This is a genomic window from Streptomyces sp. NPDC052064 (assembly GCF_055585925.1).
Map to the genome: position 1 here is coordinate 229500 of NZ_JBVJJE010000011.1, position 107398 is coordinate 336897.

The following is a 107398-nucleotide window of genomic DNA, read 5'->3' on the forward strand; positions in this document are numbered from 1 at the left end:
CCGGCGCCCCCGGCCCCGGGCCCCGCGACCCCCGCCGCCCGCAAGGGACGGCTGCACCGGCTGCGCCGCGCCCTGTCCGAGCGCCGCACCCGCTTCGGACTGCTCACGGCCGCCCCCGTCGTCGTCTACCTGCTGGTGCTGTTCGTCTACCCGATCTTCAGCACCCTGCTCCTCAGCTTCAAGGGCGAGGAGGGTGGCTGGACACTGCACTGGTACGCGAACGCACTCCAGGGCGCCAACCTGGAGGTCCTCCTCACCACCCTGCGGATCTCCGCCGAGACCTCCCTGCTCAGCCTGGTAGTCGGGTTCCTGCTGGCCGCCGCCGTCTCCCGGCTCAAGCCCCTGTGGGCAGGGCTGGTGATGGTCATCGTCATCGTGCCGCACTTCATCAGCGCACTGGTGCGCACCTACGGCTGGATCATCCTGCTCGGTGAACGCGGCGTGGTGAACAACATCCTGACGGACCTGAAGGTCCCGGGCGCTCCGTTCCAGATGCTCTACAACGAGATCGGCGTGGTCATCGGCACCACCTCGGTGATGCTGCCCTACACCGTGCTGCTGCTGTACGCGGTCATGAAGGGCATCGACCGCAGGCTGCCGGCCGCCGCGGCCAGTATGGGTGCGGGACGGCTGACGATCTTCCGCCGGGTCTACCTGCCCATGGTCGCCCCCGGCCTGGTCAACGCGGGCATCCTGTGCTTCATCCTCTGCCTCGGCTACTACCTGACCCCCGCCCTCATGGGAGGCCCGAAGCAGACCATGGTCGCCTCGCTCATCAGCGAGCAGGTGATGAAGCAGAACCAGTGGAACGGCGCTGCCGCGCTCGGCATCATCCTGCTGCTCCTCACCTTCGGGGGTCTGATCCTGCTGCGGCTGATCAAGGTCGTGAGCGAGGCCGCGAAGAATCGAGGCATCTCATGATCGCGCTGCGCTCGACCCTGGCCGGGCGGATCTTCCTGACCACCGCGTCGACGCTGATCCTGCTGTTCCTCGCCCTGCCGATCGTCCTCATCGTCGTCACCTCCTTCGGCAAGGACGCGTTCGGCTCCTTCCCGCCGGACTCCTGGACGCTCGGCTGGTACAAGGTGCTGTTCGCCGAGGGCAGCAAGTGGCCCGCCGCGCTCTCGCTGAGCGCCCTGATCGCCTCGCTGACCACCGTGTTCTCGCTCATCCTGGGCATGACGGCGGCGACGGCCCTGGTCCGCAGCAACCTGCCGCTGCGCTCGGCGGTGTACGGGCTGGTCCTGGCCCCGCTGGTGATCCCGCAAGTCGTCATCGCGCTCGGCCTGTTCCTGCTCTTCGAGCCGGCCGCCATGCTCGGCAGCCCGATCGCCATCGCCCTCGGCCACACCGTGCTGGCCTCGCCGATCGCCGTGATGATCCTCATGGCCACGCTGAAGGGCATCGACGAGCGGCTGGAGGACGCCGCGGCCAGCATGGGCGCGAACCGGCTGACCGTCGCCCGGCGCATCACCCTCCCGCTCGCCATGCCCGGCATGATCGCCGCCGCGATCTTCTCCTTCATCACCAGCTTCGACGAGTTCTTCATCTCGATGTTCCTGTCTTCGGTGGACACCGTGACCCTGCCGGTCCAGGTGTTCAACGTCCTCCAGTTCGACGTCGACCCGTCCGTCACGGCCGTCAGCGCCGTGCTCATCGCGATCGCCGTCCTCGCCCTCGTCCTCGTCGCCGCGGGGCGCCGGCTCGGCGGCTCCGGCAAGCAGGAGGGGCTGCTGCCGACGGAGCCCGCCGTGGGCCTGTCCACCGGGAGTGAAACCACATGACCACCAGCACCCGCACCCCGGCCGGTGCGCTGTCCGCCACGGCGGCCAGACACCTGCTGCTCCACATGACCCCCAACGGCTCCCTCGGCCCCGAGGGTGAGAACCTCCTCGTCGTCCGGCGGGGAGAAGGTCCCTACCTCGACGACGCGGACGGCAGGCGCTACATCGACGGTCTGTCGGGGCTGTACTGCTGCCAGATCGGCTACTCCTACGGCCCCGAGTTCGCCGAGGCCGCCGAACGGCAACTGCGCGAACTGTGCTACAGCCCGCTGTGGACCGGCTCCGCACACCCGACGGCGATCGAACTCGCCGAGCGGCTGTCCCGGATCGCCCCGGTCGACATCGAGCACACCTTCTTCTCGAGCGGCGGCGCCGAAGCCGTCGAGACCGCCTGGAAGATCGCCCGCCGCTACCACGCCCTGCGCGGCGAACCGGGCCGCACCAAGGCGATCGCCCGCCGCGGCGCCTACCACGGCCTGACCATCGGCGCCCTGTCGCTCACCGACGACCCCGGCCTCACGCAGCCGTACGGTCCGCCGGCGATCGACACCCGGTTCGTGTCCAACACCAACCGGTTCGGACTCGCCCCCGAGTACGTCGACGACGAGACGTTCACCTCCCGTCTCCTCGCCGAGCTGGAGGCCGCGATCCTGGCCGAGGGCCCGGAGAGCATCGCGATGCTCATCGCCGAGCCGGTGCAGAACCGCGGCGGCTGCATCACCCCGCCGGCCGGTTACTGGCAGGGACTCCGCTCCCTCGCCGACCGCTACGGATTCCTGCTCGTCGCCGACGAGGTGATCACCGCCTTCGGCCGGCTGGGGGAGTGGTTCGGCGGCGACCGCTACGGTGCCCGCCCGGACATCGTCACCGTCGCCAAGGGCATCACCGCCGGATACGCCCCCATGGGCGCCACCATGATCAGCACCAAGGTCACCGAGGTCATCAACCGACCCGGCGTCGTCCTCAACCACGGCTACACCTTCGCCGGACACCCGCTGAGCGCGGCCATCGCCCTGCGCAACCTGGAGATCATGGAGCGGGACCGGATCCTGGAGAACGTCCGCGGACTCCAGGACCACTTGGCGGGCCGGATGGCGGCCCTAGCGGACCTGCCGATCGTGGGCGACGTCCGGGGCGCGGGGTTCTTCTACTCCTGCGAGCTCGTCGGCGACCTCGACGACGGCGGCTTCAGCGACACCGCCCGCGCCGACCTGATCGTCGACCTCGTCCCACGCCGGATGCGCGAGGCCGGGCTGCTGGCCCGCGTCTACAACCGGTCCGCACCGCTGGTCCAGATCGCGCCCCCGCTGATCAGCGACCGCACCCTTCTCGACCGTATCGCCGACATCCTCGCGGAGACCCTCGCCGAGGCGTCCGCCCGCATCTGATCCATGTTTCGGAAAGGCACGACATGTACTCCATCGGTCCACTGACCGTCGCCCCCGGCGAGCGCGCCCAGGGCCTCATCCCGGTCGGCACCAGCAGCTACGGCGTGGAGCTCGGCATCCCGCTGATCGTCGTCAACGGCGCCCAGGACGGTCCGGTCCTCTGTGTGGACGCGGGCGTGCACGGCGACGAGTACGACGGCCAGGAGGCCGTCCGGCGCGTCCTCGGCGAGCTCGACCCGGCCACCCTGCGCGGCACCGTCGTCGGCATCCCCTGCCTGAACACCCCGGCCTTCGAGGCGGCCGCCCGCACCAGCGGTCTCGACCACCTCAACCTCAACCGCATCTTCCCGGGTGACGCGGAGGGCTCGTACTCCCAGCGCCTGGCCGCCACCTTCGTCGAGCAGGTCGTGCCCGCCATCGACGCCCTGGTCGACCTGCACACCGGCGGCGCCTACGGCGAGATCGCTCCGCTGGTCATCCTCCAGGGCGGCTACGAGGACCTGGCGACGGACCTCGCCCTCGCCGCCGGGCACGAGCTGGTCTGGAAGGGCGGCAAGTGGGGCGGCACGGTCCGCCACCCCACCCTTGCGGCCGGCAAGCCCGCCATCACGATCGAGGTCGGCGGCGGCACCTACCGCGAGGCCAACGTCGAGACGCACATGAACTCGATCCGCAACGTCCTGCGCAGCCTGGGCCTGATCGACGGCGAGACAGAGCTGCGGGACACCTACACCACCGTCTCCGGCACCTTCGCCCGCTCCGCCTCCGGCGGCTTCTTCGTCGCTCGCGCCGAGCCGGGGGAGACCTGCAAGGAAGGCGACCTGATCGCCACCATCGTCGACCACTACGGCAACACGCTGGAGGAGGTCCTCGCCCCGCAGGAGGGCATCGTGCTCTGGGTGCGCCGGATCCGCACGGTCCGACCGGGCGACGAGGTCGTCATCTTCGGTGAGGTCCAGGGGGAGATCCGGCCATGACCGGCGAACTGCGGCTGACCGAGCTGCTCATCGACGGCAAGCAGGTGCCCGCCGCCGACGGCCGCTCCTTCACGGTCCTCGACCCGTCCGACGGGACGGCCATCGCCCAGGTGGCGCTGGCCGGCAAGGCGGACGTGGACCAGGCGGTGGCGGCGGCCCGCTCGGCCCTCACCTCTCCCGCATGGGCCCGCATGCGCGCCGCCGACCGGGGGCGGATCCTCTACCGCATCGCGGAGGCCATCCGCTACCAGGGCGAACGGCTGGCACGCCTGGAGAGCCAGGACGTCGGCAAGCCGCTCCGCCAGGCCAAGGCCGATGTCGAGACCGCCGCCCGCTACTTCGAGTTCTACGCGGGCGCCGCGGACAAGCTCGGCGGCACGACGATCCCCCTCGGCCCCGGTCTGATCGACTACACGGTCCGTGAGCCGATCGGTGTCTCCGGCCAGATCATCCCGTTCAACTACCCGCTGCAGAACACCGCGCGGGGCTCCGCACCCGCGCTGGCGGCGGGCTGCACGGTGGTGCTCAAGCCGTCGCCCGAAGCGCCACTCACCCCGCTGGAGATCGGCAGGATCGCCCTGGAGTGCGGTCTTCCGCCGGGCGTCCTGAACGTCGTCCCCGGCGACGGCGAGACCGGCGCGGCCCTCGCCGGGCACCCGGACCTCAACCAGGTCACCTTCACCGGCTCGGTGCCGACCGGCATCAAGGTCGCCCAGGCCGCCGCCGCCAACGTGGTGCCCTCCGTCACCGAGCTGGGCGGCAAGTCCCCGGTCGTCGTCTTCGCCGACGCCGACTTCGACCTGGCGCTGACCGCCGTCGCGGCCTCGGCCTTCGGCAACGCCGGCCAGACATGCTCGGCCGGCACCCGGCTGCTGCTCCAGCGCGGCGCCGAGGAGTTCCTCGACAAGCTGGTCGCACACGCCGCCGCACTGCGCGTCGGCCCGGGTCTCACCGACCCGGACGTCGGCCCGCTGGTCGCCGCCCGGCAACGCGACCGGGTGCTGGGCTACCTGGAGCTGGCCCGCGAGGAGGGCGCCGTGGCACGCGCCGGCGGCGGTGCGCCGTCCGACCCGGCACTGGCCGACGGCTACTACGTCGAGCCGACCGTCCTCACCGGCCTGACCAACGACGCCCGGTGCGCCCGAGAGGAAATCTTCGGCCCCGTCGTCACCGTCATCGAGTTCGACGACACCGACGAGGCCCTGGACATCGCCAACGACAGCCCGTACGGCCTCGCGTCCTACGTGTGGACCCGGGACGTCGACAAGGCGATGCGGCTCGCGGCGGGCATCCGGGCCGGCCAGGTCTACGTCAACGCCACCGGCGTCGGCACCGGGGTGGAACTCCCCTTCGGCGGCTACAAGCACAGCGGCTGGGGCCGGGAGAAGGGCCTCGCCGGCATTGACAGCTACACGCAGACCAAGAACGTCTGCATCGGCTTCGGGAGCCGGTCATGAGATACCGCGCGCTCGGTGAACGCGGCCCGACGGTCTCCGTGGTGGGCGTCGGCGGCAACAACTTCGGCTCCCGCCTCGACCAGGACGGAACGAAGGCCGTCGTCCACGCGGCCCTCGACGCCGGGATCACCCTCTTCGACACCGCCGACATGTACGGCGGGTTCGGGGAGAGCGGCACGGGGCGTGGTGACGGCGAACGGCTCCTCGGTGCCGCCCTCAAGGGGCATCGCGACGAGGTCGTGCTGGCCACCAAGTTCGGCATGGAGATGGGTCCCGAGGCCGACATGTACGGCCGACGCGGAGCCCGCCCCTACATCCGGTACGCCGTCGAGTCCTCCCTGCGCCGGCTGGGCACCGACCGGATCGACCTGTACCAGTACCACGAGCCGGACGGCGTCACGCCGCTGGAGGAGACGGTCGCCGCCCTGCGGGAGCTGGTGGACGAGGGCAAGATCAGGTACATCGGCTGCTCCAATCTCCCGGCCGAGCACCTCACCGATGCCTTCGTGTCCACCCAGGCCCGCTACCACCTGCTCGACCGAGGTGTGGAGGCCGACCTGATCCCCGCCTGCCTGCGCCACGGTATCGGCCTCCTGCCGTACTACCCGCTGGCCAACGGACTGCTCAGCGGCAAGTACCGGCGCGGTGAGCAGCCCCCGGCCGGCAGCCGCCTGTCCTGGCGGCAGGGCTGGCTCACCGACGCGGCCCTCGACAAGGTCGAGGAACTCACCGCGTACGGCGCCAAGCGCGGCCTGACCCTCCTCCAGGTCGCCGTCGGCGGGCTGGCGGCCCTTCCCGGCGTCGGCTCCGTCATCTGCGGTGCCATGACACCTTCGCAGGTCACCGCCAACGCGGCGGCGGCCGACTGGATCCCCGACGCGGCCGACCTGGCCGTCCTGGACGCGATCGTCACCCCCGGCGAACGCGTCGTCTGAAGCCCCCACTCCCTAAAAAATCCGGAAACGCGCGAGACTGAGGCTGGACACCATGCGAGAGATCGTCACCTTCGACGCCTATGCGACCCTGATCAACTTCGAGCTCGGCCCCACGACCCTGAAGGTCCTCGAGGACCGCCTGGATCTGGACAACCTGGACGTCGACGAGTTCCTCGACGACTTCCGTGTCATGCGCTTCCAGGCCGTCCTGGAGGCCTACCGCCCCTACCACGAGATCCTGCACTCCAGCCTGCGCAACGCCATGCGCCTGCACGGCCTGGAGTACCGGGAGTCCGACGGCGACGCCCTCGTCGAGGCCGTCCCCACCTTCGGTCCCTTCCCGGAGGTCCCGGACGCGCTGCGTGCCCTGAAGACCAAGTACGAGATCGCCATCATCTCCAACACCGACGACAACCTGATCGCGCGCAACGTCGAGAACATCGGCGTGGAGTTCGACTACGTGATCACCGCCCAGCAGGCCGGTGCCTACAAGCCGGACCGGCAGACCTTCGAGCACGCCTTCAAGACCATGGGCGTCGAGCCGTCCCAGGTCATCCACACCGCCCAGGGCTGGGAGTACGACCACATCCCGACCCGCGACCTCGGCCTGAAGCGCCGCGTGTGGATCAACCGCTTCGGCCGCCCCGGCAGCGCCGACTACCAGCCGTACGACGAACTGCCCGACATGACGGGCCTGCCCAAGCTGCTCGGCTGCTGACAGCCCGGCGACACGGCGACACAGGACCGAGAACACGACAGGACGCACGCCATGAAGCAGATCCCCTACTGGCTGGACACAGCCCCCGCTCTGCCCGACCGTTCCGGAAAGGACCTGCCCGACGAGGCGGACGTGGTGGTCATCGGCGGCGGCCTCACCGGCCTGTCCACCGCCTACCACACCGCCCGCAAGGGAGCCCGGGTCGTCCTCGTCGAGAAGGACAAGGTCGGCTCGGGTGCCTCCGGGCGCAACGGCAGCATGTGCACCCAGGGCATCACCATCAGCCCCGCCGAGGCGCGCAAGCGCTACGGGCAGGAGCGGGCCCGTGAGCTGTACGACGCCTTCCGCGAGGCGGTCGACGTCGTCGAGGAGCTCACCCGCACCGAGAACATCGACTGCGACTTCAACCGCTCCGGGCGCCTCGGCGCGGTCTGCAAGCCCGGGCACTTCGACGGCCTGCGGGCCAAGCAGCGCGACCTGGCCGACAACTTCGGCCACGAGACGGTCGTCCTGAGCAAGAGCGAACTGCGGGCCGAGCTCGGCACGGACTACTACCACGGCGCTCTGCTCGACCCGCTCAGCGCGGGCCTGCACGTGGGCAAGTTCGTCGGCGGCCTGGCGGACGCCGCCGAGCGTGCCGGCGCCGAGATCCACGAGCGCAACGCCGCCACCGGCCTCACCCGCCTCCCCGGCGGCGGCTTTCTGGTGGAGACCATGAACGGCACCATCCGTGCCAAGCAGGTCATGGCGGCGACGGACGCCTACACCGACCAGTCGATGCCGTGGTTCCGGAAGCGGCTGATCAACGTCGGCAGCTTCATCATCGTCACCGAGCCGCTGGGGGAGGCGCGTGCCAAGGAGCTCATCCCGAACGGCCGCCTGCTGGTCGCCCACAAGAATGTCGGTCACTACGTCCGCCTCACCCCGGACAACCGCCTCGCCTTCGGCGGCCGGGCCCGCTTCGCCCCCTCCAACCCGGCCTCCGACGTCAAGAGCGGTGACATCCTCAAGCGGGAGATGACCGAGATCTTCCCGCAGCTGGCGGGGGTGCGGATCGACTACGTCTGGGGCGGCATGGTCGGCTTCTCCTGGGACCGCATCCCGCACGCGGGTGACGTCAACGGCCTGTACTACTCCATGGGTTACTGCGGCCACGGCGTCCAGATGGCCACCTACATGGGCCGCGCGGTCGCCGAGATGATGGACGGCCGTCCCGAGGCCAACCCGATGCGCGGCTTCGGCTTCCCCAAGGTGCCCGTCCCCTTCTACAACGGCACCCCCTGGTTCCTGCCGTTCGGCGGCGCGTACTACAAGGCGAAGGACCGCCTGTGCTGAGCAGGCTCCGACAGCGGTGACACAGCGGGGACTTGCCGCGCGGCAGGGCGGGAGGTCCCCGCGATGTCCGTCGGTCGCCCCCGCTGTGAAGTGATGCCCCGTCAGTAGGTCATCTGTCCCGGACTCTTGACTCGTGAAGCGGTAGTGGCCATCCTCGTGCACCTTGGGCGAGGTCATGACAACCCGGCTGCTGTTCCCCGGCCTTCGGGTCCCGGACGGCCGGTACGTCGGCCCCGCCATCCCGCCGACCGAGGACGTGGGCAGTGACCAGTGCCGGACGCCCGTACCGTGGACGCAAGAACATCACCGTTGCGTCGCTCCTCCTGCTCGTGCTGGCCGTCGCGCTGGGCCCGACGCCGAGTTCGGCGGCCGGAACCGACTGGTGGAACCCGACCGCACGGCCCGCGCCGGACTCCCGGATCAACGTCACGGGGGAACCCTTCACGGGCACCGACGCCAAGGGCGAAGTGCGCGGCTTCGTCGACGCGCATGACCACATTTTCGCCAACGAGGCCTTCGGTGGCCGTCTGATCTGCGGCAAGCCGTTCTCCGAGCAGGGCGTCGCCGACGCGCTCAAGGACTGCCCCGAGCACTACCCGGACGGCTCGCTCGCGGTCTTCGACTTCATCACCAACGGTGGTGACGGCAAACACGATCCGGTCGGCTGGCCCACCTTCAAGGACTGGCCGGCCCACGACTCGCTGACCCACCAGCAGAACTACTACGCCTGGGTGGAGCGGGCCTGGCGCGGCGGTCAGCGGGTGCTGGTCAACGACCTCGTCACCAACGGTGTCATCTGCTCCGTCTACTTCTTCAAGGACCGCAGCTGCGACGAGATGACGTCGATCCGGCTCCAGGCCAAACTGACGTACGACATGCAGTCCTTCGTCGACAAGATGTACGGCGGGCCCGGCAAGGGCTGGTTCCGGATCGTCACCGACAGCGGGCAGGCCCGTGAGGTGATCGAGCAGGGCAAGCTGGCGGTCGTCCTCGGCGTCGAGACCTCCGAGCCCTTCGGCTGCAAGCAGGTCCTCGACATCGCGCAGTGCAGCAGGGCCGACATCGACAAGGGCCTGGACGAGTTGTACGCGCTGGGTGTGCGCAGCATGTTCCTGTGCCACAAGTTCGACAACGCGCTGTGCGGTGTCCGCTTCGACTCGGGCACCCTCGGAACGGCCATCAACGTCGGCCAGTTCCTGTCGACCGGCACCTTCTGGAAGACGGAGAAGTGCACCGGGCCGCAAGCCGACAACCCCATCGGCAACGCCTCGGCACCCGAAGCCGAGAAGAAGCTCCCGGCGGGCCGGGAGGTCCCCTCGTACAGCGCTGACGCCCGGTGCAACGTCCGAGGGCTCACCGACCTCGGCGAGTACGCCGTGCGCGGCATGATGAAGCGCAACATGATGCTGGAGATCGACCACATGAGCGTCAAGGCCACCGGCCGCGTGCTCGACATCTTCGAAGCCGAGTCCTACCCCGGCGTGCTCTCCTCGCACAGCTGGATGGACATGGACTGGACCGAACGGGTCTACGGCCTCGGCGGCTTCATCGCCCAGTACATGCACGGTTCCGAGGGCTTCGTCTCGGAGGCGAAGCGCACGGACGCCCTGCGCGACAAGTACGGCGTGGGCTACGGCTACGGCACCGACATGAACGGCGTCGGCGGCTGGCCGGGACCGCGCGGGGCGGACGCGCCGAACAAGGTCACGTACCCGTTCAAGAGCGTCGACGGCGGCTCGCTCATCGACCGGCAGGCCACCGGCGAGCGCACCTGGGACCTGAACACCGACGGCGCCGCCCACTACGGCCTCGTCCCGGACTGGATCGAGGACATCCGCCGGGTCGGCGGCCAGGACGTGGTGGACGACCTCTTCCGCGGCGCCGAGTCCTACCTCGACACCTGGGGAGCCTCCGAGAACCACAAGGCCCAGGGCAATCTCGCGAACGGCTCCACCACGTCGGCCAGTTCCTCGGAGTGGAGCCTGTTGACGAGCTACGAGCCGCACCGTGCCGTCGACGGCGACGGCGGCACCCGCTGGGCGAGCGACTGGAGCGACGGCCAGTGGTATAAGCTCGACCTCGGGTCCACGCAGCTCGTCAAGCGCGTCACCCTGGACTGGGAACGCGCGTACGCGAAGTCGTACCGGATCGAGCTCTCCACCGACGGAGTGAACTGGCGAACCGCCTGGTCCACGACAGCGGGCGACGGTGGCCTGGACACCGCGAGATTCGCCGGCACACCGGCCAGGTACGTACGCATCCAGGGGCTGGAACGCGGTACCGACCGGGGCTACTCCCTCTACGAGGTGGGCGTCCACAGCAGCTGACGCCCAGGATCGGGGCTCCATGGCACGGTTGCCGTCCACCGAGCGGCGGCGACAGCTCATCGAAGCGGCGATCAGGGCGATGGCCCGGGACGGCGTCCCCAGGACGACGACCCGGTCCATCGCCGCCGAAGCGGGCGTCTCGCTGAGTGTCTTCCACTACTGCTTCGACTCCAAGCGGGAGTTGATCGAGTCCGTCATCACCACCATCACCGGGCACTACGTGTCAGTGGTGAAGGACGCCCTGCGCCCCAGGGACACCCTCGAGGAGACCGTCCGGGCCGGCTTCCAGGCGTACTGGGACCACGTCCGCGCCCACCCCGACGAGCACATGCTCACCTACGAGCTCACCCAGTACGCTCTGCGCCAGCCCGGCTTCCGGCATCTGGCGCGGCGCCAGTACGAGCTGTACGCCGAGACGTACATCGAGCTCATCGACCAACTGCGGCAGACCATGGGCCTGCGCCTGCGTGTACCCGCCCCTGTCCTGGCGCGCTACCTGGCCGCCATGACCGACGGCCTGACCCTCAACTATCTCGTGCTCGGCGACGACGCCGCCTGGACGGACATCCTCGACACGGTCACCACGCACATCACCGGGCTGGTGGGCGAGCCCTGACAGAGACGTCACGCGTCCGTCGGGAATTGAAGACATGAATCAGTCTTCATGTGTTCCTGTATGGTGGGGGAAGTACGCGCCCCCGCCTGAAGGACCCCTGATGACCTCCACCCTCACGCCGCAGCCGGTCGACCGGGCGGAGCCCGCGCGCACCGGGACCGTGCCCCGGCGGCGTACCCGTGTCCTCGCGCTCCCCGAGGCGCGCTGGGCCGCGGCGGCCACCGTCTTCTTCCTGCTCGCGCTGCCCTTGCAGTTGACCGGCGCGCCCGCCTGGACCTGGGGCCCGCTCTACGCCCTGTCGTACGTCACGGGTGGCTGGGAGCCGGGCTGGGAAGGGCTCAAGGCGCTGAAGGAGCGCACCCTCGACGTCGACCTGCTGATGGTCGTCGCCGCACTGGGCGCGGCGGCGATCGGGCAGGTCATGGACGGCGCCCTGCTCATCGTCATCTTCGCCACCTCCGGCGCGCTGGAGGCGCTGGCCACCGCCCGCACCGCCGACTCCGTCCGCGGCCTGCTCGATCTCGCCCCCGCCACAGCCACCCGGCTGACCCAGGGCGGCGGCGAACAGACCGTACCGGTGGAGGAGTTGGCCGTCGGGGACACCGTCCTCGTGCGCCCCGGTGAGCGCGTCGGCGCCGACGGCCGTGTGCTGGACGGCGCGAGCGACGTGGACCAGGCGACCATCACCGGCGAGCCGCTCCCCGTGGCGAAGGAGCCGGGCGACGAGGTCTTCGCGGGCACCCTCAACGGCACCGGCGCCCTGCGGGTCCGGGTCGAGCGCGACGCGTCCGACTCGGTGATCGCGCGGATCGTCCGGATGGTGCAGGAGGCATCCGAGACGAAGGCGCCCACGCAGCTGTTCATCGAGAAGGTCGAACAGCGTTACTCACTGGGCATGGTGGCCGCGACCCTGGCCGTCTTCCTGGTGCCGCTCGCCTTCGGCGCACAGCTCACCGACTCACTGCTGCGCGCCATGACGTTCATGATCGTGGCCTCTCCGTGCGCGGTCGTGCTGGCCACCATGCCGCCCCTGCTGTCGGCCATCGCCAACGCCGGACGGCACGGCGTGCTGGTGAAGTCGGCCGTGGTGATGGAGCGGCTCGGTCAGACGGACGCGGTCGCGCTGGACAAGACCGGCACGCTGACCGAGGGCAGCCCGCGCGTCACCGATGTCCGGCCGCTGCCCGGATCCGGCCTGGACGAAGGCGAGTTGCTGACGCTTTCGGCGGCGGCCGAGCGGCCCAGTGAGCATCCGCTGGCCCGGGCGGTCGTGGACGCGGCCCGCGAGCGCGGTCTCGACCTGCCCGGCGCCGAGGACTTCACCTCCTCGCCCGGCGTGGGAGTGACCGCCGTCGTGAGCGGCCGTGCGGTCGCCGTCGGCGCCCCGGCGCGCCTGCTGGACGGGGCCGGCAGCACGGTCGCCGCCGTCGCCGGGGAACTGGAGGCGGCCGGTCGTACCGCCGTCCTGGTCCTCGTCGACGGCGCCCCCGCCGGGCTGCTCGGCATCGCCGACCGGCTGCGTCCGGACGCCGCCGCCACCGTCGCCGCGCTCACCACGCTCGTTGGCACCGCCCCGACGCTCCTCACCGGCGACAACCCCCGGGCCGCCGCACACCTCGCCGCCGAGGCCGGCATCGACGACGTGCGCGCCGGGCTGCTGCCGCAGGACAAGCTGACGGCCGTTCAGGAGATGGAGCGCGCGGGCCGCAAGGTCCTGGTCGTCGGGGACGGCGTCAACGACGCCCCCGCCCTGGCCGCCGCCCACACCGGAATCGCCATGGGCCGGGCGGGCTCCGACCTCGCCCTGGAGACCGCCGACGCCGTGATCGTGCGCGACGAACTCGCGGCCGTCCCCACCACCGTCGCCCTCTCCCGGCGTGCGCGCAGGCTGGTCGTCCAGAACCTCGTCATCGCCGGGGTGTTCATCGCCGGCCTCGTCGTCTGGGACCTGGCCGGAAACCTGCCGCTGCCGCTGGGCGTCGCGGGCCACGAGGGCTCCACGGTCCTGGTCGGTCTGAACGGCCTGCGTCTGCTGCGGGAGACGGCCTGGCAGCGGGCGGCCGCCGAGGGAACCGGCTGAGTGTGTCGGTGGACCGTCCGTCAGCGTCTCCGCGGCGGGCCGCTGCTGGCACGCACGACCAGATCCACGGGGACGAGCGTGTCGACGCGGGGCCGTTCCCCGGGACCGTCGATGCGGTCCAGGAGGAGCCGCAGGGAACGGGTGCCGATCTCGGCGAAGTCGGTGCGGACGGTGGTCAGCGGCGGCAGGAGATGCGCGGCCTCGGGGATGTCGTCGTAGCCGACGACGCTGACGTCCCCGGGGACGGAGCGCCCGGACTCGTGCAGGGCGTGCAACAGACCCAGGGCCATCTGGTCGTTCGAGGCGAACACCGCCGTCACCTCCGTGCGCCGGGCCAGCCGGCGACCCAGGTCGTAACCGGAGTCGGCGCTCCAGTCCCCGGCGAGCGGGGCCGGGACGTCGGCACCGGCCGCCTGGAGCGTCGCCTGCCAGCTTGCCAGCCGGTGATCGGCGGAGGTCCAGCCGGTGGGGCCCGCGATGTGCCAGACCGTGGCGTGCCCGAGGCCCAGCAGGTGCTCGGTGGCCTTGCGGGCGCCGGTGCGGGAGTCGCCGGTGACCAGAGGCGTGCTGTCGTCGAGGGCGTTCTCCAGTACCACCAGGGGAGTGTCGAGGTCGGTCTGCGCCAGAGCCCGGCCGACCCACTGCTGCGGGGCGATCGCGATGACACCGTCCGCGCCCTCGGCCGACAGCCGGTTCACGGCCTCGACGACGGTGTCGTGGTCGGCCGTGTCGAGCGCGATGGAGCTCACCAGGTAACCGGCCTCCTGGGCCGCGGTGTTGATGGCCGTCAGGATGGACGCGGGCCCGTACCGGGCGGCGTCGAAGGAGATGACGCCGAGCATCCGGGTCCTGCCGCTGGCCAGCGACCGCGCGCTGCGGCTGGGCCGGTAACCGAGCGTGCGCATGGCGTCCAGGACCGCCTCGCGCGTCTCGGGGCGGACGGCCGGATGGTCGTTGAGCACCCGGGAGACGGTCTGCTTGGAGACGCCGGCCAGCCGGGCCACGTCGGCCATCACCGGCCGCGCCCCCGCGAAGTTGCGCCTGCTGCGGCCCTTGGGCACAGGGCTGTCGGTGGCGCTCGGTGTCATGACGGGTCATTCCTCGACGTCGGTTACGGCGGTCCTGACCCCGCCCGGCAGGAGCACAGCATAGGCCGGGCGGGGCCCGGTGGCCCTCGGAGCCACAGGGGCCTCAGCCCGTCCGGAGCGCCCACGAGCGCGTGACCACCCACTCGGCGTGCCGCACCCCGGCCGCCCGCCAGTCGTCACCCACCTGCCCCGGCACATGCACCGCGGTGTCCGCGGCCAACGGCAGCACCCTCAGCCGCAGGCCCCGCGCCCGCACCTCCTCGACAGGCAGCCGGTCCAGGCCGATGTCCCAGACCCGGCCCGAGTAGAACTGGTCGGCGACCAGGACGTCCCCCACGTAGGCCCGGGCCAGGTCGCCCGTCCAGCGCAGCCGCAGCAGGACACCGGCGGGCGCCCGCAGCAGATCCTCCGGTACGTCGACGCGGTACTCGGCGGCCGCCGTCTCCACGTACTTGTCCGCCGGCACGCTCGCCCGTCCCCGCACGCCCGTCACCGGCTCGGGCGCCCGACCGGCGGGCTTGACCAGGGTGAGGGGCACCGCGGGGTCCGGGAGGGGCGCGGCCTCGATCGTGTAGCGGGTGAACTCGCCGTCCGCCGCCTCCCGCACCCGTGTCCCCGCCACCACCGGGACGGAGTCCGGCGCGGGCAGTACCGCGAACGACGGCTCGGCGGCCGGGCTGTGCAGCCGTACCTCGTCACCGTCGAAGACGACACCGTCCTCGCACAGCACCAGCCGCTCGGCTCCCCAGGCGTCACCCCGGTAGACGGTACGGGCCGTCGCCGCGTCCAGGACCAGCAGCCCGACGCGTGAACCGTCGGCCGCGTCCACCTCGACCAGGGCGTCGGTGCCGGGCCGCACTCCGCTGACCAGGATCCGGCCGGCGACCGGTGTGACCTCCCCGGACGGTGTCGCGACGGACACCACCGTGTCCGCGTCCAGGGCGAGTTCGGGCGCGATGCCGTCGGTCGCGGCCAGCACCAGGACCGTACGCCCGCCCGCCTCGACGGTGCACACCGGTTGCGCGGTCGCCCACTCCAGCCGCAGCCCTGCCACGTCCAGCCGCAGCGGCCAGCAGAAGTAGGCGCCGGAGGGCACCGTGACGGGAGCGCTCGGCAGCGTCAGCGGCGGTGCGTCCGGGAAGTCGACCGTGAAGGCCGTGTCCGGGTGGTCGGGCAGCGGCTCGTGCGGCTGGTGGTTGGTCACGAACAGGAAGCCCGACGTGCCGTCGGTGCGGACGGCCCAGCGCAGCGTGTCCCGGTCGTGCTGCCCGGCCGGCAGCCGCTCGGGCAGCACGGACTCCATGGGGGCGATCCGGTGCCCGAAGCAGTTCAACAGCAGGTGCTGCAGGCGCAGTTCGTGGTACGAGGGCCGGGGCTGGCCGTACTCGCCGAGGGGGGCCTGGAAGTCGTAGGTCAGGACGGGCAGGTCGTTGGGGTAGCCGGTGGCGTGCGACTCCTGAAGGGTCGTCAGTTCACCGGGCGGGTTCGTGCCGCCGTGGAACATGTAGTAGCCCTGCCACACCGAACCGCAGCCGACCTTGGTGAGCCCGAGTGCGCCCACGTCGGCGGCCTCGACCCGGGGGCGCCGGTGGTAGGCCACTGCCATGCCGCCGCCCAACTCGCAGGTGGCCCAGGGGAATCGGTCCGTCGGAGCCGGGTCGGCGCCGCGCACGGTGGTGGGCCGCAGGTCGGCGCCGATGCCCTCGTCGTCGCGCACGTGGGTGAAGAAGAAGTGCTTGCGGCAGGTGTCGGGCCAGCCGCCGTCCGCCTCCGTCCAGAACGCCTCGGGATACCCGCCGTACAGCGGAAGCAGTTCGTCACCCGGGAGTCGGACCCCGCCCCAGGCGGTCGACGTCCACAGCGGCGCGCTCAGTCCGGCCTCCTGGGCCAGGCGCTTCAGGGTGCGCAGATGGCCGGGCTGGTCGTAGAGCTCGTTCTCGATCTGGATCGCGACGATCGGGCCGCCGTGCGCCCGGTCGAGACCGCGCAACTGACCGGCGATCTCCGTGAACCAGGTGCGTACGGGTGCCAGATAGGCCGGATCGTCGGTGCGCGGTGCGCAGGCGCGGGCGAGCAGCCAGTCGGGCAGGCCGCCGTTGCGTACCTCCGCGTGGCTCCACGGGCCGATACGCGGGACGAAGTCCAGGCCGTGGCGGGCGCACAGCTCGGCGAAGCGACGCAGGTCGCGGTCGCCGTCGAAGCGGATCCGTCCCTCGATCTCCTCGTGGTGGATCCAGATGACGTAGGAGGCGACGGCGGTCACCCCGCCCGCCTTCATCTTCAGCAGCTCCTCCTCCCACTCCCGGGCCGGACAGCGGGAGTAGTGGAACTCGCCGGAGACCGGGAACCAGGGGCGGCCACCACGGGTGAGCCAGCGGCCGGTGACCTCGATCGGGTCCGGCACGCCGGGCGCGTCCGCGAAGGGCAGGTGGCCGGTCGGTGGGGGAGCGGAGGGCGCGGGAACGCGCAGCCGGTGCGGGGTCACCAGGTGTTCTCCGGGCCGAGGTCGGGCGTGGCGGTGAGCTGGGCGCGGGTGGCGGTCGTGCCGTGCAGTTCCAGCAGCACCAGCTCGTTGGCGCCCGGCCGCAGCACCGGCGCGGGGACGTACAGCGTGTGCTGCGGGCCGCGGTTCCAATAGCGGCCCAGGTGAAAGCCGTTGACCCAGGCCTGTCCCTTCGTCCAGCCGGGCAGGGAGAGGAAGGCGTCGGCGGGCGTCTCCACCTCGAAGGTGCCGCGGTGGAAGGCCGGCACGGTGACCGCCGCCCCGTCACCCGGGGTGAACGGCAGCGCGTCCAGGTCGGCCGGCGGCAGCGCGTGGCAGTCCCAGCCGCGCAGGACGGTGCCGTTGCAGGAGACGGGCCCGAGCAGGCCCTTCGGGGCGCCGATGCGGGGCCCGTAGTTGACGCCGCCCATGTTCTCGACGAGTACCTCGAGCTCGGCACCCGGGCGCGGGATGCGCACCGGCAGCGTCTCGTCGTGGCGTTCGCGCTCCAGTACACCGACGGGTGCGCCGTCGACGAAGACCTGGGCACGGTCGCCGACACCGCCGGCGAAGTGCAGCAGGCCGTCACCGGAGGCGGGAAGGACGGTGCGGTAGAGCGCGTAGCCGGTGCGCTGCCCGAGCTCGCCCATGGTCACCGGGTCGTCGGTGCGGACCGGGGCGGCGAGCGAGCCGGCCAGGGGAAGCAGAGGTGCCCGGCCGTGCAACTCGACGTCGGTCGGCGGCAGTTTGGGACCGGGCGCCGGGACGGGCTCGTCGGGAACGGCGGCATGGCGGGCGATGACCTCGCGGAAGGCGTGGTACTTCGGGCCCGGGTCACCGCACTCGGTGAGCGCGGCGTCGTAGTCGTACGACGTGACGGTGGGTTCGTAGGCGTGCTTGTGGTTGGCGCCGTTGGTGAAGCCGAAGTTGGTGCCGCCGTGGAACATGTAGATGTTGACGGACGCCCCGGCGGACAGCAGCCGGTCCAGATCGGCGGCGGCGTCGGACGCGTCCCGGACGTGGTGCGGCCCGCCCCAGTGGTCGAACCAGCCGATCCAGAACTCCGCGCAGAACAGCGGGCCTTCGCGTCGGTACTCGCGCAGCCGCCCGAGGCACTGCTCGACGCGGCTGCCGAAGGTGCCGGCGGTCAGCACGCCCGGCAGGCTCCCGGCGGCCAGGTGCTCGGGGTCGGCCTGGTCGCAGGTGAACAGCAGCTCCTCGACGCCCCGGGAGCGGAACGCGTCGGCCAGGTGCTTCAGATACGCGCTGTCGTCGCCGTAGGCCCCGTACTCGTTCTCCACCTGCACGGCGATGACCGGACCGCCCGCCGCTGCCAGGTGCGGCCGGAGCGCGGGCAGCAGCAGGTCCAGGTAGCGGTCGACGGCCCCGGTGAAACGCGGATCGCTGGACCGCAGCCGGATGTCCGGGTCCGAGGTCAGCCAGTCGGGCAGGCCGCCGCCGTCCCACTCGGCACAGATGAACGGGCCGGGACGCAGCAGCACGTGCAGCCCCTCGTCCTGGGCGAGCCGGAGGAACCGGGGCAGGTCGAGGAAGCCGTCGAGCACGAGAGGCCCGTCGGGATCTGGTTGGTGGTGGTTCCACGGGATGTACGTCTCCACCGTGTTGAGGCCCATCAGCCGCGCCTTGCGCAATCGGTCGGACCACAGGCCGGGGTGGACACGGAAGTAGTGCAGCGCACCGGAAATGATCCGGAACGGCTCGCCGTGCAGCAGGAATCCGTCGGACGTCGTCGTCAGGGCGGGCATGCGGAGGCTTCCCTTCGGGGGGTTGGGGGGGAACGTCGATGGGAGTTTTCAATGGGAGCGGGTGACGCGGATCAGCCAGAGCGTGGCGGCCAGGCACAGCGCCGAGACACCGCACAGCAGCAGGGGCACCGCACGGACCCCTGACCACTCGATGGCCTTGCCCAGCGCCGGACCCGCCACGACGCCGCCGACCATGGACGCCGCGATGACCAGGGCACCGGCTCTCCGGGCCCGCGGGGCGGCCCGGTTCAGCCAGGGCAGCCCGGTCGGGAAGATCGGCGCGATGAACAGACCGACACCGGCGTACGCGTACGGCGCCAGCGCCGGCACGGACGCGGCCAGCAGACACACCGTCATGCCCGCGCAGGACACGGCGATGATGGCCTGGGCGGAGAAGCGCAGCGCGAGCGGCGCGACCAGGAAGCGGCCGACGGTCATCATCAGCCAGTACACGGAGGTGGCGGTGGCGGCCACGCCCGCGCCGTAGCCGACGGTCTCCAGATGCGTGGGCTCCCAGCCGCCGACACCGGCCTCGATGCCGATGTGCAGGACGTAGAGCGCGACGAAGACGGCGAGCACCGAGGCGAGGCTCCGCCGGAGGACCCCACCACCGCTCGTCTCGTTCCCGGCCGGGACGGGCGCGTCGTTCCGTACTCCCTTCAGACACAGCAGCAACGGCAGGTTGGCGAGGGCGAAACCGAGAAAGACGGCCGGGTAGTGCTCGGAGCCGACCACGCCGATCAGGGCGGGGCTGAGGATGGCGCCGATGCCGAAGTGGGCGTGGAGGATGTTCAGCATCGCGGTCGAACGGTGGCCGAAGCCCACGGCGAACAGCTGGTTGAGCCCGTAGTCGATGCCGCCGAAACCGAGCCCGGCGAGCAGGGCCGCCGCCAGGGCGGCGGGCCAGCCGGGCGCCAGCGCGAAACCCGCCGCGCCGACCGCCATCAGCAGGTAGGAGCTGCCGAGGATGTACCGGTTGCCGACCCGCCCGTAGAGCCGGTCGAACAGCAGCACACCGGCCACGCCACCGACGAAGTGGGCACTGAGCCCCAGCCCGGCGGCGGACGGCGAGAGCCCGAACTCCGCACGGAAGCCGGGTATCGCGGGCCCGTACAGGGCCTGCAACGCACCCATGAGCACGAAGCCCACGCAGGAGGCGACCACGGCGGACCGGCTGAAGACCGGGGCGGACGGAGCGGGGGAGAAGGTGACTGCGCGCTGTGCGGTGGGCTGGTCGGTCACGCGGACTCCGGGGGACGGCCGGCCCCATGCGGGGGCGGGCGGAGGACACATCGCGTACGGCTTGAAGCAAGGGCGAGCGAGGGCGATGTTACCGGTAACATGAGATCCACCAACACCCCTTGACGGCATGAAAGAGAAGCTTCTCGCAAGCTCCGCACCGCTGCGACCGCTCCGGTAATCGCATGGTCAAATTGCTGCAGCTGCTGATCTAATGCGCGCGTGGAGACCCCCAGGAGCGACGCACCGCGTCCAGCCGCCGACCCCTGGCCCGGATACTTCGCCGACCGCGGACACCCGGAGGCCCGCCGTATCGGCGCCGGCGTCGAGGGGGCCGTCTACGGGCTGGGCGCCGGCCGGGTCGCCAAGGTGTGGACCGGCAGGCCGCCGACCGAGCTCACCCGCCGGGTCTACGCGGACATCGCAGCACACCGCCTGCCCTTCGCCACCCCCGAGATCCTCGACGTCCAGGAGCACCAGGACATCGTGGTGACGTACGAGCGTGAGCTGCCCGGTGTCCCGATGCGGGGCGACTCCGCACATGAGGAGTACGAGCGCGAACTGCCCCTCCAGCACAAGAACACGCTGCTTGCCGTCCTGCGTGCTCTGGCCTCGGTGCCGGGTACGGACGCGATGCGCCGGCTGACCGTCCAGGGCGACGACCGGCCCCTGTGGCAGGGCCACGACCGCTTTCAGGATGCGCTCGCCGCCTTGGTCGCTCGGGCCACGGCCCGGCACGGTGCTGCCCTCGCGGCGCGGGTGCCCGCCTTCGACGCCGGGGTGCAACGCACGCTCAACGCGCTGCGGTCGCTGCCCGATGCCCCGGTCACGGTGATCCACGGTGACCTCGTGCCGCCCAACATCCATGTCGACACGGCCGGCCGACCTGTCGCCGTACTCGACTTCGGCTTCCACACGACCGCGGGCGACCCGGCCTTCGAGGCGGCCGTCACCGCCGCCGTCTACGACATGTACGGCCCGCGCGCCCAGGAGCACACCGCGGAACTCACCCAGCTCTTCGCGCAGCGGCTCGGCTACTCGCCCGCCGCCCTCACCGCCTATCAAGCCGCCTACGCCCTCACCACCTACGACCTGTTCGGCCCGGACGACAGCGACGGACACTTCCGGTGGTGTGCCGGGCAGTTGCGTCGCAACCGTCTGTTCGGGCCGACGTGACGGAAGGAATCCTTCGGCATGGCCGTCATCCACCACACCTCACTCGAACCGACCAAGGTGGAACTGCTCGCCTCCTGGCTGCCCTCCCGTCCGTGGTACCGCGGCGGCGTGGCCGAACCGAGGCCGGCCAAAGCCGGTGGGTTCCGGCTGGACGACCCGCAGGGCGAGGTCGGGATCGAGTTCATCGTCGTCACCGACGCCTCCGGTCCTCACCCGGCCACCTACCTGGTGCCGCTCACCTATCGCGGTGCCGCGCTCGACGGGGCGGAGCATGCCCTCGTGGGCACCATGGAGCACGGCGTGCTCGGGCGGCGCTGGGCCTACGACGGCTGCCACGACCCCGTGCTGCTCGCCCAGTTGGGGGCCTTGATCGAGGGGCGGGTGCAGGCCCAGGACCAGAACATCAGCGATGCCCCTGACCGGGAGGTCGTCGCGTCCCACACCGGCGAGGGCCCCCTCCCCACGGACTTCATCGCCTCCGACGACCAGGACGGCACCCGACTGACCACGCCACACGGTACGACCCTCCGCTTGCACCGGGTCCTGCAACCTGCCCCGGACGGCCCGTTTCCGCCCTCTCAGGGAGCGACCGGCCAGGTCACCGGCTCCTGGCAACTCCCGGATGGCACCCGCGCCCGCGGGGTGTTCGCCGTCTTGCACACCGGCCCCGGGGCCTAGGGGGCGTCGTTCACGTCGCACACGCGCGCGCACACGCCCGTGCACAGGCACCCCGTCCAGGAAGGCACCGCCATGGCCGTCGAACCCCCGCAGCGCCTCGCCCTCCTCGGTGGCGGCTTCTCCACCGACGACGACGGCCTCCTCGACGACTGGGTACTGGCCCGGGCACGCGCCTCCCGCCCCAAGGTGTGCTTCGTGCCCACGGCCAGTGGAGACGCGCCGGCCTACATCGAACAGTTCCGCATGGCGTTCGGGGGCCGCCCCGCCTGTGAACCCTCCGTCCTGCACCTGTTCCGCCGCGAGCTGGACGACGACGCACTGCGCTCCTTCCTGCTCGCCCAGGACGTCGTCTACGTGGGCGGTGGCAATACGGCCAACCTCCTCGCGGTATGGCGAACCCACGGCATGGACCGGCTGCTGCGGGAGGCCTACGACCACGGCACGCTGCTGTGCGGCATCAGCGCGGGCGCCAACTGCTGGGCCGAGGGCTCGCACACCGACTCCTTCGGGCCGTTGACGTACCTCCCCGACGGCCTGGGGCTGCTGCCCGGCTCCGTCTGCCCGCACTACGACGGCGAACCGGGTCGTCGGCCCTCCTACCGTGCGGCCGTGGCAGCGGGACAGCTGCCGTCGGGCTGGGCGGTGGAGGACGGGGCCGCGGCACTGTTCACGGACGGTGTGCTGACGGAGGCCGTCACCCGGGCACGGGGAGCCGGGCTGTACCGGGTGGAATCGGACGCGGGTGGTGGCGTGAGCGAGCGTGCGCTGCCCTGTCGGTTGCTCGGGGCTCCCGGTAGGCGTTCCTGAACGCCGGGCGCATGGCCTGGGACGTCTCCAGGGCACCCTCCTGGCCAGGCGGGGCGGCTGCGACCGACTCGGACTGCCCTCCGGCCACATCCCACTGCTCTCCTGAACCTCGGAGATCCAGCAGGATTGCCCCGGGCACGATCGGGTACGCGAGCAACACCGCGCCTGGGGCGGATCTTGTCCCGGGTGGGCCGCACGACCGCCGCTATCAGGGAATCGCTATGGAGACACCCGCAAACGACCCCACGCCCACGCCCGCCCAGCGGGCTCTGGACGTCCTCACCGACAACACCGAGGACGCGGCGGCTCTGGACGCGCTCGCCAACAGCGACGTGCTCATCCCCGTGCCCGACGACGCGAACGACGCCGACGCCGCCAACCCCTCGGCGGTGGCGCTGCCGGTGCTGGAGCAGCCGGGCGGCGAGCCGGTGGTGCCCGTGTTCACCTCGGAGGTGGAAATGGCCGGGCTGCTGCCGTTCGTCTCCCGCTACCGCTTGGTGCCGCTCGGCGCCCTGGCCGCCCAGTGGCCGGCCGACGACCTGTCGCTCACCATAGACGGCAGCTCGGAGCACCGCCTGACGCTCACCTCGGAGGGAGTACGCACCCTGCTGGCACGTCCGTAGGACCGAGTGGGCCCGGGCCCGGGCGGTCTACGCGCCCAGCGTCCGGGCCAGCGCGGCCCGCTGCAGCGGCAGTACCTCCGCGTGCAGGTCACGGCCCTTGGAGGTCAGGGCCACCCACACACCGCGCCGGTCCTCCACGCACACGGAACGCGTCACCAGCCCGTCCTTCTCCAGCCGGGCGATGAGCCGGGACAGCGCGCTCTGGCTGAGATGGACCCGCCCGACCAGGTTCTGTACCCGGCACTGCTCGCCCTCCTCGGGTGCCGCGGTCGCGAGGATGTCCAGGACCTCGAAGTCGGACGCGCCGAGGCCGTGCGGATGCAGCACCCGGTCGATCTCGCACATCGTGCGCGCGTGCGCCGACAGGATGTCCCGCCACCGTTCCTCGAGCCGCGTACCAGCCGTTTTCGCCGCCATATGTGAACGGTAACACCGGTGCAGCGTTCAATGACCGTGCATGCAGTACGCGTCCATCGACGGGTCGCAGGAGCCCTAGCCGGGGAGCGGGAGCCTACGTCGACTCCCGTTTGACCAGCTCCGTCGGCAGGATCACCGCCGCCGGATCCTCGCCCCCGATCTGCGCGAGCAGCACCCGTACCATCTCGGCGCTGATGCGGTCCCACGGCTGCCGGATGGTCGTGAGCTCGGGGCTGGCTGCCAGGGCGGCCGGGGAGTCGTCGAAACCGCCGACCGCCACGTCCTGCGGCACGTTCCGCCCCGCCCTGTGCAGGGCCGCCAGCACGCCCTGTGCCATGAGGTCCGAGGCGACGAACACCGCGTCCATGTCCGGGGCCTGCGCCAGCAGCCGCTCGGCGCCCGCCTCGCCGCTGGCCCGGCCCCAGTCGCCGGAGACGATGAGCCGCTCGTCGATCTCGAGGCCCGCTTCCGTGAGCACCTCCTTGTAGCCGGCGAGGCGATCGACACCGCCCGGGGTGTCCATCGGGCCGTTCACCACGCCGATACGGCGGCGGCCCAGCGACAGCAGGTGGCGCATCATGTCGCGGGCGCCGTCCCGGTCGTCCGCCGCCACGTAGCTCACCTTGGAGCCGCGCCCCATGGGCTTGCCGCACTGCACGAGGGGCACCCTCGCCTCGTGCAGTTGCTCGGCGACCGGGTCGGCGGAGTGGCTGGAGACGAGCAGCACGCCGTCGACGTGGCCCGCGGTGATGTACCGCGTTATCCGGCGTCGCTCGTCCTGCGTGCCGGCCAGCATCAGCAGCAGTGGGATGTCGTGCGCGGCCAGCGCCTGGGTGCAGCAGCGCAGCAGGACGTTGAAGTTGGGGTCCTCGAACAGCTTCTCCTGCGGTTCGGTCAACAGGAAGCCGATCGAGTCGGAGCGGCCCGTGATCAGCGAGCGGGCGTGCCGGTTGACGACGTAACCCGTCTTGCGGATGGCCGCGTTGACCGCCTCCTGGGCGGCCGGGCTGACGTAGTGGCCGCCGTTGAGTACGCGTGAGACGGTGCCGCGCGAGACCCCCGCCTCGCGCGCCACGTCGTGGATCGTGGGCGGCCTGCGCCTGCCTCCCGCAGCGTTCATGGTCATGACTTTACGGCTCCGGAGAGCAGATCCAGACTCCAGAACCGCTGGATGACCAGGAAGAGAGCGATCAGCGGGATCACCGCCAGGAACGCGCCCGTGATCACCAGCGTATACAGCGCCGGGGTGTTGGCGCCCTGCTCCAGCAACGTGAACAGGCCGAGGGTGATCGGGAACTTCTCGTCGTCGCTGAGCATGATGTACGGCAGCAGGAAGTTGTTCCAGATCGCCACGAACTGGAACAGGAACACCGTCACCATGCCGGGGACCATCATCGGCAGCGCGATCCGTGTGAAGATCCGCCACTCGCTCGCCCCGTCCATACGGCCGGCCTCGACCACGTCGGCGGGCACCGCGGCGGCGGCGTAGATCCGCGCGAGGTACACGCCGTACGGCCACAGGATCTGCGGCAGCAGGACGGACAGGTAGGAGTCCGTGACGTCGGCCCTCGCCAGCAGCAGGTACTGTGGGATGGCCAGGATCACCGGTGGCATCAGCACACCCGCGAGCAGCACGTTGAAGATCGTCTCGCGGCCTCGGAAGCGGTACATCGCCAGCGCGTAGCCGCTGAACGCCGAGACGCACGTCGACAGCAGGGCGCCGAGCCCGGCGTACAGGGCGGAGTTGCCCATCCACGACCAGTAGACGCCGTCGCGGTAGGCGCTCAGGTCCTGGAAGTTGTCGGCGAAACCCGTGCCGGGCAGGAACGTGAACGTGGAGAACAGCTCACGGCCCGACTTGGTGGCCGCGATGATCACCCAGGCCACCGGCAGCAGGCAGTAGATCGCCCCCAGGAGCAGCGTGACCGTCGGGATCAGGGCGATCCGGCGGCGCAGCGGCGGGCGGCCCTGGGCGGTACCGGGCGTGCTGCCCGCCACCGGCTCGGCCTGGGAAACGGCAAGGGAACTCATCGAGCTGCCTCCTGCTTCTGACGGCGGTTCGCGGCTCGCAGGAAGCCGAAGGACAGCAGGAGCGTGGCGAAGGCGATGATCACGGCCTGCGCCGCGGCACCGTAGATGTCACCCTCGCCGAAGGCGTCCCGGTACACCTTCATCAGCGGACTCCACGTCGTGGACACGGAGTTGGTGAGCGGCTTGAGGGTGGTCGGCTCGTTGAACACCTGGAGCGTCGCGATGATCGAGAAGAAGAAGGTCAGAACCAGCGAGGGCGCCACCATCGGGATCTTGATCCGCAGCGCGATCTGCAACGGGGTGGCACCGTCCAGCTTCGCCGCCTCGTACACCTCCGCCGGAATCGCCTGGAGCGAGGTGTAGATGACGATCATGTTGAAGCCGGTGCCGCCCCAGACCGCGATGTTCGACAGGGCCAGGTACAGCGGCCCGCCGTCCAGCAGGTCCGGCTGCGGCAGCCCCAGCTTGTCGAGCACGAAGTAGAAGGGGCTGACGTCCGGCAGGTACAGGAAGCCCCACAGCAGCGCCGCCACCACTCCGGGGATGGCGTACGGCAGGAAGATCGCGAGCCGGGTGAAGGGGGCCAGCCGCACCTTCTCGGAGTCCAGCATCAGCGCGAACAGCAGGGCCAGGCCGAGCATGACGGGCACGACGATGCAGCCGTAGCCGAGCACGCGCAGCGCCCCGTTCACCAGCTCGCTGTCGGTGAGGGCGTCGGTGTAGTTCTCCAGGCCTGCCCAGACCTCCTTGCGGGCGCCGGAGCCCAGGCCGAGGCCGGAGACCTTCACCTTGTGGAAGCTGAGCCAGAGCGCGTAGCCGATGGGCAGTGCGAAGAACAGGGCGAAGAGGAGTGCCGCGGGGACAAGGAAGGCGTACGGGGCCCCCTTTGCCCCGTACGACTGCCGGCGTGCCGTGCTTTTCACTCCGCGACCTCGAAGCCCTGCTTCTTCATGTCGGCGACGGTGTCGTCCTGCATCTTGCCGAGCGCGGCGCCGAAGTCCGACTTGCTCTTCGCGGCGGCGCCGAAGGCGTCCTTGAAGGTGGTGTAGGCGACGTTCACGTTGGGGCCCCAGGCGGACGGCGCGGTGGTCTCCGCGATGTCGGCGGCCTTGGTGTAGAAGTCGGCCTGGTGGGAGAAGTAGGCCGGCGGCTTGAGGAAGGCGCCGCTGGTCTGGGCGTTCTTGGCGGCCGGGTAGACGCCGCTCTCCTTGGCCAGCGCGTTCAGGGCATCGCTGTCGGTGTTCAGCCAGGCGGCGAACTCGGCGGCGGCCTCCTGGTGCTTGGAGTCCGTGGTGACGGCGGTGGAGGAGCCGCCCCAGCTGCCGGTGCGGTTCTCGCTCGCGGACCACTGAGGGAGCGGGGCCATGGCCCACTTGCCCTTGGTCTCGGGGGCGGCCGTGGTCAGCGTGCCCGGTGCCCACACGGCGCTGACCCAGGCGATCTGCTTGCCGGTGTTGAGTGCCTTGTTCCAGGCCGGGGTGTACATCGGCTGGTTGTCGATGGCGCCTTCCTTGACCAGGCCGCCCCAGAACTTGGCGACCTTCCGCGTCGCCGCGTCGTCGATGGAGACCTTCCACTGGTCGCCGGAGGTCGTCCACCACTTGGCGCCCGCCTGCTGGGCGAGGCCCGCGAAGAGGCCGGAGTCGTTGGCGGAGAAGGTGGTGAGGTCCTTGTCCGGGGCGGCCTGCTTCAGTTTCCGGGCGGTCTGTGCGAACTCGTCCCAGGTCGTCGGCACCGTCAGGCCGTACTCCTTGAACAGGTCCTCGCGGTAGTAGAACATCATCGGCCCGATGTCCTGCGGGACCGCGTAGACCGCGTCCGTGCCCAGTGTCGTCTGCTGCCAGACGCCGTCGGCGAACCTGCCCTTCGCGTCGCCCACGTTCTTCGATATGTCCGCCAGGGCGTCGTTGCTGACCAGCGTGGGCAGCGCCTGGTACTCCGCCTGCACCAGGTCGGGCGCCTTGCCCGCCTTGTGTGCGGTGAGGATCTTGGTGACGAGCGTGTCGCCGGACGCCTGCTTCTTCACCGTGACGGTGATCTGGTCCTTCTTGCCCGGCCCCTTGTTCCACAGGTCCACGACTTTGTCCATGCCGGGCGTCCAGGTCCAGTACGTCAGCGAAACCGGCCCCGATTCGGTCTCGCTGTCCCCGGACTCCGAGCCGCAGGCGGCGAGGGCGGTGGCGCCGAGCGCTACGGCGACGGCGGATGTCACCAGGCGGCGGCGCTTCGTGTACGGCATGGATCTCTCCCCTGACCTGGGGTCCTCGCCTGTTGCGAGAACCTGCCATGCTTCTGTGAGCGTTCACAGTAGAGAAACATCCCGGACACTTGTCAATGGTTGTTGCTCTGCGGTTATGTTGGGCTCCGCACTGCGTCGATGTGTGTGCACGTTCCCATTTGATCGATCGACCGGGAGACCATCCATGCCGGAGACCACCCCCAGGGGCCTCACCAGGCTCGCCTTCGGTGGGGACTACAACCCCGAGCAGTGGCCGGAAAGCGTCTGGCAGGAGGACGTCCGGCTGATGCGCGAGGCCGGCGTCACCATGGTGAGCGTCGGGATCTTCTCCTGGGCGCTGCTGGAGCCCTCACCCGGCCGTCACGACTTCGGCTGGCTCGACCGGCTCCTGGACCTGTTGCACGGCAACGGCGTCCGCGTCGACCTAGGCACCCCGACCGTCGTGCCGCCCGCCTGGTTCTACCGGGCCCACCCCGACGCCCTGCCGGTCACTCGCGAGGGCGTGCGCTACGAGTTCGGCTCCCGCGGGGCCATCTGCCACAGCAACGCGGACTACCGTGCGGCCGCCGCGGCCATCACCACGAAACTCGCCGAGCGCTACGCCGACCACCCGGCGCTGGAGATGTGGCACGTGCACAACGAGTACGGCGTCCCCGTCTCGGCGTGCTACTGCGACTCGTGCGCCGCACACTTCCGCCGCTGGCTGGCGACGACGTACGGCACGGTCGACGCGGTCAACGAGGCCTGGGGCACGGCCTTCTGGGGCCAGCGCTACGCGGACCTCGACCAGATCAACCCGCCCCGGCTCACACCCGCGGCCGTCAACCCGAGCCAGGCGCTGGACTACAAGCGATTCGCCGACGCGACCATGCGCGAGAACTTCGTGATGGAGCGGGACATCCTGCACCGCCTCTCACCGGGCGTCCCGGTCACCACCAACTTCATGACCGCCCTGAGCCAGTGCGACTCCGTCGACTACTGGGCCTGGGGCCGTGAGGTCGACATCGTCACCAACGACCACTACCTGATCACCGACGGCCGCCGCACCCACGTCAACCTGGCGATGGCCGCGGACCTCACCCGCTCCGTCGCGGGCGGCGCCCCCTGGCTGCTGCTGGAACACTCCACCTCGGGCGTCAACTGGCAGCCCCGCAACCCGGCCAAGGCCCCCGGCCAGATGGCCCGAAACTCCCTGACACACGTGGCGCGCGGCTCCGAGGGCGCCATGTTCTTCCAGTGGCGCCAGTCCCGGCGCGGCGCCGAGAAGTTCCACTCGGCGATGGTCCCGCACGGCGGCACCGACACCCGCGTGTGGCGCGAGGTCGTCGAACTCGGCTCGGCCGTCGATGCGTTGAGGGAGATCCGCGGCACCCGTACCGAAGCCCACGTGGCCGTGCTGTGGGACTGGCACTCCTGGTGGGCGCAGAACCTCGAATGGCGCCCCAGCGTCGACCACGACGCCCGCGAGCGCGCCGACGCCTTCTACGAGGCCCTCTACGACCGCCACCTCACCGTCGACTTCGCCCATCCTGAGGCCGACTTGTCGAGGTATCCCCTTGTCGTCGTACCGGCTCTGTACCTGATGACGGAGGCGGCCGGGAACAACCTCACGGCCTACGTCGAGAACGGCGGCACGCTGGTCGTCTCGTACTTCTCCGGCATCGTCGACGAGCACGACGCCGTCCACGAGGGCGCCTGCCCGGGCCCGCTGCGGGACGTCCTCGGCCTCACGGTCGAGGAGTTCTCGCCGCTGCTGCCCGGCGAACGGGTGCGCGTCAGCGGCCCCGACGGATCCGAGCTGGGCGCCGACGTGTGGACGGAGTTCGTGGTGCCGCGCGGCGCCGAGACGGTCCTGACGTACGCCGACGGCCTCACCGCCGGGCGGCCCGCCGTCACCCGGCACCGTCTTGGCGAGGGCACCGCCTGGTACGTCTCCACCCGGCTCGGCGCCGACGGCCTCGACGCGCTGCTCGGACGGGCGGTCGAGGACGCGCGGCTCGCGCCGCGCGCCGACCTGCCCCGGGACGTCGAAGTGGTGCGCCGCACCGGCGAGTCGGGCACCTACCTGTTCGCCGTCAACCACACCGGCTCGGACGCCAAGGTGCCGCTGGGGGCCGACGGCACCGAACTGCTGACCGGTGAACGCGCCGTGGGCCGGCTGCCGGTCCCGGCCGGAGCCGTCCGGGTCGTCCGGCTCGACGGCTGAACCGACTCCCCTCCGCCCGTGCGAGCCGCAGGAGCCGCGGGCGGAGGGGCTCTCTCGCCTCAGCTCCGGGCGAGGGGCACCCCCAACCCCCACGTCGAAGGGACGACGGACGACGATGTTCCATCCCAGACGCACGCTCAGGACCCTGCTGCTTCCGCTCGCGGCGGGACTCGCCCTCACCGCCCTGCCCGCCACCTCCGCCCACGCCGCGGGCACGCTGACCAACGGCGGCTTCGAGGCCGACGGCGCGGGCGCGGCAACACCGGGCGGCTGGTCCGAGTACGGCGACACCGGTGCCTCGTTCACCGAGTCCGGCGGCCACGGCGGCAGCTACCGCCTCAGCCACTGGGCCTCCTCCGCCTACCAGGTGGAGACGTACCAGTACCTGTCCGGACTCACCAACGGCACCTACAAGCTCACCGCCTGGGTGCGCTCCGGCGGCGGGCAGAAGTCCGCGTACATAGCGCTGAAGAACTGCGGGGGCGCCGAGCAGCGCACCGACCTGCCGGTCTCGGCCAGTGGGTGGATCCGGATCGTCGTGCCGGTCAATGTGACCAGCAACCAGTGCACGATCAGCGTCAACAGTGACGCGAACGCGGGCAACTGGATCAATGTCGACGACCTGACCTTCACGTCGGGCACGTCCGGTACGTCGATCAAGGGTGCCGACGTCTCGTCCCTGCCCAAGAGCGAGGCCAAGGGCGGCGTCTACCGGAACAGCTCCGGCACGGCCGGCGACGCCCTCGCGATCCTCAAGTCGTCCGGCATGAACTACGCGCGCCTCAAGGTCTGGGTGAACCCGGCCGACGGCTACAACAACAAGGCACGCGTCCTCGCCACGGCCAAGCGCGTCAAGGCGCAGGGCATGAAGCTGCTGGTCGACTTCCACTACTCGGACTTCTGGGCCGACCCGGGCCGCCAGGACAAGCCCGCCGCCTGGGCCGGACACTCGTACAGTCAACTCAAGACCGACGTGTACAACCACACGTACGACGTGTTGAACGCATTGAAGGCGCAGGGCACCACCGCCGACATGGTCCAGGTCGGCAACGAGATCAACGGCGGCATGCTGTGGAACGAGGGATCGACCTCCAACTGGTCGCAGCTGGCCGGTCTGCTCAACTCCGGCTACGACGCGGTCAAGGCGGTCAACTCGAACACGACCGTCGCCCTGCACCTCGCCAAGGGCGGTGACCTGGCGGGCACCCGCTGGTGGTTCGACAGTGCGCGTTCCAACGGCGTGAAGTTCGACGCGATCGGCCTGTCGTACTACGGCTACTGGCACGGCACGCTGTCCGACTTCCAGACGACCCTCGACGACGCGGCCTCCCGCTACGGCAAGCCGGTCTTCGTCGCCGAGACCGCCTACCCGTTCCGCCTCGACAGCGAGGACTCCCACGAGAACATCATCGACACCAGCGCCGAGCTGGTCTCCGGCTACCCGGCGAGCGTGGCCGGCCAGACCCGGTGGATGAACGACGTGGCGAGCATCGTGGAGGCCGTCCCGAACGGCCGTGGCCTCGGCATCTTCTACTGGGAGGCGACCTGGACCGCGGTGAACGGCAACGGCTGGGACCCGACCGCCCCGTCCTCCGGCAACGCCTGGGAGAACCAGGCGCTGTTCGGCTACGACGACCGGGCACTCTCGTCGACGTCCTGGTTCCGCCACCGCTGACACACGGGGGAGGGGGCCCGGCCGCGCTCACGCGGCCGGGCCCTTGCCCGTTCCCGCACGCAGACCGCGTTCCGGCCCGAACTCACTTGCTTCCTACGGCAGTTCGGTATCGGTCAAGGATGCCGAGTCCCGGGCGCGGCGGCATCGACTGCGAGACAGTGGGAAGACGCGGTAAGAGGACCAGAGCCGCGAGGCAGGGGCACGACATGCTGAGGACTCCCACGGACGAGACGCGCCTGCGCATCCTGGCCTGGTTGAAGGAACCCGGCCCCGCCGCGCACGGCGTCACCGCGGACGCCGTTGCCGAGAGGTTCTCCCTGCCCCGCCCGGTCGCCGTCACCCACCTACGGCTGCTCGAGGCCACCGGCATGCTGCGCACCAGCCGGTCCGCGGGCCGCGTGCACTACCACCGCGACGAGATGCGGATCGCCGAGGTCGCCCGGATGTTTGAAAAGGGCTGGTAGGCCACCCGGTACGACCCGGTACAGCGGAATCTCCCCCGAGGGTGAAGGACACACGCGCGATGGACCGTCCCACGGCACTCGTCCCACGCCACTACGTCGCGGTGGGCCACGGCCCCGAGGACGTGATCGCCGACCCCCGCGGCCGCGTGCTGACAGGCCTGGCGGACGGCCGCATCCTGCGCCTGGACGGCCTGGGGGACCCGCTGACAGCCCGCGGCGAGATGATCGCCGAGACCGGCGGCAGGCCGCTCGGACTCGAACTCCTCCCGGACGGCGACCTGCTGGTGTGCGACGCCGAACGCGGACTGCTGCGCGTCGGCACCGGCGACGGCACGGTCCGCGTCCTCGCCGACTCGGTGGCGGGGGAGCGGCTGCGGTTCGCCAGCAACGTCGTGTCCCTCTCCGACGGCAGTGTGTACTTCACCGTCTCCAGCCGCCGCTACCCCCTGGACCACTGGATCGGCGACATCGCCGAACACACCGGAACGGGACGGCTGCTGCGCCTCGCCCCCGGCGAGGACACACCCGAGGTGGTGCTGGACGGCCTCCAGTTCGCCAACGGGCTCGCCGCCGGAGCCGACGAGTCGTTCCTCGTCGTCGCCGAGACGGGCGCCCGCCGCCTCACCCGCTACCGGCTCACGGGACCCGGGGCCGGCCGGAGCGAGCCCTTCGCCGAGAATCTTCCGGGCATGCCCGACAACCTCTGGCGCGGCACCCCGGACGGACCGGTATGGGTCGCGCTGGCCGGGCCCCGCGTCCCCGCCCTCGACGTGCTCCACCGCAGCACACCCGCGGTCCGGCGCGCCGCCGCCCGCGTGGCCGTACGCGCCCCCTTCCGCCCCACCGGCACCATCGCCGTCCTGGCCTTCGACGACGAGGGGAGCGTCGTCCACCACCTCGCCCGCCGCCACTCCGGCTACCGGATGGTCACCAGCGTGTGCGAAGCGGGCGGACACCTCGTGCTGGGCAGCCTCTGGGAGCCGGGCGTGGCGGTCTGCGAGCCGCCCGCCCCGAAGTGACGCCGGTTCGCCACCGGGGTTAACCTGAACCCCGGCCGCGACACCTCTCGCGGCGCGGCGGTGGGGCCCGCCGTACCCGAACCGCGGCACGGACGCCGCCAACGGTCCCTACTTGCGACGGCACGCGCCCGCACGACCCCGGGCCCCGGCGAGTAGGAGACGTACGACCATGACGGCCCCCGAGGCGGAAAGCCTCCGCATCCAGCCCTCCGCTCCACACCCGCCCGCCTGGCGAGCCCAGGCGCCGGTCGTCGCGGTGGTGGCACTCGGCGGGGGAGCGGGGGCCGCCGCCCGGTACGCGGCGTTCCTGTGGTGGCCCTCGCACACGGGCGGTTTCCCCTGGACGACCTTCTGGGTCAACGTCGCCGGCTGTGCCGTGATCGGCGTGTTCATGGTGGTCATCACCGAGGTCCGGGCCGCCCACCGCCTGGTCCGCCCCTTCTTCGGCACCGGCGTCCTCGGGGGTTTCACGACCTTCTCGACCTACGCCGTCGACATCCAGAAGCTGGCCGACAGCGGCCACCTCCGCCCCGGCCTGACCTACCTCGCCGCGACCCCCCTCGCGGCACTCACGGCGGTGTGGCTCGCGGCCTGGTCGACCCGCCGTGCCCTGAAACGGAGGCAGCCATGACACGGCTGACCGGCAGGGCCCTGCGCCTGACCGTCTTCGTCGGCGAGAACGACACCTGGCACCACAAGCCGCTCTACTCGGAGATCGTCCACCGGGCCCACGCGGCGGGCCTCGCGGGCGCCAGTGTCTTCCGGGGCATCGAGGGTTTCGGAGCCTCCTCGCTGATCCACACCTCGCGGCTGCTGTCCCTGAGCGAGGACCTGCCGGTCGCCGTCGTGATCGTCGATACCGAGCCACGTGTCCGGGCCTTCCTGCCCCAGCTCGACGAACTCGTCACCGAGGGCCTGGTGACCCTCGACGACTGCGAGGTCATCCTCCCCCGGTCTCGGCTTCGCTCGACCGGGGGCACCCCCACCACCGGCCGGGAGGACACCCCGGGCGAAACGGACCCGAAGGGTAAGAGGTCGTTGTGAACTGGCTGATGGTCGTCGGGGGCGCGATGGTCGGCGCCCCGCTGCGCTACCTCACCGACCGCGCGGTGCAGTCCCGGCACGACTCCGTCTTCCCCTGGGGCACCTTCGCGGTGAACGTCACCGGCTGCCTGATCCTCGGCCTGCTCACCGGCGTCGCCGGACACGTCCAACTGCTGCTCGGCACGGGTCTGTGCGGGGCCCTGACGACGTACTCGACGTTCTCCTACGAGACGCTGCGGCTGGTGGAGACGGGGGCCCGCGGCTACGCCGTCCTCAACGTGGCGGCGAGCCTGGCGGCCGGTCTCGGGGCGGCGTTCGCGGGGGTGGCGCTGGCGCGTCTGTGAGATCCGTTCTCGCCCGCGTGTAGTAGGACGGTCCTCTCCACGCCCGCCTCTCCCCGCACAGAACTGGATCCCATGAGCGTCATCAGCGTCGGTCAGGCCGTCGTCCTCGGAGCCGTCGAGGGGGTGACCGAGTTCCTGCCCGTCTCCTCCACCGGCCATCTGAAGATCGTCGAAGGGCTGATGGGCATCCCCGTCGCCGACAGTGCCGTGGTCGGGTTCTCGGCGGTCATCCAGGTCGGCGCGATCGCCGCGGTGCTCGTGTACTTCTTCAAGGACATCGTGCGGATCGTCTCCGCCTGGGGGCGGGGCCTGCGCGACCGCGAGGAGCGGTACCACCACGACTACAAGTTCGCCTGGTGGGTCATCTGCGCCACCATCCCGATCGTCGCCGTCGGACTCGCCGCCAAGCCGCTCATCGAGGGCCCGCTCGCCTCGCTGTGGGTGGTGGCAGGCTCACTGATCGTCGGCAGCGGGGTGATGTGGGCGGCGGACCAGATGGGCCGGCACAAGCGCGGCGAGGACGACACCTCGTTCAAGGACGCCATGCTCGTCGGCAGCTCCCAGATCCTCGCCCTGCTCTTCCCCGGCTTCTCCCGCTCCGGCGCCACCATGTCCACGGCGCTGATCCTCGACCTGGACCGCGTCGCCGCCACCCGGCTCTCCTTCTTCCTCGGTATCCCCGCCCTGACCGGCGCAGGCCTCTACGAACTCAAGGACGCCCTGGGCACCGGCGTGGGCGCGGCCCCGCTCGCCATCGGCACGATCGTGTCCTTCGTGGTGGCCTACGGCTCCATCGCCTGGCTGCTGAAGTTCGTCGCCAAGCACTCCTTCAACGCCTTCGTGATCTACCGGATCGTCGTGGGAGTGCTGCTGTTCGGCCTGCTCGGAGCCGGTGTGCTGCACAGCTGACCCGTCGCAGGGAGCCGGGGCCGAGAGCGTGAACGCCGGCTTCCGGCCCCCTGAACCTTTCCTTTCGGGCCCTTGACAGGTGCCTCGCACGCCCCGGAGGATCACCCCCGTGAACCTGTCAGACAGCCGGACAGCCGGACAGCCTGTGCGTCGCGTCAGCGCCATGGAAGCGGTGCTGGCGCATCTGCGCGACGCCATCGAGCGCGGCGACTACGCGATCGGCGACAAGCTCCCCTCCGAGGCGGAGCTGTGCCGCACCCTGGAGGTCTCCCGGCCCGTGCTGCGCGAGGCGCTGCGGGCGCTGCAGACCATGGGCCTGACCGTCTCCAGGACCGGCAAGGGCACCTTCGTCGTCGCCAGTACAGTCGAGGACCCCACCTTCGGCGACTACTCGGCCAGCGACCTGCTGGAGGTGCGCCGCCACGTCGAGATCCCGGTCGCCGGGTACGCGGCCCGGCGCCGTACCCCGGAGAACCTCGACCACCTGGCCCATCTGCTGGACCGGATGGAACGGGAGACGGACACCACCGCCTGGGTCGCGATGGACACGCTGTTCCACCTCGCCGTGGCCGAGGCCGCCCAGAACCCGGTCTTCCGCCGGGTCATCGAGGAGATCCGGGACGCGCTGGCCCGCCAGTCCGCCTTCCTCAACGAGCTGGGCGGCCGCCGCGAGCAGTCCAACCGCGAGCACAGGGCGATCGTCGAGGCGCTGACCGACGGTTCCGAGAACGACGCGGTGGAGGCCATGGCCCACCACCTCGACCGCGTCGAGACGACCCTCACCGACATCGTGCGTTCCCCGCGCACGGACACCCCCACGGAAGGCGGACCCGAGGCGTGAGCGAGCAGTCCCTGCACGAAGGCGTGCAGAAACGTTCCGGCCATGTCGACGCCGGAGACGCCGGCTACAGCAAGTCCCTGAAGTCCCGGCACGTCAACATGATCGCCATCGGCGGCGCCATCGGCACCGGCCTCTTCCTCGGCGCCGGCGGCCGCCTCGCCGGCGCCGGCCCCTCCCTCTTCATCGCCTACGCGGTCTGCGGACTCTTCGCCTTCCTCGTCGTGCGCGCCCTGGGCGAACTCGTGCTGTACCGGCCCTCCTCCGGCGCCTTCGTGTCGTACGCCCGCGAGTTCATGGGGGAGAAGGGCGCCTACACCGCCGGCTGGATGTACTTCCTCAACTGGGCGACCACCGGCATCGCCGACATCACCGCCGTGGCCACCTACACCCACTACTGGGGCATGTTCTCCGACATCCCGCAGTGGGTGATCGCGCTCATCGCCCTGGCGGTCGTGCTCACCGTGAACCTGATCTCGGTGAAGATCTTCGGCGAGCTGGAGTTCTGGTTCGCGATCATCAAGGTCGGCGCGCTCGTCGTCTTCATGTGCATAGGCATCTTCCTGCTGGTCACCCAGCACCCCGTCGACGGCCACCACCCGGGCCCGTCCCTGATCACCGACAACGGCGGCGTCTTCCCGCACGGCCTGCTGCCCATGCTGCTGATCATCCAGGGCGTCGTCTTCGCCTACGCCTCCGTCGAACTGGTCGGCGTCGCGGCCGGTGAGACCCAGAACCCCGAGAAGATCATGCCGAAGGCGATCAACTCGATCATGTGGCGCGTGGGCCTGTTCTACGTCGGCTCCGTCGTCCTGCTGTCGATGCTGCTGCCGTGGAACAAGTACACGGCGGGGGAGAGCCCCTTCGTCACGGTGCTGTCCAACATCGGCGTCCCGGCGGCCGGCGGCGTGATGAACCTCGTGGTACTCACCGCCGCGATGTCCTCCCTCAACTCCGGCCTGTACTCCACCGGGCGCATCCTGCGCTCCATGGCCATGGCCGGATCCGCGCCCAAGTTCACCTCCGTCATGAGCCGCAGCCAGGTCCCGTACGGCGGCATCCTGCTCACCAGCGGCATCTGCGTCCTGGGCGTCGGCCTCAACTTCGTCGTGCCCGCCGAGGCGTTCGAGATCGTGCTGAACTTCGCGGCGATCGGTATCCTCTCCACCTGGGGCATGATCATGCTCTGTCACCTCCTCTTCTGGCAGAAGACCCAGAAGGGCGAGCTGACCCGCCCGGGCTACCGGCTGCCGGGCTCCCCCTGGACCGAGATCGTGACGCTGGTATTCCTCGCCTCCGTCCTGGTCCTCATGTACGCCGACGGCGGCGCGGGACGCACCACAGTGCTGTGCCTGCCGCTGATCGTCGGGGCACTGGTCGCCGGATGGTTCGCCGTCCGCGGCCGTGTCGCGCGCAAGTCCACCACCGGAGCCGACGCGTGACAGACGCGCCGCTCCACGAGAAGCAGGCAGTGATGTACAGCAGTTCCCCCGCGGACGCACCCCTTGTCCGTGAACCCGTCCACGCACCCGTCGCCCACCTCATACGCGGCGGAATCGTCGAAGGCATCCACTACGGCTCCGTCGTCGTCCTCGGCACCGACGGAGAGGTCCAACTCCAGATCGGAGACATCGAGGCCGCCTTCTACCCGCGCTCCGCGATCAAGCCCGTCCAGGCCGTGGCCATGGCCCGGGCCGGGCTCCCGCTCGACGGCGACTTGCTGTCGCTGACCGCGGCCAGCCACTCCGGCGAGGAACGCCACCTCGCCGGTACCCGGCGCATCCTCGAACTCGCCGGGCTCACCGAGGACCACCTGCGCAACGTCCCGGACCTGCCGTTCGACCCGGTCGTCCGGGACGCCTGGGTGCGCGAGGGCCGGCTGCCCTCCCGGATCGCCCAGAACTGCTCCGGCAAGCACGCGGCCATGCTCTACACCTGCGTCCTCAACGGCTGGCCGCTGGAGAACTACCTCGACCCCGGCCACCCGCTCCAGCAGGCCATCGCCGAGATCGTCGAGGACCTCACCGGGCAGCGCATCGCCCGGGTCACCGTCGACGGCTGCGGCGCGCCCCTGTTCTCCATCTCCCTGCACGGCCTCGCCCGTGCCACCGCCCGGATCATCACCGCCGCGCCGGGCACGCCCGAGGCCCGCGTCGCCGACGCGATGCGCGAGCACGCCGAGATGGCCTCGGGCTCCGGCCGGGACGTCGCCGCGCTGATGCGGGCGGTGCCAGGGCTGCTCACGAAGGACGGCTTCGAGGGCGTGCAGGTCGCTGCGCTGGCCGACGGGCGGGCTGTCGCGGTGAAGATCGCGGATGGGGCGAATCGCGCGCGTGTGCCGGTTGCTGCCGCGGCGTTGGCCCGGGCGGGTGTCGATCCGGAGCTGCTCTCCGAGTTCGCGGGTGAGCCGCTGCTCGGGGGCGGCCGGGAGGTCGGACGTGTGCGGCCGGTTCGCGCGCTGGATCCGGTTCCGTCCGCGGCCTCCGTGTAGCGCAGCGCCGAACCGATCGGGAGCTGCGGGTCGTCGCCGGTCCGCGGGCCGTCCGTGGTTGATCGCGTCCGCGCGGCGGTAGCCGCACATCAATACAGCCCCGCGCCCCTCGGGGCATTCACCCTCACCCCGTCAGATGAAGAGGACCCTCACCTTCATGACCGCCGCCACCCGTTCCGAACACGATCTGCTCGGTGACCGTGATGTTCCCGCCGAGGCCTACTGGGGTGTGCACACCCTGCGGGCCACGGAGAACTTCCCCATCACGGGCACGCCCATCTCCGCCTACCCGCACCTGATCGACGCCCTCGCCGCCGTCAAGGAGGCCGCCGCCCTCGCCAACGAGGAACTCGGCCTGCTGGACCCGAAGAAGGCCGCCGCCATCGTCGAGGCCTGCCGGGAGATCCGCGACGGCAAGCTGCACGACCAGTTCGTCGTCGACGTCGTCCAGGGCGGCGCCGGCACCTCCACCAACATGAACGCCAACGAGGTCGTGGCGAACCGGGCGCTGGAACTGCTGGGCCACGCCAAGGGCGAGTACGGGTACCTGCACCCGAACGAGGACGTCAACCTCGGCCAGTCCACCAACGACGTCTACCCGACCGCCGTCAAGATCGCGACGGTGTTCGCGGTCCGCGGTCTGCTCGACGCGATGTCCGTCCTCCAGGACGCCTTCGCCCGCAAAGCCGTCGAGTTCCGCGACGTGCTCAAGATGGGCCGTACACAGTTGCAGGACGCGGTGCCCATGACGCTCGGTCAGGAGTTCTCGGCGTACGCCGTCATGATTGACGAGGACCGGTCCCGTCTTGCCGAGGCCGTCGAGCTGATCCATGAGATCAACCTCGGCGCCACGGCGATCGGCACCGGCCTCAACGCCCCCGCCGGATACGCCGAGTCGGCCCGCCGCCACCTCGCGGCCATCACCGGCCTGCCCCTCGTGACGGCGGCCAACCTGGTCGAGGCGACCCAGGACTGCGGCGCCTTCGTCCAGATGTCCGGCGTGCTCAAGCGCATCGCGGTCAAGCTCTCCAAGAGCTGCAACGACCTGCGGCTGCTGTCCTCCGGCCCGCGTGCCGGGCTCGGCGAGATCAACCTGCCGCCGGTGCAGGCCGGTTCGTCGATCATGCCCGGCAAGGTCAACCCGGTGATCCCCGAAGTCGTCAACCAGGTCGCCTTCGAGGTGATCGGCAACGACGTCACCATCACCATGGCCGCCGAGGCCGGACAGCTCCAGCTCAACGCCTTCGAGCCGATCATCCTGCACTCCCTGTCGGAGTCCGTCACCCACCTCCGCGCGGCCTGCCTCACCCTCGCCGAACGCTGCGTGGCCGGCATCACCGCCAACACCGAGACGCTGCGCGCGACCGTCGAGAACTCCATCGGCCTCGTCACCGCCCTCAACCCGCACATCGGCTACACGGCCGCCACCGACATCGCCAAGGAGGCCCTCGCCACCGGCCGGGGCGTGGCGGAACTCGTCCTGGAGAAGGGCCTGCTGCCCGCCGAGACACTCGCCGGCCTGCTGCGCCCCGAGGTCCTGGCGGGCAGCGGTCCGGCTCCGGCGGCCTGACCTACGCGAGCGCACCGGGACCGGCACGGAGGAGACAATCGAGATGACGTCGTCGACCAGCTTCCAGCCGGTCCTGGAGCGCATCGCCGAGGAGGTCGAGCGGACTGCCGGCCGTGGCAGGCCCGCCGACTACATCCCGGCGCTCGCCGCCTGCGACCCGCGCAGCTTCGGCATGGCCGTCGCCGAGCCGGACGGCACGGTGTACGGCGTGGGGGAGTGGCGGCGGCCGTTCTCCGTGCAGTCCATCACCAAGGTCTTCACCCTCGCCCTCGACCTGGCCCGCGAGGGCGACGCCCTGTGGGAACACGTGGGCCGCGAGCCCTCCGGCAACCCCTTCAACTCCCTGGTCCAGCTGGAGTACGAGAACGGCATCCCGCGCAACCCGTTCATCAACGCGGGCGCCCTCGTCGTCACCGACCGGCTGCACACCCGTACCGGCGACGCGTCGGGCGAACTGCTGTCGTTCCTGCGGGCGGAGAGCGGCAACCAGGACCTCACCTTCGACAAGGAGGTCGAGGCCTCCGAATCCGCGCACGGCGACCGCAACGCCGCACTCGGGCACTTCATGGCGTCCTACGGCAACATCGACAACCCCGTGCCGGTCCTGCTCGACCAGTACTTCCGGCAGTGCTCGATCGCGGCCTCCTGCGCCGACCTCGCCCTCGCCACCACCTTCCTCGCCCGGCACGGCATCCGCGCCGACGGCACCCGTCTGCTCAGCCTCAGCCAGGCCAAGCAGATCAACGCGATCATGCTGACCTGCGGCACGTACGACGCGGCGGGCGACTTCGCCTACCGAGTGGGCCTGCCCGGCAAGAGCGGCGTGGGCGGCGGCATCATCGCGGTCGTGCCGGGCCGCTGCACGCTGTGCGTGTGGAGCCCGGGCCTGGACGAACGGGGCAACTCGGTGGCGGGCGTGGCCGCCCTGGACAGATTCACGACGCTGACCGGACTGTCAGTGTTCTGACAGAACTTCCGGGCAGGGCGTGCTGTGCTGCCTCAGGGGTGCGGGGAACCGCGCGACAAGCCACGACGAGCCCGCAGCCCGCACACCACCGAACCCGGCAGACGCTCTCCGGCCCCCGCCGGCCCGCACCTGATCACCGGCCGGTCACATTCCCGCTCCCCGCCAGAGGGCTCCACGTCGCCATGAAGCCACCCCACGTTGACACGCTGCCCGAGTGTTGGCCATGGCTTTCCCCGTCGATCTCCGCCGCTGCCAGATACTCGGCCTGGCCGGTACCGCCTTCCTCGCGGCAGGCGGTGAGACGGCCGGAGCCCTGCCCGTACGGGACCTCCTCCACCCGGCCTCCGCACGCGCCGCCCTCGGCCTGGTGGCGGTGTACTTCGGACTCGTCCTGCTGATCGCGGCCTGGGCACTGCTGGGCCGTCTGGTCCGAGGACCGAGACCGCCCGCCCCCCGCGCCCTGCTGCTCGTCCTCGCCGTCTGGGCCGCCCCGCTGCTGCTCGCCCCGCCGCTGTTCAGCCGGGACGTGTACAGCTACCTCGCCCAAGGGGCGATGGTCGACGCGCACATGGACGTCTACGCGCACGGGCCGTCGCAGCTCGGCGGCCCGCTCGCCGGCGAGGTCGCCCCGCTCTGGCGCCACACCGGCGCCCCGTACGGGCCGGTGTTCCTCGCCGTCGCGGCGGCCCTGTCGGCGCTGACGAGCGGCGAACTGCCCGCCGGGCTGTTCGGGATGCGGCTCGTCGCGCTCGCCGGCGTGGCCCTGATGACGGCCGCGCTGCCCCGCCTCGCCCGCCACAGCGGCGCCGACCCGTCCGCCGCGCTGTGGCTGGGCGCCCTCAACCCGCTCGTCCTGCTGCACCTGGTCGCGGGCGCCCACAACGACGCCGTCATGCTGGGCCTGCTCGGCTCCGGCCTGGTGGCGGCGCTCGGCCGGTGGCCGTTCCTCGGCGCCGTCCTCGTCACGCTCGCCGCGCTGGTCAAGGCACCCGCCGCGCTCGGGCTAACCGCCGTCGTCGTCCTCCAGGTCCGCGCGGGCCGCAGTACGGCGAAGGCCCTCCTGCCGACCGCCGTCGCGGCCGCGGGAACGACCGTCGCGGCCACGGCCGCGGCGGGCACCGGATACGGCTGGATCGGCGCCCTGAACACCCCCGTCTCACCCCAGAACTGGGCCCTGACCACCCTGCTCGGCCGCGCCACCCGAGCCCTGCTGGAACACCTCGGCAGCGACCTCGCACCCCTGGCGATCCCCGCCTGGCACGCGCTGGGCGTCGTGGCGGCCGGGGGCGCGATCGTCCTGATATGGCTCCGGCTGCGTCCGCGACCGGTGTACGCGCTGGGCCTGAGCCTGGCGACGGTGGCCGCGCTCGGCCCGGCGATCCGCCCCTGGTACGCCCTGTGGGGCCTGTTCCTCATCGCCGCCGCCGCGCCCAGTACCTCCGTACGTCACCGCATGGCGGCCGTGACCGGCGTGCTGGCGCTCTCCGTCCTGCCCAGCGGCGGCCCGGCCGACACCGGACAACTCGTGCTGGCCGTCTCCGGCGGCGCACTCGCGGTCGTCGTGCTGTGGCAGGCCCACCAGGCCGAGCTGGCACCTGCGCTGGGACGCACGGCATGACCCCGGCCCTGCCGCGCACCGACCGCGGACGACTGCTGCTCGTGCTCGCCCTCGCCACGGTGGTGACGGTCTTCACGGCGACCGTGCCCCTGCTGCGCGACTGGTTCGACCTACGCGTCTACTACGGAAGCATCGACCACTGGGTCCACCACGGCGGCCGCATCTACGACTACCGGGTCCCCGGCACGCCGTACGGCTTCACCTACCCGCCGTTCGCCGCCGTCGTCATGCTGCCGATGGCCCTGCTGGACCTCCACACCGCGATCGCCGCCGCCCTGCTGCTCAACCTGACGGCCCTGGCTCTGATCCTGCGGCTGCTCGCCGGCCCGGCCCGGCGGCGCCACGGATGGTACGGCTGGGCCCTGACCGCCTGCGTCCTCGCACTGTTCGAGCCGCTCCGCGACACATTCAGCTTCGGCCAGGTGAATCTGCTGCTGCTGGCGCTCGTGCTCACCGACGCGGCGCTGCTCGCCACCGGACGCACACGCTGGGCGGGCATCGGTATCGGGATGGCGGCCGCGATCAAGCTCACGCCGGCGTTGTTCATCGGTCTGCTGCTGGTGGCCAGGAAGTGGCGCGCGGCGGCGGTCGCCACCGTCGTGGCCCTCGGTGCCACGGCCCTCGCGGCATTGGCGGACCCCGACGCCTCACGCTTCTACTGGACCGAGGCGCTGTGGGACACCGACCGGGTGGGCCGCCTCGGCTACGTCTCGAACCAGTCGGTGCAGGGCATCCTGGCCCGGCTCGGCGAGGCGGACCGGGCGGTGTGGGCGGCGGCGGTCGTGCTGGTCCTCGGCGTGTGGGCGCTGCGGGCCCGCCGGGCGGTCGCGGCGGGGGACTGGACGGCGGCGTTCGCCCTGACCGGCCTCGCCGCCTGTCTCGTCAGCCCGATCACCTGGGTGCACCATCTCGTGTGGCTGCTGCCGTCCTTCGCCGTGCTGATCCGTACCGGGCACGCCCGGATCGCGGGCGCCCTGTACGCGGTGCTGTGCACCAGCGTGGTGTGGCTGTGGTTCGACGACGCGTCCGGCGTCGACGGGTTCCTGGGCAGCAACACGTACGCCTGGATCACCCTGGGCCTGCTGCTGTGGCTGCCGGCCGGTCAGCAGCCTCCGGACCGGCGGACCGGTAGCCGCAGCACCAGCACCACGACCGCCGCGCCCAGCCCGGCGGCCCCCGCGATCAGCCCCCCTTCCGTCCAACGGGAGTCCGCCTCCTGCGCCTCCTCCGCCACGGCGGTCGCGACGACGGACGGCGTCGGTGCCGCCGGTCGCGCGGCAGCCCTCGACGCGGCGAGCGAACCCACCGGATCGACCAGCCTGCCCGACTTGAAGCCCCAGTCGAGCAGCGAGCGGGCTTCCTCGTACACCGCGGAGCCCCCGACCTTCTGAGGGTTCATCACCGTCACGACGAGGGTGCGCCCGTCGCGTCGCGCCGCCGCGACGAGCGTGTTGCCCGCCTTGCTGGTGTAGCCGTTCTTGATGCCGATCAGCCCCCGGTACGGCTTCACACCGCGGGCGCCGCTCAGCAGCCGGTTGGTGTTGCGGATCGGGTACGACCAGCCTCCGCCGCCCGGGAACCTGGCCTCGACGGTGGCGCAGTACCGCGCGAAGTCGGGGTTGCGCAGCCCGACCATGCCGAAGACCGCCAGGTCGAAGGCCGACGACACCTGGCCCGGCGTGTCGTAGCCGTCCGGGGAGACCACACGCGTGTCGCGGGCGCCGAGGGACCGTGCCTTGGCCTGCATGCGCTCAGCCGTGGCCCGCCAGCCGCCGTTGAGCTCGGCCAGGACGTGCACGGCGTCGTTTCCGGAGTTGAGAAAGACACCCCGCCACAGGTCGGCGACCCGGTAGGTATGGCCTTCGGCGACCCCGACCATGCTGCTGCCGGCCCCGATGCCACGGAGCTCCTCCTTGCGGACCGTGTGCCGGATACCGGCCGGCAGCGTGGGCAACACCGTGAGGGCGAACAGGGTCTTCAGGGTGCTGGCCGGGGGCAGCCTGCGGTGCGCGTTGTGAGCGGCGAGCACCTCCCCGGTGCGGGCGTCGGCCACCAGCCAGGACAGCGCGGAGGTCTTCGGGAGGCGGGGTGCCCCGGCGCGCGGGCGGACCTGGGTGCCGGGGCGGTACAGCAGCGAGGGGTGCGGGGCCGCCGCCCTCGGCGCGGCCGACGGGCTGGGTACCGCCCCGCCGGAACTGGCCACCGCGGCGGGCATCAGGGCCAGAAGCCCTGCCGCACCGAGCGCACAGGCCGACACGGCCACCCGGGAAGAGAATCCGATGATCATTCGATCAACGTAGAAACGGATGTGCTCCACGCCGCGACGACCCGGCCGTACACCAAGCGCGAGCACCCGGATGCCGTACGCGCGGCCGGCGGGGGCGGTGATGATCTGGCGACCTGGACGCGGGCATGGAATCGATCGCGGCCACGCCTCTCCGACGCATCCTGGTGGAAATGGCCGTCCTCGGCCGGACAGTCAAGCGTCCGACTCGGCAATGTGATTGGGCTGAAGCAGGAGTAGGGCGATGTCGTCGGTGTGTTGCTGAGCTTGGCGAGTGTGGTGGACGAGGTTGTCCACGAGTTGGTGGAGGGGAAGGCCGCTCCACTCGCCGAGGCGGTCTGCGAGGTCGGCGATGGTCTGGGCGATGTCGGTGCCGGGGATCTCCACGAGGCCGTCGGTGTAGAGGGCGAGGAGCGCTCCCGGGCGCAGCGGCAGCGTGGTGAGCGGGTAGGAGTGGGTGCCGAGACCGACACCGAGGGGCGGGCCGGGGTGGATGGCGACGGCCTGGGTCCGGTTGTCGGGGTGTCGAAGGAGCGGGGGCGGGTGTCCGGCGCTGGCGAGGGTCACCTGCTGGTGGGCGAGGTCGAGGTGGGCGTAGAGGCAGGAGACGAAGCGGCTGGCGTTCAGGTCGGCGAGGTCGCGGTCGGTGCGTGTGAGGACCTGCTCGGGCGTGGCCCCAGCCGTGGCGTGCGAGTGGACGGCCATGCGTACCAGGCCCATGAGGGCGGCTGCCGACATGTCATGGCCTTGCACGTCCCCGATGACGGCCGCGGCGGTGGTGTCGGTGAGGCGGATGAGGTCGTAGAAGTCGCCGCCGAGGTTCACGCCGCGGCTGGCGGGGAGGTAACGGGCCGCTACATCGAGTCCGGTCACCGTGGGCAGGGCGTGAGGCAGGAGGGTCTGCTGCAGGGCGTGGGCGAGGCCGTGCTTGGCGTCGTAGAGGCGTGCGCGGTCCAGGGCCTGGGCGATGAGACCGGCGAGCGGCGTGAGGATGGAACGCTCGGCGGCGGTGAACCGGTGGGGGGCGTCGTAGGCGAGCAGCAGAGCGCCGATCGGGCGTCCGGAACTCAGCAGCGGCAGGAAGGCCCATGCTTGTTTGTCGCTGAGTTGAGGCACCTTGGGGTAAAGGCGGGCCAGCTCTTCCCGGTTGGCGAAGAACAAGGACACGCCGGTGGCCATCGCACGACCGGCGGGGGTCAGATCGGCGTCTGCGGGCAGGCCGTCCAACCGCTCGATGACGTCAGGGGCGTAGCCGCGGTATCCGATGATCCGGATACGGTCGGGGTCGGCAGCGGACATGATCATGCCGTGGGCGCCGAAGGCAGGCAGGACCTGGTCGGCGACCAGGTCGACGACGTCCTGGACGCCGACGGTTTCGGTCAGTGCGGCTGCCAGAAACATCAGAAGATGGATTCGGCTCTCCGGCGAGGCTGCGGCTCCGGTGGAGGGCTGCGTGCCGAGAGCCCTCGACGAGCCGTGGGGAGTGACGAGGATGCTCGTGCCGCTGTCGTCCGTGTGGAGGCGGAGGTCGAGCCACTGGTCCGGCGGGCGAAGGACAGTCAGGGTGACATTCTCGCGGCTGCTCAGAGCAGTGCGATACCCGTCCATGTACGTGATGTTGTTGAGCCAGGCCAGTGACTGCCACGGCTGGGTGCCCAGCAGCTGCTCAGCGGGTTTGCCGAGCAGCTCGGCGGCGGCGGTGTTCACGCAGGTGACGTGCCCCGCAAGGTCGAGGGAGAGGGTGCCGAGGGGAAGGCGTTCGACCAGGCCGGCCGCCGCCGACGCGGTCTGCGACGTTGGCTTTTCGGGAAGGGGAGGAACCAAACGGGGCCGCTCCGGAATGACCGGAGGGCGGACATCTGCGCTCAGCACGCGCGCGATGCGGCGGGCGCTGAAGGCGATGCGTTCACGCTCATCGCGGCTTAAAACAGGCGTGCGACTGGGAGGCCAGGCGAGCAGCAGCGCCCCCCGGCAGTGTCGAACTTGTGTGAACGGGGCGATGGCGAACGCGAGTTGATACGGGAGGTTCGCCGCGGCGCGCGGGTAGAGGCGCGCCAGCTCTTCCTGGGAACTCACCCACACGAGCCGCTCGTTGCGTATCGAATCCTGCATCGGACCGGGCGTGGCGAAGGCGCCCCGCCACCACGGCGCGAAGGCGTCGACCGGCACGCCGCACAGCGCGACCAGACCCATCACCGATTCATCCGGGTCCACCAGGTAGACACCCCCGAACCTGGCACCCGTATGGCGCACAGCCGCCGCCAAGGCCGCACCCAGCGGATCGCCTGCATCTGGCTGCTCAGCAGATCCGATCATTCGACGCAGCTCCTCATGCCCATGCTCAGAACGCTAAGCCCCCACGGCGGTGGCGGCATGTGGATCAGTTGTGCGACGCCTCCTCAAGCGCGCTCAGGTGGCGCAAACAACTGGAGGTCACTCAGAAGCCCTAACAGAAATTATTGATCAAGTGACCGTCGGCTTGGCTGGCCAGGCGCATCCGCCGGGAGAGACGCGACGACATCCACGAAGCCTTCCTCGGCCTCGCCACCTGTCTCATCACCCACCGACACGTCCAACGCCTTTTGTCAGGACCTCTGACCCGGCGACGGCGCGGTTCGGCGGCGGTAGTAGGCGATCCCGAGTGCGATGGTGATGGGTCCCCATGCGGCGATGGGGGCGGTGCACACCGTCGCAAGCGCCTGCCAGGCGTCGTTGGTGTATCCGACGGTGTCGACGATGCCGTACGGGGTGAGCCTGCGACCGTCGCAGATCGGGACGTCGGTGAACAGCAGGGTGAGAATCAGGCCGCCGAGGATGGCGGGGACGACGGCCGACATCGGTCGGATACGTCTGCCGCCGATGATCGGGATCCAGGTGGGTGCCACCTCTCCCCAGCACCGGACCAGCCCGATGGTCAAGATCGCGATCGCTTCCGATAACACGCTGAGCCCGAGGACATACGGGATGCTCACCCAATAGGGCGGCATGCCGAGATCCTGGACCTGCCCCATCTCGAAGTGCAGGGCGAAGGGCAGCCGCCACAGGCACGACGGCAGCAGGAGCAGCGGAAGCGCGTGAGCCAGGCGCATGGCCCAGCGGGGAACGGGCCGCTCGGTGTCACTGACGGGCGGGGGCGTGTGAAGGATCTCCAGCTTCATGGCTTCATCCTCGTGAAGCAGGCACAACCAGGGATCATCCCCACGGGGCGAACCGCTCCCCCGCGCGAAGGACGCTGTGCTGAGCAGCGTCCCCCTAGATGAATGAGTCCAAGGTCAGTGGTCGTAGGCGGTCAGTGATCGGACGACCGGTGCGCCTGCCTTGTGGTTGTGCCAGATGGCGGCAGTCAGCGCGAGGAGCCGTTGCAGGATGCGGACGGCGACGCCGCCGGGAGTGCGCCCACCGTGCTGTTCCAGGTCCAACTGGCCCTTGAGCGTGTCATTGACCGACTCGATCAACTGCCGCAGCGGCTTGAACAGGTGCGATCCGGCCCGCTCGGATTCTCCCTTGCGGGCGGGCCGCAGCAGCTCGATGCCCAGGTCCGCCAACTGCCGCTCGAACTCCCGGCCGTAGTAGTTCTTGTCGGCGAGCAAGGTCTGGCCCGGCCTGTCGCGGACGAGCGCGGGCTCAGCAGCGAACATGTCCAGCAGGACCTCCCGTTCGACGGCTTTCGCCCCGGTGAGGGCGAAGGCGACTGGCAGGCCGTGAAGGGTGCACACCAGGTGCAGGCGCAGTCCCCAGAAGTAGCGGCTGTGGCTGGCGCAGTAGCCGTACTCGGCCCACCCGGCGAGGTCGGAGCGCTTGGTGGTCTCGCGGGAGCGGCCGCACTCGACAGGCGTGGAGTCCACTATCCAGACGTCGTCACTCCACAGCGCGGTGTCCGTGGCCAGCTCGCGTATGACCTGCCGGATCAGCCCGGCAGCCCGGCGCAGGCGCTTGTTGTAGCCGCTCTGCTGCGGCAGGTACGGGAACAGGTGTCGCAGGCGCGTGGCAGTGGCGCAGCCAGCGGGCCTCGGAGACGAAGCCGAGCAGGGCCTGCATCACTGCGAGGGTGACCAGTTCGGCGTCGCTGAGCTTGGGTGTGATGCCAACCCTTGGACGCCACGGGGCCAGGTGCAGTGCTGCTTTCAGTAGGTCGTCGATCTTCACGTAGAGTGCGGTCGCGAGGGTGTCCAGGTCGGTCGTCACAAACTGACTCTGGACACCCTCGCCACGTTTGCGCAGCCAATTCACCAACGGCGGGTTGGACATGCTGAAGCCCATCGATGCCCGCGTTCATTCACGGACCGGCAGCCCCTTCAGGCGCGCCGTCTGCTCTTCCTGGACCCGGCGGGCTGTCTCCAGGAAGTCGATGATCACGGCGAGCTGTTCTTCGCCATAGTGCTGGAGCGCCGACTTCCCGGCATCGCCGAGGGGACCGTACACCTTGCGCTCGGCAGCGCGGGCAGCCTCGGTGGCGGCGACCAAAACCCGCCGCCGGTTGGCGGCGTCCCGGCTGCGGGTGACGAAGCCCGCTCGTTCGAGGCGGTCGATGGCGGTTGTCGTCGCGGCTGGGCTGAGCTTGGCCGCGGTGGTGAGTTCTCCGGCCGACATCGGGTCCTTGGCCAGGATCAGGTCCAGGCAGCGCAGGTCGGTGCGGTTCAGCCCCAGCAGAGTCGCGGCCGCTTCGTCGAAGGCGTCGAAGCTCTGCTGGAGCATCCTCATCCGCACGGCGACCTCGACCACGCCATCATCTTTCGACATTCGAAGCTTTCTGTTAGCGTAAGATTCGGCAATCGAAATGATAGCTCCGAGAGGACGTCATGCCTACCAGCGACGAGCAGATCACGCACTTGTTCAAGCAGTTCAGGCAGGCGTGGACCGACAACGACGCCGTCGCCTTCGGCGCCTGCTTCACCGCCGACGCCGACTACGTCTCCTACGACGGCACCCACGCGACCGGCCGACCGGCCCTCCAGGACAACCACGACCGGCTCTTCCGTGGCGTGCTGGCCGGCTCAGCGCTCGTCGGCGACCTGGAGGCGATCCGCCACATCACTGCAGACGTCGCCATCGTCCACGGCACGGCATCGGTACTGATGCCCTGGCGCTCCAAGCTGCCCAAGCGACGTATGTCCCGGCAGACCCTCGTGGTCGTCCGCACCGAGCAGGGATGGCGGATCTCCGCCATCCACAATGGACGCGTGCGGCCGGTGACCATTCCCGACCCTGACGCCTTCCCGTCCCGCATGTCCCAGGCGATGAGCCGGATCAGCCAGCGCCTGGGCATGGGCCGCCCCGCTCCCGGCACCGCGCAGACCACCCCGTCCGCGCCCCAGGTCTGACACCGCCACAGACCGCTCCCCGGCCCCCTTACCGTCGCCGTGGTCCACCGCAGCGAGCCCCGCGGGTGCCGACGGAAGTCCTCATCCCGTAGGTGTGGTGCAAGGGCCGAGCATCGCATGGAACGAACAGTCACCCGTCCTCCTGACACCCCAGGAGGCGGTCCGCACCCAGCCCTTGGACTCATTCATCTAGGGGGGTACTCGCCGTGTCGGCCTCAAGACATCACGTTGTGTGAGGCCTACCTGAGGTAGCAGTTGCTCACCCGATAGGCGGAGGGAGCTCGTTCCAGCAGTTGATGTCGCGCTGCCGCGGTCGATGCGACGGTCAGTGCATGGTCGGTGCGAAAGGGACGACGAGGGCGCCTCGGCGCACGTGCTGGGTGAGCCGGGCCACGATGGTGTGGGCGGTGATGTACGCCGGCTTCGGCCTGGCATGCGCGCTGAGCGGGACGCCGCTGCTCTACCTGGGCAGCGACCCGGGACCCTCGGCGCTGGGCTGGGGGGTCGCGGGGGTGGGGGCGCTGGCGGCCCTGGTCTGTGGTGCGGTGGTGCGGTACGGACTGCAGCCTGCGTCGCGAGTGCTGCTGTGGGTGGTCTGCGTGCTGGCCGGGATGGCCGCGTTCGGCTTGCTGATGGACGTCATCACACTGGTATTCGGTCAGGGGGTGGACAACGGCGTGGCCGCGGCGCACCATGCGCTGGCGGCGGCCGGGGTCCTGCTGCTCGCGGCCACTGCCCGGTCCGTCCGCCGCACGCCCGACGCGGCCGTCGTACGGGCCCCTTCCGCCGCCTCCGGGCTGGTCCAGGTCGCCGCCTGCGCCGGGACGGCGGCTTTTCTCCCCTACGCGGTGATGAAGCTCATCTGGGCGTCCGGCGGCACCTTCGCCGGGATGACCGGCGAGGAAATGCTCGCGATCTCCAAGCGCAACGGTGCGTCAGGAATATGGCTCACCCTGGAGTCCTGGGGCCTGGACGGCACCGTGCTGCTGGCCGCGCTCGGCTCCTTCCTGCTGTGGGGCCTGGTCCGTCCGTGGGGCCAGGTCTTCCCGCGCTGGACGCTGTGGCTGCGCGGCCGCCGCGTCCCCCGCTGGCTCCCTCTGGCCCCGGCCTTGATAGGCGCCGCCACCCTGGCTCCGTACGGGGTGTTCGGTATCGGCTACGTGGCCCTGGCCACGGCCGGCGTGGTGACGATGCGGCGAGGCGACTTCCACTCCTCGAGCGATGCACTGCTGGCCGCCTGGATCGGCATGACCGCGTTCGCCGTCTATGGAGCCGCACTGATCGTCGCTGCCCGCTCGTACTGGCTCCGGACCCATTCCACCCGTCGGACACGCGATTGACGCGGAGTGACTGCTCGCGGCCAGGCAAGAGGTCCCGTGTGCCCCGGTGCTCCGGGCTGCGGCCCGTCCCGCGGGTGCGGGACGCCCGAGGGCGTACGCCCCGAAGCCCGATGCCGACGCCACCGCATCCGCCGCGTGGGCGCGTCCTGCCCGGCCCAGGACGCCGCCGACGCCGCACCGATCGCTCCCGGCACCCGCGCTCCCATGCTCTGAGACCGCAAGGTGCGGGTGACCGACGCGGCCGGGCCGGGCTCGCCGTCGCCGGGACGGCCTCGTTGTCCGACCGGCGGTAGTGGGGCCTGATGGGCAGCGCCTGGACCATGGCCCGCCGGCGTCTCGGCGTCCTCGGCCGGCCGGCACTCCACCGCGTTGCGCGACGCGGGGCTCGTCACCACGATCGGGCGCGGCGTCATTGCTCGCGGCTGGCACCGGCAGAGCCGGCTGACGCGGCAGCAGTACCTCAGTCCGAGGGCAGTGTCGGTTGGATGCGCCGTAGGAACGTCGCGTTGTCCGGGGTCTCGCGCATGCGTTCCAGGAGGGTCTCCAGGGCGCCCTGCCCGTCCCGGTTCTGGAGCACGCGCCGCAGTCCGTGTACGGCCGCCAACTCGGCCGGGGGCAGCAGGAGTTCCTCGCGACGGGTGCCGGAGGGGATGATGTCGACGGCGGGGAACACGCGGCGGGACGCCGGGTCGCGGTTCAGGCGGAGCTCCATGTTGCCCGTGCTCTTCAGCTCCTCGAAGTAGAAGTCGTCGGCTCGGGAACCGGTCTCCACCAGCGCGGTCGCGAGGATCGTGAGGGAACCGCCCTCCTCGGCCGACCGGGCGGCGCCGAAGAACCGCTTGGGTCCGGTCAGCGCGGACGCGTCGACGCCCCCGGTGAGGATGCGGCCACCGGAGGCGGCCGCGTTGTTGTGCGCCCGGCACAGCCGGGTGAGGGAGTCGAGGAGGATCACCACGTCCTCGCCCGCCTCGACGAGCCGCTTGGCCCGCTCGATCACGAGCTCGGCGAGCGCGATGTGCTGCTTGGCACTCCGGTCGAAGGTCGAGGCGTACACCTCGCCCCGCACGGAGCGCCGCATGTCGGTGACCTCCTCGGGCCGCTCGTCGAGCAGCAGCATCATCAGCCGGCACTCGGGGTGGTTGCCGGTGACGGCGGCCGCGAGCTGCTGGAGGATGACAGTCTTGCCGGTCTTGGGCGGGGCCACGAGAAGCCCGCGCTGGCCCTTGCCGACCGGTGCGATCAAGTCGACGACCCGACCGGCCAGTCCGGCGGCCGGGTGTTCGAGACGGAGGCGCTCATGCGGATGCAGGGGCGTCAGGTCCCGGAAGTGCCGGCGGCCGTGCCGTTCCGTAGACGTACGGCCGTCGACCCGTGCGACGTCGGTGAGACCGCGCCGGTCGCCCAGGGTGCCCTCGACGAAGTCGCCCTTGCGCAGGCCGTGGCGGCGGATCAGGGCGGGGGAGACCGCAGGGTCGGTGGGCGTGGGCAGGCAGTTCTCGCCGCGCAGGTGCCCCTTCCCGCTCGCGTCGATGTCGAGGACGCCGAGGGCGGCCCGGGGCGCGGTCTGCTGGGCGGGTGGGGTGTCGAGTGTGGTGGTCATGGTGATGTGTCCTTTCACGGACGGCAGGCATGAGACATGCGAAGGGAAGGGGAGAGAGCCGCGAGGGGAGGGCCTGGGGCACGCCTCCGGCGGCGGGGGAACAGCACCTCGGGTACGACAGAGCAGGTCAAGGTGCCGGAAATGAAGGAGAGAAATGAGGAACCGCACCGGCGCCCACAGAGGGGGGCGTGCACGAGTGCTGTTCGCAGGCTACCATCCGACGGGGCGCCGGGGGAGGGGGACGGGCGTCAGCGTGTGGCCAGCAGCCCGTACAGCAGCGGGATCCGCGGCGCGGTCAGCCGCCACCAGCCGGACTCCGTACGGACCATCCGCGGCCAGCGCGGCCAGGGAAGTTCGTCACTTTCCCGCAGCCTCCGGACGGCCAGTCCCGCTTCCGTCAACGCGTTGACGACCTCGCCCATTCCATGCATCCACTCGTAACTGTCCGTGGCGCCCTCGACGGCCGGCCCGTCCGTGTACGTGTGGGTCGCGTCCCGGTGCACGGGACCGCCGCCGCCCAGGTAATCGTGGCGCAGGAGCAGCTCGGGGCCCTCGCCCGGAGCGGGTTTCGGGCCGAGCGAGTTGAGCAGCGGATGGAACTCGACCACGTACAACCGGCCGCCGGGACGCAGGAGCCGTCCGACGACCTCCGCCCACCGGTTCAGGTCGGGCAGGTAACACAGGGCGCCCTTGCCGGTGTAGACGACATCGAACTGCCGCCCGTCCAAGGCCTCGTCGGCGTCGTACACGTTCGCCCGCACGTACGTCACGTCCGCGCCTGCCTTCGCGGCGATGCCGGTCGCGGCCGCCACGGACGCCTCGGAGAAGTCGAGGCCGACGGCCCGGGCCCCACGTCGTGCGAAGGCGATCGTCTCCGTGCCGAGATGACACTGGAGGTGCAGCACGTCACGGCCGGCCAGCCCGCCGAGGTCCTCCCACTCCCAGGGCGCGAACCAGCGCTCGGGGTCGGGGTCCTGGTCGAGACCGTAGAACCGGCTGGCGAGATGGACGGGCGTGCGGGCGTCCCAGTTCGCCTGGTTGGCCCGCATCAGCCGGTCGTGCTCGACGGACGTCATGAGGACATCCAACCGCGAAGGGGCCGCGGGATGCGGCAGAACGCGGGAACGCACCTCCGGATGTGTCGCTCACATCGAGCGCGCCCGTGCCTCCTCGGCGATCCGCTCGAACTGCGCGCCCATGGCCGCCGCCAGTGCCTGCGCCGCCGACAACGGGCGCACCATCACGGTCAGTTCGTCGATGAGCCCGTTCTCGTCGACATGGATGAAGTCGCAGCCGTTGAGTTCCCGGTCGCCCACGCGGGCGGTGAAGACCAGAGCGTGGTCACGGCCGCTCACGTCGTTGATCTCGCGCACGTAGCGGAAGTCCTCGAAGACACCGGAGACGGCGCGCAGGATCGCCGCCGTGATCGGCTTTCCTGTGTACGGCTTGAACACGACCGGGCTGGTGAAGACGACGCCCGGCGCCAGCAGCGCCTCGGCGGCGTCGAGGTCGAGAGCCTCGACCGCCTCACGGAATGCACGCATCGAACCCGCCTTGGTCAATTAGTTGAGTAGGTGCGGAGTAGATTAATCAACCATTGATACCGTGTCCATATGTCTCTCAAGTACGCTGTGCTGGCCGCTCTCCTGGAGGGCGAGGCCTCGGGTTACGAGCTGTCCAAGGTGTTCGACGTGTCGCTCGCGAACTTCTGGGCCGCGACCCCGCAGCAGCTCTACCGGGAACTGGAGCGTCTCGCGCAGGACGGGCTGATCGAGGCCAGGGTGGTGCGCCAGGAACGGCGGCCCGACAAACGGATGTTCACGCTCACCGAGACGGGCCGCCAGGACCTGCGGGCCTTCGCCGTCACACCGCCCCGCCGGCCCACCGCCATCCGCGACGAACTCCTCATCAAGATCCAGGCCATGGACGGTGCGGACCCCGAGGCCACCCGTGCGCTGGTCGAGGAGCGCGAGGCGTGGGCCCGGGGTAAGCTCGCCCGCTACGAGCGTGTCCGCGAACGCCTCCTGGCCGGCCGCAGCGAGGAGGAGTACCTGCGGGAGGCCGACCGCATCGGCCCGTACCTCACGCTGATGGGAGGCATCGCCTTCGAGGAGGAGAACCTCCGCTGGTGCGCGCGCGTGCTCACGATCCTTACGCAACGAACTCCTCTAGGCTGAGCCGATGTTCAGTCCCGAAGGCCCCAGTCTGCGTGAGCTCGCCGTCCAGGCGCTGTCGTCCGTGGAACACGGTTACGACCTCCTCGCGCAGAAGTTCGACCACACCCCCTTCCGGACGCCCGACGCGGTCCTCGACGCCGTCGAGTCGGCACTGCGGCGGACGGGACCCTTCGACGCCGGGCTCGACCTGTGCTGCGGCACCGGTGCGGGCGTTGGCGTGCTGGCAGGGGTGTGCCGGGAGCGGGTCGTCGGTGTCGACTTCAGTGCCGGCATGGTCGACGTGGCCCGGGAGCGGGTCCGGCCGGCGGGGCCGCCGGTCTCCTTCGTCCGTGCGGATGCCCGTGCCCTGCCCTTCGGGCCCGCCTTCGACCTGGTGGTGAGCTTCGGTGCCTTCGGGCACTTCCTGCCCCGCGAGTTGCCCGGACTGTTCGCGCAGGTCCGTTCCGTCCTGCGGCCGGGCGGCTGCTTCGCGTTTCCGCTGGTGGCCCCGCCCCACCCGGGCTCGCTCGGCTACTGGAAGCTGCTCGGCTTCGACGCGGTGATGCGGGTGCGCAACGCGCTGTGGCGGCCTCCGTTCGTCATGTACTACCGCGCTTTCCGATTCGGGGACGTACGGCGTGAGCTCGCCCGGGCAGGCTTCCGGGTGGATCTCCACGCGCTGCCGGAGTTCGGACGGCGACGGGACGGCAGTCCGCGGGTGCGGCTCGTCGTGGCCCGGGTGTCGGGTCAGCCGGCTGCGCCGAGCGGTCGCGCGGGCGTCGGTTCACCTTGACGGCCCGGCCCTGCGGTCTCGCTGTCCGGCCGGCAGGGTGACCTCGTTGACCAGAGCGTCCTGTTGGGCGTCCACCACGAGGTCGGTGATCTCCAGCGGACACGCGTACTGGTCGCGCACGTGCCGCGTGACCCGCACCGACGGTGTGCTCGCGAGGTCCAGCATTGGTCTAGATCAGCCGGGAAGGGGGGCGGGCGGTCAGGCCGGAACCGGCCCGCCCGCGCCGGCCGTCAGAGCGCGCTGTACAAGGCGTCGATCAGCGCCATCTTCCGCGGGTCGTCCGCGATACGAGGCCCCATACGGTTCATCACGTATCCCATCGACACCTCCGCCTCGGGGTCCGCGAGCCCGCAGGAGCCGCCGAAGCCGTCGTGACCGAAAGCGCGCGGGTTGGGTCCGTAGGAGCCGTTGGAACCGCTGAGCCACAGCCCGAGCGCCGCCTCGGTCTCGCCCTCGAACCCGGCGCCGAGCACCAGATCCCGGCAACTGCCCTGTCCTTCGCGCACCCGCTCTGCAGCCTCGGAGGACAGGACGCGGTGGCCCCCGTACGAGCCGCGCCCGGCGAAGACGCCGTAGAGTTCGGCGACCGCACGCGCGGTGCCGTGCCCGTTCGCCGCGGGAATCTCGGCGGCCCGCCACCCGGCCGTGCAGGCTCCGGCAGCGGACACCGGCGGGTTGGTCAGCGCGGCGATCGCCGCGGGCGCCAACTGAGCGAAAACAGCAGCCTGTTCACTGCTCGTCGCGACCGGCGGCTGGTCCAGCTCGGCCACCCGCCGGTAGTCCTTCTCCGGCAGGCCGATGCGGAAGTCGATGCCGAGCGGTCCGGTCACCTCCTGCTCCAGGAAGGCGCCCGGCCGCAGCCCCGACACCCGCCGGACGACCTCGCCGACCAGATGGCCGTAGGTCAGCGCGTGATAGCCGGACGTGGTTCCCGGTTCCCACCAGGGCTGCGTCGCCGCGAGCCGCTGTGTGGTCAGCTCCCAGTCGCAGAGCTGTTCCAGCGAGTGAGGCTCACGCAGGCCGGCCAGACCGGCGCGGTGGGACAGCAGATGTCGTACGAGGACCTTCTCCTTGCCCGCCGCGGCGAACTCCGGCCAGTACGCGGCCACCGGCGCGTCGAGGTCCAGCAGCCCCCGGTCGGCGAGGATGTGCGCGCACAGTGCCACCGGCCCCTTGGTCGTGGACCACACGTTGACCAGCGAGTCCTGTTCCCACGGCCGGGTGTGTGCCGCGTCGGCCCAGCCGCCCCACAGGTCCACCACCGTCCTGCCGCCGACGGTGACGGCCACCGCGGCACCCAGCTCGCCCCGTTCCCGGAAGTTCTCCTCGAACGCCCTGCGTATCGCCGTGAAGCGCGCGTCGCAGTGACCGTGCACCTGTGGCTCGTTCTCTGACATGGCCCCTCCACCACCTCGCGGGCCCGGGCCGCCGAGACACGGCCCGGGCGCGAAGAACGTACCGACTGGTCGGACTTGGTGGAAGCCTGCCGCCGATGAAACGGCCGGATCAGTCGCCGGTCAACCGGGGGGGGGGATCAGATGTACGAGCGCATCCAGCGCAGCTTGGCCTCCTGCTGGAAGGGACCGCCGCCCTCGTGGTCGTTGAAGTCGTACACCTCGATCGTCTTGTCCTCGTGGTTCCAGGCGTTGAAGGCCGCGAAGACGGTCGAGGGCGGGCAGGTCTGGTCCTCCAGGGCGGCCGAGAAGAGCGCGGGAGCCCCGCCGCGGGTGGCGAAGTGGACACCGTCGAAATACGAGAGCGTGCGCAGAGCCTGCTCGGTACGGCCGCGGTGCGTCTTGAGGTACAGGCCGATCTCCCGGTACGGGTGACGGTCCGTGAGCGTCGCCGCGCGCGGGTAGTCGCACAGGAACGGCACGTCCGGCGCGATGCCCGCCAGGTCCGGTATCAGGCCGCCCACCGCGATCGTGATGCCGCCGCCCTGGCTGCCGCCGACAGCGACCGTGCGCGCCGGGTCGGTGAGCGGATGCGAGCGGGCCGCCTCCACGGCACGCACGGCGTCCGTGAACACCCGGCGGTAGTAGTAGTTCTCCGGCGCGTCGATACCGCGCGTCATGAAACCGGGGTACGCGGGCGCGCCGCCCACCGGGTCCGCCGTGCCGCCGCCCCCTCCCCAGGCGCTGCCCTGCCCGCGGGTGTCCATCACGAAGTGCGCCCGGCCCGTGGACGCCCACAGCAGATGCTCGTGCGGCAGCCCGCGTCCTCCGCCGTAGCCGATGAACTCCACGACCAGCGGCAGCGGGCCGTCCGCCCCGGCAGGCAGGACCAGCCAGCCCTTGACCGGGTGACCGCCGAACCCGGCGAACGTCACGTCGAACACCTGCACAGTGGACAGTCCCGTGTCGACCGGTTCGAAGCGGGCGTCCAGGTCGTGCTCGCGCGCCTCCTGGAGTGTCTTGGACCAGAACGCGTCGAAGTCCTCGGGCTCGGTGGACGCGCTGCGGTACTCGCGGAGTTCGTCGAGAGGAAGGTCGAACAGGGCCATGTAGGACCGCCTTGGGTGAGGAACGGCTGCGGAGACAGTGCGGATGATCACACTACGTGGGTGGTCGGAGGACTCGCCAGGTCTTTGCCGCGGCTCGGTTCCGGGACGGTGCCTGTCCGGGGTGGTGAAGCGCTGGTCAGCAGGGTGAGGGTGGGGAATGAGGTAGGGCGTCGGACGCATCGTCGCGAGTGGGTGGTCGGGTCACCTGCCGTTCATCGGTCCGTCACGCGCCGCGATGCGTCCACTCCGGCTCCGTACGGGCCCACTCCCGCTCCCACTCGGCCAGCCGGCGGCGCAGGGCGACCCGGCGCACGACCGAGTGGCCGAGGAGCACCACGAGCACCACACCGCCCGCGGCGCACGTGCCGATGGTGAGGGTGTGCTGCCAGACCCCGGTGCCGTCCACAGGCGGGGTCACACTCCGCCCCCGGGAGTCGAACCACACGTCCACGACCTCACCCGTCCGGGTGCCCCCGGGGACCCGTGCCGTCGCGGTGCGCGTGCCCTCGCCCGGCTCGGTCCAGCGCACGGTGGCCCGGTACGCGTGCTGCCCGCCGGCCTGCACCGACGGCAGCGAGTCGCCCTTCTTGCCGATCACCTCCGCACGGACGCGATGACGCTCGGCCTGCTGCTCCGCCGAGACCGACCGCGCCTCGCCATGGGCCCACCAGGCGGCGGCCGCCCCCACCAGAGGCGCGCCCACGAGTATCAGGACGGCGACCACCAGCACCGTCCACGCCTCGACGACATCCGACCGGCGCCGCAGCGGACTGCGCCGCCAACGCCAGCCGCGCACCCGGGTTCGCATGTCGACCTCCTCGCCGTCACCGCGGCCGGAGGGCCGGACCGGCCGTGCGGTGGCGGCGCCGCCGCTCCCTCCACGTCACGTCACGTGTGCGAGTGCCCACACGGGTCGGGTACCCCCTCCGACACACATCGATCGCTCGGCACGGCCCGGGTTGCCGCGTGCCTGAGCCCTCCGGCCGGAGTGCCCGGGCCGGCCGCGGCGAAACACGGGGCCGCGCCCCTGTGGCAAGCACGCGTCACCCCTGTGACACCACTGGGGAGGGGCCGCCCTCGAGGTCAGCCGAACCGCTCGATCCGGATGCGCTCCACCGGCTGACCGGCTGTCACGAGCAGCCGGGAGGCGTGCTCGGCGAAGGAGTTGGAGCCGCACACATAGGCCTCCCACCCACCGGAAGGCTGCTCGGCCAGGAGCGGCGCCACATGTGCGGCCGCCATACGTCCCACCGGCGCACCCTCCGGCGCACTCCGCGTGAACACGGGCGTCGTCTCGGCGCCGAACTCCCGGGCGTAGATCAGCTCCCCGGGACTGCGCGCGGACACCAGCAGCCGCAGCGGCACGGTCAGGTTCCGCGCCCGGTGGTGCCGGACCATCGACATCAGCGGCACGACGCCGGAGCCGGCGCCGATGAGCAACGCGGGCCGGTCTCCGGGCCAGGCGAAGAAGCCGCTCACCGGGCCCCGCACCTCGACCTGGTCGCCGGGCCGGGCGACGGCGTGGAACCAGCCCGAGACCTCGCCGCCCTCGACATGATCCACGGTCAGCTCGACGTGCCCGGAGTCGTCCGGCGCGGACGCGATCGAGTAGTGGCGCTGGGCCACATAACCGTCCTCGGCGGTCAGCCGCACCATCAGGTGCTGGCCGGGCAGGTGCCCCGGCCAGCCGGGCACGGCGAACCGGAAGGTGGCGGCACGCGCGGTCTCGCGGCGGATCCCGGTCAGCGTGGCGGTCTGCCACACGGAGGCGGCCTGCTCGCTCACGGCGATGCGCCCGGGCACGGCGAACCGCGTGGCAGGCACGAACGTCTCAGTCACCGGAGTACCTCTGCTCCTCCCAGGGGTTGCCCCGCTCGTGATAGCCGTTCCGCTCCCAGAAACCCGGCTCGTCGTGGTCGAGGATCCGCAGGCCCGCTATCCACTTGGCGCTCTTCCAGAAATACAGGTGCGGCACCAGCAGTCGCGCCGGGCCGCCGTGCTCGGGAGCGAGCGGCCTGCCGTCGTACTCCCACGCGATCCAGGCGCGCCCACCGGTCAGATCGGCGAGCGGGAGGTTCGTGGTGTAGCCGGTGTGCGAGTAGGCGACGGCATGGGTCGCCGACCCATGGGGCCGGACCACATCCCAGAACGCGTCCAGGGACACCCCCGCGAACCGCACCCCGAACTTCGACCAGCTCGTCACACAGTGGATGGCGCCCTCGTACGCCGACGGCGGCAGCCGATGCGCCTCCTCCCAGTCCCAGGTACGGGGCTCGTCCACCAGACCGTCGATGCGGAACGTCCAGTCGGCGGGTGCGAGGTCGGGAGTGACCTCGGCGGACAGCACGGGCCAGTCGTCGCCCGCGTCGTACTGGCCGGGCGGCAGACCGGGGTCCTCCACGCGTGGGCGCCCGGTGAAGCCTCGGGTGATGTGCATACGGTGTGCCTCCGGACCGGGCCGACGGTGCCCCGCCGGGCCGGCGTGATCAGTGATTGCGTATTCAACCGTACGTGGGGCGCGCCCCTGGTCGTGCGTACGTGCGGCGCGCCCTAGTCGTGCCGACCGGAACCAGGGCCCGCGTTGTAGCGCACGAGGTAGTCGGCGAATCGCGACAGGTCCTCGGTCGGCCACTCCGCCAGCCGCTCCCGGAAGGCCGCCCGGCGGCTCTCGGTGACCTGGGCCAGGATGCGCCGGCCCGCCTCCGTCAGATGCAGCACCTGGACGCGCTGATCCTCCGCGTCCGGCCGGCGCTCGATGAGACCGGCGCGTTCCAGCGAGGCCACCTGGCGGCTGACGGTGGACTTGTCCAGGGCGTAGTGGGCGGCCAGGTCGGTGGCACGGCATCCGCCGCTCTCCTCCAGGTGCCCGAGCAGCGTGTACGACACCAGCGACAGCTCCGGGTGCATCCGCCCCGCCACGGCACGGGCACGGCGGGCGAAGACCGTCATCTCCCGCTGGATGGTCTCCACGGCATCGGCCGGCTGCACCGGACCTCCCTCACCACGTCGCTGTCCGGGCTCTCCATGGTTGCATAGCCCAACCACTTGCCCAAGCCCCTGCCTCACCACCTGCCGACGGGGCGGCGGACGGCCGCGCCATACCGTTCGGCAGGGCCGTCGGGTAGTGTTGCCGCCGGCTGTGGACGGACCCAGCCGTCGCCGAACCGAGGAGGTGAGACCCATTACCGCTGTGTCAGCCCGGGTGCTCTCTCCTCGATGTCGCGCGGATCGCCGGCCGTAGGCGACCGCAGGAGCGCCCTTCGAATCTCGAAAGGCTCCTGGCTTCCATGCCCTCCGTTTCTCCCGTCCCACCGCCGTCCCGTGACTCCGTCGTCGTCGCCCTGCGCACCGCGGGCTGTGTCTTCGCCGAGGACGAGGCCGAGTTGATCCTCGCCACCGCACGCACCCCGGTCGAAGCCGCCGCCATGGTCGAACGCCGCGTCGCGGGCCTGCCCCTCGAACTCGTCGTCGGCTGGGCCGAGTTCCGGGGCCTGCGCATCACCGTCGACCCGGGCGTCTTCGTGCCGCGCCGCCGCACCGAGTTCCTGGTCGAACAGGCCCTGGCCCGGGCGCCCGGCGCCGGCGTCGTCGTGGACCTGTGCTGCGGCTCGGGCGCCGTCGGCGCGGCGCTGGCCGCCGGACTCGGCCGCGTCGAACTGCATGCCGCCGACATCGACCCCGCCGCGGTGCGCTGCGCCCGGGGCAACGTCGCCGCCGCCGGCGGTCGCGTCCACCAGGGCGATCTGTTCGAGGCGCTGCCCGGCGACCTGCGGGGCCGCGTCGGCGTCCTCGCGGCCAACGTGCCGTACGTACCGAGCGACGAGATCGGCCTGCTGCCGCTGGAGGCCCGTGCCCACGAGCCGCTGGTCGCCCTCGACGGCGGTGCGGACGGCCTCGACGTCCTGCGCCGGGTCGCGGCCGAGGCGCCCCGCTGGCTCGCGCCCGGCGGCTGCGTCCTGGTGGAGACGAGCCGCCACCAGGCACCGACCGCCCTCGACGCCTTCGAACGCAACGGCCTGACGGCACACCTGGCCGTCTCGGAGGAGCTCTACGCCCATGTCGTGATCGGCGTCGCACCATAACGACCCGAGCACGCGGCCGAACGCCGACGACACCCCCTAGTCCGGTGCCGTCGCCCGTGCGATGAGGAGCGCCACGTCGTCGAAGTTGTCCGGCTCGTGCAGGGTGCGCAGCAGCAGGTCGCAGACCTCCTCCAGCGGGCGGTCGGGGCCTTCGAGCAGGGACAGCAGCGTGTCGAGCCGTTCGTCGAGCGAGTCGCGCCGGGTCTCGACGAGACCGTCGGTGTAGAACACCAGCCGGTCGCCCGGCTCCAGGTCGACGGTCGTCGTGGAGAAGGCGACACCGCCGACGCCGAGCGGCACCCCGGTCGGCAGGTCGAGCAGCTCGGGAGGCCGGCCGGCCCGGAGGCGCACCGGCGGCAGATGCCCGGCGTTGGCGATCCGGCACTGCCGCAGATGCGGGTCGTGGACGGCGTAGACGCAGGTGGCGATGGCCTGTTCCAGCCCTGCGGTGATCTTGTCGAGGTGTTCCAGGAGCAGGGCCGGATCGAGGTCGAGGGAGGCCAGCGTGTGGGTCGCCGTACGCAGCCGCCCCATGGCGGCCGCCGCGGGAATGCCGCTGCCCATCACGTCACCCACGACGAGCGCGGTCTTGCCGCCGTCCAGACCGATCACGTCGAACCAGTCGCCGCCCACCTCGCTCGTGGCCCCGGCCGGCTGGTAGCGGGAGGCGACCTCCAGCCCGTCCGTCACGGGCGGATGGCTGGGCAGCAGGCTGCGCTGGAGGGTGAGCGCGGTGTCGCGGGCGCTCTGGTACCAGCGGGCGTTGTCGATCTGCACGGCGGCCCGCGCGGCCAGCTCGCGGGCCAGCAGCAGGTCGTCCTCGGTGAACGGCAGCGGATTGCGGGTGCGCTTGAGGTCCAGGGCGCCCAGCACCTCGCCGCGCGCGATCAGCGGAACCGCCAGATACGAGTGCACCCCGGCCCGGCCCAGCAGCACGGCCGCCTCCGGGGACCGGGCGATGCGGGGGAGGTCCTCGTCCGTGACCGCCGGGAGCATCACGGGACGGGCCGTGCGCACGCACTGGGTGACGAGCCGGTCGGGCGCGTACCGGGCCACCTGCCCGGGCGGGTCGGCTGCCTCCAGCGCCTCGGCGGAGTCGTACCCCTGGACCGCCAGCGCGCGGATCACGGCCGCCTCGGCCGGGCCGAGGCTGGTGCGCCGGCCCTGCACCACCGCGTCCAGCAGATCGACGGCCGCGATGTCGGCGAGTTCCGGCACGGCCACGTCGGCCAGCTCGCGGGCCGTGCGGTCCAGGTCCAGCGTGGTGCCGATGCGGCCGGAGGCGTCGGCGATCATGGCCAGGCGGCGCCGCGCGGCCTCGGCCTCGATGCCCGCGCGGTACTGCTCGGTGACGTCGACGATCGAGACGGCCACGCCCAGCACGGTCCCGAAGGCGTTCTCCAGCCGGTACAGCGAGATCGACCAGGCGTGGTCCTGGTTCGGGTCGGCCGGGGTGCGGCCGACCGTGGACTGGTCGACGACCGGCTGTCCGGTGTCCAGCACCCCGCGCGCCGCGGCCTCCAGGGCGTCGACGTCCATCCGCGGCACCACCTCGCGGACCGTCCGGCCCAGATGCCCCTCGGCCGGCACACCGTTGAGCTCCTCCAGCGCCGGGTTGACCGAGACGTACCGCAGATCGGTGTCCAGCACGGCCAGCCCGATCGGGGACTGGGCGATCATCCGAGTCGACAGCGCCACCTCGCGCTCCAGGCGGTGCACGGTCGACTGGTCGGCGCACAGACCGAGCGCGTAGACGTCCCCCTGATCGTCCAGCAGCCGCATGTTGCGGAACTCCACGAGCCGCGTGGTGCCGTCCTTGCGGCGGATGGGGAAGGCCCCGGCCCAGCTCTGCCCGGTGCCCATGACGTCCGCGAACAGCTTGACCACGAGGTCGAGGTGCTGCTCGTGGACCATGATCCGGGCGGCGTACTGCCCCAGCGCCTCCCGCGCCTCGTACCCGAACAGCTCCTCGGCCTGGGGGCTCCACAGCACGATGCGGCCCTCGGCGTCCAGGACCACCGAGGCCACGCGCAGGACGTCGAGCAGCCCGCTCGGCCGGGCCGGCGCGCGCGCCAGCCCGGCACCCTCGGCCATGGGAGACCCGGCTGCACTCATCCCACGCCCCGCCTTCGCCGATCTCGCGGCACGCCGTCACGGTGCCGACACCCCATGCTCTACCGCGGAGCCGTCGATCCGAGGCCCCTGCCGTCACCTTCCACCATCTCCCAACCCGGAGCCGCCCGCTCCGTAAGCCCGTCATCACGGCAGGGGTACCGCCGGTAGTGCTCGGCAGAAGGTGGTGCTTTGCTGGGGTAGGGGCGGATACGCCACGAGAGGAGCGATCACGATGGACCCTGAGCAACCGCATCCCCACTCCGTCTCGGTGGAGATCAGCGGGTGCAGCAAGCAGGACGCCCGGATCGTGTTCGACACGCTGTGCGCCTGCTTCGAGTCCGACCGGTGCGCCGACGACGTACCGGAGGATCTGCACGCGACCCGCCCGACCGTGTGGCTCGGCACGTTCGACGTCGCCGACACGCACGAGGGGGCGCGACCGGCCCGGCTGTCGTCCTCCGTCGACGCCGACCTGCACGGCGGTTACTGGGCGATCGAGCAGTTCCGCGTGAGGCTGGACTCGCTGTTCGACGTGCGGGACCTGAGCACCGTCTCCGGCGACCAGGAGACGGAACTGCACGTGCGCCTCGAAAGCCGGTGACCGCCCCTCACGCCCCCAGCAGGCCGAGGACGGCCCGCCGGTAGACGGCGTGCACCACGGGCAGGTCTCCGAGGTGCACGCGTTCGTCCACGCCGTGGAGTCCCTCGTACGGCAGACCGAAGCCGGCCGTGGCCGGGATGCCCTCGGCCGCCAGCAGATTGCCGATGTTCGACGGGCCCGCCGTCTTGGCCCGCACCCGCAGCCCCTCGCCCGCCGCGGCGCCCAGGAGCGCGGCGGCGGGCTGCTCGTCCTCGGCCAGCCGGTACGGCGGCCAGGCCGCGACCGTCCTGACCTCCGTCGGCCTCGGAGCGGGCGACCGCTCGTCCAGCTCGCTCACCGCCGCCCGGACCAGGGCTTCGGCCGCTCGGGCGCCGAAGCCGGGTGTCGTGCGGATGTCGACACCGACCTCGCACAGGTCCGGGACGACGGAGAAGCCCTCGCCGCCGTGGCAGAAGGTCACCGTCAGCTTCGGCGCCAGCGGGAACTCCCCGCTCACGCCGGGCAGCGGGGCGTCGTCCAGTAGCCGTACGAGCTGCGCCGCGCGCGACACCGCACCGACCGTCGCCCGGCTCGACCCGGAGTGCCCTGACGTCGCGTGCACGGCGATCCTGGCCCGCCACAGCCCACGCCCGCCGACCACGACCTCCTCCAGCCCCGGGTAGCCGATCATCACCCCGGCCGGGCGGGCCGCATCGGGGTCGGCGAGATACGCCCGGGCGCCCCCGAAGCCGCCCGTGTGCTCGTCGGCGTCCAGCAGCACCGTGAGTCCGCCGCGCAGTTCACCGGCCCGGCCGTGCAGCTCGGCCGCGATGTGGCAGAACAGGGCCGCGGCGAGTTTCGAGTCGGCCGCGCCCCTGCCCCGCAGCCGGCCGTCGACGACGTCCCCGGCGTCGGGCGGGAAGGACCAGGCCGACTCGTCACCGTACGGCGCGGTGTCCACGCAGGCGTCCAGCGCCCACCAGGGCCCCGGCCGCCCGCCCGCGATCTCCACCAGCAGCGCGACCGGGCGGCGTGCGTCGTCGTGGAGCCGCCGGTACGGCAGGCCCCGGTGGGCGAGCCAGTCCTCCAGGACGGCCAGGACGGGCTCGTGGTCGTCGATGCCGGCGCGGCTCGGGCGGCGAACGAGTTCGCCGGCGAGCTCCACCACGGAGGAAAGGCCAAGATCCCTGGTCATGGACCTACTGTGCCCTCCATCACCTTGTGCAACTAGTTGCATAAACAGTCGGCGGTCCTCTACAACTACAGACACGACACCGCGCACGGAGGGCCCGATGAGCCGTTACCCGCACCTGCTGACCCCCCTCGACCTGGGCTTCACGACCCTGCCCAACCGGGTCCTCATGGGCTCCATGCACGTCGGTCTGGAGGAGGCCGAGGGTGGTTTCGCCCGCATGGCCGCCTTCTACGCCGCCCGCGCCCGCGGGGGTGTGGGCCTGATCGTCACCGGCGGCATCGCACCCAACGACGAGGGACGCCCGTACGAGGGCGGCGCGAAGCTCACCACCGAGACGGAGGCCGAGCAGCACCGGGTCATCACCGACGCCGTGCACCGCGAGGGCGGACGGATCGCGATGCAGATCCTGCACTTCGGCCGGTACGCCTACCACCGGGACCTGGTCGCGCCCAGCCCGCTCCAGGCGCCCATCAGCCCGTTCCCGCCCCGCGAGCTCACCGACGCCGACATCGAGCGGACCATCGACGACTACGCCCGCGCCGCCCGCCTCGCCCGGCAGGCCGGCTACGACGGCGTCGAGATCATGGGCTCCGAGGGCTACCTCATCAACGAGTTCATCGCGCGGCAGACCAACGAGCGCACCGACCGCTGGGGCGGCTCGTACGAGAACCGCATGCGCTTCCCCCTGGAGATCGTGCGCCGGGTGCGCGAGGCGGTCGGCGAGGACTTCATCGTCGTCTACCGGCTGTCCATGCTCGACCTCGTCCCGGGCGGCTCCACGCTCGACGAGGTGATCACCCTCGCCAAGGCCGTCGAGGCCGCCGGCGCCACCATCATCAACACGGGCATCGGCTGGCACGAGGCCCGCATCCCCACCATCGCGACCTCCGTGCCGCGCGGCGCGTACACCTGGGTCACCAAGCGGCTGATGGGCGAGGTGTCCGTCCCGCTCGTCACCACCAACCGCATCAACACCCCCGAACTCGCCGAGGAACTGCTCGCCGAGGGCGCGGCCGACATGGTGTCGATGGCCCGCCCGATGCTCGCCGACCCGGACTTCGTCATCAAGGCCGCCGCCGGCCGGCCCGAGGCGATCAACACCTGCATCGGCTGCAACCAGGCCTGCCTCGACCACACCTTCAGCGGCCTGATCACCTCCTGCCTGGTCAACCCGCGCGCCTGCCACGAGACCGAGCTGGTGCTCTCCCCGACCCGGCTGCGCAAGCGCGTCGCGGTCGTCGGCGCCGGGCCGGCGGGGCTGGCGTGCGCGGTCTCCGCCGCCGAACGCGGGCACGAGGTGACGCTGTTCGACGCGGCGAGCGAGATCGGCGGCCAGCTCAACGTCGCCCGCAAGGTGCCCGGCAAGCAGGAGTTCGACGAGACGCTCCGCTACTTCCGCACCCAGCTCGACTGGCACGGCGTCGACATACGGCTGAACACCCCCGTCACGGCCGGCGACCTCGACGACTTCGACGAGGTCGTCGTCGCCACCGGCGTCACGCCGCGCACCCCCGACATCCCGGGCGTCGACCACCCCAGCGTCCTCGGCTACCTCGACGTGCTGCGCGACGGCGCACCCGTCGGCGACCGGGTCGCGATCCTCGGTGCCGGCGGCATCGGCTTCGACGTCGCCGAGTACCTCACGGACGACGGCGACAAGGCGCACGAGAACCCGCAGACGTACTTCCGCCAGTGGGGCGTCGACCTGGACTACCGCGCCCCCGGCGGCCTCGCCGCGCCCGAGCGGCCCGCCCCGCCGCGCACCGTCCACCTGCTCCAGCGCAAGACCTCCAAGGTCGGCGCCGGCCTCGGCAAGACCACCGGCTGGATCCACCGCACCGAACTCAAGCACCGTGGCGTCACCATGGTCCCGGGCGTCCGCTACGACCGGATCGACGACGCCGGACTGCACATCACGATCGACGACGAGAGCACCGTGCTGGCGGTCGACACGATCGTGCTGTGCACCGGCCAGGAGCCGCGCCGCGGCCTGTACGAGGAACTGATCGCGGCCGGGCGCAGTGCGCACCTCATCGGCGGCGCCGACGTGGCCGCGGAACTGGACGCCAAGCGCGCCATCAAGCAGGGCACCGAGCTGGCGGCCGCCCTGTAGTGGGGGAACGCGTCCCTAGGATGAGGCCATGTCACTCCCGCACGCGATTCTCACCGCCCTGCTCGAGAAGCCGTCGTCCGGGCTGGAGCTGACCCGCCGGTTCGACCGGTCGATCGGGTACTTCTGGTCCGCGACGCACCAGCAGATCTATCGCGAGCTGGGAAAGTTGGAGACCGACGGCCTGATCCGGGCCCTGCCCGCCGAGCAGCCGACGCGCGGGCAGAAGAAGAGCTACGAGGTTCTGCCGGCGGGCCGCGCCGAACTGGCCCGCTGGACGGCCGCTTCCCAGGACCCCAAGCCGCACCGCGACGCGCTGCTGCTGCGGCTGAGGGCGGCGGCCGTGGTCGGCACCGCGGGTCTGGAGTCCGACCTGCGACGCCATCTGGAGCTGCACGAGCGGCAGCTGGCGGAGTACCAGGAGATCGAGAAGCGCGACTTCCCGCCCGGCCGGGACGGCACCGAGGACCGGCTGCGGCATCTGGTGCTCCAGGCCGGCATCGACCTGGAGACGTTCTGGTCCCAGTGGCTCAGGCGCGCCCTGGCGGACGTCGCCGAACTGCCGGAGGGCGAGCCGACCCGCCCGGCCTGACCGGGGTGTGACGGCGGCCCGCCCGACCGGAGCGCTTCGGGAGGGCGGGCCGCCATGCGTACCGGATCAGAGCCGGTACGGCCTGTTGCGCCGGCGCAGGTACCAGGCCGTCGCGAGGAGGCCGGTCCCGACCAGCGTGCCGCCCGCCACCAGCGTGACGGTGCCGTAGTCCGTGGCGCTCCCGCCGACCCCGCCCATGACACCGCGGGACGGCGAGGCCGAGGGGGACGGCGACCTCGTGGGGGAGGGGGCAGGGGAGACGACGACCGACTGCGTGCCCGCGGTGGTGCCGTCCGAGCAGATGACGATGACGGTGTACGTCCCCGAGGTGACGTTCGACCAGGCAGCGGACTGACTGGTCGACGTCCCCGACAGGGTCACCTGACGCCCTTGGGCGAAGCTGCCCTGGCTGCTGGTGAGAAGGGAGGCGGTGCCCCAGCTGCCGTTGATCTGGGTGCACGCGCTGGTTCGGACCGACACCGTGGAACCCGTGGTGCTCACGGAGATGCCCGGGCCCGCGGCAGCGGGCACCGCGGCCAGGGCGAGAGGCAGCGCGGCGGCGGCTGCCACGGTCAGGCCGGAGCGGAGAACTGGCGATGAGTTGCGCATGTGGACTGCCCTCCGGCGGCACGGTTGGCGGTACATCCCTTGCGCCGCCGAGGATCGGGGAACGCCCGTGCTGCCTCAGGGTCAGCCAAAGCGCCACCGGCACCGGCCGCACGCGGGGTGCCCCCGTGCAGGTGACGGGTTCCCTCGGGCGGCCGACGGGGGACGGTACGTCGGCCGCGTACAGCCGGCGTCACTTCCCCGCGCCCGTCGTCACCGTCCGCTCCGCCGAGAAGCCTCCCCACGTACCGTCCGGCAGCATCGCCCGGACACGGACCCGATGAGTGACACCGGTGATCCGCCCCACGTAGAAGCTGTATGTCGCCCGGTCGCGCGGCGCGTTCCCGCCGTACACGAGGGACGTGGCCCGGCGGCCGTCCAGGTGGATCTCGTACTCGGCGACCTCGCCGTCCACGCGGGGCGGCACCCAGCTCAGGTCGACGTAGTGGGCCCCGTTTTCGCGGTGGCCGGTCGCCCGGAAGCCGGTCGGGGCCGTGGCCCGGCCTTCGTCCGTGCCCGGGGTGGTGAGGCGGACGGTGGGACCGGCGGGGGAGACGTTGCCGGCCGTGTCCCTGGCCCGGACGGTGAACGAGTAGGAGGTGCCGGGCCGTAGCCCGGTGACCACGGTGGCCGTCTGGCTCCCTCTCACGCTGTGGATCTTCGTGCTTCCCTGGTGGACGTCGTACGACGCCACGTCCCGGTCGTCCGCCGAGGCGGACCAGGACAGCTGGACCGCCCGGCTTCCGGCCGCGCGGCCTCGAAGCGCCGACGGGCACGTCGGTGCGGAGTGGTCGTCTGCGACGGCCGCCGGAGTCCTCGTCCGGACCTCACGACTGCTCGGCCCGGGCCGCCCGTCGGCGTCCCGCGCCCGCACGGTGAAGACATACACCGTGGCGGGCCGGAGCCTGGTGACATCCACCATGTGCTCCGAACCCGGCACTTCCTTGATCTTCCTGGCGCCGCGATACACCTCGTAGACCTCGGCCCCTGCGGTCGCGTTCCACATGACATGCACGCTCGTCGCGCTGCCCGCCGTGGCGGTGACGCCCGTCGGCGCTCCGGGCAGACCGCCGCCGTCTCCTTCGCCCGTTCCGGCCCCACCGCAGGAGGCGACCAGAGCGAGGGCCCCGCAGAGCGCGACGCGGCGGACAAAAGGAGCCGGAACGGAAACTCCTCGCACGAGACTGCCTCCCGGGGCCGACACTCGGGAATGGTCCGGACCAATATGGCCTGCTGACGCGACCACATCAAGAGGGCGGCGGTATCGGCGGTCGCGGTGGCGAGCCGGCGTCACCCCCGCGGTTCGTGACCATCCGGGAGAGTTACGTATGCTGAAGCTCCTCACGGCCGAACTCCTGGCGGACGCCCGGCAGTTCGGGCCTGTCGCGCGGACCGCTGTCGTCGCAGATCCCGCGCCGGCGCAGGTGGCCGGGCGGGCCTGAGTCCTTACGCGGACTCAGGCCCCCGGCCCCTGTCGGAGGTTGGGGCCGTGCACCGTCCGGCCCCCCAGCGGTGGCCGGGTGATCGCCTCCGGGCCAGATTGAGTGCCCGTCAGGTTCCCCCGGAGAGGCTCCTCTATCGTGCGTGTCCAGTCACTCACACTGGCCGCGGCCAGCGCCGTCCTGCTCGCCCCGACGACACCCCCCGCCGTCGCGCCCCAGCCGGTGGCGTGGCGCGGGACCCCAGTCAGCGCCGCCGACCTGCTGGCCAAGGTGCGGGACTGCACCCCGGTCTCCCGCGGCCGATACCGCAGGGACAGCGGCGCACCCGCGAACATCCCGGTCTGCGGCACCGGCGACGCCGTGTTCTGGAAGGCCGACATGGACATCGACTGCGACGGCCGCCCCGGGCCCCGCTGCAACCGTCGCACGGACCCCTACTTTTCCGACAGCACTGCCTACGCGCAGTCCGACGGCCGCCCTCTGAGCGCCGAACGCCTCCCCTTCATCGTCGTGCCCGCTCCCAGCCGCATCTGGGACTACCGGGAGCACGGCGTGGGCGGCGGTTCCGTCGTGGCCGTCGTCCACCGCGACCGTGTGCGGTACGCGGTCGTCGGCGACACTGGCCCGCAGGTCATCATCGGGGAGGCGTCCTACGCGACCGCCAAGGCGCTCGGTATCCATGCCGACCCACAGGGTGGCGGCACACCGTCCGGCGTCACCTACATCGTCTTCAAGAACGCCCGCATTTCACCCATCGAGGACCACGCGGCGGCCGTGACGACAGGGGAGCGGCTGGCGAGACAATTCATCGGCGGCAGCTGAGGATTGACGGGGCATCAGAGAAAGCGTCGGCGAAACCTCTGCCGCCCGGCGGCCGAGGCCGCCGGGCACGCCGTTCTCCGGCGCGCCCGGCCCGGTCTCACCCCTTCCGGTACGTGTACGCCTCCGCGGCGGCCGACTCCACCGCCGCCAGATCGGCCCCGGTGGCCGCCGTGACGACCGCGGCCACAGCTCCCTCCACGAACGGAGCGTCCACCAGTCGCGTCTGCTCCGGGAGTTCGTCGCCCTCCGCGAGCAGGGCCTTCACGGTCAGCACCGCACTGCCCAGATCGGTCAGCACGGCGACGCCGGCACCACGGTCGACGGACGCGGCCGCCGCGGCGATCAGTTCGGCGCTGGTGCCGAGTCCGCCGCCCTCGGTGCCGCCCGCCGGGGCGACGGGCACCGCCGGGCCACCGCCCGCGAGCCCCTTCGCCAGCTCGGCGACCGACGCGGCCACCTCCGCGCTGTGCGACACCAGCACGATTCCCACGAGCCGCTCGTCACTCACCGGCGGCCTCCGCGAGTCCGGCGACGAGCAGTGCCGCCGACGTGGCGCCCGGGTCCTGGTGCCCGATGCTGCGCTCGCCCAGATAGCTCGCCCGGCCCTTGCGCGCCTGCAAGGGCGTCGTCGCCACGGCGCCCTCCTCAGCGGCGGTCCGCGCCGCCGTGAACGAGTCGCCCAGCGCGTCCACCGCGGGCACCAGCGCGTCGATCATGGTCTTGTCGCCCGGCGCCGCGCCGCCGAGGGTCATCACCGCGTCCACCCCGGCCCGCAGCGCCTCGGCCAGCTGCTCCGCACTGACCTCGGCGGCATCCCCGAGCGCCTTGCCGGTACGGCGCAGCAGCGTCCCGTACAGCGGCCCCGAGGCGCCGCCGACCGTCGAGATCAGCTGGCGTCCGGCCAGCGTCAGGATCCCGCCGGGCGTGCCGGGAGCCTCCTTCTCCAGGGTCGCCGTCACGGCCGTGAACCCGCGCTGGAGGTTGCTGCCGTGGTCGGCGTCCCCGATGGGGGAGTCGAGGGCGGTGAGCCGTTCCGCCTCGCGGTCCACGGACGCGGCGGTCGCCGTCATCCAACGGCGGAAGAAATCGGCGTCGAGCACTGGATCTCCTTGCCTGGTAGGTACGTGGTGATCCTCTACCCCTCCCGCGTCACACGCCCCAGCGCAGACCCGGCGTCTTCACCGGCGCGTCCCACAGCCGCAGCATCTCCTCGTCGACCTGGCACAGGGTGAGAGACGCGCCCGCCATGTCCAGGGAGGTGACGTAGTTGCCCACGAGAACGCGGGCGACGGGGACGCCGCGGGCGGCGAGCACCCGGTGCACCTCGGCGTTGAAGCCGTACAGCTCGAGCAGCGGCGTCGCGCCCATGCCGTTGACGAGGACCAGCACGGGATTGCGCGGCTTCAGATCCTCGACCACCGCCTCGACGGCGACCTCGGCGATCTCGCCGGACGTCATCATCGCCCGCCGCTCCCGGCCGGGTTCGCCGTGGATGCCGATGCCCAACTCCAGCTCGCCGGGCGGCAGATCGAAGGTGGGGCTGCCCTTGGCCGGTGTACTGCACGCGCTCAGCGCGACACCGAAACTGCGGGAGTTCTCGTTGACCTGCCGGGCGATGGCCTCCACCCGCTCCAGCGGCATGCCCTCGTCGGCGGCGGCACCCGCGATCTTCTCCACGAACAGGGTCGCGCCGGTACCGCGCCGCCCCGCCGTGTAAAGACTGTCGGTCACCGCCACGTCGTCGTTGACCAGCACCTTCGCGACCTGGATGCCCTCGTCCTCGGCCAGCTCGGCGGCCATGTCGAAGTTGAGCACGTCACCGGTGTAGTTCTTCACGATGAACAGCACCCCGGCGCCGCTGTCCACGGCGGCGGCCGCGCGCAGCATCTGGTCGGGCACCGGGGAGGTGAACACCTCGCCGGGGCAGGCCGCCGACAGCATGCCGGGCCCTACGAAACCCCCGTGCAGTGGCTCGTGCCCCGAGCCACCGCCCGAGACCAGCCCCACTTTCCCGGCCACGGGAGCGTCCCGCCGCACGATCACCCGGTTCTCCACGTCCACGGTCAGCTCCGGGTGGGCAGCCGCCAGACCACGCAGCGCGTCCGCGACCACGGTCTCCGGGACGTTGATCAGCATCTTCACGGGTACCTCCTGGTGAGACTGGTACGTGCGCCTCCGGCCTTCATCCTCGCAGCCCGGCTCTGGCTTGACCAGTTGTCGATCTTGACGTTTCCCGGCCGTCGGCAGGGGGTCGCGGCGGTACTGATGCCGACTCGACGCCGACTTTGCCGACTGATCGTCAGGTACCCGATGCACCGGGCTGCCTTGATGTCTCCTTGACGGGCCCCGGCATGCAGGCCCCCCTGAACACTGCCGGGAACCGGCAATGCGCGGCCGGGTCCGGATCGTGCAGCATGGCTCGCGGGGAGCACGGCGGATCGCCTTGGTGCCGGACACCGGCAGGTGCCCGGCACCAAGGCCCGGAACGGCCGCGCATCGCCGGAGACGACTGAAATACGCCGCGGGGGAGAGGGGGACCACGAGATGCGCACCCTTCTGGCAGCGGCCACGGCCCCGCCCACGATCCTGCTGACCGCCGCACTCGTCGTGGCCGTCTGCTTCTGGCTCCTCGCAGCCGCGGGTGTCACCGACATCGGCAGCTTCGATGCGGACGTGGATCTCCGGGCCTGGCGCATGGACGGGGTGCCCGTGACGGTGGCCTTCTCACTGCTGACCGCGCTCGCCTGGTCCCTGAGCATCGGAGCGGCGGTTCTGCTCACCGCGTTCGCGTTCCCAGGACCGGTCGCCGGGATGCTGCGCCTGGTCGCACCCGTGGGGGCGATGCTCGTGGCCTGGAGTGCGACGTGCCTGATCGTACGTCCGCTGCACCGCCTCTTCCCGGACGAACCCGGGGCATCCGTACCGGCGGACCACGCCGCCTGAGCCGCGGCGTCGCCGGAACGCGGCTCCGGCCCTTTCTGCCTCTCTTCTCGGTTCTCCCTCGCTTTCAACCTCCTTACCCTGAAGGACGTATGCATGGCTGCCATGATCGTGGGCACCGGCGTGCTCGTCGCCGCTTGCCTGCTCCTCGTAATCGTCGTCGCTCGGTTGTTCCGAAAGGTGGAGCAGGGCAAGGCGCTGATCGTCTCCAAGATGCGCAAGGTCGACGTGACCTTCACCGGGCAGGTCGTGCTGCCCGTGCTGCACAAGGCCGAGGTGATGGACATCTCGGTGAAGACCATCGAGATCACCCGGGTCGGCAAGGAAGGCCTGATCTGCCGCGACAACATCCGCGCGGACATCCGGATCTCGTTCTTCGTGAAGGTCAACAAGACCGTCGAGGACGTCATCAAGGTCGCCCAGGCCGTCGGCACCGCACGGGCCAGCGACCGGGACACCCTCCAGGAACTGTTCCATGCGAAGTTCTCCGAGGCGCTGAAGACCGTCGGCAAGCAGCTGGACTTCACCGACCTCTACACCAAGCGCGAGGAGCTGCGGTACCGGATCATCGAGGTCATCGGCGTCGACCTCAACGGTTACCACCTGGAGGACGCGGCGATCGACTACCTGGAGCAGACGCCGCTGACCCAGCTCGACCCGGCCAACGTGCTCGACGCGCAGGGCATCCGGAAGATCACCGAGCTGACGGCCGTGGAGCACGTGCGCACCAATGAGTTCCAGCGCCACGAGGAGAAGGAGATCACCCGGCAGAACGTCGACGCCCGCGAGGCCATCCTGGAGCTGGAGCGCCGGCGGGCGGACGCCGAGATCAAGCAGCGCCGGGAGATCGAGACCGTACGGGCCCGTGAGGAGGCCGAGACGGCGCGGGTGGTGGAGGAGGAGCGGCTGCGGGCGCAGGGGGCCTTCCTGAAGACGGAGGAGCAGCTCGGCGTCCAGCGCGAGAACCAGGCCCGTGAGGTCGCCGTCGCCGCCAAGAACCGTGAGCGTGTCATCGCCATCGAGAACGAGCGCATCGAGAAGGACCGGCAGCTGGAGGCCATCGCGCGGGAGCGGGAGACGCGACTGACGCAGATCGCCGCCGAGAAGGAGGTCGAGGCGGAGAGGCGGGAGATCGCCGAGGTCATCCGCGAGCGCGTGGCGGTGGACCGTACGGTGGCCGAGCAGGAGGAGGCCATCAAGAAGCTGCGGGCCGTGGAGGAGGCCGAGCGGGGCCGGCAGGCCGTCATCATCGCCGCGGAGGCCGAGGCGCAGGAGAAGCTGGTCAAGGACATCAAGGCCGCCGAGGCGGCCGAGCAGGCCGCCGTCCACCGCGCCGCCGAGGAACTCACCCTCGCCGAGGCCCGGTTGAAGAGCGCCGACCTCGACGCGCAGGCCAAGCTGCGCCTCGCCGAGGGCATCCAGGCCGAGTCCGCCGCAGAGGGCCTCGCGGTGGTCCAGGTCCGCGACAAGGAGGCCGAGGTCATCGAGAAGGCCGGCCGTGCGGAGGCGGAGGCGACCCAGGCCCGGCTGCGTGCCGAAGCCGACGGGGCGCGGGCCAAGGCGCTTGCCGAGGCCGAGGGCATCAGCGGGAAGCTGAAGGCCGAGGCCGCCGGGCTGACCGAGAAGGCCGCCGCGATGGCCGCGCTGGACGAGGCCTCCCGGGGCCACGAGGAGTACCGGCTGCGTCTGGAGGCGGAGAAGGACATCCGGCTCGCCGGGCTGGACGTGCAGCGGCAGGTCGCCGAGGCGCAGGCCACGGTGCTCGCCACCGGGCTGGAGAACGCCGACATCAGCATCGTCGGCGGCGAGTCGGTCTTCTTCGACCGTCTGGTCTCCTCGATAGCGCTCGGCAAGGGCGTCGACGGCTTCGTCCAGCACTCCGAGACCGCCCAGGCGCTCGCGAAGCCCTGGCTGGACGGCACCTCCAGCTTCACCGACGACCTCAGCCGAGCCCTCGGCTCGGTCTCGACGGCCGACGTGCAGAACCTGACCGTCTCCGCCCTGCTGATGAGGCTCCTGAAGCAGGGCGGCGGGAGCGCCGCACAGTTCCAGCAGCTCCTGGACAAGGCCGGCGAACTGGGCCTCGCCGACACCCCGCTGGCCGAGCTCAACGGCAGCGCCAGGGACTGACCGCCGCCGGGGCCTGGCCGGCGTGCCAGGACCGGGCGTGCGCCACGGCCCGACCCGGCCCGTGGTCCGGAGCTGCCGCACAGGGGACGGCAGCTCCGGACCACGTTCTCCGACTTCCGAAAGGGACCCCATGACCACCGGTCTGGACACCGGCACGTACGAGGTGCTGCGCGACCGGCTCACCGCGCAGGCCGCCGAGCTCGCCCGGCGCGCCGAGGCGCTCAACGCCCGCCGGACCGAGGAGTTCGGCTCCACCCGGCTGGAGCTGACGAGCACCGGGCGGCTGCGCACCGAGCGCAACTGCGTGCCCCGCGACATCGCCGCCGTCGGCGACAGGCTGCTCTTCGGCCACAACGTCTTCCTCGGACTCAAGCCGGAGACGACGGTGGGCGACGTCTTCGCGCTGTACGACCGCGATCTGAACCGGCTGTCCGAGGACGCCGTGCCGGGCCTGCTCGACGATCCCGCCTTCGTCCGCGAGTTCGCCGCTCTCCACCGCTACTACCGGCAGGCCCATCTCCTGCAACTCCGCCGTGTCGAGGGCAAGTTGCTGGCCGTCTTCCAGACGGGGGAGAAGGTCGGCGACATCCGTGTCCTGCGCTGGGCGGTGACCGACGACGGTCAGGTGTCCTTCCTCGACGCGCGGGGCGAGCGCGACCACGTCTTCCCGCCCTCCCACGACTTCGCCTGGACGCGGACGACCCGCGAGCACCACGTCCTCGGCCGCCGTCCTCATGTCTCCATCGAGGGCGAGGTCTTCGTAGAGACGGTCGGCGGCACCCTGACCGTCAAGGTCGAGGACGACACCGAGACGGGCGAGGGGATTCACACCGAGCCGGTCGCCGAGCCGCTCCAGTCCCTGGCCGACGCCGACATCGCGTACGCGCGCGTGGGCGCCCTCATCCTGCTGGACGTCCTGCCGTACAAGGAGGACGTGCACCGGTACCTGGTCTTCAACACGCTCACGAAGAGCGTCGTCCGCCTCGACGGCATCGGCCGGGCCTGCCTGACTCTGCCCGAGGACCAGGGGATCGTCTTCCCCGGCGGCTACTGCCTCGCCACCGGGACGTACAAGACATTCGACGGCACCGACACCGCTGACCTGGAGTTCGAGCGCGTAGTCCGGTCCCCGAACGGCGAGGACGTCCTCTTCGCCTTCCACGCGCGCGTGGCAGGCCGCAGCCTCCTGCTGCCGTACAACATGATCCGCAAGGAGGTCGCCACCCCGCTGTCCTGCCACGGCTGGGCCCTCTTCGATGACGGCACGCTGATGGTGCTGCGGGCGGACACCGACGAGCCGCAGCGCGTGCACCCGCTCCAGCTGTGGAACTCCCCGTACGTCTCCGACACGCACGCGGCCGCCCAGCCCGTCGGCACCGGCCGGCTCGCCCGCGTCGGCAACGCCGACCTCGTCCGCGGCATCTCCGACTGCCTGTCCCTCACGCGGGCCGTCACCGAGACGACCCCGACGAGCGAGGTCTACGCGGCACTGGCCGCCGCCTGCGTCCGGGCCGCCGACTCCTACCACTGGCTCAGCGATCCCGAACTCGGTGATCTGCACACGCCGCTCACGCAGGTCCGGGCCACTGCCGAGCAGGTCCTGGCCGAGTTCGAGACCGTCCAGGCCCTCACCCGCCAGGCGGCCGACGCGCTGGACGAAGCCGCCGCACAGGTGGCAGCGGTCGTACGACGCCTGCGCGGCGAGGCCCCGCGCAGCGCCTCGGCCTGGGTGACCGGCCTGACCGAACTGCGGCACGCCCAGGGCCACCTGCTCACCCTCAAGGACATGCGGTACGCCGACACCGCCCGCATCGACGAACTCGCCGCCGATGCCGAGGCCGACCTCGCCTCCTTCGGGCAGCGGGCCGTCACCCACCTCGCCCGCGAGGACGCCTTCGCCGGCCACCAGGCCGCCATCGAACAGCTCGTCGCGGACGCCGGGGCGATCACCACCGTCGCCGAGGCCGCCCCCGTCGCAGCCCGTCTCGACGACCTCGCCGACGGACTGCGCACGGTGACCGAGGTCGTCGCCGGGCTGGACATCGGCGACGCCACCGTCCGTACGTCCATCCTGGAACGGATCGCCGAGGTCCTCGGTGGTGTCAACCGCGCCCGCGCCACGCTCGACGGCCGCCGTCGCGCGCTCCTCGACCGCGAGGGGCGGGCCGAGTTCGCCGCCGAGCTCGCCCTGCTGCGCCAAGCCGTCATCGGCGCGCTCGCGGCCGCCGACAGTCCCGAGGCGTGCGACGAGCAACTCGCCACCATGCTCGTGCGGGTGGAGAACCTGGAGTCCCGGTTCGCCGAGTCGGACGACTTCCTCGGCGAGCTGGCGGACAAGCGCGACGAGGTCCACGAGGCGTTCTCCGCCCGCAAGCAGACCCTCGCCGACGCCCGCGCCCGCCGCGCCGAGCGCCTCGCCGACTCGGCGGCCCGCGTCCTGGGCACGGTCACCCGCCGCACCGCCACGCTCACCGGCACGGACGCGATCGCCACGTACTTCACCTCCGACCCGATGCCCGCCAAGGTCCGCCGCATCGCCGACGAGCTGCGCGAACTCGGCGACCAGGTGAGGGCCGAGGAACTCGACGGACGTCTGAAGTCCGCCCGCCAGGAGGCACTGCGCGCCCTGCGCGACCGGACCGACCTGTATGCCGACGACGGCCGCACCCTCCGCCTGGGCAGCCACCGTTTCGCCGTCAACACCCAGCCCCTCGACCTCACCCTGGTCCCGCACGGCGACACCCTCGCCTTCGCACTCACCGGCACCGACTACCGCTCACCGGTCACGGACCACGATTTCGCCGCCACCCGCCCCTACTGGGACCGTCCCCTGCCGTCCGAGGCGCCCGAGGTCTACCGCGCCGAACACCTCGCCGCCCGGCTGCTGGACGAACACGGTCCGGCCGTGCTCGCGGAGGCCGACCTGACGACTGTCGTCCGGCAGGCGGCGGAGGCGGCGTACGACGAGGGTTACCAGCGTGGCGTCCACGACCACGACGCGACCGCGATCCTCGCCGCACTTCTGCGCCTGTACGAGAGCGCCGGCCCGCTCCGCCACGAACCCGCCGCCCGCGCCGCCGCCCATCTCTTCTGGGCGCACGGCACGACGGCCGAGGAGCGCGAGAACTGGACCCGGCGGGCGGTCTCACTGGCGCGCGCCCGGGACACCTTCGGGCTCGTCCCGGCGATCGCCGACCTGCGCGCCGAGCTGACGGAGGCGATCGGCACCCGAGCGGCGGCCGCCTACCTCTTCGAGGAGCTGACCGGCGGCCCCGACGGCTTCGTCATCAGCGCCGGCACCCGCACCCTGCTCGACAAGTTCCGCCGCACGGTGGGCACATCGGCCTACGACGACGACCTCGCCGTCCTCACCGCCCCGGCCGCCCGCAGACAGTTGGTCGAGGCGTGGCTGACGTCGTACGCCGCCGCGACCGGCACGGAGATCACTCCCGGCGACCTGGCCGAGGCGGTGGCCGCCGAGCTCTGCCCGGACCTGCCCCGCTACGAGTCCGACGCCCCGCTGACCGAGACCGTCGAGGGGCTGCTCGGCACCCACCCGCGCGTCAGCGGCGGCACCCTCACCGTCCGTGTCGACGAACTCCTCGCTCGGTCAAGAGAGTTCCGCACCCGTGAGGTCCCCGCCCACCGCGCCTACCAGCGACGCCGTACAGCACTCCTGGCAGCCGAGCGCACCCGCCTCCGCCTGGACGCGTACCGCCCGACGGTGATGTCCGCGTTCGTGCGCAGCAAGCTGATCGACGAGGTGTACCTCCCCCTGGTCGGCGACAGCCTCGCCAAGCAACTCGGCACGACGGGCGACAGCAAGCGCACCGACACCGGCGGCCTGCTCCTGCTCATCTCCCCGCCCGGCTACGGCAAGACGACGCTCATGGAGTTCGTCGCCGACCGCCTCGGCCTGATCCTGGTGAAGGTCGACGGCCCCGCACTCGGCCACGCCGTCACCTCACTCGACCCGGCCGAGGCCCCGAACGCCACTGCCCGCCAGGAGATCGAGAAGATCAACTTCGCGCTGGAGGCGGGCAACAACACCCTGCTCCACCTCGACGACATCCAGCACACCTCGCCCGAGCTGCTCCAGAGGTTCATTCCGCTGTGCGACGCCACCCGCCGCATCGAGGGTGTGCGACATGGCGAGCCGCGCACTTACGACCTGCGCGGCAAGCGGTTCGCGGTGTGCATGGCCGGCAACCCCTACACCGAGTCCGGCAGCCGCTTCCACGTCCCCGACATGCTGACCAACCGCGCCGACGTGTGGAACCTCGGCGACGTCCTGACCGGCAAGGAGGACGCCTTCGCGCTCAGCTTCATCGAGAACGCGCTGACGGCGAATCCGGTCCTCGCCCCGCTCGCCGGCCGCGACCGCGCCGACCTGGAGCTGCTGATCCGCCTGGCCGAGGGCGACTCCACGGCCCGCGCGGACCGGCCGGCACATCCGTACGCCCCCGCCGAACTGGAGCGTGTCCTCGCCGTACTGCGCCACCTGCTCACGGCCCGCGAGACGGTCCTGGCGGTCAACGCCGCGTACATCGCCTCGGCAGCCCAGTCCGACGCCACCCGCTCCGAGCCGCCCTTCCGGCTCCAGGGCTCCTACCGCAACATGAACAAGATCGCGCAACGCGTCCAGCCGGTCATGAACGACACCGAACTGGCCGCGCTGATCGACGACCACTACACGGCCGAGGCCCAGACCCTCACCACCGGCGCCGAGTCCAACCTGCTGAAACTGGCGGAACTGCGCGGCACCCTCACCAGTGAACAGGCGCAGCGCTGGAGCGACCTGAAGGCGGCGTACGTACGCACCCGGACGCTGGGCGGACCGGACGACGATCCCCTCGTCCGCGCCGTGGCCACCCTCGGGCTGCTCGCCGACCGGATCGCGGCCGTGGAGACGGCGATCAACCGCGCGGCCGACCCACGCCACCTGAGGGCCAACCCCTTTGCCCGCCATGCGGCTCGCCAGGCCTCGGGGAACGGGGAACAGTGAGGTGCCACGCGGACGTCCGGCCCGGCCGCCCCGGGCAGGTGACTCACCCGGCTGCGGTCACGGACGAGGCCGGCACGGCGGCGGAACCAGGCGGGAGACGGGGCGCCGTGGGCCGTGCGGCGGGGGCGTCCTCCAGTTGCTGCACCATGGTCGTCCGGTCCCTCGCCCGGCGTGCGGTCGCGGGTGGACAGCAGGGACCCGGCCCCGAGCGCCAGGACGACCGCGGCGGAGGCGGCGACGAGTCCGTTGATCCGGGCGGCGGCCCTGCCCGTTCCCGGGCCGCTCTTCCCGGCCTCCCGCGCGTTGTGCGTCATGCAAGAACGTCGGGCGGGTTCTGCCACGCTGCCTGATTCCGGCAACACGGGCCGTACGCGCGTGTCCGGCCGAGGGTGCTGCGGACCACCCGCTCACCACACCAGGATGCGGACCATGGCCGGAAGCGGAACGACGCGGAAGGACGCGGGGAGGGGGGACGTGTATCTGCCGAACCCGTCGCCCCTGCCCACGCCGGAGCCACACCTGATGGTGCATCTGCGGAGCACGGTGTGGAGGCCGACCGAGTTCGTCGGCCCGCTGCCGCCGTGGTGGCTGGTCCGACGCCCTCGGCATTGCCGGAACCCGGCAGGAAGGGAAGGATGTCAAGGGCGCAACAACCGGGGGGATTTCCATGACAGGTCAGCACGTGTCCGAGGAATACGGGAAGTACCTGGACGGATACGCCGGCCTCCTCGGAGACGCCTCGGCGACGGGCCGCAGGCTGACGCGGGAGGAACTGGACTCGCGCCGCGCCCTGGGCGAGAAGGCAGCGGAGGCCGGTCTCGGACTGCGTGCCCTGGTCGCTGCCCACATGGCCGAGACCCGGGCGAACTGGCCGACCGGGAACGGTGTTTCCGCGGACAGTGTGCTCGCGGCCGCCGCCCAGACCATGGACGCGTTCGCCGAGGGCTACGAGCGGGCGCAGCGGCACGCCGTACGCCAGGAGGAAGCAGCCCGCCGGGAATTCATCGACGACCTGCTGTACGGCCGCAGCGACCTGGGCCGGCTGGCCCAGCGCGCGGAGCGCTACGGGTTGCGCCTGTCGTACGAGCACGCGGTCGCCGTGGCGCGCGGCACGACCACCTACGACGAGGGAGATCCGGCCCTCCGAGAGGTGGAGCGCGCGCTGATCAGCCGGTTCGGTGACCGCAGCATCCTGCTCACCACCAAGGACGGACGGCTCGTGTGCATCGCCCCCGGCGACCAGGACGAGGTCCTCGCGTACTTCGCGAAGCAGGCGTTCGCCGCCACGGGCGGGGGACAGGTGGCGATCGGCCGCCCCCAGCCCGGCGCGGCAGGCGTCGTCCACTCGTACGAAGAGGCCCTGAACGCTCTCGAACTCGCCGAACGACTGGAACTCGACGAGCCCGTGCTGCGCGCCGCCGACCTCCTCGTCTATCCGGTCCTCACCCGCGACCGGCAGGCCATGGCCGACCTGGTGCACAGTGCTCTCGGCCCGCTGCGTCAGGCCCGCGGCGGTGCCCAGCCGCTCCTGGACACCCTCACCGCGTACTTCGATTCCGGCTGTGTGTCCGCGGAGGCGGCGCGGCGGCTGTCGCTGAGCGTGCGGGCCTTCACCTATCGCCTGGAACGCATCCACAAGCTCACCGGCGCCGATCCGTCCGACCCGGTCCACCGCTACACGCTGCAGACCGCGGTGATCGGGGCCCGGTTGCTGGACTGGCCGGCGGAATCCTTCTGAGTGGTGACCCGCAGCAGGACTCTTACGAGAGTCTGACGCGACCGCCGTTCCACAGCGGCGCGCTGTTCCCTCCGCCCACTCTGGTCACGTCCGCGGTCGCGGGCCCCGCCGCGCAGGCGGCGCGGAGAGACTGAGGATTCCGTTCGCGATCAGCTTCGACCGGAGCGGGAAGCGGATGCTGGTGGCCGAGGCGGAGAGGTCCACGGTCACCACGTACCAGGTGAAGCGTGACGGAAGGCTGAAGGTCCTCCAGGAGCCGCTCGCCAACGGCCAGGAGACCCTGTGCTGGCTGGAGCGCGCGGGCGACTACTTCTACGGCGGGAACACCGGCAACTCCACCGTCACCGGCTACCGCATGGACAAGCACGGCACGCTGAGCCTGACCAACGGGGTGGGCATCGCCACTCCGCCCTCCGTCGAGTCACAGGGCGTGATCGACCTCGCCGTGACGGAGGACGAGAAGTTCGTCTACGTCCAGAACGCCGTCTCGGGCACCGTCGACGGCTTCGCGTCGAGGCCGACGGCGCTCTCACCAAGGTCACCACGGCCGAGGGCCTGCCCACCTTCGACGAGTCCGGCATGGAGGGCATCGCCGCGGTCTGAGGAGGGCGGGGCGTCAGGGCCTGTTCGTCGGACGGCCCACGAGGAACGCGACGAGCGCGCCGGCCAGCGCTGCCCATGCCAAGGCCACCGCTCCGGCCTGTGACCAGCCCGTCAAGGCGACGGCCACGGCCGCCACGACCCCGGCGGCCACGGCAGGCCCGCTCGTCGCGCACGCCCACTGCCGACGGACGCTGCCAGGCCGGCGCAGCTCGCCGATCGCGGCCCTGATCATCAGCGCGGCGACCACGACGACCACGGGCAGCAGCGACCCGGCGCCGTTCACGAGGCGGCGCGGGCCACGTCAGTCGTCGCCCGCGGCGCCGACGGGCCCACGGCCGGTCCGCTGGTAGATGTCGGGGATGCCGTCGGCGTCGTCATCGCGTGTCTCCTCTTCCCCGCCGATCAGCGGGGCAACAGTGAAACCGATCCCGGCGAGCACCGCCAGGCCCAGCACCACCCCCAGCGGCTCCAGCCCGGCAAGTCTGTGACGTCTCCCTGGGGTAAGGATCTTCACGTTGTGGGTAAAAGGGACGCAAAAGACCCTTCCGGGGCCGTACCGCTGAGAGGGGGCGCGCGATGGATCCATGGCTGATCTGGTTGATCATCGCGGGCGTATTGGCTGTGGCGGAGATCTTCACCCTGACCGCCGCGCTGGGGATGCTGAGTGCGGCCGCGTTGGTCACGGCGGGTTCCGCCGCGGCCGGACTGCCGTTGCCTTTCCAGTTCCTGGTCTTCACCGCCGTGTCAACGGTCACGCTGCTGTTCCTGCGCCCCATCGCACTGCGCCATGTGCTCAAGCCCCAAGCGGCACGGTTCGGCGTGGACGCCCTGGTCGGCAAGGGTGCCTATGTCGTCTCGGAGGTGACGGGCCTGGGCGGCAGAGTTCGTATCGACGGTGAGGAGTGGACGGCCCGCGCCTTGGACGAGACGCTGGTGATTCCTGCCGGAAAGACCGTCGACGTCATAGAGATCAGTGGCGCCACCGCCATCGTCTACCCACGGGACTGATGACCATGGAAGCCTCGGCGTTCTTGATTGCCGGCCTGATCGTCGCGCTGCTCGCGGTTTTCACCGTGGTGCGGGCGGTCCGTATCGTTCCCCAGGCCCGTGCTCGTAATGTCGAGCGACTCGGCCGCTACCACCGGACCCTGAATCCCGGCCTCAGTCTCGTCATTCCGTACATCGACCGGGTTCATCCGGTGATCGACCTCCGGGAACAGGTCGTTTCCTTCAAACCTCAGCCGGTCATCACCGAGGACAATCTGGTCGTCGAGATCGACACCGTCCTCTATTTCCAGGTCACCGATCCGCGAGCGGCCTTCTACGAGATCGCGAATTTCCTTCAGGCGGTCGAGCAGCTGACCGTCACCACGTTGCGCAATGTCGTGGGATCCATGGACCTGGAGAAGACTCTCACCTCGCGCGACACCATCAACAGCCAGCTCCGCGGCGTCCTGGACGAGGCCACCGGGAAGTGGGGGCTGAGGGTCAACCGGGTGGAGATCAAGGCCATCGACCCTCCGCAGTCCATCAAGGACGCGATGCAGAAGCAGATGCGAGCCGAGCGGGACAAGCGAGCCGCGATCCTCGGGGCCGAAGGGCAGCGTCAGTCGCAGATTCTCACCGCCGAAGGCGACAAGCAGGCCGCCGTCCTGCGCGCGGAAGGCAACCGCACTGCCGCGATCCTTCAGGCCGAGGGCCAGTCCCGGGCCATCGACGAGGTGTTCCAGGCGGTGCACCGCAACGACCCCGACCCCAAGCTGCTCGCCTGGCAGTACCTCCAGACACTGCCCCAGCTGGCGCAGGGAGCGGGCAGCACGTTCTGGGTGATTCCCAGTGAGGTCACCTCCGCACTCCAGGGGGTGTCCCGCGCCTTCAGCGAGGCACTGCCCCCGTCGCCCGCCACCCGCGAGAAGCCCACGGACGACATGGCTGCCCAGGCCGCCGACGACACGGCGCAGGCGGCGCAGGCCGCCGCCGCGGCCCTCGCCGACGCGGCCAAGGCCGATCGCGCCAGCCCCGAACCTCTCCCGCCCCAGCCCCCTGGCTGACAGCGGGCGGGGGCCGTGACGCAGGGCCGGGGGGCCCAGGGCCTCGGCCCGGCCGGGGTCGGTCAGGGAGTCACGACATGCTGCTCTCCGCGCCGATCAGGTCGGTGACGGCTCGTATGCCGCTTTCGGCGAGAGCCGCGCGCTGTCTGTCCGCTCCGGTCCCGTTCTGGAGAAGCCGGTGGACCAAGGCCGTCACCTGCCGGGTAGCGCCGGACGCCTCGAGTGCCGGAGCGACGTGCCGCAGGAGTTGGTACAGCACGTCGCCGGCGCGGCGCGGCCGGCCGTTGGGGCAGATCAGGGTATCGCTCAGACCGTGCCGGGCGGCATGCCACAGAGCGACCTGGAGTAGCTCCGGCGGGCAGTCGGGCAGCGGCGCACCGGCGGCCGTTTCCGTGATGGCGGTGTCCACGAGAGCGTGGGTCATGCCCGCGAGCATGACCGCGTCGTCCGCACGCAGTTGAACGTCCATGCACCGCACCTCGACGGTGGGGTACCGAGCCGACAGGCGGGCCTGCCAGTACAACTGGCCGCTGTCCGAGATCACACCGCTCTCCAGCAGCCGCGTCAGGCGCCGGTCGTAGTCGGCCACGTCACGGAAGAACGGGGGAGCGCCGCTGACCGGCCAGCGGCCGAAGATCACGGTGCGCCAGCTGGCGAATCCGGTGTCGTGGCCGTCCCAGAGCGGGGAGTTCGCCGACATGGCCGTCAGGGCTGGCAGCCAGACCCGGATCCGGTTCAGGACCTGCACGCCCGTCTCGCGGCTGGGCACGGCGACGTGCACGTGCATGCCGTTGACCAACTGCTCCGCCACCAGCTGGGGCGCCTGCGTGAGCATGGCCCGGTAACGGGCCTGGTCGGTGACGGCCACCGGGTGACGATGGCGCAGCGGAGGCGTCCCGCAGGCGGCGATCCGGCAGCCGTGCGCTTCGGCCGCCGCCCCGATGGCGTGCCGCAGCCGCAGCAGATGTCCCCCTGCCTCCTCCAGCGTGCCGCACACCGGCGTGGCCACCTCGACCTGCGCCTGGAGCAGCTCGCACTGCACCTCCTGGTCGGCCACGAGGTGCGCCAGACCCGCCGAGGCGCGCACCTTGTCGGCCAGGGGTACCGGCAACCCGGTAACCGGGTCGAGGAGCAGGTACTCCTCTTCCACACCGATCGTCGTCATCGGTCACCCTCTGTTCTGCCCCGTCACCGGGACCGGATCGCGCGGCGTCGGCCGGACGCCGCCGGCTTGACGCTCGCGCGTGCTCCGAGTGCCGCGACCACGGCAGGACAAACCATGGCAAAAAGCAATACTGCGGTGGCAGACCGTGCCGCGCGACGCGAGGAGGCGCTGGAGGCGGCGGCCCACGAGTGTGCGAAGCACCGCGGGGCACGGTCCCGGATGGCACCCGGGCTCGCGGAGCGGGCCATGGCACGGCAGACGGACAAGACCCACGGCCGGCTTCCCGCGCCGGACAGTGACGAGGAGCCGGGCCGCCCCGGATGCGCCGCGCGAGCCCTCAGGCCGGCGTCGCCAGCGGCTACGCCTGTACGCAGATGAGCCGGTACGGCGTCACGGTCGCGGGTTCGTGCGCTGCCACCGAGGACGTGCGTCCTGACCACGGCGCCCGGCGACCGAGGCGCAACGCGGGCACTGGCGCCGGACGCGGTCCGCCGCACCGCCGGACTCCGGGAAGGTGTCCTGCCAGGTGACGTGCGGGAAGCGGACCAGCCGGGAGCGGCTGAGGGACAGTCCGCAGACGGTCTGGTTCAGCCCCGGCTCCCAGGCGTGCACCTCGCCGGACGGCAGGCGGCGCCGGCCTTCCTCCTCGTCGGTCCACTGTCCGGACGCCGCGACGGCGTACTGCTTGACGCGTGCCATGGGCGTGCGGTCCCGGATCAGCCGGCCACGTGGTCGACGCGCAGCCGCACCTGCTCCTCCAGGCGCTGAAGGCTGGTGGCCAGGGCGGCGCTGACCATCGTCTCGCCGGGGTCGTGGCTGTCGTCGAAGAATGACAGGTGCACCGTCACCTCACTGGCTCCGCCGCCGATCCCGGCGACCTGGAGCCAGCCCGTGTAGCCGCCCTGGTCGCGGGTGCCCCATTCGAGCCGCATCTGTTCGCGCTGGGCACGCAGCAGGGCGGAGGTGTCCTCGTCCGTGCGGTCCTCGTGCACGGTGACCGCGGGCAGTTCCTCGGCCTCGACATGCAGGGCCTCGGGCAGCCAGGCGTCCAACTGGCCGATGTTCGCGGCCTGGTCGAAGACCTGCTCGGGCTGTGCGGGCATCGTGCGTGAACGTTCGTACTCGGTCATCGGGGCACCGGCCTCGCTTCGGGTTCGTTCAGCGCACCGCGTTCCCGGCCTGCCCGGCCGTAACCCTCCGGGCTCCGTTTGCCGTCGGTGCTGGTGGGGACCCGGCTGAGCATGAGCACAACGCCACGCCGTCGGCCGAGGGGGCAGAACCGGGTCCTGTGGCTGCTGGACCGCATGGAGCGGGAGCCTCGGGCCGATGCGGTGATCGACTTGCTCCGCAGGGGCGTGCGGGCCCTGCCGCTGGGGCGCGGCCGGGACCTGCTGCACGGCAGGTGGCTGGGGCATCCGGTGCATCCGCTGATGGTGCAGGTGCCGATCGGCAGCTGGCTGTCGGCGGCGGTCCTGGACCTGCGGTCCGGCAGGTCCCGCGAGTCGGGGGTGCTGGTCGGCGTCGGTCTCGCCGCTGCCGCGCCCACGGCCCTGGCAGGCTGGGTGGACTGGGCTGACCTGCACCGTCAGCAGCAACGCGTCGGGCTGGCGCACGCCCTGAGCAACGCGACGGCCGTCGGCCTGTACGCCGCCTCGCTCACATGCCGGGTCAAGGGACGCGAAGCGGCGGGCCGGGCGTACGGCTTCCTGGGGCTGACGGCGGTCGGACTCGGCGGCATGCTGGGCGGCCACCTGGCCTACCGGCAGGCGTCCGGCGCCAACCACGCCGAAGAGGTTCCGCACGTCGTCACGGAGGGCTGGCACCCGGTCGGCACCGTGGACGAGTTCCCGGCGGGCCGGCCGGTGCGGCGCAGCGTGGACGACGTGCCGGTGCTGGTGGTGCGCGAACCCGGCGGGGCGTTCCACGCGCTGGCCGAGCGGTGCAGCCACCTCGCGGGACCGCTCTCCGAGGGCACCGTCGCCGACGGATGCGTCCAGTGCCCGTGGCACGGCAGCGTCTTCCGTCTCTCTGACGGCTGGAACGTACGCGGCCCGGCCACCGCCCCTCAGCCCGCCTTCGAAACCCGTATCACCGACGGACATGTCGAGGTGCGCCTGCGCCACCAGGACGGTGGAGAACATGAGGGAAACGACCGAGACCTGGTCGGGCAGGGGAGCGGAACACGACCAGGCGCTGCCCGTGAACATGGCAACAGCGACTGACAGCCGCCTCGCACGGCGGCTGCACGGGCTCCTCCACCGCACCCGACGGAATTACGCGGCAGGCCACGACCGGCCGTTGGGCGGCTACCTCGTGGCCATGGCGGGCTTCGCGGCGTACACGGCGGCCTGGACCACGGCGGTACGACGCCAGGGGCGCCCTCTGCCCGAGCGGTTCGAGCCGTGGGACGTGGTGCTGACCTCGGTGGCCACGTTCCGGCTCAGCCGGTTGCCGAGCAAGGCACCGGTGACCGCCGGCCGGCTGCTCTGGCCCCGCCCGACCCGCACCGCCATGGGCACGCTCACGGCCCTGGCCGGCGCGGACGCGCTGCAACTGGCGTACAACACGCTGGTGACCAGGACGACCGGCGACTGACCGCAGGGGCATGGACGCCAGAGGAGCAGGGGGAGGAGCAGGCGGTCCTCGCCCGGACCCGTAGTAGTCCTTGCGTACTCCTCCCTCAGCGACGAAACCCGGTGAGCCGTACAGCCCGAGAGCCGCTTCGTCGGCGGGGTCGGCCGCCAGGCGGGCGCCGGTGGCACCGGGGGTCCTGCCGACGGCCCTGTGGCGGCTCAGGCCACGGCGGGGGTGTAGTGGGAGGCGTCGTCACCTTCGAGGACGTGGCTGAGGGTGCTGTCGACACCGGCGGGGACGTCCCCCGCGACGGTCACCCGGTGCAGCAGGCGCGGCAGGTCGCCGTAGTCGTCGGGGGCGTAGTGCTGGGTGATGCGGTTGTCGAACAGGACGACGTCGCCCGGCGTCCATGCCACGCGCACGATGTTCTCCGGGCGCGTGACGTACGACTGGAAGATGCGCAGCAGGTCACGGGAGTCGGACGGGCCGAGACCGACGATGCTCTGGGCGAAGCCGCCGATGAACAGGCCCCGCTCCCCGGTCTCGGGGTGGACCCGGACGACCGGGTGGACGGTGCGGTACTTGCGCGAGACGAACCGCTTGCGGTACTCGGCCGCCTTCTCGCTCTTCGGCGCCGCGTAGTCGTAGGCGTTGGTGTGCACGGCCCACAGCCGGTCCGCCAGCTCGCGCAGCGGCTCGGGCAGATCCCGGTACGCGGCGGCCGAGTTGGCGATGAGGGTGTTGCCGCCATAGGGCGGGACCACGATGCTGCGCAGGGTGGACGCCTTCGGGGGCGTACGGACGAAGGTGACGTCCGTGTGCCACTGGTTCGAGCGGATGCCCTCGTCGGCGTCGACGGGCAGGATCTGCGGCTGCCCCTCCACGGAGGGCACGGTGGGGTGGGCGGTGGTGAGTTCGCCGAAGAGGGAGGCGAAGCGGAGCTGACCCGCGTCGTCGAGGTGCTGATCGCGGAAGACGAGCGCCTTGTGCTCCAGCAGCGCGGAGTTGATCTCGGAGACGAGGGCGGGTTCGAGGTCGCCGGAGAGATCCACGCCGAGGATCTCGGCGCCGATACGGCCGCCGACCCTGCGGACGTCGAAGCCGGTGCTGGTGGTCATGTGCGGGGTCCTTTCAGTGCTGCCGACTCACTCCGGAACGTCTGCGGGGAATTCAGTCGGCTACGAGGACGTGGCGCCTGGCACACGGAACAGCCGTGGTGGTCGCCTGCGGAAGAGAACGGGGAGAAAAGCGTTCTCCGAATTGCTCACAGGAATGAGAATCACAGCGCGAATCCGCCTGGTCAACGCCGATCGGGAGGGCGACACAAGAGTGAAGCGCGCTGTTCACAATTGCCGCCGAGCCGGCCCGCCGATGGTCAGACGGGGAGTACGAACGGAGGGTGCGTACCGTTGAGGAAGTAGTCCCCGACATCGCGGAGCCGGTGGGCCACGGGTTCGTACAGGGTGTGGGTCCGGGCATTGCGCCAGAAGCGGTCGAAGCCCAGCCGCGAGGACGCGGAGCGGGCGCCGATGATGTCGAGGGCGCGGGCGGTGGACTCCTGCACGGCCCTGGACGCGGCGGCTTCGGCCATGGCGACGAGGACGGAGATCTCCGCGTACTCGTCGTAGCCGAGGTCTTCACCACGGGCCAGCCCGCCGTGCACGGCGTCCCGTGCCTGGTCGGCGAGGGCGGACGCGGAGCGGGTGAGGACGGTGAGTTCCCCGTAGGCGGTCAGCACCTGCGGATCCTGGGGCGAGCCGACGGGCCAGTCCGGGTGCCAGTGGGACTGGCCGGTCCTGCTGTACTCGCGGGCCTCGGCGAGCACTCCCTCCGCCATGCCGAGACGGAGTTGCGCCGAGAGGAGACGCCCGACCGGCGACACCAGAGCAGTCAGGGGCGACAGAACCTCCTCGTCCGCGGCCAGCGAGCCCAGGACGTCGTCGGCGGCCATCGGTACGGCGTCGAACTCCACGCTGCCGCCGGCCGCGAGCCGTTGCCCGAAAGGGTCGGCGTCGCCGTCGATCACCACGCCCGGAAGGGCGGGATCCACCACGACGGCGAATGGTTCGCCCGTGTCGACTCGTACCGCCCGCACGGCGAGGCGGTCGGCGACCAGGACGCCGGCGGCAAAGCTCTGACGGCCGGTCAACGCAAAACCCAGCCCGTCCCTGGCAAGTGTCAGAGCCGGTTCCTGACGTGCCAGACCACCACCCCAGCACCACTGCTCCGCCGCGGATCGCCGCTCCAGCCGGGCGGCGAGATCCGGCTCGGTGAAGAACCGGGCGCTCCACGACATGAAGTAGTGACAGCCCAGCAGTTGACCTATCGCGCCGTCGGCCGCGGCGATCTCCCGGACCACCGCGTACGCCGTGGGCCAGTCCGCGCCGCCGCCCCCGAGTCCGGTCGGCACGAGAAGCGTCAGCAGTCCCGACTCCCGCAGCCGTGACACTTCGTCGAACGGGGGCTTGCCCGCCTGATCTCTGGCCACCGCGTCCGTGGCCAGGTCGTCCGCGGTCTCGCCGGCCACGCGCAGCCAGTGCGCGTTCCCGGGCCCGGTCCGGCCGGACTCCACGTCGGAGCCGGACGGCGCAGGGGCAACGCCCATGGCAGAGGTCTCCTCATGTTGATGTGTGAGGCACGCGCATCATGCTGTGCGGCGCGTCGGACGCCGTCATTGATTCCCTAGTAATTCTATAGGGAAACTAGGGAACGAGGCGCAGGGAACGGAGCCGAGCACGGGTTTCTTGACAGCGGCCGCACCGAGCTTCGCGAGATCGTCGTCGCCCAATCCCTCGTCACGCCGGGAACCACGGCGGAGCCGCGCTGAGCGTCGTGCGCTGGTGACGCCGGACGCGGTCACGATCTGACCGCGTCCCGTGTGACGGTGACCGGGCAAGCCGCCCGGACCTCTCGGACCACGGGTCGGCACACGACTCGAAGGCCGAGGTGCTCCGTTGACCGTTCTCGATGCCCGGGCGCTCAACCGCGCCACCCTTGCGCGGCAGTTGCTCCTCGACCGCGCCGATCTGCCGGTCCTCGACGCCGTCGCCCACCTGTGCGGTCTCCAGGCGCAGGAACCCCAGGAACCGTTCATCGGGCTCTGGTCCCGGCTGCGGGCGTCCGAACCGACGGTGCTGTCGGAACTGCTGACCGGACGGCGTGTGGTGCGGACCCATCTCATGCGCCGCACCGTCCACCTCGTCACCGCTGAGGACCTCGTGGCCTGGCGGGCCCGCCATGACGCGATGCTGCGCCAGCGGGTGCTCGGGACGTACCGCCGCGAGCTGGAGGGAGTGGACCTCGGCGAACTAGCGGCGGCGGGGCGGGAGGTCATGGCCGACGGCGAACCCCGCTCGATGGGCGACCTCGCGCGAGCCGTCGCCGACCGCTGGCCTGCGGCGGGGCCCCGGCCACTGGGCGAGATGCTCGTCGCCGGCCTGCTCCCGATGGTGCAGCTGCCGCCGCGCGGGCTGTGGCGCACGACGGCGGGAGTGCGCTACGCGCTGGTGTCCTCCTGGCTGGGGCGCGAGATCGACCCACCCGTCTCGGACGACTCCGATCCGGTGGGGCGGACGCTGGTACGGCGTTACCTGGCCGCGTTCGGACCCGCCGCCTCGGCCGACCTGCGCGCCTGGTGCGGCCTGGCGGGACTGCCGGCCGCGGTCTCCGCCCTGCGCGAGGAACTGGTCGCCTTCCGCGACGAGCGCGGCAGGGAACTGCTGGACCTCCCCGACGCGCCTCGCCCCGACCCCGACACCCCCGCGCCGGTGCGCTTCCTGCCGGCGTTCGACAACGCGATCCTCGGCTACCACGACCGCGGCCGGATCATCGACGACGCCCACCGCGGCCTGTCGGTCCAAGGCGCCCGCGTCGTCCTGGTCGACGGCCGGGTCGCGGCGACCTGGAGCCTCGAAGGGGACACCGTTCTGGTCACCCCGCTGCGCCGCTTCTCCCGGGCCGACCGGGGCTCCGTCGCCGAGGAAGGGCGAGCGCTGGCGTCCTTCCTGTCCGGTGACGAGAGCGACCGGGTACGGATCGCCGCGCCTTCCGGCTGAGCCATACGCCGACAGGGGCACGGTTCAGGCGCACACTGGAAGGGTGCTGCCGGTGCTCACGAGGGGGTGTCGGCCGATGGAAGCGTCAGAGCGTGTAACCGTGCGGTGGTGGCGGTGGCGGCGCAACGCGCTCAAGCGGCGTATCGACGTCGTCGAAGCCTGGGTCGTGCTCGCCGGCTGGGTGTTCGCCCTGCTCGGCGGTGTCGGCGCGGGCCTGATGGCGGCGGGCGCCGTCGAGCGGGCCGTGGAAGGGCAGCGGGCCGAGAGCCGTCGGGTCTCGGCTGTCGCCGTCGAGGACGCGCCGGGCCCGTCACCGGCCCGCGCGGCGAGCGACCACCGGGTGTGGGCCAAGGTGCGGTGGACCGCGCCGGACGGCTCGACGCACACGGACGAGGCACGGGTGCCGCCCAGGACTCCCGCCGGGAGCACGATCGCCGTGTGGGTGAACAGGAGCGGTGACATCACGGCCCCACCGGTGTCCGAGGGCGAGGCCTGGCTGCACACGTCCCTGGGCGGCGGACTGGCGGGGACCCTCACGGGCGGGGTCGTACTGGGTGCCGCCTGGCTGGCGCGGCTGTCCCTGGACCGCCGGCGCATGGCGCAGTGGGACGCGGAATGGGAGCGCATCGACACGCGCCGGGGCTGGAAGACGGGCTGACCGGGCACCAGCCGTGCCGCCCGCCGCCGGGCAGCCTCCGCACGCCGGGCTGGAGAGTGCGGAAGCTGCCAGGCGGGAGCTTTCACGTGCCGGGCCTCCGTACGGCGGGCAGGGGAGTGCGGCCGCATGCCGTCGGTGAGTGGGGCTTGCCGTGCGCCGCGCCTCCGTAGGGCGGGCACCGGATCGCGGTCGTACGCCGCTGGTCGGCGGGCGTGAACTGGCGAAGAGCACTGGTCGGCGCCCCGTCCCGGCTGCGGCCGGTCGGTCAGGTGCGGCCGACGGTGTCCTGGTCGTCGATGGTCTCGTGGGTGCCCGCAGGAACAGGTGCCGTCGCCCCGCGGGACGTGGTCCTGCTCCGGCGCAGTCGCCCGGTCAGGCCGGTGGCCACGGGCTCGGTGTAGCGGGCGGTCAGGGGACCGACGAGGACCAGGATGAGGACGTATGCCGTGGCCAGTGGGCCGAGGGAGGGCTCGATGCCGGCCGTGACGGCGAGCCCGGCGATGACGATGGAGAACTCGCCGCGGGCCACGAGCGTGCCGCCGGCGCGCCAGCGGCCCTTGGCCCGATCCCGGCGCGGCGTGCGGCCCAGTAGCCGGTGGCGATCTTCGTCGCGGTGGTGACGGCAGCCAGGGCGAGGGCGGGCAGCAGCACGGGCGGGATGCTGGTGGGGTCGGTGTGCAGGCCGAAGAAGACGAAGAACACCGCGGCGAACAGATCCCGCAGCGGTGCGAGCAGGCTCGTCGCGCCCTCGGCGACCTCGCCGGACAGTGCGATGCCCACCAGGAAGGCGCCCACGGCCGCGGACACCTGGAGTTGCTGCGCGAGCCCGGCGACCACCAGGGTCACGCCGAGCACCACCAGCAGCAGCTTCTCGGGGTCGTCGCTGGAGACGAAGCGGGAGACATGGCGGCCGTAGCGCACCGCGAGGACGAGCACGAGCGTGGCCACGCCCAGGGCGATGGCCAGCGTGACCGCACCCGCGGCCAGGCCCACCCCGGCCAGCAGGGCGGTGACGATCGGCAGGTAGACCGCCATGGAGAGGTCCTCGAGGACCAGGATGCTCAGGATGGCCGGGGTCTCGCGGTTGCCGAGCCGCCCCAGCTCGCCCAGGACCTTGGCGATGACGCCGGAGGAGGAGACCCAGGTGACACCGGCCAGCACGACGGCGGCGACCGGGCCCCAGCCGAGCAGCAGCGCGAGCACCGCACCGGGCAGGGCGTTGAGGACGGCGTCGACGACCCCGGCCGGGTAGTGGGTCTTGAGGTTGGAGACGAGGTCCGTGGCCGTGTACTCCAGGCCCAGCATGAGCAGCAGCAGGATGACGCCGATCTCGGCACCGATGGCGACGAAGTCCTCGCTGGCGACCAGCGGCAGCAGTCCGCCCTCACCGAAGGCGAGCCCGGCCAGCAGATAGAGAGGGATCGGCGAGAAGCTGAAGCGCCCGGCGAGGCGGCCGAGCAACCCGAGCCCGAGGATGAGGCAGCCGAACTCGATCAGGAAGACCGCGGAGGAGTGCACGGCGGGTCACTCCCGCCCGAGTATCGCGGCGGCCGCCTCCACGCCCTCGCGGGTCCCGATGACGATGAGCGTGTCACCGCCGGCGAGCCGGAAGTCCGGCGCGGGGGAGGGTATCGCCTCGGCCCGGCGCAGCACCGCCACGATCGACGCGCCGGTGTCGGTGCGGATCCGGGACTCGCCCAGCAGCCGGCCGTTCCAGTGCGAGGAGCCGGACAGCTCGATCCGCTCGGCGACGAGCCCCAGGTCGGTCGTGGACAGCAGGTTCGGCGTGTGGTGGGCGGGCATCAGCGCGTCGATCAGTGTCGCCGCCTCCTCCGCCGTCAGACGCACCGACAGGTCGCAGGCGTCCGGGTCGTCCCTGCGGTAGGCGCTGATCGTCCGGTGGCCGTCGCGGTGGGCGACCACGGACAGCCGCCGGCTGTCCCGGATCGTCAGGTCGTAGCGGACACCGATGCCCGGCAACGGCGTACTGCTGAGGCGCGGCGCGCTCATGTCTGTCCCCCTTCCGTCGGCGTGCGTGTTCCTGATGACTCGCCTGCGGGGACCCGCGCCCGGACGAGCGCCCAGATCCGGCCTGTGGGCTCATCCTAGGCGGCCGGGCGGGACTGTACCCGTCGTGCGTGTGCTATCTGGAGGGCACCGGGACAGCGGATCCGGACGGGACGGGAGTGGCCGTGGGCAGCCTCGCGGTCGCCCCCTCCACCTGCCGCACGGTGCCCGTCCCCGGCCGGGTGCCCGTGCCCGAACCGACGGACAACTGGGACCAGGCCCCCAGTGCCAGCGCCACGGCGGCGGCGGTGGCGACGACACGTCCCACGCGCCGGACCTTGGCACGGCGGTCCAGGTCGCGCCAGGCCACGCGGACCCACAGGTCCTCCGGCTGCCACAGGTCACCGACGGCGTACGGGGGTTGGAGCTGCCGTCCCGCCGCTCGCTCCTTCGCGGAAGGCTCCCTGGGGGCGGAGGCGCATATGGCGTGCTCGCTGTCCGTGAGGAACCTGAGCCACACGTCGTCCGGGACCGGGGGAGTGCCGTCCGGCTCGTCGGGCGTTCCCCGTCCGCCGCCCGGTCCTTCGGTGGTCACGTCCCGTCCTCTCCTCTCCGACCATCGGCCTGATCACTGCGCAACGCAAGATCAGTATGCCGCCCGGTACGCGAGGCCGCCCCTCCACGGGTGCTCGCGCAGCGCGTCCGAGACCGACTTGGTACCGCCGTGTGCGGTGAGGCAGCCGTCGACGGGGATCTCGGCGCGGATGGTGTTCACGCGGATGCCACGCGGGCCGAGCTCGGTGGCGGCCGTCCTGGACAGGCCGCGGACGAAGCGACGTTGACGGCTCGGACGTGAGGTCGCGTCCCTCCTTGCCGAGCACGGCGGCGACCTCCGGCTCCAAGTCGAGCACGCCCGACCCCGGCGGTACCGGGAGTCAAGGCCAGGGGCGCGAAGCTCCGTAATCCTCAGAGATGACAGAGGACCCTCATGTGCCGTAACGCCAACCTTTGACGATCTACTCGGTGCATCCAGCGGCGCCGATGGTGGCGGTGACGGCTGCGCCGTACGCGATACGACGCAGCCCGCCACGAGTGGAGCTCAGTTGCACCCGGACATCACGTAGGTGTTGTCGACGACGACCTTGCTCCCGGACTTCATGTAGGAGTACGCCTCGCCGCAGCCGCCGCGCTTCTGGTAGACGGGCCCGGCGTAGGTGCTGTACGTGCCGAAGTCCTCGGTGTGAGGCGTGTCGGTGAAGTTGTCCTTCAGCCGGATGCCCATGGAGCGCGCGGAGCCGGTGTCGTTGAAGAGGACACCGCAGATGTACTTGTCGTACAGCTTGTTGGAGCCGCTGTACTTGCCGTTCCACCACAGGTAGAGGCTGGCGTTCGTGCCGTAGCGCGCAGCGCCTTCGGAGATGGTGTAGCCGGAGCCGCACACGTTGGCGGCAGCCGCAGCCACAGTGGTGTTGGCTTCCAGAAGAGCCTTGCCGTCGGCGCCTTCGATCATCTTGAGGCCCTTGTTGCCTCTGAGTTCGATGATCGTCGGGTCCTTGGTGCCGGTGTTCGCGGCGGCGTTGGCGCTCGTAGCGGTGGCGGCGGTCAGGGCCAGGGCTACGGCGGCGATGGTGGTACGCATGACGGTACGCGTGAGCATCGATCCCCCTTGTCATGTTCCCAATTCGGAAACGTGTGCGACTATATCTCCTTCGGATGCCCCCGCCACAGCTTGTTGTGCTGGTTTTGAGCCTCGCGAACGCGGAACGTCTCCCTCCCTTTCTTCGCGTCGTAGGTCATCAGTTTCGGCAGCGGGCCGCCGTTCAGCACCGCCGCGGGCCTGGTTGATCCGCCGCGGTTGAGCGCTCCTGGTGTCCTTCGGATTGGTCTTGATTTCTTCGGTGCGGGGCGGGTGCACGCCGCCCCATACCGTGATGTCGCCGATGCGCAGGCAGTTGGTCTTGCCGTGGCGGGCCAGCTGCTCGCGCACGTCGTGCTGGAGGGGTATCCGCCACCGCATCGCCCTCAAGGGCATCGAGTCGTCCAAGCGACTCGGCCGTCATCGCCGGGTGGTCGAGAGGACCGTGTCCTACGGCACCCCGAGCTCGAACAGGACGTACCCCGCGTACGACCCCGAGGCCAGCGCGGCCGTGCCCAGCACGGCGGCCAGGGACGGCCGGCTGAGCCGGCGCATGGCGAGGGCGAGCGGAATGAACAGCGGGAAGAGCGGGAGCAGATAGCGCGAGACGTTGCCGAAATACTGCTGGGTGGTCATCACCATGAGGTACGAGAGAACCGTGTAGACGACGAGCACGGCGGGCGGTCTCAGACGCAGCAGCAGCACGGTCAGCACCGGCACCGTGAGCACCACGCAGACACCGATGACGTCCTCGAAGGGCATCGCGAAGAGATAGTCGAAGTGCCCGACCGGGAGGGACGTCAGCACGTTGAACGAGTGGACCCCCCAGTCGAACTTGTGGGCCCAGGCGCCGTCCTGGAGCTTGGAGTAGCCGTTGATGTCGCCCAAGCGGTAGTTGACCCAGGCGAGATAGCCGAACAGTCCCAGCGGCGCGATCGCCACGGCGCCCAGCGCACGCCGGACTCCGTCTTCACGCCGGCGCAGGGACAGCAGCGCGGCGACGGCGAGGGCGGCGACCAGCGCGGCGGCCGTGGGACGGCAGAGCCCGGCCACGCAGGTCAGCAGCCCCGCGGTGAGCCAGCGGCGGGACATGACGGCGTGACAGGCCCATGCGGCGAGGGCCGTGTAGAGGGACTCCGAATAGCCCGACCACTCGGTGCCCGAGCCTGGCCAGACGGCCCACAGCCCGGCCGCGACCAGCCCGGCCCGGTGACCGCCGAGCCGTTTCGTCACGGCGAAGATGCCGAGCGCGGCGACGAACGACGCGATGACGGAGACCGTCATGCCGGCGCCGTACAGGCCGAGTCCGGTGCACTCCGAGACCAGCCGCATCAGCGTCGGGTACAGCGGGAAGAACGCCGCCGAGTTGCCCTCCAGGGTGATCAGGCCCGTCGCGCCCGGGACCGGTTTCAGGGCGGGGTCGTACCCGTGCTCGGCGATCTGCTGGTACCACCAGCCGTCCCAGCTGGCCAGGACGTCCCAGGAGTGTTCGCCGCCGCCGAAACGCGGGTTCTTCTTCCGGAAGTCGCCCGCGGAGTCCAGCAGGTACATGAAGACGGCGAAGCCGGCCAGCTTCAGCACGCCGTACGTCAGCAGCACGGGTCCGTAGCGCACGGCGGCCCCGCGTAACCGCCTACGGAACTCCCGGGAGTGGCGGGGGAATTCGGGGGCGTCGAGGCCGGACGGCGGCCGACGCAGCTCGACGGTGCTCATGAGGATCCTGTCGTACGGCGAGCGGTACGGGCGGGGAACACCCAGGCCCGGAAGAGGAGGAAGCGCAGCAGCGTCGCGGCCAGGTTGGTGGCGATGAGCGTCACGAGTTCGACCCGGTGACCGGCCCCGGGGGCGGCGTGGTGGAGGGCGGCCAGCGAACCGCTGGTGAGCGTCAGCCCGACCAGGAAGGCCGCGAGCCCCTTGAGGTGGTGTCGAAGCGCGCCGCCGCGGCCTCGCACCCCGAAGGCGAGCCGCCGGTTGGCGGCGGTGTTGGCGACCGCGCTGGCCAGCAGGGCGAGCGCGTTGGCGGCCTGCGCTCCCGTGCCCGGCCGGAGTGTGGTGTAGAGCAGCAGGTAGCACAGGGTGCTGGCGACGCCGACCGCAGCGAAGCGCACCATCTGCCGGGCCAGACCCGCGGGCAGCTCCCCGGCGAGGTCGCCGCCGCTGCGGCGCAGCGCGGACAGCGGCAGTCGGCCGTAGACCAGGGCCCGGCCGAGCCTGGCCATGCCGCGCAGGTCGGCCAGGGCCGTGGACAGGACGTGCACCCGGCTGTCCGGATCGTCCACCCAGTCCACCGGAACCTCGTGGATCCGCAGCCCCGCGCGCTCGGCGATGACCAGTAACTCGGTGTCGAAGAACCACTCGCGGTCCTCCACCAGCGGCAGCAGCCGCTCGGCGACGTCCCGCCGCACCGCCTTGAACCCGCACTGCGCGTCGGAGAAACCCACGGCGAGCGTCCCGCGCAGCAGACCGTTGTAGCAGCGGGAGATGATCTCCCGCTTCGGTCCGCGCACCACCCGCGAACCGCGCGCCAGCCGGGTGCCGATGGCGATGTCCGAGTGGCCGGAGATCAGCGGCGCGACCAGCGGCAGCAGCGCCGCCAGGTCCGTGGACAGGTCCACGTCGAGGTACGCCAGCACCGGGGCGCCCGAGCGTGACCAGGCGGCGTGCAGTGCACGGCCGCGCCCCTTATCGGCCAGCCGGATCCAGTCCGTGCCGGGCAGCTCCGCGGCCAGCCGTGCCGCGATGCGCGGGGTCCGGTCGGTGCTGGCGTTGTCGGCGATGGTGATCCGGAAGGAGTAGGGGAAGGTCTCGACCAGGTGCGCGTGCAGGCGCCGGACGCAGGGCTCCAGGTCGTTCTCCTCGTTGAACACGGGGACGACGACGTCGAGGACCGGGTCCAGGTGGTGCGCGGACACGGGCGCCCGGCGCGGCAACGCGGACGGCTCGGTTGTCGGGCGGTCGACCAGGGCCGGCCGCCGTACGGTTCTCATGGCTTCTTCACGGTCTCTTTCTGGCGCCGGACGTACCCGAGCGCCGGTTCCGGGCACGCCGAAGGCGCCCGTGGCGGGGTGAGGTGACGGGGTTCGGGGCGCTGACGCCCCTGACGGGAAGGGCCGCTCAGGCGGCTACTCGGTGGCCGATGCGGAGGGCTCCTGTGTCTCCTCCAGGGCGGACGGCGGAGCCGTCGTGGGAGTCGGGGAAGGGGGCGGTGTGGGTGGCGTCGAGGTGGTCCGGCTCCCGGAGGCCGTGGCGGTCGGCGTGGGGCTGATCGTCGTGCTCGTGTCCCCGGGCGGCGTACTGCCGTCGGCCGTGGTCGCCGGCGCGGACGACTCCGGCTCGGTCGGAGTGGTGCTGGGATCCGGGGAGTCGAATGTGGGCCCGCTGTCCTGCGAGGCCGCCGGGCTCGTCGCGGGCTGTGGCCGGTGATCGGCGGGCTGGGCCCTGGTGAGCATGCTCGGCAGCAGGGCGAGCCCGACGCTCAGTCCGGCCACCGCCACGGCGGAGCCGCCCGCCTTCCACAGCAGCCGCGACCGGCGGCGGGAGCGGATGCCCGCGTGCAGGCGCTGCCGGTGTTCGGGCTTGTAGGGGGTGTGCTGCTGGGTGTCGCGCAGCAGCCGCGACAGGTCCCGCTCGAAGTCGTCCATCGCTTCTCCCTTCACCCCACGGGCCTGACGGCGTCGGACAGGATCTGGCGGAGCCGTGCGACTCCGCGTGACGCGTGGGACCGTGCGGTGCCCACCGGGCAGCCCAGCGCCTGGGCGACCTGGGCCTCGGGCAGGTCCTCGTAGTAGCGCAGCACCACCGCGGCCCGCTGCTTGGGAGACAGCAGGGCCAACGCGGCCTCCAGCCGCGAGCGTTCCGCCACGGTGGACGACACATCGCGCGGATCGGCCCGGTCGGGCAGCTGCTCCACCGGGCGCTCACCCCACCAGCGCCGCTTCGCCGAGCGCGCCGCCATCCGCACCAGCACCGTGCGGACGTACGCCTCCGGAGCCTGCTCGGCGACCTTCGGCCAGGCGAACCACAGCTTCACCAGCGCTTCCTGCACCAGGTCCTCGGCCCGCTGCCGGTCGCCGCCCGTCAGCAGCCGCGCGACATGGAGCAGCGCCGACCAACGGGCGGCCACGAACTCGTCGAAGCCGTCCGCCCGAACCTGCTCCATCCTCACCGTCCCGCGTCTCAGTGACCCCCTGCACCACTGAAAAGGCGCTGGACCCCATGTCACGCTGCACTTGCCTGCTGTGATCCACCTCACTGTGAGTGGTGCGCGCAAAAAGGGCCCGTGCACAGGCACGGGCCCTTCCGGTCGGCTCTGTCCGGCGGTGACGCCTACGTGCGGTCACCCTTCGGCTTGCCCCGCTGGTCGGGGGTGCCGTGCGGCGGCGGGCTGAACGGCTGCGGGGACGTGGCGGGCGACACCGGAGAGCCTCCGTGCCGCTCGCCCGTCTCGGGACGCAGGGCGCCCGGGTCGCCGGACGTCGGCTCCGCACCCTCGCGCAACTGCTCGAGACGGGACCCCAGCAGCTCGGTCACCGGCAGCCGGTCGGCGTGCGACCGCTCGTACGCCAGCAGTTCCTCCACCTCGTCCGCGGACAGCGATCGCACCCGACTCTCCAGGCCGCCGATCGGCAGATGGTCGTAGTCCGGCAGCGGGAGGGTGTTGCGGGCGGGATCGGCCATGGTTCTCACTTCCCTGTGTACGGCGTGTACGACGTGTTCACCGGCGAGGTGACACGTACGACATGGGTGCGGAGCGGAGGGATCAGCGGCCGCCCGGGCCACCGCTGCCGAACGAGCCGCTGCTGCCCTCGTTCCAGCGGGGACGCTCCTGGGTCGCGCTCCTCCGGTCGCTCTGGTTGCCGTGCGTCTTCAGCTCGTGCGGCGTCAGACGTTCCTGGCTTCTCGGCACCTCCTCGGGCTCCCGGCGCTCACTCGTCTCGCGGACCGGGCCGCCGTCGGGCAGTCGCGGCTGCTCGTCGGGCCGCGGTGTCGGCAGCTCCCTGCGCTTGACGCGCACGCCGAGGACGAAGGCCCCCAGCAGCAGGGCCACGACCACCACACCCGCCACGATCAGCCCGATGCCGAGGGCGCCACGGCCCGCGGCCATCTCCATCCATGCGCTAGTCATGGCGCGCGAGTACCCCTGGTCCTCACCATGAACCGGCTCACCTGGACGCCGGGGAGGACCCTGCGGACGACCGGGAGGACGACCGCGAGGACCTGGTCTGCGAGCGGTTCTCCTTGCGGACGGCGTCCAGCAGATCCGCCTTCGACATGCGTGACCGCCCCTCGACGCCCAGCCGCTTCGCGAGGTCGTACAGGTGCTCCTTCGAGGCCTGCTCGTCGACGCCCTCGCCGCTGCGGCCGCCCTGCTGCCGGGGCCGGGCCGACTGCGGGTCCGACGGTCCCTTGCGGCCGCCCTCCTTGCGCTCCCAGTGGTCGCCGACCTTCTCGTGGGTGTGCTTCAGTGCCCCGAAGGCCACGCGGTGCGCGCGCTCGCCCTCGCCGTACTGCTCCACGGCCGAGTCGTGCGCCTTGATCCAGGTGCGCTGCGCCTCCTTGGCGGACCGCTCCAGGGTCGACGGAAGTTCCTGCCGCCCGGGCATGTGACTCACCTCCGTGCGTCGTCGTTCCGGGGCCTGCCGGGTGCCCGGCCGGCCGGACCGGAAAACGGTACGGAACCCTTCGACGCCGGGTTTGACCGGCACCGGCGGGGCTACCCGCGCGGTGTGACGACATCCCAGCAGGAGCTGTTCCGGTTCCTGGAGGACCGCTTCGCTTGTGCCCAGGCGTGCACCGAGTGTGCCCGGGCGTGCGCGTTGCGCGCGAGCCTCGTGGATCCCGACGGCACCGAGAACCAGGAACTCGTACGACGTAAGGGCATCATGTGCGCGGAGGTCTGCGACGCGACCTGCCGTGTGCTGTCCGAACAGAACCAGGTGGACGAGACCAGCATCCGCGTCCAGGTGGAGTGGTGCCGGACCGTGTGCCTGGAGGCCGCACACGTCTTCGACCGGCAGCCGGGGGCGGAGGACTCGGCGGCGGCGTGCCGTGCGTGCGCACGGGCGTGCACGGACTTCCTCGCCACGCTGAACTGAGGAGGCCGTTCCCCGTCACTCGCCATTCACAATTTCTGTAACACGTTCTACGGTGTGCGCCGACAGGACCGGCCTTGGGAGCCTGGAGGCGCCGTGCACCTCGAATACACGTCCGAGCAGCAGCGGCTGCGCACCGAACTGCGGGCCTACTTCGCCGAACTGGTCCCGGACCACGCGTACGCCCGGCACGGCGACCCGGCGGCCCAGAAGCGGTTCTACCGCGAGACCATCCGGCGGCTCGGCGCGGACGGCTGGCTCGGCGTGGGCTGGCCCGAGGAGTACGGCGGGCGCGGCCTGACCGCGATGGAGCAGTTCATCTTCTTCGACGAGGCCGCCCAGGCCGGCGTCCCGCTGCCGCTCATGGCGCTGAACACCGTCGGCCCGACGATCATGCGGTACGGCACCGACGAGCAGAAGGCGTACTTCCTGCCGAGGATCCTCTCCGGCGAGATCGACTTCGCCATCGGCTACAGCGAGCCCGGCGCGGGCACCGACCTCGCGTCACTGCGGACCCGCGCGGTACGGGAGAGTGGGGGAGAGTACGTCGTCAACGGCCAGAAGATCTGGACGACCAACGGCGACACGGCGGACTGGGTATGGCTCGCGGTCCGTACGGATCCCGGCGCCCCGCCGCACAAGGGCATCACCATGCTCCTCGTGCCGACCACCGACCCCGGCTACTCCTGCACCCTCATCAACACACTCGCCTCGCACAACACCACGGCCAGCTACTACGAGAACGTCCGCGTCCCCGTCTCCCACCGGGTCGGCGCCGAGAACCAGGGCTGGCGGCTGATCACCAACCAGCTCAACCACGAACGCGTGACCCTCGCCGCCCACGGCACCATGGCGATCCGCGCCCTGCACGACGTGCAGCGCTGGGCGATGGAGACCAAGCTCGCCGACGGCCGCCGCGTCGCCGACCTGCCCTGGGTACGCCGCCGCCTGGCCCGGACCCACGCCCGGCTGGACGCGCTGAAGCTGCTCAACTGGCGGATGGTCGGCGCCGTCCAGGACGGCACCCTCACCCCGCAGGACGCCTCCGCCGTCAAGGTGTACGGCTCCGAGGCCCGGCGCGACGCCTACGCCTGGCTCATGGAGATCGTCGCCGCCCCCGGAGCTCTGAAGGAGGGATCGGCGGGTGCGGTCCTGCACGGCGAGCTGGAACGCGGCTACCGTTCGGCGGTCATCTTCACCTTCGGCGGCGGCAACAACGAGATCCAGCGGGAGATCATCTCGTGGATCGGACTGGGAATGCCGCGGGTGCGGCGCTGACCCGATGCGACCATAGATTCTAGTTGTCACAAACCAGGGTTAGTTGGCACCGATTGGATGCGCGGGGCTGTCCGGCGGATCCCTTGGCCAGGCTACAGCTACGAGATGCCGCGGCCGGGGTGAGGGGGTTGCGTCCGTGGAGATGGTGTACGGGTTCGACTTGATCCGGGGGTTTGCTCCGGCGTCGGGATGAGACCCGCATAGATGCACGGCCACCGGCTGATCTTCGAGGTGTCGAAGCCCGAAGGAGGTCAGCACGATGACCGCACCCGACAGTGTGCCCCAGACCCTTTTGGCATCAGTGCAGGTCACCCACGTTGCCTTGTGCCAACTATCGATCCCGGTCACACCCGTTGTGACGAAGAGAAGGTCGCTCGCGGTCAGATCAGTGACCTGAGGCTGGTCGGAGGCGAGGGCCAGGGCCAGGATGCACGGTCTCTTGAGTGCTGGGGCGCCCAAACCTGCAGTGGTCGAACGACGACAGCGGACAGGCGCGTTCGCAGTGGACGGATGGTTCACGCTTAGGAGCTGTCCGGGCGATCACGGGTTCCGTTAGGGTGACTTGGCGGAGGGACCTGATGAGTGCTGTGGAGTTGAGTCGCGCGGATGCCGTCGCG

General features: G+C 71.3%; 97 protein-coding genes and 6 pseudogenes (1 of these 103 running past the window's edge). 53 read left to right on the forward strand and 50 right to left on the reverse strand.

The features are described from left to right. From ACZ6TU_RS28705 to ACZ6TU_RS28755, 11 genes are all read left to right on the forward strand, one after another. Window positions 1-921: the 3' portion of an ABC transporter permease gene (locus ACZ6TU_RS28705; protein WP_467677535.1), read on the forward strand. Its footprint begins 21 nt before the window's first position; the window shows 921 of its 942 coding nt (coding positions 22-942); its start codon lies off the left edge, out of view; the stop codon is at window positions 919-921. Next, on the forward strand, window positions 918-1784 hold the full coding sequence (locus tag ACZ6TU_RS28710; RefSeq protein ID WP_467677536.1) for an ABC transporter permease: 867 nt from the start codon (window positions 918-920) through the stop codon (window positions 1782-1784). Before ACZ6TU_RS28705 ends, ACZ6TU_RS28710 begins: the two co-directional genes overlap by 4 nt. Further along, window positions 1781-3172: an aminotransferase class III-fold pyridoxal phosphate-dependent enzyme gene (locus tag ACZ6TU_RS28715; protein ID WP_467677538.1), complete on the forward strand. Its 1392-nt coding sequence runs from the start codon at window positions 1781-1783 to the stop codon at window positions 3170-3172. The genes ACZ6TU_RS28710 and ACZ6TU_RS28715 overlap by 4 nt, the downstream gene beginning before the upstream one ends. 23 nt (window positions 3173-3195) lie before the next feature. Then, window positions 3196-4149, forward strand: a complete 954-nt coding sequence (locus tag ACZ6TU_RS28720; RefSeq protein WP_469551955.1) for a succinylglutamate desuccinylase/aspartoacylase family protein — start codon at window positions 3196-3198, stop codon at window positions 4147-4149. Next, window positions 4146-5606 (forward strand): aldehyde dehydrogenase family protein, encoded by a 1461-nt coding sequence (locus ACZ6TU_RS28725; protein ID WP_469551957.1) that lies wholly within the window; start codon window positions 4146-4148, stop codon window positions 5604-5606. The genes ACZ6TU_RS28720 and ACZ6TU_RS28725 overlap by 4 nt, the downstream gene beginning before the upstream one ends. Continuing rightward, window positions 5603-6541: an aldo/keto reductase gene (locus ACZ6TU_RS28730; protein WP_469551959.1), complete on the forward strand. Its 939-nt coding sequence runs from the start codon at window positions 5603-5605 to the stop codon at window positions 6539-6541. Before ACZ6TU_RS28725 ends, ACZ6TU_RS28730 begins: the two co-directional genes overlap by 4 nt. A 52-nt stretch (window positions 6542-6593) precedes the next feature. After that, window positions 6594-7259 (forward strand): haloacid dehalogenase type II, encoded by a 666-nt coding sequence (locus ACZ6TU_RS28735; RefSeq protein ID WP_467677546.1) that lies wholly within the window; start codon window positions 6594-6596, stop codon window positions 7257-7259. Between the two features lie 51 nt (window positions 7260-7310). Continuing rightward, complete coding sequence (locus ACZ6TU_RS28740) at window positions 7311-8594, forward strand: NAD(P)/FAD-dependent oxidoreductase (protein ID WP_467677547.1); 1284 nt, start codon at window positions 7311-7313, stop codon at window positions 8592-8594. Between the two features lie 263 nt (window positions 8595-8857). After that, the gene (locus tag ACZ6TU_RS28745; protein WP_467677549.1) at window positions 8858-10921 is read left to right on the forward strand and encodes a galactose-binding domain-containing protein; all 2064 of its coding nucleotides are present in this window, start codon (window positions 8858-8860) and stop codon (window positions 10919-10921) included. A 19-nt stretch (window positions 10922-10940) separates the two neighbouring features. Beyond that, window positions 10941-11537: a TetR/AcrR family transcriptional regulator gene (locus ACZ6TU_RS28750; protein ID WP_467677550.1), complete on the forward strand. Its 597-nt coding sequence runs from the start codon at window positions 10941-10943 to the stop codon at window positions 11535-11537. A 100-nt stretch (window positions 11538-11637) separates the two neighbouring features. Beyond that, on the forward strand, window positions 11638-13617 hold the full coding sequence (locus ACZ6TU_RS28755; RefSeq protein WP_469551961.1) for a heavy metal translocating P-type ATPase: 1980 nt from the start codon (window positions 11638-11640) through the stop codon (window positions 13615-13617). A 20-nt stretch (window positions 13618-13637) separates the two neighbouring features. On the opposite strand, the gene ACZ6TU_RS28760 is transcribed toward ACZ6TU_RS28755, so the two are convergent. The 4 genes from ACZ6TU_RS28760 to ACZ6TU_RS28775 all read right to left on the reverse strand — a co-directional run bounded on the left by ACZ6TU_RS28760 (window position 13638) and on the right by ACZ6TU_RS28775 (window position 20195). Continuing rightward, complete coding sequence (locus ACZ6TU_RS28760) at window positions 13638-14705, reverse strand: LacI family DNA-binding transcriptional regulator (protein ID WP_469551963.1); 1068 nt, start codon at window positions 14703-14705, stop codon at window positions 13638-13640. A gap of 103 nt (window positions 14706-14808) precedes the next feature. After that, a complete protein-coding gene (locus tag ACZ6TU_RS28765; RefSeq protein ID WP_467677719.1) occupies window positions 14809-17193 on the reverse strand; it encodes a beta-galactosidase in 2385 nt (794 codons plus the stop codon). After that, entirely contained in the window at window positions 17187-18953 is a 1767-nt protein-coding gene (locus ACZ6TU_RS28770; RefSeq protein ID WP_469551965.1) for a beta-galactosidase, read from the reverse strand. The genes ACZ6TU_RS28765 and ACZ6TU_RS28770 overlap by 7 nt, the downstream gene beginning before the upstream one ends. A 48-nt stretch (window positions 18954-19001) precedes the next feature. Continuing rightward, entirely contained in the window at window positions 19002-20195 is a 1194-nt protein-coding gene (locus ACZ6TU_RS28775) for an MFS transporter (protein ID WP_469551967.1), read from the reverse strand. Window positions 20196-20414: 219 nt separating this feature from the next. Between ACZ6TU_RS28775 and ACZ6TU_RS28780 the strand changes: the two genes are divergently transcribed. The 4 genes from ACZ6TU_RS28780 to ACZ6TU_RS28795 all read left to right on the forward strand — a co-directional run bounded on the left by ACZ6TU_RS28780 (window position 20415) and on the right by ACZ6TU_RS28795 (window position 23476). Continuing rightward, complete coding sequence (locus ACZ6TU_RS28780) at window positions 20415-21368, forward strand: aminoglycoside phosphotransferase family protein (protein ID WP_467677559.1); 954 nt, start codon at window positions 20415-20417, stop codon at window positions 21366-21368. An 18-nt stretch (window positions 21369-21386) separates the two neighbouring features. Continuing rightward, the gene (locus ACZ6TU_RS28785) at window positions 21387-22046 is read left to right on the forward strand and encodes a maltokinase N-terminal cap-like domain-containing protein (protein ID WP_469551969.1); all 660 of its coding nucleotides are present in this window, start codon (window positions 21387-21389) and stop codon (window positions 22044-22046) included. 72 nt (window positions 22047-22118) lie between these two features. Then, window positions 22119-22853 (forward strand): Type 1 glutamine amidotransferase-like domain-containing protein, encoded by a 735-nt coding sequence (locus tag ACZ6TU_RS28790; RefSeq protein WP_467677562.1) that lies wholly within the window; start codon window positions 22119-22121, stop codon window positions 22851-22853. A gap of 221 nt (window positions 22854-23074) precedes the next feature. Continuing rightward, window positions 23075-23476, forward strand: coding sequence for an SseB family protein (locus ACZ6TU_RS28795; protein ID WP_467677564.1), 402 nt, complete (start codon window positions 23075-23077; stop codon window positions 23474-23476). A 27-nt stretch (window positions 23477-23503) separates the two neighbouring features. Here ACZ6TU_RS28795 and ACZ6TU_RS28800 read toward each other — a convergent pair whose 3' ends face one another. The 5 genes from ACZ6TU_RS28800 to ACZ6TU_RS28820 form a co-directional block, all read right to left on the reverse strand. Beyond that, window positions 23504-23893: a MarR family winged helix-turn-helix transcriptional regulator gene (locus tag ACZ6TU_RS28800; RefSeq protein ID WP_467677566.1), complete on the reverse strand. Its 390-nt coding sequence runs from the start codon at window positions 23891-23893 to the stop codon at window positions 23504-23506. A gap of 94 nt (window positions 23894-23987) precedes the next feature. Beyond that, a complete protein-coding gene (locus ACZ6TU_RS28805) occupies window positions 23988-25019 on the reverse strand; it encodes a LacI family DNA-binding transcriptional regulator (RefSeq protein WP_467677568.1) in 1032 nt (343 codons plus the stop codon). Beyond that, window positions 25016-25924, reverse strand: a complete 909-nt coding sequence (locus ACZ6TU_RS28810) for a carbohydrate ABC transporter permease (protein ID WP_469551972.1) — start codon at window positions 25922-25924, stop codon at window positions 25016-25018. The genes ACZ6TU_RS28805 and ACZ6TU_RS28810 overlap by 4 nt, the downstream gene beginning before the upstream one ends. Continuing rightward, window positions 25921-26847: a carbohydrate ABC transporter permease gene (locus ACZ6TU_RS28815; RefSeq protein ID WP_467677572.1), complete on the reverse strand. Its 927-nt coding sequence runs from the start codon at window positions 26845-26847 to the stop codon at window positions 25921-25923. The genes ACZ6TU_RS28810 and ACZ6TU_RS28815 overlap by 4 nt, the downstream gene beginning before the upstream one ends. Further along, window positions 26844-28163 (reverse strand): ABC transporter substrate-binding protein, encoded by a 1320-nt coding sequence (locus ACZ6TU_RS28820; RefSeq protein ID WP_467677574.1) that lies wholly within the window; start codon window positions 28161-28163, stop codon window positions 26844-26846. Before ACZ6TU_RS28820 ends, ACZ6TU_RS28815 begins: the two co-directional genes overlap by 4 nt. 184 nt (window positions 28164-28347) lie before the next feature. Between ACZ6TU_RS28820 and ACZ6TU_RS28825 the strand changes: the two genes are divergently transcribed. The 15 genes from ACZ6TU_RS28825 to ACZ6TU_RS28895 all read left to right on the forward strand — a co-directional run bounded on the left by ACZ6TU_RS28825 (window position 28348) and on the right by ACZ6TU_RS28895 (window position 44699). Then, entirely contained in the window at window positions 28348-30369 is a 2022-nt protein-coding gene (locus ACZ6TU_RS28825) for a beta-galactosidase (RefSeq protein ID WP_467677576.1), read from the forward strand. 115 nt (window positions 30370-30484) lie between these two features. Next, window positions 30485-32044, forward strand: coding sequence for a glycosyl hydrolase 53 family protein (locus ACZ6TU_RS28830; protein ID WP_467677578.1), 1560 nt, complete (start codon window positions 30485-30487; stop codon window positions 32042-32044). A 206-nt stretch (window positions 32045-32250) separates the two neighbouring features. After that, the gene (locus ACZ6TU_RS28835; RefSeq protein ID WP_467677579.1) at window positions 32251-32508 is read left to right on the forward strand and encodes an ArsR/SmtB family transcription factor; all 258 of its coding nucleotides are present in this window, start codon (window positions 32251-32253) and stop codon (window positions 32506-32508) included. Between the two features lie 59 nt (window positions 32509-32567). Beyond that, a complete protein-coding gene (locus tag ACZ6TU_RS28840) occupies window positions 32568-33527 on the forward strand; it encodes an SMP-30/gluconolactonase/LRE family protein (protein WP_467677581.1) in 960 nt (319 codons plus the stop codon). A gap of 169 nt (window positions 33528-33696) precedes the next feature. Next, entirely contained in the window at window positions 33697-34158 is a 462-nt protein-coding gene (gene crcB, locus ACZ6TU_RS28845) for a fluoride efflux transporter CrcB (RefSeq protein WP_467677582.1), read from the forward strand. Beyond that, entirely contained in the window at window positions 34155-34571 is a 417-nt protein-coding gene (locus tag ACZ6TU_RS28850) for a DUF190 domain-containing protein (protein WP_467677584.1), read from the forward strand. Before crcB (ACZ6TU_RS28845) ends, ACZ6TU_RS28850 begins: the two co-directional genes overlap by 4 nt. Continuing rightward, the gene (gene crcB, locus ACZ6TU_RS28855; RefSeq protein ID WP_467677586.1) at window positions 34568-34915 is read left to right on the forward strand and encodes a fluoride efflux transporter CrcB; all 348 of its coding nucleotides are present in this window, start codon (window positions 34568-34570) and stop codon (window positions 34913-34915) included. The genes ACZ6TU_RS28850 and crcB (ACZ6TU_RS28855) overlap by 4 nt, the downstream gene beginning before the upstream one ends. Window positions 34916-34987: 72 nt before the next feature. Beyond that, window positions 34988-35824, forward strand: coding sequence for an undecaprenyl-diphosphate phosphatase (locus tag ACZ6TU_RS28860; protein ID WP_467677588.1), 837 nt, complete (start codon window positions 34988-34990; stop codon window positions 35822-35824). Window positions 35825-35987: 163 nt separating this feature from the next. Then, window positions 35988-36665, forward strand: a complete 678-nt coding sequence (locus ACZ6TU_RS28865; protein WP_086847753.1) for a FadR/GntR family transcriptional regulator — start codon at window positions 35988-35990, stop codon at window positions 36663-36665. Continuing rightward, the gene (locus tag ACZ6TU_RS28870) at window positions 36662-38104 is read left to right on the forward strand and encodes an amino acid permease (RefSeq protein ID WP_467677590.1); all 1443 of its coding nucleotides are present in this window, start codon (window positions 36662-36664) and stop codon (window positions 38102-38104) included. Before ACZ6TU_RS28865 ends, ACZ6TU_RS28870 begins: the two co-directional genes overlap by 4 nt. Before the next feature lie 32 nt (window positions 38105-38136). Then, window positions 38137-39153, forward strand: a complete 1017-nt coding sequence (locus ACZ6TU_RS28875; RefSeq protein WP_467677721.1) for an asparaginase — start codon at window positions 38137-38139, stop codon at window positions 39151-39153. 157 nt (window positions 39154-39310) lie between these two features. Further along, window positions 39311-40723 (forward strand): aspartate ammonia-lyase, encoded by a 1413-nt coding sequence (gene aspA / locus ACZ6TU_RS28880; protein WP_467677592.1) that lies wholly within the window; start codon window positions 39311-39313, stop codon window positions 40721-40723. 43 nt (window positions 40724-40766) lie between these two features. Beyond that, complete coding sequence (locus ACZ6TU_RS28885) at window positions 40767-41690, forward strand: glutaminase (RefSeq protein ID WP_467677594.1); 924 nt, start codon at window positions 40767-40769, stop codon at window positions 41688-41690. A 223-nt stretch (window positions 41691-41913) separates the two neighbouring features. Next, entirely contained in the window at window positions 41914-43308 is a 1395-nt protein-coding gene (mptB, locus tag ACZ6TU_RS28890) for a polyprenol phosphomannose-dependent alpha 1,6 mannosyltransferase MptB (protein ID WP_467677596.1), read from the forward strand. Further along, window positions 43305-44699, forward strand: coding sequence for a glycosyltransferase 87 family protein (locus ACZ6TU_RS28895; protein WP_467677598.1), 1395 nt, complete (start codon window positions 43305-43307; stop codon window positions 44697-44699). The genes mptB and ACZ6TU_RS28895 overlap by 4 nt, the downstream gene beginning before the upstream one ends. Window positions 44700-44758: 59 nt before the next feature. Here the strand turns inward: ACZ6TU_RS28895 and ACZ6TU_RS28900 are convergent. From ACZ6TU_RS28900 to ACZ6TU_RS28920, 5 genes and pseudogenes are all read right to left on the reverse strand, one after another. Continuing rightward, window positions 44759-45595: pseudogene (locus ACZ6TU_RS28900) on the reverse strand (D-alanyl-D-alanine carboxypeptidase family protein); the annotation flags it as partial. A gap of 192 nt (window positions 45596-45787) precedes the next feature. Next, entirely contained in the window at window positions 45788-47908 is a 2121-nt protein-coding gene (locus ACZ6TU_RS28905) for a GAF domain-containing SpoIIE family protein phosphatase (protein WP_467677600.1), read from the reverse strand. A gap of 269 nt (window positions 47909-48177) precedes the next feature. After that, the gene (locus tag ACZ6TU_RS28910; RefSeq protein ID WP_467677602.1) at window positions 48178-48750 is read right to left on the reverse strand and encodes a hypothetical protein; all 573 of its coding nucleotides are present in this window, start codon (window positions 48748-48750) and stop codon (window positions 48178-48180) included. Window positions 48751-48864: 114 nt separating this feature from the next. Continuing rightward, window positions 48865-49777, reverse strand: a pseudogene (locus ACZ6TU_RS28915) (IS982 family transposase). A gap of 87 nt (window positions 49778-49864) precedes the next feature. Continuing rightward, a complete protein-coding gene (locus tag ACZ6TU_RS28920; RefSeq protein WP_467677606.1) occupies window positions 49865-50332 on the reverse strand; it encodes a MarR family winged helix-turn-helix transcriptional regulator in 468 nt (155 codons plus the stop codon). 59 nt (window positions 50333-50391) lie between these two features. On the opposite strand from ACZ6TU_RS28920, the gene ACZ6TU_RS28925 reads away from it, so the two are divergent. After that, entirely contained in the window at window positions 50392-50913 is a 522-nt protein-coding gene (locus ACZ6TU_RS28925; RefSeq protein WP_469551980.1) for an SgcJ/EcaC family oxidoreductase, read from the forward strand. Window positions 50914-51245: 332 nt separating this feature from the next. Continuing rightward, on the forward strand, window positions 51246-52253 hold the full coding sequence (locus ACZ6TU_RS28930) for a hypothetical protein (protein WP_467677610.1): 1008 nt from the start codon (window positions 51246-51248) through the stop codon (window positions 52251-52253). 460 nt (window positions 52254-52713) lie between these two features. Here ACZ6TU_RS28930 and rho read toward each other — a convergent pair whose 3' ends face one another. The 3 genes from rho to ACZ6TU_RS28945 form a co-directional block, all read right to left on the reverse strand. Then, window positions 52714-53853 (reverse strand): transcription termination factor Rho, encoded by a 1140-nt coding sequence (rho, locus tag ACZ6TU_RS28935; protein ID WP_467677611.1) that lies wholly within the window; start codon window positions 53851-53853, stop codon window positions 52714-52716. Between the two features lie 248 nt (window positions 53854-54101). Further along, window positions 54102-54929 (reverse strand): class I SAM-dependent methyltransferase, encoded by an 828-nt coding sequence (locus ACZ6TU_RS28940; RefSeq protein WP_467677613.1) that lies wholly within the window; start codon window positions 54927-54929, stop codon window positions 54102-54104. Window positions 54930-54998: 69 nt separating this feature from the next. Next, window positions 54999-55397 (reverse strand): nuclear transport factor 2 family protein, encoded by a 399-nt coding sequence (locus ACZ6TU_RS28945; protein ID WP_467677615.1) that lies wholly within the window; start codon window positions 55395-55397, stop codon window positions 54999-55001. A 69-nt stretch (window positions 55398-55466) separates the two neighbouring features. Between ACZ6TU_RS28945 and ACZ6TU_RS28950 the strand changes: the two genes are divergently transcribed. Together ACZ6TU_RS28950 and ACZ6TU_RS28955 are read left to right on the forward strand one after the other, a co-directional pair. Then, window positions 55467-56030 carry a PadR family transcriptional regulator gene (locus ACZ6TU_RS28950; RefSeq protein ID WP_467677617.1) on the forward strand — a complete coding sequence of 188 codons (564 nt, stop codon included), beginning with the start codon at window positions 55467-55469 and terminating at the stop codon, window positions 56028-56030. 4 nt (window positions 56031-56034) lie between these two features. Then, a complete protein-coding gene (locus ACZ6TU_RS28955; RefSeq protein ID WP_469551984.1) occupies window positions 56035-56802 on the forward strand; it encodes a class I SAM-dependent methyltransferase in 768 nt (255 codons plus the stop codon). On the opposite strand, the pseudogene ACZ6TU_RS28960 reads toward ACZ6TU_RS28955, so the two are convergent. The 7 genes and pseudogenes from ACZ6TU_RS28960 to ACZ6TU_RS28990 all read right to left on the reverse strand — a co-directional run. Next, window positions 56794-56958 (reverse strand): annotated as a pseudogene (locus tag ACZ6TU_RS28960) (GntR family transcriptional regulator); the annotation flags it as partial. The gene ACZ6TU_RS28955 and the pseudogene ACZ6TU_RS28960 overlap by 9 nt on opposite strands. A gap of 74 nt (window positions 56959-57032) precedes the next feature. Continuing rightward, complete coding sequence (locus ACZ6TU_RS28965) at window positions 57033-58199, reverse strand: serine hydrolase domain-containing protein (RefSeq protein WP_469551986.1); 1167 nt, start codon at window positions 58197-58199, stop codon at window positions 57033-57035. Between the two features lie 137 nt (window positions 58200-58336). Continuing rightward, window positions 58337-59305: an acetylxylan esterase gene (locus tag ACZ6TU_RS28970; protein ID WP_467677623.1), complete on the reverse strand. Its 969-nt coding sequence runs from the start codon at window positions 59303-59305 to the stop codon at window positions 58337-58339. A 223-nt stretch (window positions 59306-59528) separates the two neighbouring features. Continuing rightward, window positions 59529-60113, reverse strand: coding sequence for an Rv1733c family protein (locus ACZ6TU_RS28975; RefSeq protein WP_467677625.1), 585 nt, complete (start codon window positions 60111-60113; stop codon window positions 59529-59531). Window positions 60114-60388: 275 nt separating this feature from the next. Further along, entirely contained in the window at window positions 60389-61144 is a 756-nt protein-coding gene (locus tag ACZ6TU_RS28980) for a ferredoxin reductase (RefSeq protein ID WP_469551989.1), read from the reverse strand. Continuing rightward, window positions 61137-61742, reverse strand: coding sequence for a sulfite oxidase-like oxidoreductase (locus ACZ6TU_RS28985; protein WP_469551991.1), 606 nt, complete (start codon window positions 61740-61742; stop codon window positions 61137-61139). The genes ACZ6TU_RS28980 and ACZ6TU_RS28985 overlap by 8 nt, the downstream gene beginning before the upstream one ends. 113 nt (window positions 61743-61855) lie before the next feature. Then, complete coding sequence (locus ACZ6TU_RS28990) at window positions 61856-62293, reverse strand: MarR family winged helix-turn-helix transcriptional regulator (RefSeq protein WP_469551992.1); 438 nt, start codon at window positions 62291-62293, stop codon at window positions 61856-61858. A 299-nt stretch (window positions 62294-62592) separates the two neighbouring features. Between ACZ6TU_RS28990 and ACZ6TU_RS28995 the strand changes: the two genes are divergently transcribed. After that, window positions 62593-63387 carry a putative protein N(5)-glutamine methyltransferase gene (locus ACZ6TU_RS28995; protein WP_469551994.1) on the forward strand — a complete coding sequence of 265 codons (795 nt, stop codon included), beginning with the start codon at window positions 62593-62595 and terminating at the stop codon, window positions 63385-63387. A 36-nt stretch (window positions 63388-63423) separates the two neighbouring features. Here ACZ6TU_RS28995 and ACZ6TU_RS29000 read toward each other — a convergent pair whose 3' ends face one another. Further along, the gene (locus ACZ6TU_RS29000; protein ID WP_469551996.1) at window positions 63424-65502 is read right to left on the reverse strand and encodes a SpoIIE family protein phosphatase; all 2079 of its coding nucleotides are present in this window, start codon (window positions 65500-65502) and stop codon (window positions 63424-63426) included. A gap of 232 nt (window positions 65503-65734) precedes the next feature. Between ACZ6TU_RS29000 and ACZ6TU_RS29005 the strand changes: the two genes are divergently transcribed. Next, window positions 65735-66103 carry a hypothetical protein gene (locus ACZ6TU_RS29005; protein ID WP_467677635.1) on the forward strand — a complete coding sequence of 123 codons (369 nt, stop codon included), beginning with the start codon at window positions 65735-65737 and terminating at the stop codon, window positions 66101-66103. A gap of 7 nt (window positions 66104-66110) precedes the next feature. Here ACZ6TU_RS29005 and ACZ6TU_RS29010 read toward each other — a convergent pair whose 3' ends face one another. Continuing rightward, a complete protein-coding gene (locus ACZ6TU_RS29010; protein ID WP_467677637.1) occupies window positions 66111-67277 on the reverse strand; it encodes a M20 family metallopeptidase in 1167 nt (388 codons plus the stop codon). Window positions 67278-67374: 97 nt separating this feature from the next. Between ACZ6TU_RS29010 and ACZ6TU_RS29015 the strand changes: the two genes are divergently transcribed. Next, window positions 67375-69390 (forward strand): FAD-dependent oxidoreductase, encoded by a 2016-nt coding sequence (locus tag ACZ6TU_RS29015; RefSeq protein WP_467677639.1) that lies wholly within the window; start codon window positions 67375-67377, stop codon window positions 69388-69390. A gap of 28 nt (window positions 69391-69418) precedes the next feature. Further along, entirely contained in the window at window positions 69419-69979 is a 561-nt protein-coding gene (locus ACZ6TU_RS29020) for a PadR family transcriptional regulator (RefSeq protein WP_467677640.1), read from the forward strand. Window positions 69980-70045: 66 nt separating this feature from the next. Here the strand turns inward: ACZ6TU_RS29020 and ACZ6TU_RS29025 are convergent, their stop codons facing one another. Further along, complete coding sequence (locus ACZ6TU_RS29025) at window positions 70046-70588, reverse strand: hypothetical protein (RefSeq protein WP_467677641.1); 543 nt, start codon at window positions 70586-70588, stop codon at window positions 70046-70048. A gap of 190 nt (window positions 70589-70778) precedes the next feature. Then, window positions 70779-71765 carry a fibronectin type III domain-containing protein gene (locus ACZ6TU_RS29030; protein WP_469551998.1) on the reverse strand — a complete coding sequence of 329 codons (987 nt, stop codon included), beginning with the start codon at window positions 71763-71765 and terminating at the stop codon, window positions 70779-70781. A gap of 400 nt (window positions 71766-72165) precedes the next feature. Here ACZ6TU_RS29030 and ACZ6TU_RS29035 point away from each other — a divergent pair, with 400 nt between their 5' ends. Then, window positions 72166-72849: a glycoside hydrolase family 75 protein gene (locus ACZ6TU_RS29035; RefSeq protein WP_467677643.1), complete on the forward strand. Its 684-nt coding sequence runs from the start codon at window positions 72166-72168 to the stop codon at window positions 72847-72849. 97 nt (window positions 72850-72946) lie between these two features. Here ACZ6TU_RS29035 and ACZ6TU_RS29040 read toward each other — a convergent pair whose 3' ends face one another. The 3 genes from ACZ6TU_RS29040 to dhaK are packed head-to-tail and all read right to left on the reverse strand — an operon-like array spanning window position 72947 to window position 74991. Then, window positions 72947-73357 (reverse strand): PTS-dependent dihydroxyacetone kinase phosphotransferase subunit DhaM, encoded by a 411-nt coding sequence (locus ACZ6TU_RS29040; protein ID WP_467677645.1) that lies wholly within the window; start codon window positions 73355-73357, stop codon window positions 72947-72949. After that, on the reverse strand, window positions 73350-73949 hold the full coding sequence (gene dhaL, locus ACZ6TU_RS29045; RefSeq protein ID WP_467677647.1) for a dihydroxyacetone kinase subunit DhaL: 600 nt from the start codon (window positions 73947-73949) through the stop codon (window positions 73350-73352). The genes ACZ6TU_RS29040 and dhaL overlap by 8 nt, the downstream gene beginning before the upstream one ends. 49 nt (window positions 73950-73998) lie before the next feature. Beyond that, window positions 73999-74991, reverse strand: coding sequence for a dihydroxyacetone kinase subunit DhaK (dhaK, locus tag ACZ6TU_RS29050; RefSeq protein WP_467677649.1), 993 nt, complete (start codon window positions 74989-74991; stop codon window positions 73999-74001). 402 nt (window positions 74992-75393) lie between these two features. On the opposite strand from dhaK, the gene ACZ6TU_RS29055 reads away from it, so the two are divergent. The 5 genes from ACZ6TU_RS29055 (at window position 75394) to ACZ6TU_RS29075 (ending at window position 85368) form a co-directional block, all read left to right on the forward strand. Then, complete coding sequence (locus ACZ6TU_RS29055; protein ID WP_467677651.1) at window positions 75394-75792, forward strand: hypothetical protein; 399 nt, start codon at window positions 75394-75396, stop codon at window positions 75790-75792. Between the two features lie 93 nt (window positions 75793-75885). Then, entirely contained in the window at window positions 75886-77919 is a 2034-nt protein-coding gene (locus ACZ6TU_RS29060; protein ID WP_467677653.1) for a flotillin family protein, read from the forward strand. A 130-nt stretch (window positions 77920-78049) separates the two neighbouring features. Continuing rightward, the gene (locus tag ACZ6TU_RS29065) at window positions 78050-82924 is read left to right on the forward strand and encodes a DNA repair ATPase (RefSeq protein ID WP_469552002.1); all 4875 of its coding nucleotides are present in this window, start codon (window positions 78050-78052) and stop codon (window positions 82922-82924) included. Between the two features lie 667 nt (window positions 82925-83591). Further along, complete coding sequence (locus ACZ6TU_RS29070; protein WP_469552004.1) at window positions 83592-84662, forward strand: PucR family transcriptional regulator; 1071 nt, start codon at window positions 83592-83594, stop codon at window positions 84660-84662. Window positions 84663-84837: 175 nt separating this feature from the next. After that, window positions 84838-85368, forward strand: coding sequence for a hypothetical protein (locus ACZ6TU_RS29075; RefSeq protein ID WP_469552006.1), 531 nt, complete (start codon window positions 84838-84840; stop codon window positions 85366-85368). Between the two features lie 198 nt (window positions 85369-85566). Here ACZ6TU_RS29075 and ACZ6TU_RS29080 read toward each other — a convergent pair whose 3' ends face one another. Next, window positions 85567-85779, reverse strand: a complete 213-nt coding sequence (locus ACZ6TU_RS29080; protein ID WP_469552007.1) for a hypothetical protein — start codon at window positions 85777-85779, stop codon at window positions 85567-85569. A 62-nt stretch (window positions 85780-85841) separates the two neighbouring features. Here ACZ6TU_RS29080 and ACZ6TU_RS29085 point away from each other — a divergent pair, with 62 nt between their 5' ends. Both ACZ6TU_RS29085 and ACZ6TU_RS29090 read left to right on the forward strand, forming a co-directional pair. Further along, on the forward strand, window positions 85842-86273 hold the full coding sequence (locus ACZ6TU_RS29085; RefSeq protein ID WP_467677667.1) for an NfeD family protein: 432 nt from the start codon (window positions 85842-85844) through the stop codon (window positions 86271-86273). Window positions 86274-86278: 5 nt separating this feature from the next. Then, entirely contained in the window at window positions 86279-87316 is a 1038-nt protein-coding gene (locus tag ACZ6TU_RS29090) for an SPFH domain-containing protein (RefSeq protein ID WP_469552035.1), read from the forward strand. Window positions 87317-87386: 70 nt separating this feature from the next. Here ACZ6TU_RS29090 and ACZ6TU_RS29095 read toward each other — a convergent pair whose 3' ends face one another. From ACZ6TU_RS29095 to ACZ6TU_RS29105, 3 genes are all read right to left on the reverse strand, one after another. After that, window positions 87387-88481, reverse strand: coding sequence for a carboxylate-amine ligase (locus ACZ6TU_RS29095; protein ID WP_467677669.1), 1095 nt, complete (start codon window positions 88479-88481; stop codon window positions 87387-87389). A 390-nt stretch (window positions 88482-88871) separates the two neighbouring features. Next, window positions 88872-89180, reverse strand: coding sequence for a hypothetical protein (locus ACZ6TU_RS29100; protein WP_150478609.1), 309 nt, complete (start codon window positions 89178-89180; stop codon window positions 88872-88874). A gap of 17 nt (window positions 89181-89197) precedes the next feature. Beyond that, window positions 89198-89611: an SRPBCC family protein gene (locus ACZ6TU_RS29105; protein WP_469552010.1), complete on the reverse strand. Its 414-nt coding sequence runs from the start codon at window positions 89609-89611 to the stop codon at window positions 89198-89200. 111 nt (window positions 89612-89722) lie between these two features. On the opposite strand from ACZ6TU_RS29105, the gene ACZ6TU_RS29110 reads away from it, so the two are divergent. Further along, window positions 89723-90703: a Rieske (2Fe-2S) protein gene (locus ACZ6TU_RS29110; RefSeq protein WP_467677673.1), complete on the forward strand. Its 981-nt coding sequence runs from the start codon at window positions 89723-89725 to the stop codon at window positions 90701-90703. Then, complete coding sequence (locus ACZ6TU_RS29115) at window positions 90687-91076, forward strand: DUF1360 domain-containing protein (protein ID WP_467677675.1); 390 nt, start codon at window positions 90687-90689, stop codon at window positions 91074-91076. Before ACZ6TU_RS29110 ends, ACZ6TU_RS29115 begins: the two co-directional genes overlap by 17 nt. 197 nt (window positions 91077-91273) lie before the next feature. On the opposite strand, the gene ACZ6TU_RS29120 is transcribed toward ACZ6TU_RS29115, so the two are convergent. Together ACZ6TU_RS29120 and ACZ6TU_RS29125 are read right to left on the reverse strand one after the other, a co-directional pair. Then, window positions 91274-92173: a TauD/TfdA dioxygenase family protein gene (locus ACZ6TU_RS29120; RefSeq protein WP_469552013.1), complete on the reverse strand. Its 900-nt coding sequence runs from the start codon at window positions 92171-92173 to the stop codon at window positions 91274-91276. Between the two features lie 257 nt (window positions 92174-92430). Further along, window positions 92431-93660, reverse strand: a complete 1230-nt coding sequence (locus ACZ6TU_RS29125; protein ID WP_469552014.1) for an acyl-CoA dehydrogenase family protein — start codon at window positions 93658-93660, stop codon at window positions 92431-92433. A 349-nt stretch (window positions 93661-94009) separates the two neighbouring features. On the opposite strand from ACZ6TU_RS29125, the gene ACZ6TU_RS29130 reads away from it, so the two are divergent. Beyond that, entirely contained in the window at window positions 94010-95110 is a 1101-nt protein-coding gene (locus ACZ6TU_RS29130; protein WP_467677681.1) for a winged helix DNA-binding domain-containing protein, read from the forward strand. A 76-nt stretch (window positions 95111-95186) separates the two neighbouring features. Continuing rightward, a complete protein-coding gene (locus tag ACZ6TU_RS29135) occupies window positions 95187-95768 on the forward strand; it encodes an Rv1733c family protein (RefSeq protein WP_469552016.1) in 582 nt (193 codons plus the stop codon). Between the two features lie 265 nt (window positions 95769-96033). Here ACZ6TU_RS29135 and ACZ6TU_RS29140 read toward each other — a convergent pair. The 6 genes and pseudogenes from ACZ6TU_RS29140 to ACZ6TU_RS29165 all read right to left on the reverse strand — a co-directional run bounded on the left by ACZ6TU_RS29140 (window position 96034) and on the right by ACZ6TU_RS29165 (window position 99762). Then, a pseudogene (locus ACZ6TU_RS29140) lies at window positions 96034-97286 on the reverse strand (cation:proton antiporter). 6 nt (window positions 97287-97292) lie between these two features. Then, window positions 97293-97778 (reverse strand): cation:proton antiporter regulatory subunit, encoded by a 486-nt coding sequence (locus tag ACZ6TU_RS29145; protein WP_467677687.1) that lies wholly within the window; start codon window positions 97776-97778, stop codon window positions 97293-97295. A 133-nt stretch (window positions 97779-97911) separates the two neighbouring features. Further along, window positions 97912-98370 carry a hypothetical protein gene (locus tag ACZ6TU_RS29150; RefSeq protein WP_469552019.1) on the reverse strand — a complete coding sequence of 153 codons (459 nt, stop codon included), beginning with the start codon at window positions 98368-98370 and terminating at the stop codon, window positions 97912-97914. Between the two features lie 51 nt (window positions 98371-98421). Beyond that, a pseudogene (locus ACZ6TU_RS29155) lies at window positions 98422-98604 on the reverse strand (hypothetical protein); the annotation flags it as partial. A gap of 270 nt (window positions 98605-98874) precedes the next feature. Beyond that, window positions 98875-99432, reverse strand: a complete 558-nt coding sequence (locus tag ACZ6TU_RS29160; RefSeq protein WP_469552020.1) for a hypothetical protein — start codon at window positions 99430-99432, stop codon at window positions 98875-98877. 12 nt (window positions 99433-99444) lie between these two features. Then, window positions 99445-99762, reverse strand: a complete 318-nt coding sequence (locus tag ACZ6TU_RS29165) for a hypothetical protein (protein ID WP_469552036.1) — start codon at window positions 99760-99762, stop codon at window positions 99445-99447. Window positions 99763-99772: 10 nt separating this feature from the next. On the opposite strand from ACZ6TU_RS29165, the pseudogene ACZ6TU_RS29170 reads away from it, so the two are divergent. After that, window positions 99773-99856 (forward strand): annotated as a pseudogene (locus tag ACZ6TU_RS29170) (IS5/IS1182 family transposase); the annotation flags it as partial. Between the two features lie 5 nt (window positions 99857-99861). Here the strand turns inward: ACZ6TU_RS29170 and ACZ6TU_RS29175 are convergent. The 7 genes from ACZ6TU_RS29175 to ACZ6TU_RS29205 all read right to left on the reverse strand — a co-directional run bounded on the left by ACZ6TU_RS29175 (window position 99862) and on the right by ACZ6TU_RS29205 (window position 105014). Beyond that, complete coding sequence (locus tag ACZ6TU_RS29175; RefSeq protein ID WP_467677693.1) at window positions 99862-101124, reverse strand: hypothetical protein; 1263 nt, start codon at window positions 101122-101124, stop codon at window positions 99862-99864. Next, window positions 101121-102398 (reverse strand): bifunctional glycosyltransferase family 2/GtrA family protein, encoded by a 1278-nt coding sequence (locus tag ACZ6TU_RS29180; RefSeq protein WP_469552022.1) that lies wholly within the window; start codon window positions 102396-102398, stop codon window positions 101121-101123. The genes ACZ6TU_RS29175 and ACZ6TU_RS29180 overlap by 4 nt, the downstream gene beginning before the upstream one ends. A 135-nt stretch (window positions 102399-102533) precedes the next feature. After that, window positions 102534-103052: a cellulase gene (locus ACZ6TU_RS29185; protein WP_469552024.1), complete on the reverse strand. Its 519-nt coding sequence runs from the start codon at window positions 103050-103052 to the stop codon at window positions 102534-102536. An 11-nt stretch (window positions 103053-103063) separates the two neighbouring features. Then, entirely contained in the window at window positions 103064-103570 is a 507-nt protein-coding gene (locus ACZ6TU_RS29190; protein WP_467677697.1) for a SigE family RNA polymerase sigma factor, read from the reverse strand. A 167-nt stretch (window positions 103571-103737) separates the two neighbouring features. Continuing rightward, window positions 103738-104088 (reverse strand): DUF8129 domain-containing protein, encoded by a 351-nt coding sequence (locus ACZ6TU_RS29195; protein ID WP_467677699.1) that lies wholly within the window; start codon window positions 104086-104088, stop codon window positions 103738-103740. Window positions 104089-104170: 82 nt separating this feature from the next. After that, window positions 104171-104536 carry a DUF6479 family protein gene (locus ACZ6TU_RS29200; protein WP_467677701.1) on the reverse strand — a complete coding sequence of 122 codons (366 nt, stop codon included), beginning with the start codon at window positions 104534-104536 and terminating at the stop codon, window positions 104171-104173. A gap of 37 nt (window positions 104537-104573) precedes the next feature. Further along, window positions 104574-105014 carry a ChaB family protein gene (locus ACZ6TU_RS29205; RefSeq protein WP_469552026.1) on the reverse strand — a complete coding sequence of 147 codons (441 nt, stop codon included), beginning with the start codon at window positions 105012-105014 and terminating at the stop codon, window positions 104574-104576. A 123-nt stretch (window positions 105015-105137) separates the two neighbouring features. On the opposite strand from ACZ6TU_RS29205, the gene ACZ6TU_RS29210 reads away from it, so the two are divergent. Continuing rightward, a complete protein-coding gene (locus ACZ6TU_RS29210) occupies window positions 105138-105506 on the forward strand; it encodes a four-helix bundle copper-binding protein (protein WP_059423021.1) in 369 nt (122 codons plus the stop codon). A 93-nt stretch (window positions 105507-105599) separates the two neighbouring features. Beyond that, window positions 105600-106781 (forward strand): acyl-CoA dehydrogenase family protein, encoded by a 1182-nt coding sequence (locus ACZ6TU_RS29215; protein ID WP_469552028.1) that lies wholly within the window; start codon window positions 105600-105602, stop codon window positions 106779-106781. The last annotated feature ends 617 nt before the right edge of the window (window positions 106782-107398 follow it).

What these genes read in the sequence shown, in the direction of transcription:
- ACZ6TU_RS28710 (WP_467677536.1), top strand. Translation starts at nt 918, where the DNA reads ATGATCGCGCTGCGCTCGACCCTGGCCGGGCGGATCTTCCTGACCACC.
- ACZ6TU_RS28715 (WP_467677538.1), top strand. Translation starts at nt 1,781, where the DNA reads ATGACCACCAGCACCCGCACCCCGGCCGGTGCGCTGTCCGCCACGGCG.
- ACZ6TU_RS28720 (WP_469551955.1), top strand. Translation starts at nt 3,196, where the DNA reads ATGTACTCCATCGGTCCACTGACCGTCGCCCCCGGCGAGCGCGCCCAG.
- ACZ6TU_RS28725 (WP_469551957.1), top strand. Translation starts at nt 4,146, where the DNA reads ATGACCGGCGAACTGCGGCTGACCGAGCTGCTCATCGACGGCAAGCAG.
- ACZ6TU_RS28730 (WP_469551959.1), top strand. Translation starts at nt 5,603, where the DNA reads ATGAGATACCGCGCGCTCGGTGAACGCGGCCCGACGGTCTCCGTGGTG.
- ACZ6TU_RS28735 (WP_467677546.1), top strand. Translation starts at nt 6,594, where the DNA reads ATGCGAGAGATCGTCACCTTCGACGCCTATGCGACCCTGATCAACTTC.
- ACZ6TU_RS28740 (WP_467677547.1), top strand. Translation starts at nt 7,311, where the DNA reads ATGAAGCAGATCCCCTACTGGCTGGACACAGCCCCCGCTCTGCCCGAC.
- ACZ6TU_RS28750 (WP_467677550.1), top strand. Translation starts at nt 10,941, where the DNA reads ATGGCACGGTTGCCGTCCACCGAGCGGCGGCGACAGCTCATCGAAGCG.
- ACZ6TU_RS28755 (WP_469551961.1), top strand. Translation starts at nt 11,638, where the DNA reads ATGACCTCCACCCTCACGCCGCAGCCGGTCGACCGGGCGGAGCCCGCG.
- ACZ6TU_RS28760 (WP_469551963.1), bottom strand. Translation starts at nt 14,705, where the DNA reads ATGACACCGAGCGCCACCGACAGCCCTGTGCCCAAGGGCCGCAGCAGG.
- ACZ6TU_RS28770 (WP_469551965.1), bottom strand. Translation starts at nt 18,953, where the DNA reads ATGCCCGCCCTGACGACGACGTCCGACGGATTCCTGCTGCACGGCGAG.
- ACZ6TU_RS28785 (WP_469551969.1), top strand. Translation starts at nt 21,387, where the DNA reads ATGGCCGTCATCCACCACACCTCACTCGAACCGACCAAGGTGGAACTG.
- ACZ6TU_RS28790 (WP_467677562.1), top strand. Translation starts at nt 22,119, where the DNA reads ATGGCCGTCGAACCCCCGCAGCGCCTCGCCCTCCTCGGTGGCGGCTTC.
- ACZ6TU_RS28795 (WP_467677564.1), top strand. Translation starts at nt 23,075, where the DNA reads ATGGAGACACCCGCAAACGACCCCACGCCCACGCCCGCCCAGCGGGCT.
- ACZ6TU_RS28800 (WP_467677566.1), bottom strand. Translation starts at nt 23,893, where the DNA reads ATGGCGGCGAAAACGGCTGGTACGCGGCTCGAGGAACGGTGGCGGGAC.
- ACZ6TU_RS28805 (WP_467677568.1), bottom strand. Translation starts at nt 25,019, where the DNA reads ATGACCATGAACGCTGCGGGAGGCAGGCGCAGGCCGCCCACGATCCAC.
- ACZ6TU_RS28810 (WP_469551972.1), bottom strand. Translation starts at nt 25,924, where the DNA reads ATGAGTTCCCTTGCCGTTTCCCAGGCCGAGCCGGTGGCGGGCAGCACG.
- ACZ6TU_RS28820 (WP_467677574.1), bottom strand. Translation starts at nt 28,163, where the DNA reads ATGCCGTACACGAAGCGCCGCCGCCTGGTGACATCCGCCGTCGCCGTA.
- ACZ6TU_RS28825 (WP_467677576.1), top strand. Translation starts at nt 28,348, where the DNA reads ATGCCGGAGACCACCCCCAGGGGCCTCACCAGGCTCGCCTTCGGTGGG.
- ACZ6TU_RS28830 (WP_467677578.1), top strand. Translation starts at nt 30,485, where the DNA reads ATGTTCCATCCCAGACGCACGCTCAGGACCCTGCTGCTTCCGCTCGCG.
- ACZ6TU_RS28835 (WP_467677579.1), top strand. Translation starts at nt 32,251, where the DNA reads ATGCTGAGGACTCCCACGGACGAGACGCGCCTGCGCATCCTGGCCTGG.
- ACZ6TU_RS28840 (WP_467677581.1), top strand. Translation starts at nt 32,568, where the DNA reads ATGGACCGTCCCACGGCACTCGTCCCACGCCACTACGTCGCGGTGGGC.
- crcB (WP_467677582.1), top strand. Translation starts at nt 33,697, where the DNA reads ATGACGGCCCCCGAGGCGGAAAGCCTCCGCATCCAGCCCTCCGCTCCA.
- ACZ6TU_RS28850 (WP_467677584.1), top strand. Translation starts at nt 34,155, where the DNA reads ATGACACGGCTGACCGGCAGGGCCCTGCGCCTGACCGTCTTCGTCGGC.
- ACZ6TU_RS28860 (WP_467677588.1), top strand. Translation starts at nt 34,988, where the DNA reads ATGAGCGTCATCAGCGTCGGTCAGGCCGTCGTCCTCGGAGCCGTCGAG.
- ACZ6TU_RS28865 (WP_086847753.1), top strand. Translation starts at nt 35,988, where the DNA reads ATGGAAGCGGTGCTGGCGCATCTGCGCGACGCCATCGAGCGCGGCGAC.
- ACZ6TU_RS28875 (WP_467677721.1), top strand. Translation starts at nt 38,137, where the DNA reads ATGTACAGCAGTTCCCCCGCGGACGCACCCCTTGTCCGTGAACCCGTC.
- aspA (WP_467677592.1), top strand. Translation starts at nt 39,311, where the DNA reads ATGACCGCCGCCACCCGTTCCGAACACGATCTGCTCGGTGACCGTGAT.
- ACZ6TU_RS28885 (WP_467677594.1), top strand. Translation starts at nt 40,767, where the DNA reads ATGACGTCGTCGACCAGCTTCCAGCCGGTCCTGGAGCGCATCGCCGAG.
- mptB (WP_467677596.1), top strand. Translation starts at nt 41,914, where the DNA reads ATGGCTTTCCCCGTCGATCTCCGCCGCTGCCAGATACTCGGCCTGGCC.
- ACZ6TU_RS28895 (WP_467677598.1), top strand. Translation starts at nt 43,305, where the DNA reads ATGACCCCGGCCCTGCCGCGCACCGACCGCGGACGACTGCTGCTCGTG.
- ACZ6TU_RS28905 (WP_467677600.1), bottom strand. Translation starts at nt 47,908, where the DNA reads ATGATCGGATCTGCTGAGCAGCCAGATGCAGGCGATCCGCTGGGTGCG.
- ACZ6TU_RS28910 (WP_467677602.1), bottom strand. Translation starts at nt 48,750, where the DNA reads ATGAAGCTGGAGATCCTTCACACGCCCCCGCCCGTCAGTGACACCGAG.
- ACZ6TU_RS28920 (WP_467677606.1), bottom strand. Translation starts at nt 50,332, where the DNA reads ATGTCGAAAGATGATGGCGTGGTCGAGGTCGCCGTGCGGATGAGGATG.
- ACZ6TU_RS28925 (WP_469551980.1), top strand. Translation starts at nt 50,392, where the DNA reads ATGCCTACCAGCGACGAGCAGATCACGCACTTGTTCAAGCAGTTCAGG.
- ACZ6TU_RS28930 (WP_467677610.1), top strand. Translation starts at nt 51,246, where the DNA reads ATGGTCGGTGCGAAAGGGACGACGAGGGCGCCTCGGCGCACGTGCTGG.
- rho (WP_467677611.1), bottom strand. Translation starts at nt 53,853, where the DNA reads ATGACCACCACACTCGACACCCCACCCGCCCAGCAGACCGCGCCCCGG.
- ACZ6TU_RS28940 (WP_467677613.1), bottom strand. Translation starts at nt 54,929, where the DNA reads ATGACGTCCGTCGAGCACGACCGGCTGATGCGGGCCAACCAGGCGAAC.
- ACZ6TU_RS28945 (WP_467677615.1), bottom strand. Translation starts at nt 55,397, where the DNA reads ATGCGTGCATTCCGTGAGGCGGTCGAGGCTCTCGACCTCGACGCCGCC.
- ACZ6TU_RS28950 (WP_467677617.1), top strand. Translation starts at nt 55,467, where the DNA reads ATGTCTCTCAAGTACGCTGTGCTGGCCGCTCTCCTGGAGGGCGAGGCC.
- ACZ6TU_RS28955 (WP_469551984.1), top strand. Translation starts at nt 56,035, where the DNA reads ATGTTCAGTCCCGAAGGCCCCAGTCTGCGTGAGCTCGCCGTCCAGGCG.
- ACZ6TU_RS28965 (WP_469551986.1), bottom strand. Translation starts at nt 58,199, where the DNA reads ATGTCAGAGAACGAGCCACAGGTGCACGGTCACTGCGACGCGCGCTTC.
- ACZ6TU_RS28970 (WP_467677623.1), bottom strand. Translation starts at nt 59,305, where the DNA reads ATGGCCCTGTTCGACCTTCCTCTCGACGAACTCCGCGAGTACCGCAGC.
- ACZ6TU_RS28975 (WP_467677625.1), bottom strand. Translation starts at nt 60,113, where the DNA reads ATGCGAACCCGGGTGCGCGGCTGGCGTTGGCGGCGCAGTCCGCTGCGG.
- ACZ6TU_RS28985 (WP_469551991.1), bottom strand. Translation starts at nt 61,742, where the DNA reads ATGCACATCACCCGAGGCTTCACCGGGCGCCCACGCGTGGAGGACCCC.
- ACZ6TU_RS28995 (WP_469551994.1), top strand. Translation starts at nt 62,593, where the DNA reads ATGCCCTCCGTTTCTCCCGTCCCACCGCCGTCCCGTGACTCCGTCGTC.
- ACZ6TU_RS29000 (WP_469551996.1), bottom strand. Translation starts at nt 65,502, where the DNA reads ATGAGTGCAGCCGGGTCTCCCATGGCCGAGGGTGCCGGGCTGGCGCGC.
- ACZ6TU_RS29005 (WP_467677635.1), top strand. Translation starts at nt 65,735, where the DNA reads ATGGACCCTGAGCAACCGCATCCCCACTCCGTCTCGGTGGAGATCAGC.
- ACZ6TU_RS29010 (WP_467677637.1), bottom strand. Translation starts at nt 67,277, where the DNA reads ATGACCAGGGATCTTGGCCTTTCCTCCGTGGTGGAGCTCGCCGGCGAA.
- ACZ6TU_RS29015 (WP_467677639.1), top strand. Translation starts at nt 67,375, where the DNA reads ATGAGCCGTTACCCGCACCTGCTGACCCCCCTCGACCTGGGCTTCACG.
- ACZ6TU_RS29020 (WP_467677640.1), top strand. Translation starts at nt 69,419, where the DNA reads ATGTCACTCCCGCACGCGATTCTCACCGCCCTGCTCGAGAAGCCGTCG.
- ACZ6TU_RS29025 (WP_467677641.1), bottom strand. Translation starts at nt 70,588, where the DNA reads ATGCGCAACTCATCGCCAGTTCTCCGCTCCGGCCTGACCGTGGCAGCC.
- ACZ6TU_RS29055 (WP_467677651.1), top strand. Translation starts at nt 75,394, where the DNA reads ATGCGCACCCTTCTGGCAGCGGCCACGGCCCCGCCCACGATCCTGCTG.
- ACZ6TU_RS29060 (WP_467677653.1), top strand. Translation starts at nt 75,886, where the DNA reads ATGGCTGCCATGATCGTGGGCACCGGCGTGCTCGTCGCCGCTTGCCTG.
- ACZ6TU_RS29065 (WP_469552002.1), top strand. Translation starts at nt 78,050, where the DNA reads ATGACCACCGGTCTGGACACCGGCACGTACGAGGTGCTGCGCGACCGG.
- ACZ6TU_RS29070 (WP_469552004.1), top strand. Translation starts at nt 83,592, where the DNA reads ATGACAGGTCAGCACGTGTCCGAGGAATACGGGAAGTACCTGGACGGA.
- ACZ6TU_RS29075 (WP_469552006.1), top strand. Translation starts at nt 84,838, where the DNA reads ATGCTGGTGGCCGAGGCGGAGAGGTCCACGGTCACCACGTACCAGGTG.
- ACZ6TU_RS29085 (WP_467677667.1), top strand. Translation starts at nt 85,842, where the DNA reads ATGGATCCATGGCTGATCTGGTTGATCATCGCGGGCGTATTGGCTGTG.
- ACZ6TU_RS29090 (WP_469552035.1), top strand. Translation starts at nt 86,279, where the DNA reads ATGGAAGCCTCGGCGTTCTTGATTGCCGGCCTGATCGTCGCGCTGCTC.
- ACZ6TU_RS29095 (WP_467677669.1), bottom strand. Translation starts at nt 88,481, where the DNA reads ATGACGACGATCGGTGTGGAAGAGGAGTACCTGCTCCTCGACCCGGTT.
- ACZ6TU_RS29100 (WP_150478609.1), bottom strand. Translation starts at nt 89,180, where the DNA reads ATGGCACGCGTCAAGCAGTACGCCGTCGCGGCGTCCGGACAGTGGACC.
- ACZ6TU_RS29105 (WP_469552010.1), bottom strand. Translation starts at nt 89,611, where the DNA reads ATGACCGAGTACGAACGTTCACGCACGATGCCCGCACAGCCCGAGCAG.
- ACZ6TU_RS29110 (WP_467677673.1), top strand. Translation starts at nt 89,723, where the DNA reads ATGAGCACAACGCCACGCCGTCGGCCGAGGGGGCAGAACCGGGTCCTG.
- ACZ6TU_RS29115 (WP_467677675.1), top strand. Translation starts at nt 90,687, where the DNA reads ATGGCAACAGCGACTGACAGCCGCCTCGCACGGCGGCTGCACGGGCTC.
- ACZ6TU_RS29120 (WP_469552013.1), bottom strand. Translation starts at nt 92,173, where the DNA reads ATGACCACCAGCACCGGCTTCGACGTCCGCAGGGTCGGCGGCCGTATC.
- ACZ6TU_RS29125 (WP_469552014.1), bottom strand. Translation starts at nt 93,660, where the DNA reads ATGGGCGTTGCCCCTGCGCCGTCCGGCTCCGACGTGGAGTCCGGCCGG.
- ACZ6TU_RS29135 (WP_469552016.1), top strand. Translation starts at nt 95,187, where the DNA reads ATGGAAGCGTCAGAGCGTGTAACCGTGCGGTGGTGGCGGTGGCGGCGC.
- ACZ6TU_RS29145 (WP_467677687.1), bottom strand. Translation starts at nt 97,778, where the DNA reads ATGAGCGCGCCGCGCCTCAGCAGTACGCCGTTGCCGGGCATCGGTGTC.
- ACZ6TU_RS29160 (WP_469552020.1), bottom strand. Translation starts at nt 99,432, where the DNA reads ATGCTCACGCGTACCGTCATGCGTACCACCATCGCCGCCGTAGCCCTG.
- ACZ6TU_RS29175 (WP_467677693.1), bottom strand. Translation starts at nt 101,124, where the DNA reads ATGAGCACCGTCGAGCTGCGTCGGCCGCCGTCCGGCCTCGACGCCCCC.
- ACZ6TU_RS29180 (WP_469552022.1), bottom strand. Translation starts at nt 102,398, where the DNA reads ATGAGAACCGTACGGCGGCCGGCCCTGGTCGACCGCCCGACAACCGAG.
- ACZ6TU_RS29185 (WP_469552024.1), bottom strand. Translation starts at nt 103,052, where the DNA reads ATGGACGACTTCGAGCGGGACCTGTCGCGGCTGCTGCGCGACACCCAG.
- ACZ6TU_RS29190 (WP_467677697.1), bottom strand. Translation starts at nt 103,570, where the DNA reads ATGGAGCAGGTTCGGGCGGACGGCTTCGACGAGTTCGTGGCCGCCCGT.
- ACZ6TU_RS29195 (WP_467677699.1), bottom strand. Translation starts at nt 104,088, where the DNA reads ATGGCCGATCCCGCCCGCAACACCCTCCCGCTGCCGGACTACGACCAT.
- ACZ6TU_RS29200 (WP_467677701.1), bottom strand. Translation starts at nt 104,536, where the DNA reads ATGACTAGCGCATGGATGGAGATGGCCGCGGGCCGTGGCGCCCTCGGC.
- ACZ6TU_RS29205 (WP_469552026.1), bottom strand. Translation starts at nt 105,014, where the DNA reads ATGCCCGGGCGGCAGGAACTTCCGTCGACCCTGGAGCGGTCCGCCAAG.